Source organism: Methylobrevis albus, from assembly GCF_015904235.1.
GTDB lineage: Bacteria > Pseudomonadota > Alphaproteobacteria > Rhizobiales > Pleomorphomonadaceae > Methylobrevis_A > Methylobrevis_A albus.
In genome coordinates, this window is the sequence record NZ_JADZLT010000040.1 from 1 (window position 1) to 114723 (window position 114723).

The 114723-nt window shown below is 70.1% G+C and carries 90 protein-coding genes, 2 rRNA genes, 1 other RNA gene and 1 pseudogene; 53 read left to right on the forward strand and 41 right to left on the reverse strand.

All coding sequences use genetic code 11. From position 1 onward, the window contains the following. The first annotated feature begins 21 nt into the window (after positions 1–21). The 3 genes from I5731_RS02165 (at position 22) to I5731_RS02175 (ending at position 4895) form a co-directional block, all read left to right on the forward strand. Positions 22–2834: ribosomal RNA gene (locus tag I5731_RS02165) — 23S ribosomal RNA — on the forward strand. Positions 2835–3113: 279 nt separating this feature from the next. Further along, a 5S ribosomal RNA gene (gene rrf, locus I5731_RS02170) occupies positions 3114–3228 on the forward strand. Between the two features lie 605 nt (positions 3229–3833). After that, on the forward strand, positions 3834–4895 hold the full coding sequence (locus I5731_RS02175; protein ID WP_197309722.1) for an NAD(P)-dependent alcohol dehydrogenase: 1062 nt from the start codon (positions 3834–3836) through the stop codon (positions 4893–4895). A 138-nt stretch (positions 4896–5033) separates the two neighbouring features. Here the strand turns inward: I5731_RS02175 and I5731_RS02180 are convergent, their stop codons facing one another. The 9 genes from I5731_RS02180 to I5731_RS02220 form a co-directional block, all read right to left on the reverse strand. Beyond that, positions 5034–6257: an amidohydrolase family protein gene (locus I5731_RS02180; RefSeq protein ID WP_328837970.1), complete on the reverse strand. Its 1224-nt coding sequence runs from the start codon at positions 6255–6257 to the stop codon at positions 5034–5036. Positions 6258–6462: 205 nt separating this feature from the next. Next, complete coding sequence (locus I5731_RS02185) at positions 6463–7569, reverse strand: BMP family ABC transporter substrate-binding protein (protein WP_197309724.1); 1107 nt, start codon at positions 7567–7569, stop codon at positions 6463–6465. A gap of 95 nt (positions 7570–7664) precedes the next feature. Beyond that, positions 7665–8585, reverse strand: a complete 921-nt coding sequence (locus tag I5731_RS02190) for an ABC transporter permease (protein WP_197309725.1) — start codon at positions 8583–8585, stop codon at positions 7665–7667. Further along, positions 8582–9697: an ABC transporter permease gene (locus tag I5731_RS02195; protein ID WP_197309726.1), complete on the reverse strand. Its 1116-nt coding sequence runs from the start codon at positions 9695–9697 to the stop codon at positions 8582–8584. Before I5731_RS02195 ends, I5731_RS02190 begins: the two co-directional genes overlap by 4 nt. Next, on the reverse strand, positions 9681–11294 hold the full coding sequence (locus I5731_RS02200; RefSeq protein ID WP_197309727.1) for an ABC transporter ATP-binding protein: 1614 nt from the start codon (positions 11292–11294) through the stop codon (positions 9681–9683). The genes I5731_RS02195 and I5731_RS02200 overlap by 17 nt, the downstream gene beginning before the upstream one ends. A 652-nt stretch (positions 11295–11946) precedes the next feature. Then, positions 11947–12744, reverse strand: a complete 798-nt coding sequence (gene iolB, locus I5731_RS02205) for a 5-deoxy-glucuronate isomerase (RefSeq protein ID WP_197310143.1) — start codon at positions 12742–12744, stop codon at positions 11947–11949. A 184-nt stretch (positions 12745–12928) separates the two neighbouring features. Continuing rightward, the gene (gene iolE, locus I5731_RS02210; protein ID WP_197309728.1) at positions 12929–13819 is read right to left on the reverse strand and encodes a myo-inosose-2 dehydratase; all 891 of its coding nucleotides are present in this window, start codon (positions 13817–13819) and stop codon (positions 12929–12931) included. 211 nt (positions 13820–14030) lie between these two features. After that, positions 14031–15881 (reverse strand): 3D-(3,5/4)-trihydroxycyclohexane-1,2-dione acylhydrolase (decyclizing), encoded by a 1851-nt coding sequence (gene iolD / locus I5731_RS02215; protein ID WP_197309729.1) that lies wholly within the window; start codon positions 15879–15881, stop codon positions 14031–14033. A gap of 50 nt (positions 15882–15931) precedes the next feature. Further along, complete coding sequence (locus I5731_RS02220) at positions 15932–17860, reverse strand: bifunctional 5-dehydro-2-deoxygluconokinase/5-dehydro-2-deoxyphosphogluconate aldolase (RefSeq protein ID WP_197309730.1); 1929 nt, start codon at positions 17858–17860, stop codon at positions 15932–15934. Positions 17861–18411: 551 nt separating this feature from the next. Here I5731_RS02220 and iolG point away from each other — a divergent pair. Next, entirely contained in the window at positions 18412–19425 is a 1014-nt protein-coding gene (gene iolG, locus I5731_RS02225; RefSeq protein ID WP_197309731.1) for an inositol 2-dehydrogenase, read from the forward strand. Between the two features lie 220 nt (positions 19426–19645). On the opposite strand, the gene I5731_RS02230 is transcribed toward iolG, so the two are convergent. Beyond that, positions 19646–21145, reverse strand: coding sequence for a CoA-acylating methylmalonate-semialdehyde dehydrogenase (locus I5731_RS02230; RefSeq protein WP_197309732.1), 1500 nt, complete (start codon positions 21143–21145; stop codon positions 19646–19648). 134 nt (positions 21146–21279) lie between these two features. On the opposite strand from I5731_RS02230, the gene I5731_RS02235 reads away from it, so the two are divergent. Both I5731_RS02235 and I5731_RS02240 read left to right on the forward strand, forming a co-directional pair. Further along, entirely contained in the window at positions 21280–22167 is an 888-nt protein-coding gene (locus I5731_RS02235) for a LysR family transcriptional regulator (RefSeq protein ID WP_197309733.1), read from the forward strand. Positions 22168–22524: 357 nt separating this feature from the next. Beyond that, complete coding sequence (locus I5731_RS02240; RefSeq protein WP_197309734.1) at positions 22525–23028, forward strand: TIGR00645 family protein; 504 nt, start codon at positions 22525–22527, stop codon at positions 23026–23028. 406 nt (positions 23029–23434) lie between these two features. Here the strand turns inward: I5731_RS02240 and glgX are convergent, their stop codons facing one another. The 8 genes from glgX to pyrF all read right to left on the reverse strand — a co-directional run bounded on the left by glgX (position 23435) and on the right by pyrF (position 35612). Then, positions 23435–25528 carry a glycogen debranching protein GlgX gene (gene glgX, locus I5731_RS02245; protein ID WP_197309735.1) on the reverse strand — a complete coding sequence of 698 codons (2094 nt, stop codon included), beginning with the start codon at positions 25526–25528 and terminating at the stop codon, positions 23435–23437. 104 nt (positions 25529–25632) lie between these two features. After that, the gene (locus tag I5731_RS02250) at positions 25633–26862 is read right to left on the reverse strand and encodes an MFS transporter (protein ID WP_197309736.1); all 1230 of its coding nucleotides are present in this window, start codon (positions 26860–26862) and stop codon (positions 25633–25635) included. 46 nt (positions 26863–26908) lie between these two features. Next, entirely contained in the window at positions 26909–27868 is a 960-nt protein-coding gene (locus I5731_RS02255) for a putative bifunctional lysylphosphatidylglycerol flippase/synthetase (RefSeq protein WP_197309737.1), read from the reverse strand. Between the two features lie 273 nt (positions 27869–28141). Further along, complete coding sequence (locus I5731_RS02260; RefSeq protein ID WP_197309738.1) at positions 28142–30625, reverse strand: mechanosensitive ion channel domain-containing protein; 2484 nt, start codon at positions 30623–30625, stop codon at positions 28142–28144. A gap of 102 nt (positions 30626–30727) precedes the next feature. Further along, positions 30728–31312 (reverse strand): dioxygenase family protein, encoded by a 585-nt coding sequence (locus I5731_RS02265; protein ID WP_197309739.1) that lies wholly within the window; start codon positions 31310–31312, stop codon positions 30728–30730. Between the two features lie 107 nt (positions 31313–31419). Further along, positions 31420–32712 carry a methyl-accepting chemotaxis protein gene (locus I5731_RS02270; protein ID WP_197309740.1) on the reverse strand — a complete coding sequence of 431 codons (1293 nt, stop codon included), beginning with the start codon at positions 32710–32712 and terminating at the stop codon, positions 31420–31422. A gap of 183 nt (positions 32713–32895) precedes the next feature. Further along, a complete protein-coding gene (locus I5731_RS02275; RefSeq protein WP_197309741.1) occupies positions 32896–34707 on the reverse strand; it encodes an ABC-F family ATP-binding cassette domain-containing protein in 1812 nt (603 codons plus the stop codon). 65 nt (positions 34708–34772) lie between these two features. Further along, complete coding sequence (pyrF, locus tag I5731_RS02280; protein WP_197309742.1) at positions 34773–35612, reverse strand: orotidine-5'-phosphate decarboxylase; 840 nt, start codon at positions 35610–35612, stop codon at positions 34773–34775. Between the two features lie 164 nt (positions 35613–35776). Between pyrF and I5731_RS02285 the strand changes: the two genes are divergently transcribed. Then, complete coding sequence (locus tag I5731_RS02285; protein WP_197309743.1) at positions 35777–37234, forward strand: cobyric acid synthase; 1458 nt, start codon at positions 35777–35779, stop codon at positions 37232–37234. A gap of 208 nt (positions 37235–37442) precedes the next feature. Here the strand turns inward: I5731_RS02285 and I5731_RS02290 are convergent, their stop codons facing one another. The 6 genes from I5731_RS02290 to I5731_RS02315 form a co-directional block, all read right to left on the reverse strand. Then, on the reverse strand, positions 37443–38600 hold the full coding sequence (locus I5731_RS02290; protein ID WP_197309744.1) for an iron-containing alcohol dehydrogenase: 1158 nt from the start codon (positions 38598–38600) through the stop codon (positions 37443–37445). Between the two features lie 232 nt (positions 38601–38832). Next, positions 38833–40233, reverse strand: coding sequence for an aldehyde dehydrogenase family protein (locus I5731_RS02295; protein WP_197309745.1), 1401 nt, complete (start codon positions 40231–40233; stop codon positions 38833–38835). Positions 40234–40296: 63 nt separating this feature from the next. Continuing rightward, positions 40297–40722, reverse strand: coding sequence for a hypothetical protein (locus I5731_RS02300; protein ID WP_197309746.1), 426 nt, complete (start codon positions 40720–40722; stop codon positions 40297–40299). 62 nt (positions 40723–40784) lie between these two features. Then, complete coding sequence (locus tag I5731_RS02305; RefSeq protein ID WP_197309747.1) at positions 40785–42149, reverse strand: glutamine synthetase family protein; 1365 nt, start codon at positions 42147–42149, stop codon at positions 40785–40787. Positions 42150–42270: 121 nt separating this feature from the next. Further along, the gene (locus tag I5731_RS02310; RefSeq protein ID WP_197309748.1) at positions 42271–43782 is read right to left on the reverse strand and encodes an amino acid permease; all 1512 of its coding nucleotides are present in this window, start codon (positions 43780–43782) and stop codon (positions 42271–42273) included. A 110-nt stretch (positions 43783–43892) separates the two neighbouring features. Further along, the gene (locus I5731_RS02315; RefSeq protein WP_197309749.1) at positions 43893–44642 is read right to left on the reverse strand and encodes an N-formylglutamate amidohydrolase; all 750 of its coding nucleotides are present in this window, start codon (positions 44640–44642) and stop codon (positions 43893–43895) included. Between the two features lie 580 nt (positions 44643–45222). On the opposite strand from I5731_RS02315, the gene I5731_RS02320 reads away from it, so the two are divergent. From I5731_RS02320 to I5731_RS02350, 7 genes are all read left to right on the forward strand, one after another. Next, positions 45223–46077 (forward strand): MurR/RpiR family transcriptional regulator, encoded by an 855-nt coding sequence (locus tag I5731_RS02320; protein ID WP_197309750.1) that lies wholly within the window; start codon positions 45223–45225, stop codon positions 46075–46077. Between the two features lie 114 nt (positions 46078–46191). Continuing rightward, positions 46192–47829: a sensor histidine kinase gene (locus I5731_RS02325; protein WP_197309751.1), complete on the forward strand. Its 1638-nt coding sequence runs from the start codon at positions 46192–46194 to the stop codon at positions 47827–47829. Positions 47830–47900: 71 nt separating this feature from the next. Further along, a complete protein-coding gene (locus I5731_RS02330) occupies positions 47901–48161 on the forward strand; it encodes a hypothetical protein (RefSeq protein WP_197309752.1) in 261 nt (86 codons plus the stop codon). Between the two features lie 52 nt (positions 48162–48213). After that, positions 48214–48738, forward strand: a complete 525-nt coding sequence (gene cobU, locus I5731_RS02335) for a bifunctional adenosylcobinamide kinase/adenosylcobinamide-phosphate guanylyltransferase (RefSeq protein WP_197309753.1) — start codon at positions 48214–48216, stop codon at positions 48736–48738. Positions 48739–48961: 223 nt separating this feature from the next. Next, positions 48962–49738: an SDR family NAD(P)-dependent oxidoreductase gene (locus tag I5731_RS02340; protein WP_197309754.1), complete on the forward strand. Its 777-nt coding sequence runs from the start codon at positions 48962–48964 to the stop codon at positions 49736–49738. Between the two features lie 62 nt (positions 49739–49800). Further along, on the forward strand, positions 49801–50814 hold the full coding sequence (locus I5731_RS02345) for a Gfo/Idh/MocA family protein (protein WP_197309755.1): 1014 nt from the start codon (positions 49801–49803) through the stop codon (positions 50812–50814). Positions 50815–50977: 163 nt separating this feature from the next. Then, complete coding sequence (locus I5731_RS02350; protein WP_197309756.1) at positions 50978–51562, forward strand: hypothetical protein; 585 nt, start codon at positions 50978–50980, stop codon at positions 51560–51562. A gap of 302 nt (positions 51563–51864) precedes the next feature. On the opposite strand, the gene I5731_RS02355 is transcribed toward I5731_RS02350, so the two are convergent. Continuing rightward, positions 51865–52809, reverse strand: a complete 945-nt coding sequence (locus tag I5731_RS02355; protein WP_197309757.1) for a metallophosphoesterase family protein — start codon at positions 52807–52809, stop codon at positions 51865–51867. 529 nt (positions 52810–53338) lie between these two features. On the opposite strand from I5731_RS02355, the gene I5731_RS02360 reads away from it, so the two are divergent. Continuing rightward, a complete protein-coding gene (locus I5731_RS02360; protein ID WP_197309758.1) occupies positions 53339–53827 on the forward strand; it encodes an NUDIX domain-containing protein in 489 nt (162 codons plus the stop codon). Positions 53828–53856: 29 nt separating this feature from the next. Here I5731_RS02360 and I5731_RS02365 read toward each other — a convergent pair whose 3' ends face one another. After that, positions 53857–54837 (reverse strand): glutathione S-transferase family protein, encoded by a 981-nt coding sequence (locus tag I5731_RS02365; RefSeq protein WP_197309759.1) that lies wholly within the window; start codon positions 54835–54837, stop codon positions 53857–53859. 378 nt (positions 54838–55215) lie between these two features. Between I5731_RS02365 and I5731_RS02370 the strand changes: the two genes are divergently transcribed. Beyond that, on the forward strand, positions 55216–55800 hold the full coding sequence (locus tag I5731_RS02370; protein WP_407941813.1) for a GNAT family N-acetyltransferase: 585 nt from the start codon (positions 55216–55218) through the stop codon (positions 55798–55800). 40 nt (positions 55801–55840) lie between these two features. On the opposite strand, the gene I5731_RS02375 is transcribed toward I5731_RS02370, so the two are convergent. The 4 genes from I5731_RS02375 to I5731_RS02390 all read right to left on the reverse strand — a co-directional run bounded on the left by I5731_RS02375 (position 55841) and on the right by I5731_RS02390 (position 62799). Further along, complete coding sequence (locus I5731_RS02375) at positions 55841–57910, reverse strand: hypothetical protein (protein WP_197309760.1); 2070 nt, start codon at positions 57908–57910, stop codon at positions 55841–55843. Positions 57911–58019: 109 nt separating this feature from the next. Next, positions 58020–60854, reverse strand: a complete 2835-nt coding sequence (locus I5731_RS02380) for a DUF4159 domain-containing protein (RefSeq protein WP_197309761.1) — start codon at positions 60852–60854, stop codon at positions 58020–58022. Continuing rightward, positions 60851–61786 (reverse strand): DUF58 domain-containing protein, encoded by a 936-nt coding sequence (locus I5731_RS02385; protein ID WP_197309762.1) that lies wholly within the window; start codon positions 61784–61786, stop codon positions 60851–60853. Before I5731_RS02385 ends, I5731_RS02380 begins: the two co-directional genes overlap by 4 nt. 5 nt (positions 61787–61791) lie before the next feature. Continuing rightward, on the reverse strand, positions 61792–62799 hold the full coding sequence (locus tag I5731_RS02390) for an AAA family ATPase (protein ID WP_197309763.1): 1008 nt from the start codon (positions 62797–62799) through the stop codon (positions 61792–61794). 659 nt (positions 62800–63458) lie between these two features. Between I5731_RS02390 and I5731_RS02395 the strand changes: the two genes are divergently transcribed. The 4 genes from I5731_RS02395 to I5731_RS02410 all read left to right on the forward strand — a co-directional run bounded on the left by I5731_RS02395 (position 63459) and on the right by I5731_RS02410 (position 66653). Then, positions 63459–64064: a DUF1285 domain-containing protein gene (locus I5731_RS02395; RefSeq protein ID WP_197309764.1), complete on the forward strand. Its 606-nt coding sequence runs from the start codon at positions 63459–63461 to the stop codon at positions 64062–64064. Beyond that, the gene (locus tag I5731_RS02400) at positions 64061–64723 is read left to right on the forward strand and encodes a CoA pyrophosphatase (RefSeq protein WP_197309765.1); all 663 of its coding nucleotides are present in this window, start codon (positions 64061–64063) and stop codon (positions 64721–64723) included. Before I5731_RS02395 ends, I5731_RS02400 begins: the two co-directional genes overlap by 4 nt. Further along, the gene (locus I5731_RS02405) at positions 64720–65952 is read left to right on the forward strand and encodes a CCA tRNA nucleotidyltransferase (protein ID WP_197309766.1); all 1233 of its coding nucleotides are present in this window, start codon (positions 64720–64722) and stop codon (positions 65950–65952) included. The genes I5731_RS02400 and I5731_RS02405 overlap by 4 nt, the downstream gene beginning before the upstream one ends. 206 nt (positions 65953–66158) lie before the next feature. Then, positions 66159–66653, forward strand: coding sequence for an I78 family peptidase inhibitor (locus tag I5731_RS02410; protein ID WP_197309767.1), 495 nt, complete (start codon positions 66159–66161; stop codon positions 66651–66653). A gap of 49 nt (positions 66654–66702) precedes the next feature. Here the strand turns inward: I5731_RS02410 and hemF are convergent, their stop codons facing one another. Next, a complete protein-coding gene (gene hemF, locus I5731_RS02415; protein ID WP_407941814.1) occupies positions 66703–67587 on the reverse strand; it encodes an oxygen-dependent coproporphyrinogen oxidase in 885 nt (294 codons plus the stop codon). Positions 67588–67703: 116 nt separating this feature from the next. Then, entirely contained in the window at positions 67704–68174 is a 471-nt protein-coding gene (gene soxR, locus I5731_RS02420; protein WP_197309769.1) for a redox-sensitive transcriptional activator SoxR, read from the reverse strand. A 145-nt stretch (positions 68175–68319) separates the two neighbouring features. Here soxR and I5731_RS02425 point away from each other — a divergent pair, with 145 nt between their 5' ends. After that, complete coding sequence (locus I5731_RS02425; protein WP_197309770.1) at positions 68320–68715, forward strand: antibiotic biosynthesis monooxygenase; 396 nt, start codon at positions 68320–68322, stop codon at positions 68713–68715. 17 nt (positions 68716–68732) lie between these two features. On the opposite strand, the gene I5731_RS02430 is transcribed toward I5731_RS02425, so the two are convergent. Next, positions 68733–69197, reverse strand: coding sequence for a tRNA (cytidine(34)-2'-O)-methyltransferase (locus tag I5731_RS02430; protein ID WP_197309771.1), 465 nt, complete (start codon positions 69195–69197; stop codon positions 68733–68735). A 236-nt stretch (positions 69198–69433) separates the two neighbouring features. Here I5731_RS02430 and I5731_RS02435 point away from each other — a divergent pair, with 236 nt between their 5' ends. The 8 genes from I5731_RS02435 (at position 69434) to I5731_RS02470 (ending at position 78502) form a co-directional block, all read left to right on the forward strand. Continuing rightward, positions 69434–70321 (forward strand): I78 family peptidase inhibitor, encoded by an 888-nt coding sequence (locus I5731_RS02435; protein WP_197309772.1) that lies wholly within the window; start codon positions 69434–69436, stop codon positions 70319–70321. Positions 70322–70599: 278 nt separating this feature from the next. Continuing rightward, positions 70600–72453, forward strand: coding sequence for an ABC transporter ATP-binding protein (locus I5731_RS02440; RefSeq protein ID WP_197309773.1), 1854 nt, complete (start codon positions 70600–70602; stop codon positions 72451–72453). Between the two features lie 302 nt (positions 72454–72755). After that, positions 72756–73319, forward strand: coding sequence for a ubiquinol-cytochrome c reductase iron-sulfur subunit (petA, locus tag I5731_RS02445; protein ID WP_197309774.1), 564 nt, complete (start codon positions 72756–72758; stop codon positions 73317–73319). A 27-nt stretch (positions 73320–73346) separates the two neighbouring features. Further along, positions 73347–74621 carry a cytochrome b gene (locus I5731_RS02450; RefSeq protein ID WP_197309775.1) on the forward strand — a complete coding sequence of 425 codons (1275 nt, stop codon included), beginning with the start codon at positions 73347–73349 and terminating at the stop codon, positions 74619–74621. A 25-nt stretch (positions 74622–74646) separates the two neighbouring features. Beyond that, on the forward strand, positions 74647–75516 hold the full coding sequence (locus I5731_RS02455; protein WP_407941809.1) for a cytochrome c1: 870 nt from the start codon (positions 74647–74649) through the stop codon (positions 75514–75516). A 149-nt stretch (positions 75517–75665) separates the two neighbouring features. Further along, complete coding sequence (locus tag I5731_RS02460; protein WP_197309776.1) at positions 75666–76541, forward strand: S-methyl-5'-thioadenosine phosphorylase; 876 nt, start codon at positions 75666–75668, stop codon at positions 76539–76541. Between the two features lie 31 nt (positions 76542–76572). Continuing rightward, on the forward strand, positions 76573–77100 hold the full coding sequence (locus I5731_RS02465) for an adenine phosphoribosyltransferase (protein WP_197309777.1): 528 nt from the start codon (positions 76573–76575) through the stop codon (positions 77098–77100). Positions 77101–77284: 184 nt separating this feature from the next. After that, positions 77285–78502 (forward strand): lytic murein transglycosylase, encoded by a 1218-nt coding sequence (locus I5731_RS02470; protein ID WP_197309778.1) that lies wholly within the window; start codon positions 77285–77287, stop codon positions 78500–78502. Between the two features lie 249 nt (positions 78503–78751). Here I5731_RS02470 and I5731_RS02475 read toward each other — a convergent pair whose 3' ends face one another. After that, on the reverse strand, positions 78752–79057 hold the full coding sequence (locus I5731_RS02475) for a SelT/SelW/SelH family protein (protein WP_197309779.1): 306 nt from the start codon (positions 79055–79057) through the stop codon (positions 78752–78754). 63 nt (positions 79058–79120) lie between these two features. Continuing rightward, positions 79121–80170, reverse strand: a complete 1050-nt coding sequence (epmA, locus tag I5731_RS02480) for an EF-P lysine aminoacylase EpmA (protein WP_197309780.1) — start codon at positions 80168–80170, stop codon at positions 79121–79123. 125 nt (positions 80171–80295) lie between these two features. On the opposite strand from epmA, the gene efp reads away from it, so the two are divergent. Further along, positions 80296–80865 carry an elongation factor P gene (gene efp, locus I5731_RS02485; protein ID WP_197309781.1) on the forward strand — a complete coding sequence of 190 codons (570 nt, stop codon included), beginning with the start codon at positions 80296–80298 and terminating at the stop codon, positions 80863–80865. 226 nt (positions 80866–81091) lie between these two features. Here the strand turns inward: efp and I5731_RS02490 are convergent, their stop codons facing one another. Together I5731_RS02490 and I5731_RS02495 are read right to left on the reverse strand one after the other, a co-directional pair. Beyond that, a complete protein-coding gene (locus tag I5731_RS02490; protein WP_197309782.1) occupies positions 81092–81532 on the reverse strand; it encodes a MaoC family dehydratase in 441 nt (146 codons plus the stop codon). 4 nt (positions 81533–81536) lie between these two features. Next, on the reverse strand, positions 81537–81983 hold the full coding sequence (locus I5731_RS02495) for a MaoC family dehydratase (protein ID WP_197309783.1): 447 nt from the start codon (positions 81981–81983) through the stop codon (positions 81537–81539). Positions 81984–82745: 762 nt separating this feature from the next. Between I5731_RS02495 and I5731_RS02500 the strand changes: the two genes are divergently transcribed. The 16 genes and pseudogenes from I5731_RS02500 (at position 82746) to ftsZ (ending at position 101971) form a co-directional block, all read left to right on the forward strand. Further along, positions 82746–83219 (forward strand): division/cell wall cluster transcriptional repressor MraZ, encoded by a 474-nt coding sequence (locus I5731_RS02500; RefSeq protein WP_197309784.1) that lies wholly within the window; start codon positions 82746–82748, stop codon positions 83217–83219. Next, entirely contained in the window at positions 83216–84241 is a 1026-nt protein-coding gene (gene rsmH / locus I5731_RS02505) for a 16S rRNA (cytosine(1402)-N(4))-methyltransferase RsmH (protein ID WP_197309785.1), read from the forward strand. The genes I5731_RS02500 and rsmH overlap by 4 nt, the downstream gene beginning before the upstream one ends. 7 nt (positions 84242–84248) lie before the next feature. Beyond that, the gene (ftsL, locus tag I5731_RS02510; RefSeq protein WP_197309786.1) at positions 84249–84602 is read left to right on the forward strand and encodes a cell division protein FtsL; all 354 of its coding nucleotides are present in this window, start codon (positions 84249–84251) and stop codon (positions 84600–84602) included. A gap of 5 nt (positions 84603–84607) precedes the next feature. After that, the gene (locus I5731_RS02515; protein ID WP_197309787.1) at positions 84608–86335 is read left to right on the forward strand and encodes a peptidoglycan D,D-transpeptidase FtsI family protein; all 1728 of its coding nucleotides are present in this window, start codon (positions 84608–84610) and stop codon (positions 86333–86335) included. A 103-nt stretch (positions 86336–86438) separates the two neighbouring features. Next, positions 86439–87896: pseudogene (locus I5731_RS19655) on the forward strand (UDP-N-acetylmuramoyl-L-alanyl-D-glutamate--2,6-diaminopimelate ligase); the annotation flags it as partial. Next, positions 87888–89312: a UDP-N-acetylmuramoylalanyl-D-glutamyl-2,6-diaminopimelate--D-alanyl-D-alanine ligase gene (locus tag I5731_RS19660; protein WP_407941815.1), complete on the forward strand. Its 1425-nt coding sequence runs from the start codon at positions 87888–87890 to the stop codon at positions 89310–89312. The pseudogene I5731_RS19655 and the gene I5731_RS19660, both read left to right, overlap by 9 nt. Before the next feature lie 164 nt (positions 89313–89476). Beyond that, the gene (gene mraY / locus I5731_RS02525; RefSeq protein ID WP_197309789.1) at positions 89477–90592 is read left to right on the forward strand and encodes a phospho-N-acetylmuramoyl-pentapeptide-transferase; all 1116 of its coding nucleotides are present in this window, start codon (positions 89477–89479) and stop codon (positions 90590–90592) included. A 7-nt stretch (positions 90593–90599) separates the two neighbouring features. Then, complete coding sequence (gene murD, locus I5731_RS02530) at positions 90600–92000, forward strand: UDP-N-acetylmuramoyl-L-alanine--D-glutamate ligase (protein WP_197309790.1); 1401 nt, start codon at positions 90600–90602, stop codon at positions 91998–92000. Further along, positions 92000–93166: an FtsW/RodA/SpoVE family cell cycle protein gene (locus tag I5731_RS02535; RefSeq protein ID WP_197309791.1), complete on the forward strand. Its 1167-nt coding sequence runs from the start codon at positions 92000–92002 to the stop codon at positions 93164–93166. Before murD ends, I5731_RS02535 begins: the two co-directional genes overlap by 1 nt. A 10-nt stretch (positions 93167–93176) precedes the next feature. Continuing rightward, on the forward strand, positions 93177–94298 hold the full coding sequence (gene murG / locus I5731_RS02540; protein ID WP_197309792.1) for an undecaprenyldiphospho-muramoylpentapeptide beta-N-acetylglucosaminyltransferase: 1122 nt from the start codon (positions 93177–93179) through the stop codon (positions 94296–94298). After that, complete coding sequence (murC, locus tag I5731_RS02545) at positions 94295–95701, forward strand: UDP-N-acetylmuramate--L-alanine ligase (RefSeq protein ID WP_197309793.1); 1407 nt, start codon at positions 94295–94297, stop codon at positions 95699–95701. Before murG ends, murC begins: the two co-directional genes overlap by 4 nt. A gap of 181 nt (positions 95702–95882) precedes the next feature. Then, positions 95883–96821 carry a UDP-N-acetylmuramate dehydrogenase gene (murB, locus tag I5731_RS02550; RefSeq protein ID WP_197309794.1) on the forward strand — a complete coding sequence of 313 codons (939 nt, stop codon included), beginning with the start codon at positions 95883–95885 and terminating at the stop codon, positions 96819–96821. A 45-nt stretch (positions 96822–96866) separates the two neighbouring features. Next, positions 96867–97793, forward strand: a complete 927-nt coding sequence (locus I5731_RS02555) for a D-alanine--D-alanine ligase (protein WP_197309795.1) — start codon at positions 96867–96869, stop codon at positions 97791–97793. After that, on the forward strand, positions 97793–98689 hold the full coding sequence (locus I5731_RS02560; RefSeq protein ID WP_197309796.1) for a cell division protein FtsQ/DivIB: 897 nt from the start codon (positions 97793–97795) through the stop codon (positions 98687–98689). The genes I5731_RS02555 and I5731_RS02560 overlap by 1 nt, the downstream gene beginning before the upstream one ends. Continuing rightward, positions 98686–99996, forward strand: coding sequence for a cell division protein FtsA (gene ftsA / locus I5731_RS02565; RefSeq protein ID WP_197309797.1), 1311 nt, complete (start codon positions 98686–98688; stop codon positions 99994–99996). Before I5731_RS02560 ends, ftsA begins: the two co-directional genes overlap by 4 nt. Positions 99997–100183: 187 nt before the next feature. After that, complete coding sequence (gene ftsZ, locus I5731_RS02570) at positions 100184–101971, forward strand: cell division protein FtsZ (RefSeq protein WP_197309798.1); 1788 nt, start codon at positions 100184–100186, stop codon at positions 101969–101971. Between the two features lie 289 nt (positions 101972–102260). On the opposite strand, the gene ligA is transcribed toward ftsZ, so the two are convergent. From ligA to lpxC, 4 genes are all read right to left on the reverse strand, one after another. Further along, the gene (gene ligA / locus I5731_RS02575; RefSeq protein WP_197309799.1) at positions 102261–104522 is read right to left on the reverse strand and encodes an NAD-dependent DNA ligase LigA; all 2262 of its coding nucleotides are present in this window, start codon (positions 104520–104522) and stop codon (positions 102261–102263) included. A 538-nt stretch (positions 104523–105060) separates the two neighbouring features. Beyond that, positions 105061–106731 carry a DNA repair protein RecN gene (gene recN / locus I5731_RS02580; protein ID WP_197309800.1) on the reverse strand — a complete coding sequence of 557 codons (1671 nt, stop codon included), beginning with the start codon at positions 106729–106731 and terminating at the stop codon, positions 105061–105063. 25 nt (positions 106732–106756) lie between these two features. Then, entirely contained in the window at positions 106757–107620 is an 864-nt protein-coding gene (locus I5731_RS02585) for an outer membrane protein assembly factor BamD (protein ID WP_197309801.1), read from the reverse strand. A gap of 224 nt (positions 107621–107844) precedes the next feature. Beyond that, positions 107845–108768, reverse strand: coding sequence for a UDP-3-O-acyl-N-acetylglucosamine deacetylase (lpxC, locus tag I5731_RS02590; RefSeq protein WP_197309802.1), 924 nt, complete (start codon positions 108766–108768; stop codon positions 107845–107847). 311 nt (positions 108769–109079) lie between these two features. Here lpxC and I5731_RS02595 point away from each other — a divergent pair, with 311 nt between their 5' ends. From I5731_RS02595 to ssrA, 7 genes are all read left to right on the forward strand, one after another. Then, positions 109080–109994 carry a 50S ribosomal protein L11 methyltransferase gene (locus I5731_RS02595; RefSeq protein WP_197309803.1) on the forward strand — a complete coding sequence of 305 codons (915 nt, stop codon included), beginning with the start codon at positions 109080–109082 and terminating at the stop codon, positions 109992–109994. A 62-nt stretch (positions 109995–110056) separates the two neighbouring features. After that, a complete protein-coding gene (locus I5731_RS02600; RefSeq protein WP_197309804.1) occupies positions 110057–111880 on the forward strand; it encodes an aminopeptidase P family protein in 1824 nt (607 codons plus the stop codon). A gap of 220 nt (positions 111881–112100) precedes the next feature. After that, positions 112101–112706 (forward strand): PRC-barrel domain-containing protein, encoded by a 606-nt coding sequence (locus tag I5731_RS02605; protein WP_197309805.1) that lies wholly within the window; start codon positions 112101–112103, stop codon positions 112704–112706. 290 nt (positions 112707–112996) lie between these two features. Then, positions 112997–113536, forward strand: a complete 540-nt coding sequence (locus tag I5731_RS02610; RefSeq protein WP_197309806.1) for an SspB family protein — start codon at positions 112997–112999, stop codon at positions 113534–113536. Positions 113537–113566: 30 nt separating this feature from the next. Further along, positions 113567–113749, forward strand: a complete 183-nt coding sequence (locus I5731_RS02615; protein ID WP_197309807.1) for a DUF4169 family protein — start codon at positions 113567–113569, stop codon at positions 113747–113749. A 187-nt stretch (positions 113750–113936) separates the two neighbouring features. Beyond that, positions 113937–114185 carry a ribbon-helix-helix domain-containing protein gene (locus I5731_RS02620; RefSeq protein WP_197309808.1) on the forward strand — a complete coding sequence of 83 codons (249 nt, stop codon included), beginning with the start codon at positions 113937–113939 and terminating at the stop codon, positions 114183–114185. 50 nt (positions 114186–114235) lie between these two features. Further along, positions 114236–114614: a transfer-messenger RNA gene (ssrA, locus tag I5731_RS02625) on the forward strand. Positions 114615–114723 lie beyond the last annotated feature (109 nt).

A 114723-nucleotide genomic window follows, 5' to 3' on the forward strand; every position in this document is an offset into this window, starting at 1 on the left:
ATGGACGTCGATAATGAGAGCGATCAAGTGAAAGAAGGGCATCTGGTGGATGCCTAGGCGCTGAGAGGCGATGAAGGACGTGGTACGCTGCGATAAGCGTCGGGGAGCTGCGAACAAGCTTTGATCCGACGATCTCCGAATGGGGAAACCCACCTTCGACGGCTGAAGTTGCAAGTCCGGGAGCGATCCCGGTCTTGGATCTTCAGTTGTCACATGAAGGTATCTGCCCCTGAATAAAATAGGGGGTTAGAGGCGAACCCGGGGAACTGAAACATCTAAGTACCCGGAGGAAAGGACATCAACCGAGACTCCGCTAGTAGTGGCGAGCGAACGCGGACCAGGCCAGTGCCTCACAGTTTTTAACCGGAACCGTCTGGAAAGGCGGGCATCAATGGGTGATAGCCCCGTACGGGTAATGGAACTGCGAGGACTTGAGTAGGGCGGGACACGTGAAATCCTGTCTGAACATGGGGGGCCCACCCTCCAAGCCTAAGTACTCCTCAGCGACCGATAGTGAACCAGTACCGTGAGGGAAAGGTGAAAAGCACCCCGACGAGGGGAGTGAAACAGTTCCTGAAACCGGATGCCTACAAACAGTAGGAGCCCAAGGTTCGTCCTGGGTGACTGCGTACCTTTTGTATAATGGGTCAGCGACTTAGTTTAACGAGCAAGCTTAAGCCGGTAGGTGTAGGCGTAGCGAAAGCGAGTCTGAATAGGGCGTCAAGTTCGTTGAATTAGACCCGAAACGAGGTGATCTAGCCATGACCAGGCTGAAGGTGCGGTAACACGCACTGAAGGGCCGAACCCACGTCTGTTGAAAAAGCCGGGGATGAGTTGTGGCTAGGGGTGAAAGGCCAATCAAACCTCGAAATAGCTGGTTCTCCGCGAAATCTATTTAGGTAGAGCGTCGAACGAATACCCCTGGGGGTAGAGCACTGGATGGGCAAGGGGGACCTACAGTCTTACCGATCCCAACCAAACTCCGAATACCAGGGAGTACTATTCGGCAGTCACACGGCGGGTGCTAACGTCCGTCGTGAAGAGGGAAACAACCCTGACCGCCAGCTAAGGTCCCCAAGTGACGGCTAAGTGTGAAACGATGTGAGAATCCCAAAACAACCAGGATGTTGGCTTAGAAGCAGCCATCATTTAAAGAAAGCGTAACAGCTCACTGGTCTAAACAAGGGTTCTTGCGCGGACAATGTAACGGGGCTCAAGCCGTCCACCGAAGCTGCGGGTGTGATCCTTACGGATCACGCGGTAGCGGAGCGTTCCGTAGGCCTGTGAAGCGGTAGCCGTGAGGCGCCGTGGAGGTATCGGAAGTGAGAATGCTGACATGAGTAACGAGAAAGGGTGTGAGAGACACCCTCGCCGAAAGTCCAAGGGTTCCTGCGTAAAGCTAATCTGCGCAGGGTTAGTCGACCCCTAAGGCGAGGCCGAAAGGCGTAGTCGATGGGAATCAGGTGAATATTCCTGAACCAGTGGGTGGTGACGGATGGCTTGTGTTGTAGGTCCTTACTGGATTGGACCTGCTTCGACGCTGTTCCAGGAAATAGCCCCCACATCAGATCGTACCCGAAACCGACACAGGTGGACTGGTAGAGTATACCAAGGCGTTTGAGCGAACTGTGCTGAAGGAACTCGGCAAATTGCCTCCGTAACTTCGGGAGAAGGAGGCCTTCATATCGGGCAACCGGTATGGAGGGGCACAGACCAGGGGGTGGCGACTGTTTAGCAAAAACACAGGGCTCTGCGAAGCCGTAAGGCGACGTATAGGGTCTGACGCCTGCCCGGTGCCGGAAGGTTAAAAGGAGGGGTGCAAGCTCCGAATTGAAGCCCCGGTAAACGGCGGCCGTAACTATAACGGTCCTAAGGTAGCGAAATTCCTTGTCGGGTAAGTTCCGACCTGCACGAATGGCGTAACGACTTCCCCGCTGTCTCCAGCACAGGCTCAGTGAAATTGAATTCCCCGTGAAGATGCGGGGTTCCTGCGGTCAGACGGAAAGACCCCGTGCACCTTTACTATAGCTTCACACTGGCATTCGTGTCGGCATGTGTAGGATAGGTGGTAGGCTTTGAAGCGCAGGCGTCAGCTTGCGTGGAGCCATCCTTGAAATACCACCCTTATCGTCATGACTGTCTAACCGCGGCCCTTGTAGCAGGGTCCGGGACAGTGTGTGGTGGGTAGTTTGACTGGGGCGGTCGCCTCCCAAAGAGTAACGGAGGCGCGCGAAGGTAGGCTCAGAACGGTCGGAAATCGTTCGGCGAGTGCAATGGCATAAGCCTGCCTGACTGCGAGACTGACACGTCGAGCAGAGACGAAAGTCGGCCATAGTGATCCGGTGGTCCCTCGTGGAAGGGCCATCGCTCAACGGATAAAAGGTACGCCGGGGATAACAGGCTGATGATGCCCAAGAGTCCATATCGACGGCATCGTTTGGCACCTCGATGTCGACTCATCACATCCTGGGGCTGGAGAAGGTCCCAAGGGTTCGGCTGTTCGCCGATTAAAGTGGTACGTGAGTTGGGTTCAGAACGTCGTGAGACAGTTCGGTCCCTATCTGCCGTGGGTGTAGGAGTATTGAGAGGATCTGTCCCTAGTACGAGAGGACCGGGATGGACGCACCTCTGGTGGACCTGTTGTGGCGCCAGCCGCATTGCAGGGTAGCTAAGTGCGGACTAGATAACCGCTGAAGGCATCTAAGCGGGAAACTAACCTCAAAACGAGTCCTCCCTATCAGAGCCGTGGTAGACCACCACGTCGATAGGCCGGGTGTGGAAGCATGGCAACATGTGAAGCTTACCGGTACTAATAGCTCGACCGGCTTCATCGCTCTCATTATCAACGTCCATTGTTGGTTGTCCTGATCCTCGATCAGGACGAAACGCCGCTAGCGGCGCCTCGCTCTTCGCTCGGGTTCGACCAAAAGGTCGAACTTGTTTGTCGAGAAGGCACGCCGCTTGCGCGGCGCCTCGCTCTTCGCTCGGGTTCGACCTCGTCGGTCGAACGGGAGTGCCATGCGAGCTCTGAATTACCGATACGATCTGCCCCAGAGGGCACAACACAGGCCGCATCAATCGATGCCGCCCGACCAGCCTCTGATCTTCGCCGGCCTGGTGGCCATAGCGGGGACCCTGCACCCGATCCCATCCCGAACTCGGCCGTGAAATGCCCCAGCGCCAATGGTACTTCGTCTCAAGACGCGGGAGAGTAGGTCACCGCCAGGCCTGCAAAGATCAGAGGAACACGAAAATCTCACGAGACGGACATGACCCCATAAAGGGAACGTCCGGCTTCTCAATACACACAAACCACGATCTCCACACAGCCCAAACCGACCAACACCCCGAATGGCCAAAAGCCACGCGGGGTGAAACTGCGTTCGAATAGGCGACGACGTGCGGGAACAAAGAGGGTACATGGCAGAGCAGGCCCGCCGCCGGAGGGGATGCCTCTGGAGAAGGCCGCCGCAGGGAAAGTGGGTGCAAGATCGAGAGAAGGAGGGGGTACAGGTCTCCTGCTTCAAGCTGCGGGTCACCCCTCGTCCATGGGCCCAGCCCACCGCCGCAGCCGAAGCCGCCGGGCTAAACCACGATGGTTGCCCCACGCCCGCGCCGGAGGCCGGATCGGCAGCCTCGTTCCTCACCTGCAGGGGCAGGGCGCGCAGGGCGAGGCCCGGCCTGCCGAGCTGATCCCGCCGATCACTTCACCGTCACTTCCGCGTTAAACCTTGGACCACCCGCCGATCGCGGCGTATCGGTTGCACCTAGCGCCAGCCGGACTCCGGTCCGGGCTGTCTTCCCCCAATTCATTCCAGCGCGAAGGAACTCCCATGTTCGTCTGCCAAGGCTTTGCCACGTCAAATGCCGACCAGCCGCTCGGCCCCTTCAGCTTCGAGCGCCGCGATCCGGGCCCGCGCGACGTCGCCATCGACATCCACTACTGCGGCGTCTGCCATTCGGACCTGCACACCGCCCGCAACGAATGGGGCAACACGATCTATCCCTGCCTGCCCGGTCACGAGATCGTCGGCAAGGTATCGGCGGTTGGCTCCGAGGTGACCAGGTTCAAGGTCGGCGATCTCGCCGGCGTCGGCTGCCTGGTCGGGTCGTGCCAGGATTGCCCGAGCTGCGCCGAGGGTCTCGAGCAGTATTGCGAGAAGGGTTTCATCGGCACCTATAACGGCATCGAGAAGGAGACCGGCAAGGTCACCTTCGGCGGCTATTCGCAGGCGATCGTCGTCGACGAGGGCTTCGTGCTGCGGATCCCCGAGGGGGTCGACCTCGCCGCGGTGGCACCGCTGCTCTGCGCCGGCATCACCACCTATTCGCCGCTGAAGCACTGGAAGGTCGGTCCCGGCCAGAAGGTCGGCATCGTTGGCCTCGGCGGGCTCGGCCACATGGGGCTCAAGATCGCCAAGGCGCTCGGCGCGCATGTCGTGCTCTTCACCACCTCGCCCGGCAAGGTCGAGGACGCCAAGCGGCTCGGGGCGGACGAGGTGATCATCTCGAAGAACGATGACGAGATGGCCGCGCATGCGAACAGCTTCGACTTCATCCTCGACTGCGTCGCGGCCGACCACGACGTGAACGCCTACCTCGGCCTCCTGAAGCGCGACGGCACGATGACCCAGGTCGGGGCGCCGGAAAAGCCGCTCTCGGTCGCCGCTTTCAGCCTGATCTTCAAGCGTCGCAACTTCGCGGGCTCGCTGATCGGCGGCATCGCCGAGACGCAGGAGATGCTCGACTTCTGCGCCGAGCACGGCATCGTCTCCGATATCGAGCTGATCCAGATTCAGGATATCGAGGCGGCCTACGCGCGCATGCTGAAGAGCGACGTCAAGTACCGCTTCGTCATCGATATGGCCTCGCTCGGGCAGGCCGCGGCGGCCTGAGCAGGAACGCCCGGCTGCGCCAGACGTGAAAAAGCGGCGGCAGAGTTTTCTGCCGCCGCTTTTTTGTGAGGAGCGCTCGCCGGCTCGGGCGAGGCGCCTCGCGCTCGACGCGGACGCTGCGGAAGATCCTCGCCGGTTTCAGGCGACCAGCTTGCCGCCTTCCGCCACCAGCTTGCCCCGCCGGTAGACCTTGCGCTCGCGCGGCAGGGCGGCGACGGCTTCCGGGACGTGGGCGGCGGGGATGACGACGAAGTCTGCGGAGGCGCCGGGGACGAGGCCGTAGTCGCCGAGGCGCAGCGCCGTGGCGCCGGCGGTGGTGACGACGTCGAAGACGCTTTCCAGCTCCGCGTCAGTGTAGAAGCCGGAGCGGTAGCCGATGATGTTGGCGCGGCTCAGCATGTCGCCGTCGCCATAGGGCCACCAGCTGTCGCGGATGTTGTCGCTGCCGGAGAACACGGTGACGCCGGCGGCGCGGAGCAGGGTGACGGGCGGGAAGCCGTGCGCGCCGGGGGCGTTGGTCATGATGGCGACGCCGGCCTTGGCGATTATGTCGGCGGTGCGCTTCGCCTGGTCGGTGGAGACCTCGCCGAGGGCATAGGCGTGGCTGACGGCGACGTGGCCCTGCATGCCGAGCGCCGCGGTGCGGGCGGCGATCTGCTCGATCTCGAACACGCCCAGCATGTGCGCGTCATGCAGATGGATGTCGACGCCGACGCCGCGCTTCTCGGCGATGCCGAAGACGACGTCGAGGTGTTTTTCGATGTCGCGGTCGACGATCGCCGGGTCGAGGCCGCCGACGAGGTCGCAGCCGGCGGCGATCGCTTCGTCCATCACCTCGGCCGTGCCGGGGCAGGTGAGGATGCCGCTCTGCGGGAAGGCGACGAGCTGGATGTCGATCAGGTCGCGCGCGGCCTCGCGCACTTCGAGGACCGGTTCGAGATGCTTCAGGCCGACCGAGCCGTCGATCATGACGTGGCTGCGCATGCGCAGGGTGCCGTTGGCGACGCAGAGCTCGAGCTGCGCCCGGGCGCGGTGCGCCATCGGCGCGGCGGTGCTGAGCAGGTCCATCTGGAAGGCGACGCGTTCGCGCACGTCGAAGCCGTTGGTGCAGGGGCGGTGCGGCTTCCAGACGTCGCCGATGAAGCTGGTGTCGAGGTGGATGTGGCCCTCGACGAAACTCGGCGAGACCAGCGCGCCGCCGAGGTCGGTGACCGGCACGCCGGCGTCCGTCGCGGGCGTCTCGCCGAAGGAGACGAAGCGGCCGCCGCCGACGGCGATCGCGACCAGGCGGCCGTCCGGCAGCCGGGCGTTGGTGAAGAGCGCGTCGATGGCGGACGACGGGGCGGGGGCTGAAAGGGTCACGGGCTTCCTCGATTCGGGCGAACGCCGGTCTGGACGATAGCGCCGCCGCGCGTACTTGTCCGCGCGGCGGGGAGTGGAGGTCGGGGGTGCCGCGGGCGCAGGCGCCGGGCGGGGCCGCCCTCGTCCTTCGAGACAGCCCGTTCGGGCTTCGTCAGGATGAGGGCGGCCGCGCATCGCGGTGCCTTTGGCAGGCTAGGCCGGAGCGTCAGCCGGCGCTGGGCAGGGTGCCCTGGACGCCTTCGACCAGCCAGTTCATGCCCTTCAGCTCGTCGTCGCCCGGGGTGGCGCCGGCGGCAAAGCGCACGGTGCCAGACTGATCCTTCACCGGGCCGGCAAAGGGGTGCAGCGTGCCGGCGATGATCGCGGCCTCGGCAGCCGCCATCTCGGCGGCGACGGATTCGGGCAGCTCGGGGCTGGCGGTGGTCATCTTGACGAAGCCGCCGGGTCCGAGGCCGCGCCAGCGGCTCGTCGGCGCCCAGGTGCCGTTGATCACGCCTTCGGCCGCCTCGATGTGCGCCGCGCTCCAGTCGAGCTCGAAGGAGCAGAGCTGCGCCTTCTTGACGTAGGCGGAGAAGTCGCCGGTGCTGCCGATCGACCAGACGCCCTTTTCCTCGGCGGCGAGGCCCTGCACGGGGGTGTTCGGGCTGCCGGAGATCACGTCGGCGCCCTGTGCGACGAGGGCGGCGACGGCGTCCTTCTCCTTGCCGGGGTCGACCCAGGCGTTGGCCCACACCACCTTCAGCGTCGCCTCGGGGTTGACGCTGCGCGCGCCGAGCAGGAAGGCGTTCAGCGAGTAGACCACCTGCGGCACCGGGAAGGCGCCGACCCAGCCGAGCACGTTCGACTTCGTCATGCGGCCGGCGGCGATGCCGGTGAGGTAGGTCCCCTCGAAGTGCTTGGCTTCGAACACGCCGAGGTTCGGGCCGGCCTCGATGCCGGCGCAGCACTCGAAGTGCGCCTTGCCGAGCGACGGCGCCAGCTTCTTCAGCGAGGCGTACTGCGAGAAGGTGGTGCCGAAGATCAGCTTGTGGCCGGTGGTGGCGAGCTGGCGGAACAGGCGCTCGCAATCCTGAATCTGGGCGATGTTCTCGAGCACGGTGACCTCGACCTTGTCACCATAGTTCGCCTTCAGCTTGCGCCAGGCTTCGGCCTGGAAGTATTCCCAGCCGGTGTCGGAAATGGCGCCCATGTGGATGACGCCGACCTTCAGCACCTCGTCCTGTGCGAAGGCGGGGCGGAAGCCGGTGGCGGCGGCGAGCGAGCCGGCGGCGGCGGTGCCGAGGAAGCGGCGGCGGGTGAACGTGGACTGCATGGGTCTGGTCCCTCTGGTTCGGTTGCGGATGCGGGGCGTCTGTTGTTGCTCTTGGGGCGACGGCCGGATGCCGGCCGCGCCCGGAAAACGGGTGCTCAGCCTTCGGCGTCGAACGGTTTGCCGAGCGAGGCGGGCAGGTTGAGGCGGATCAGCGTCTCGTCGCGGGAGATGAGGACGAGGACGAGGACGGTGGCGAGATAGGGCAGCGCCGACATCAGCTCCGACGGCACGGCGACGCCGGCGCCCTGCGCGAACAGCTGCGCCGTGGTGACGCCGCCGAAGAGGTAGGCGCCGAGGATGCAGCGCTCCGGCCGCCAGGTGGCGAAGACGACGAGGGCGACGGCGATCCAGCCGCGCCCCGCGACGAGGCCCTCGGTCCAGAGCGCGGTGTAGATCACCGAGACATAGGCGCCGGCGATGCCGGCCATCGCGCCGCCGAACGCCGTCGCCGCATAGCGGATGCGGATCACCGGATAGCCGATGGCATGCGCGGCCGAGGGGGATTCGCCGACGGCGCGCAAGACGAGGCCGGCGCGGCTGCGGTAGAGGAACCAGGCGATGGCGGCGAACACCAGCCACGACAGCCAGACGAGCGGATGCAGCGGACCGAGCAGGGCGCCGAGCACCGGGATGTCGGCAGCCGCCGCGGAGAGCTGCGACTGCGGGATCACCAGCGCCATGCCGACATAGGACTTGCCGAGATAGGAGCTGAGGCCCCCGCCGAAGATCGCCAGGGCGAGGCCCGCGGCGACCTGGTTCGCCTTGAAGCTGATCGCGAGCAGGCCGAACAGCAGCGCCATGCCTATGCCGGCTGCGGCGCCGGCGAGCACCGCGAGCGGCACGCTGCCGGTGTGGTAGGCGACGGCGAAGGCGGCGATGGCGCCGACCAGCATCATGCCCTCGACGCCGAGGTTGAGCACGCCGGAGCGTTCGGTGACGAGTTCGCCGAGCGCCGCGTAGACCAGCGGCGTGCCGGCGACGAGCGTCGCGATCAGGATGGGAAGGAGGCCGTTCATGGGGCTGCCTCCGCGATAGTGGCAGAAGCAACGGGGGCTGCTGCGGGAGCGGCGGCCGGGCGGCGGCGGATGCGGTAGAAGATCAGCACGTCGGCGGCGAGCAGGAAGAACAGCATCATGCCCTGGAACAGGCCGGTGATGGACGAGGGCAGGCCGAGCGACATCTGCGCGGTGTCGCCGGAGAGGTAGAGCAGCGACAGCAGCAGGCCGGAGAAGACGATGCCGATCGGGTGCAGCCGGCCGAGGAAGGCGACGATGATCGCGGCGTAGCCGTAGCCGGGCGAGGCGGTCGGGAAGATCTGGCCGAGCGGGCCGGCAATCTCGCCGACGCCGGCGATACCGGCCGTCAGTCCGCCCGCCAGCATGCCGAGCCAGACGGCGCGGCGGGTGGAGAAGCCGGCATAGCGGGCGGCGGCGTCGGAAAGGCCGGTGACTTTCAGCTGGAAGCCGATGTAGCTGCGCGACAGCAGCACCCAGCCGGCGAGCACGGCGGCGAGCGCGATCCAGAGGCCGATGTTGAGGCGGGTATCCTCGAGGATGATCGGATAGAGCGCGGCGGGGGCAAGCGGCTCGGACTGCGGAAAATTGAAGCCCGCTGGGTCGCGCCACATGCCGAACACCAGCCAGCTCAGCCAGAGCTGGGCGACATAGTTGAACATCAGGCTGACGAGGATCTCGTTGGCGTTGAAGCGCGTGCGCAGCAGCGCCGGGATCGCCGCCCAGGCGGCACCGGCGAGCCCGCCGGCGACGATCATGGCCGGCAGCAAGAGTGGGCTGCCGCCGGGGCCGAATTTCAGCGCCAGCCAGCCGGAGGCGATGACGCCGAGGATGAGCTGGCCCTCGGCGCCGACGTTCCACACCCCGGCGCGGAAACCGACGGTGAGGCCGACCGCGATCAGGATCAGCGGCGTCGCCTTCAGCAGCCACTCGCCGACGCCGTAGCGGTCCTGCACCGGGCCGGTGACGAACATGACGAGGGCGTCGAGCGGCGCGTGGCCGGCGGCGGCGAAGATCACCAGTGCGACGATCACGGTGGCGCCGACGGCGATCAGCGGCGCGGCATAGACCATCGCCGTCGAGGGCTGCGGGCGTCGTTCAAGGCGCAGCGGCATGGGCGGCCTCCGGCGTCGGGGGATGCGGAACCGGCGCGGCGTCGCCCGGAACCGGCGGGAAGGTGCCGGTCATGGCGAGGCCGATCGCGTCGCGGTCGACGAGGCGGGCGGGATAGGCCGGCGACAGGCGGCCGCCGGCGATGACGGCGATGCGGTCGGCGATCTCGAACAGCTCGTCGAGCTCCTCGGAGACGACCAGCACGGCGGCGCCGGCCGCGGCGCGGTCGATCAGCGCCTGGCGGATGGCGACGGCGGCGCCGACGTCGACGCCCCAGGTCGGCTGGGCGACGACCAGCACGCCGGGTTCCTGCAGCACCTCGCGGCCGACGATGAATTTCTGCAGATTGCCGCCCGACAGGCTGCCGGCGGCGGCGTCCGGCCCGCCGCAGCGGACGTCGAAGCTCGAAATGCAGCGTTCGGCATAGGCGCGCAGCTTGCCGAACTGCACCAGCCCGTGCCGGGTGAGGCCCTGCCGGGCGGCAGTGAGCAGAGCGTTTTCGCTGAGGGTGAGCACCGGGATCGCGCCCTGGCCCTGCCGGTCCTCGGGCACATAGGCAAGACCCAGGCGGCGGCGCGCGGCGGGGGCGAGGTGGCCGGCGGGCGCACCGTCGATCGCCACCGTGGTGGCATCCGCGCTGCGCGCCTCGCCGGAAAGCGCCGCGAGCAGCTCCTTCTGGCCGTTGCCGGAGACGCCGGCGATGCCGAGGATCTCGCCGGCGCGGACGCCGAGCGAGATGCCGCCCAAGGCCGTGCCGAACGGGCCGTCGGCGGGCTTCGAGAGGTTGGTGACGGTGAGTCGCATCGCACCGGGGGAGCGGGCGGCGGCGTCGCGGAAGCCGGGCAGCTCGGCGCCGATCATCGCGCGGGCGAGCGAGGCGGGGGTCTCGGCGCGCGGATCGCAGATGCCGACCACCTTGCCGCCGCGCAGGATCGTCGCCCGCTCGCAGAGCTCGCGGATCTCGTCCAGCTTGTGGCTGATGTAGAGGATGCTGCAGCCTTCAGCCGCGAGCTGGCGCAGCGTCTCGAACAGCCGGCGCACCGCCTGCGGCGTGAGCACCGAGGTCGGCTCGTCCATGATCAGCAGGCGCGGCGACTGCAGCAGGGCCCGGATGATCTCGACGCGCTGACGCTCGCCGACCGACATCGAGTGCACCCGGCGCATCGGGTCGACGGGCAGGCCGTAGCGGGTGGCAAGCTCAGCGATGCGCGGCGCAAGGTCGGCGATCGCCGGGCGGCCGGGGGTGGCGAGCGCGATGTTCTCGGCGACGGTGAGCGTTTCGAACAGCGCGAAATGCTGGAACACCATGCCGATGCCGAGCCGCTGCGCGTCGACCGGCGAGCGCACCTCGGCCTCGCGGCCCTCCCACAGCATCTCGCCGGCGTCGGGCCGGACCATGCCGTAGATGATCTTCATCAGCGTCGACTTGCCGGCGCCGTTTTCGCCGACGACGGCATGGATCTCGCCCGGCGCGACGGCGAGATCGACGCCGTCGTTGGCGACGACCGCCGGATAGGCCTTGCGGATGCCGCGCAGCTCCAGCCGCAGCGGCCGCCGGGCGGGCTGGTCGTCAAGGGACTGGTCGGGCGTCGGCGTCATGCGCGGGTCCGTCATTTCGCGGCCGCGCCATCGCCGGAGACCGGATCAGGGGGCGGCCTGATGCGATCTGGTATGCAGGCGGTGTGCCATTCTGTATCCCCTGCGCGAGTTTGGCACCATTGGGACCCCGCACCCGGCGGCGAAACGCCGGGTTCAACTGGCCGCGTGATGCGCGAAGCTCCTTGATTTCTGGAGACTATCCGGAACAATCGCTTTTTGGACCCTGCTCAGGGGTGGTCCAAAATCGGGCCCTGAGCGACGATCTGGTGCGCCATCAGTCGCAAGTTTGGTATACAGAAAATCACATTCCCGTATGGAGAATGCCTGCAATCGAGGCGACAAATGGTGAAAATCTGGGCTTTCGGGTTGGCCGGCGTGGCTGGACCCTGATTGGCTAGCAATTGCGATCGCCGACAGGTTTGGCGACAGAATACGCGAGCCGGTGCGCCCGGCCTCGTCCTTCGAGACAGGCGCTACGCGCCTTCCTCAGGATGAGGCCTTCGAGATTTTCTCTTTTTATTGCAGATGCTTGCCCTTTCTCCTCATCCTGGGAAAGCCGCGCAGCGGCTGTCTCGAAGGACGAGGGGAAAGCCCGGGCCTGGCCGGTCGGACGGGCCGGGGCTCGCGATCAGCGGCCTACCGCTTCAGCGGCTCACCCCTTCAGGAGCCACGCGTGCTCGGGGGCGTTGTAGAACTTCCAGGTCCGCTTCGGACCGGCCATCACGTTGAGATAATAGAGGTCGTAGCCGTGGATCGCGGCGCAGGGGTGGTAGCCGCGCGGCACCAGCGTCACGTCGCCGTCCTCGACCGCCATCGTCTCGTCGAGGCTGCGGTCGTCGGTGTAGACGCGCTGGAAGGCGAAGCCCTGCGGCGGGTTCAGGCGGTGGTAGTAGGTCTCCTCGAGCAGCGATTCCGCCGGCAGGTCGTCGCGGTCGTGCTTGTGCGGCGGGTAGCTCGAGGTGTGGCCGCCCGGAGTGATCACCTCGACGACGAGCAGCCCGTCCGCCGGCTCCCATTCGGGCAGGATGTTGGTGACGTGGCGGACGTTGGTGCCCTTGCCGCGGGTTTCCTGATGCAGCGTGTCGGGGTGGATCAGCCGCGGCGGCCGGGCGCCGGCGACGCCGGGCGCCGAGCAGACGGCGAGCACGAGGTCGCTCGCCGCCGTCGCACTCCACCGGCTGCCGGCCGGCACGTAGACCGAGAACGGCTTGCCCTCGAACGGCGAGGTGCGGCCGCCGATCACGCCGGTGGCGAGGTCCCCCGCCGTGATGCTGGCCGTGCCGGAGACGATGACGAGGCAGACCTCGCGGTCGCCGGTGTCCGCCCCCGCCGTTTCGCCGGGCGCCAGCTTCAGCACCTCGAAGCCGACATAGGTCCAGCCGGCGCTCTCCGGCGTGACGCGGACCAGGCTGCCGTGGTCGGCGGATGGCTTGACGAGGAGGTTGGGCATCGGGTCGGCCTCGAACTGGTTGGTGGTGTGCATGGCGACGTTCCGGGGGAGGATGCCGCGCCGTCGTGCCGGGATTCCCGCCTGCGCGGGAATGACGGTGATCAGGGCCGAGCCACCCCGCCATCGTCATTCCCGCGCAGGCGGGAATCCGGGCACGACGGCACGGCAAGCCACAAACCGCCCCTCACGCCGCCCGCTTGAGCCCGGCCTCGTCGAGAAACCGCACCAGATTGTCGTAGCCCATCTTCACATAGGTCTTTGGGTGCGCCTTGTCCGGGTCCTGCTCGGCTTCGATGATCACCCAGCCGGCATAGTCCGGCAGTTCGCGGAACACGGCGACATAGTCGACCGTGCCGTCGCCCGGCACCGTGTAGACGCCTTCGAGCACCGAATCGAGGAACGACCAGCCGCCGGCCTCGGAGCGGGCGCGGACGTCCTGGCGGACGTCCTTGGTGTGGATGTGGCCGATCCGGTCACGGTAGAGCCGGGCGAGGCGGACCGGGTCGGCGCCGCCCCAGGTGGCGTGGCCGGTGTCGAGCAGCAGCTTCACCGCCGCGCCGGTGCCGGCCATGAAGCGGTCGATCTCGGCCTCGGTCTGCACCACCGTGCCCATGTGGTGGTGGTAGACGAGGGTGAGGCCGGCGCCCGCGACGAGTTCGGCAAAGCGCGTCATCCGCGGCAGGAACACCGCCCACTCGGCGTCGGTCAGCACCGGCCGCGCCGACAGCGGCGCCGACTTCACGCCGTGCACGGTGCGGGTGCACTCGCAGACGATCAGCACCTCGGCGCCCGCGCCCTTGCGCAGCGCGATCGCCTCGGCCGCCGCCGCGAACTCCGCGTCGGCGTCGCGCTCCAGCAGGAAGGTCGAATACCAGCCGGAGACGAAGACGAGGCCGAACTCGGCGAGCTTGGCTTTCAGCGCCGGGGCGGTCTTGGGAAACTTGTTGCCGAGTTCCATGCCCTCGATGCCGATCTCGGCGGCTTCGGCGAGGCACTGCTCCAGCGGGATGTCGCCGCCGATCTCGATCATGTCGTCGTTGGACCAGCAGATCGGGTTGGCACCGATGCGGATCATCGCGGGTCTTGCTCCTGATGGTGGGCCATATGGTTGTTCCCGACGGCGCCGCTTGCTCCATCCCTCCCCCTTGTGGGGAGGGTGGCCCGGCCGCAAGGCCGGGTCGGGAGGGGTCAACGGCGGCGCCTAATTTTGCGGAGGGGCCGCACCCCTCCCGGCGCCTTTGGCGCCACCCTCCCCACAAGGGGGAGGGATGGAGCAAGCGGCGCCGTCACCCGACCGACCGCTGCATTCCCAGCGCCGCCTCGTAGCCCGCGCGGGCCTTTTCGACCGCCGGCCGCGGGCTCACCTCGGGCACCGCGACGTCCCACCAGTGGCCGCCGGCCTCGGTGGTGATCAGCGGGTCGGTGTCGACGACGAGGACGGTGGTGCGATCGTTCGACTTCGCCGCCGTCAGGCCGGCCTCGAGTTCGGCGATGGAGCCGACCTTCGCGGCGATAGCGCCGAGGCTGGCGGCGTGGGCGGCGAAGTCGATCGGGGGCAGGGCGACATGGCGGGTGTCGGCGAGGAGATTGTTGAAGTTGGCGCCGCCGGTCGCCATCTGCAGCCGGTTGATGCAGCCGTAGCCGCGGTTGTCGAGCACGACGATGGTGAGCTTCAGCCCCAGCATCACCGAGGTCGCGATTTCCGAATTCATCATCAGGTAGCTGCCGTCGCCGACCATGACGACGACGTCGGCCTCGGGCTTCGCCATCTTCACGCCAAGCCCGCCAGCGATCTCGTAGCCCATGCAGCTGAAGCCGTAGTCGAGGTGATAGCTGCCCGGCGCGCCCGCCTGCCAGAGCTTGTGCAGTTCGCCCGGCAGCCCGCCCGAGGCGCAGACCAGCGTCGCGGCGCTGCCCGAGATGCGCTGGATCGCGCCGATCACCTCGGCGTCGGACGGCAGCCCGTCGTTGCGCGGGGCGGTGGCGGCGTCCGCCAGCGGTTGCCAGTCGCGCCGCGCCGCCGCCGCGCGGTCGGTCCAGGCGGCGGGGCTGCGCCAGCCGGCGAGATCGGCGGAGAGTTCGGCGAGGCCCGCGCGCGCATCGGAAACCAGCGGCTGCGCGCGGTGCTTGCCGGCGTCGAAGGCCTGGCTGTTGAGCCCGATCAGCTTGACCCCGGCGTGCTTGAACAGCGCCCAGGAGCCGGTGGTGAAATCCTGCAGCCGGGTGCCGACGGCGAGCACCACGTCGGCGTCTTCGGCGAGCGCATTGGCGGCGCTGGTGCCGGTGACGCCGATCGCGCCGAGGTTCAGCGCGTGGTCGTGCGGCAGCGACGACTTGCCGGCCTGGGTCTCGGTGACGGGAATGCCGTGGGTTTCGGCGAACGCCGCCATCGCCTTCGAGGCCTGCGAATAGAGCACGCCGCCACCGGCGACGATCAGCGGCTGTTTTGCCTCGCGCAGCAGGCGCACCGCCGCGGAAAGTTCGTCCTCGGACGGGCGCACCCGGCGCGGCGTCCAGATCCGCGGCTCGAAGAAGGCTTCGGGATAGTCGTAGGCTTCGGCCTGCACGTCCTGGCACAGCGCCAGCGTCACCGGCCCGCACTCGGCCGGGTCGGTCAGCACCTGCATCGCGCGGCCCAGCGCCGGGATGATCTGCTCGGGCCGGGTGATGCGGTCGAAATAGCGCGACACCGGCCGGAACACGTCGTTGACCGTGACGGTGCCGTCGCCGAAATCCTCCGCCTGCTGCAGCACCGGGTCCGGCCGGCGGTTGGCGAACACGTCGCCGGGCAAGAGCAGCACCGGCAGGCGGTTGACGTGGGCGAGCGCCGCGGCGGTGACGAGGTTGGTGGCGCCGGGGCCGATCGAGGTGGTGACGGCCATCATGCGGCGGCGGAAGTTCGCCTTGGCATAGGCGATGGCGGCATGGGCCATGCCCTGCTCGTTGTGGGCGCGGAAGGTCGGCAGCGCGTCGCGGTGCGGGTAGAGCGCCTCGCCGAGGCCGGCGACGTTGCCGTGGCCGAAGATCGCCCAGACGCCACCGAACAGCGGCAGCGTCTCGCCGTCGATCTCGGTCTGCTGGCGGGCGAGGAAGCGCGCCAGCGCCTGGGCCATGGTCAAGCGGATCGTGCTGCTCATGTTTCCATCCCCGAAATCAGTGTCCTGCCGCCGGTTGCCCCGGCGGTCCGTCAAGCGGCGCGGCTCTGCGCCGCCTGCTGCCAGGCGCCGACCAGCGCGCCGAAGCGGCGGGCCATGTCGGCGATCGCCGCCGCGTCGTCGATCTCGCCGGCGAACCATTTTGCCGCCGCGTCGGCGAAGATGGTGCGGCCGACCGCAAAGCCCTTGACCAGCGGGCTGGTCGCCGCGGCGGCGAAGGCCGCGACGAGTTCGTCCTCCGGCGCCTCCAGCCCCAGCAACACGATACCGCGGCAGTAGGGGTCGTTGCGACGGATCACCGCCTCGATGTTGGCCCAGGCGAGGCCGTCGGCCTGCGGTTCGAGCTTCCACCAGTCCGGCTTGATGCCGAGGTCGTAGAGCCGCTGCACGATGCCCGCGACGCTGCCTGCATCGAGCGCCCCGTGCTTGCCGGCGATGATCTCGACGAGGAGTTCGCGGCCGACCGTGCGGGCGGCGTCGGCGAGGCGCAGCAGTTCGCGTTCCTGCCGGGCCTTCAGCTCGTTGCTGTCGTCCGGATGGTAGAAGCAGAGGCACTTCACGGTGTGGCCGATCGGCCATTCGGTGAGGTGGCTGCCGAGGTCGGGCAGCTGGTCGAAGTCGAGCGGGCGCGAGCCCGGCTTCTCGACCGGCCGGCCGATCCAGAAATCGTGCTTGGCGGCCGCGAACAGCGCCTTCTGGCCGTGGGTGGAATCGAGCAGCATGCCGAAGCCGCGGCGCCCGGCGGCGACGCGGGCGGCGGCCTCGACGGCGAGCACCTTGAAATCGGCGATCCGGGCGCGGTCGACACCGAGGCGGTCGGTGACCTCCTCGAGCTGGATCCGGTGGTCGATCGCCAGCGCCATCAGCTGATCGGGCTGGTCGCGGCGGGTGGTCGCCCAGTGAATGTGATTGAGGTCCGGATCCTTGCGCAGGGCGCGGAAGCGGCTGCCGTTCGCGAGGAAGTGGCTGAGCTCGTCCCAGGTCGGGTATTCGGGCGCGCAGAGCAGGCGCGACACCGCGAAGGCGCCGCAGGCGTTCGCCCAGGTGGCGGAGGTCGCGTGCGGCTCGCCCTTCAGCCAGCCGCGCAGGAAGCCGGACATGAAGGCGTCGCCGGCGCCGAGCACGTTGTAGACCTCGATCGGAAAGCCGTCGCCGACGATGCCGGCCTCGAGGTCGTCGCTGATCGGGCCGTCGTAGACGATGCAGCCCTTCGAGCCGCGCTTCAGCACCACGGTTGCGGCGGTCAGCGCCCGGATCGCCTTCAGGGCGCCGAGCACGTCGCTCTCGCCCGAGGCGATCATGGTCTCTTCCTCGGTGCCGACGACGAGGTCGCAGTCGGCGAGGACGCTGCGCAGCTGGCCGGAGACGCGGTCGGACTTCACGTAGCGGGCAAAGCCGGCGTCGTGGCCGGCAAGGCCCCAGAGGTTCGGCCGGTAGTCGATGTCGAACACCACCTTGCCGCCGCTGGCCTTGGCGATGCGGATCGCCTTGCGCTGGGCGGCGTCGCTGGCCGGCCGCGAGAAATGCGTGCCGGTGACGACGATCGCGGCGCTGGAGGCGATCAGCGCCTCGTCGATGTCGCTCTCGTCGAGCGCCATGTCGGCGCAGTCGCTGCGGTAGAAGATCATCGGCGAGACGCCCTCGTCCTCGACGGCGAGAATGACGAGGGCGGTGAGCCGATCCGGATCGACCGCCACGCCGGAGACGTCGACGCCCTCGCGGACGAGCTGCTCGCGGATGAAGCCGCCCATCTGCTCGGCGCCGACGCGGGTGACGAGGGCCGATTTCAGGCCGAGCCGGGCGGTGCCGACGGCGATGTTCGCCGGGCAGCCGCCGACGGATTTCGCGAACGAGGTGATGTCCTCGAGGCGGGAGCCGATCTGCTGGCCGTAGAGATCCACCGACGAACGGCCGATGGTGACCACGTCGAGCGTCGTCGCGCGGGTCGGGGCCATCGGCATGGGTCGGTTCTCCTGTCGGCGATCTATCGGCTGGCACCAGCGCGGGCTGGCCGCCCGGACGGGCCGGCATGGGCGCGGCGTCGTGTCCGGTCCGGCCGTCATCGGGCCGGCCGGCGCGTGCTCGAGAATGAAGCATGTGTTTCCCGGGACGTCAATATGGAATGTTTGTTCTAAATTGGCGGACGGGTTTTGATCCCGGTGGGGAGGGGCCCGGCCGTGTCGGGGGAGGGCGACCGGAGCCGGTTGGTGTAATCGCATCCTGGTCGAGGACCGGCACTCCATGCGTTCGGCGGTGCAAACATTTTGCTCGCGGTGCGGCATTTCCGGGGCTGATTCGGAAGCAAGCGCTGCGGGAGAGGCGGCCGGGATTTTCGGGATGATGGCAATCTTCGCAGCTGTACCCGGCCCGCCTTCGCGGCCCTCCATGTCGCCGGAACGTCACTTGACAGTCTGCGCGTCCGCGAAATAAATATTCCATATCATCACGAGATGCGCCCGACGCTGCGAACGCGGTGTCGGCACGCGCGGACAACAGGCAAGGCGAGGACGGGATGAGCGCTGGTTCAGGAGTGCGGTCGGGATTGCGGCTCGGGCTGCTCGGCGCGGGGCGCATCGGCAAGGTGCACGCGGGCGCCATCGCCGCGACGCCGGGGGCGATCCTCGTCGCCGTCGCCGACGCGGTGCCCGCCGCCGCCGAGGCGCTCGCCACGGCAGCCGGCGCCGAAGTGCGCGATGTCGACGCGATCATGGCTGCCACCGACATCGACGCCGTGCTGATCACCACGCCGACCGACATGCACGCGACGATGATCGAGCAGGCGGCGCGGGCCGGCAAGGCGATCTTCTGCGAGAAGCCGGTCGACCTCAGCGTCACCCGCGTGCGCGAATGCCTCGCCGTCGTCGCCGAGACCGGGGCGAAGCTGATGGTCGGCTTCAACCGCCGCTTCGACCCGAACTTCATCGAGGTCCGCCGCCGCATCGAGGCGGGCGCGATCGGCGATGTCGAGATGGTGTCGATCACCTCGCGCGATCCCGCCCCGCCGCCCGTCGCCTACATCGGCCGCTCCGGCGGCCTGTTCCGCGACATGACAATCCACGATTTCGACATGGCGCGCTGGCTGCTCGGCGAGGAGCCGGTGTCGGTGTTCGCCGCGGCCTCCAACCTCGTCGATCCCGAGATCGGCGCCGCCGGCGACTTCGACAGCGCCTCGATCATCCTGACGACGACGTCCGGCAAGATCGCCCAGATCTCCAACTCGCGCCGCGCCACCTACGGCTACGACCAGCGCATCGAGGTGCTGGGCTCGAAGGGCATGGTCTCGGCGGAGAACCTGCGCGCGACGACGGTCGAGATCGCCACCGCCGACGGCTATCGCCGCGAACCGCTGCTCGACTTCTTCATGACCCGCTACACGCAGGCCTATGCCAACGAGATCGCGGCCTTTCTGGCCGGCGTCGCGGCGGGCACGCCGCTCGATCCCTCCGGCGAGGACGGGCTGAAGGCACTGCTGATCGCCGACGCGGCGATGCGGTCGGTGGCGGAGGGGCGGGCGGTTTCGATTTGAGTTTTGGTGGGGGCCGTGCCGTGGGGCCTCCCCCCTCCCTGTCCCTCCCCCGCTTTGCAGGAGAGGGGACGCAGGAGGTTAGGGCGCCTATATCAACAGCGCTTCGGTTCGGCGAAACCTCAGTTTGACGAAAGATCTATCCCCCATCGTCCCCTCTCCTGCGAAGCGGGGGAGGGACAGGGAGGGGGGAAGGCCGCACGGCACGATCCCCCCCACCCCCTCACTTCATCGTCGGCATCGCAAAGTCCGCGCCGGCGCGAATGCCGGTCGGCCAGCGCGTCGTGATGGTCTTGAGGCGCGTGTAGAAGCGCACGCCCTCCGGCCCGTGCATGTGGTGGTCGCCGAACAGCGAGGCCTTCCAGCCGCCGAACGAGTGGAACGCCATCGGCACCGGGATCGGCACGTTGATGCCGACCATGCCGACCTGGATGTCGTGCGCGAATTCGCGCGCGGCGTCGCCGTCGCGGGTGAAGATCGCGGTGCCGTTGCCGAACTCGTGCTCGTTGATCCAGCGCGCGGCGGTGGCGTAGTCGGGGGCGCGGGCGACGGCGAGCACCGGGCCGAAGATCTCTTCCTTGTAGATCGTCATGTCGGTGGTGACGTTGTCGAACAGCGTGCCGCCGATGAAATAGCCGTCCTCGTAGCCCTGCAGCTTGAGGCCGCGGCCGTCGACGACGAGCGTCGCGCCCTCGGCGACGCCCTTGTCGACGTAGCCCGACACCTTGTCGCGGTGCTGGCGGGTGACGAGCGGGCCCATCTCGGCCTCCGGATCGGTGCCGGGGCCCACTTTCAGGGCGCGGATCTTCGGCTCGAGCTTGGCGATCAGCGCGTCGGCGGTCCTGTCGCCGACCGGGACGGCGACGGAGATCGCCATGCAGCGCTCGCCGGCCGAGCCGTAGGCGGCGCCCATCAGCGCGTCGACGGCCTGGTCGAGGTCGGCGTCGGGCATCACGATCATGTGGTTCTTGGCGCCGCCGAGCGCCTGGCAGCGCTTTCCGTTGCTGGTGGCGGTCGAATAGATGTAGCGGGCGATCGGGGTGGAGCCGACGAAGCTGATCGCGGCGATGTCCGGATCGTGCAGCAGCGCGTCGACCGCCTCCTTGTCGCCGTGCACGACGTTGAACACGCCGTCCGGCAGGCCGGCTTCCTGCAGCCAGGCGGCGATCAGCAGCGAGGCGGAGGGATCGCGCTCGGACGGCTTCAGGATGAAGCAGTTGCCGCAGGCGAGCGCCACCGGGAACATCCACATCGGCACCATGGCCGGGAAGTTGAACGGGGTGATGCCGGCGACGATGCCGAGCGGCTGGCGCATCGAGTGGCTGTCGACGCGGGTGCCGACGTTCTCGGTGATTTCGCCCTTCAGCAGCTGCGGCGCGGCGGTGGCGAACTCGACCACCTCCATGCCGCGCTGCACTTCGCCCTTGGCATCCGAGAGCACCTTGCCGTGCTCGGCGGTGATCGCCGCGGCGAGCTCCTCGGTGCGCTCTTCGAGGATGTGAAGGAACTTGTTGAGGATGCGGGCGCGGCGCAGCGGCGTCGTCTGCGCCCAGCCGGGGGCGGCGGCCTTCGCCGCGGCGACGGCGGTGCGCACGTCGTCGCCGGAGGCGAGCACCACGGTGCCGCTCTGCTCGCCGGTCGCGGGATTGAACACCGGGGCGCTGCGGCTGCTGCTGCCCGCCACCAGCTTGCCGCCGATGAAGTGGTGGATGTCCTTCGCCATGATGCGTCCTCCCGGATGCGCGATTGCCGCGCCGTCATTGCATGGGGCTTTATCACCCTCGACAACGCGCACAGCAACGGGCACCCTCGCGGCACCGTTGTGCGGGAATTGAAGCCGCCGCATGGATTGGCCGCATGGACTGGGATGACGCCCGCATCTTTCTTGCCGTCGCCCGCACCGGGCAGATCCTCGGCGCCGCGCGGCGGCTGGGGCTCAACCACGCCACCGTCGCCCGCCGGCTCGACCGGCTCGAAGAGGCGATGAAGGCGAAGCTCGTCGAGCGCCACACCACCGGCTGCACGCTGACGCCGGCCGGCGAGACGCTGCTCACGGCGGCCGAACGGGCGGAATCGGAGTTCCTGAAGGCGGGCGCAGCCCTCGCCGGCACCACGGCGGGCATCGACGGCACCGTGCGCATCGGCGCGCCGGACGGCCTCGGCAACTATTTCCTCGCCGCCGAACTCGGCAAGCTGGCGGCGCGGCATCCGGACCTCCTGGTGCAACTGGTGCCGCTGCCGCGCACCTTTTCTCTCTCCCGGCGCGAGGCCGATGTGGTGATCACCCTCGACCGGCCGACCAGCGGGCGTCTGATGGTGAAGAAGCTCACCGACTACAGCCTCAGCGTCTACGCCTCGGCCGACTATCTTGCCGCAACGCCGCCGATCCGCGGCGAGGCGGATCTCGCCGGCCGGCTGTTCGTGACGCAAGTCGAGGATCTCGTCTACAGCCGCGCCCTCGACTATGCCGCGGCGCTCGGCCGGCTCACCGGCCGCCGCTTCGAATGCGGCAGCGTGGTCGGGCAGGTCGAGGCAGTGCGGGCCGGGGTCGGCATCGGCATCCTGCACGACTACGCCGCCGCCCGGCATCCCGAACTCGTCCGCCTCGTCCCCGAGATCCGCTTCCGCCGCAGCTACTGGCTGATCTCGCACCCCGACACGCGGGAAACCCGGCGCGTCGCGGCGGTGATCGAGCACGTCAGCGAGCGGGTGCGGGCAGAGCGGGAGGCGTTCCTGGTGGGGTGAGCGTGGCGGGGAATTATCCCTCCCCATTGTGGGGCTGCGGAGCAGGCGAGGAGACCCGTGGCTCCGAAGCAGGGGTGGCCCGGCGAAGCCGGGTCGGGAGGGGTAACGGCCCCTCCGCAAATGAAAGCGCCGGCGCTGCATTCGCGGCACCGCCGCTACCCCTCCCGACCCCGCTGCGCGGGGCCACCCCTGCTTCGGAGCCACGGGTCTCCTCGCCTGCTTCGCAGCCCCACAAGGGGGAGGGATGTGTTGACGCGCCGCCGAGCTCCCCATCCCCCATCCCCGCGTCACCGCGCCCGTCGACATTCTGTCATCGTCGCGGCATAGGAGTGCGGTGCAGCAACTGGAGACGTCGGCATGAAGCCGCTGGAACTCGTCATCGAACGGATCATCCTCGGCAGCCGCTGGCTGCTGGTCGCGTTCTATCTCGGCCTCGCGATCTCGCTCGCGATCTACGCCGTCGCTTTCATGGCCAAGCTGTTCAAGGTCGGCGCGAACATCTTCGCCTACAGCGAGGGCGAGATGATTCTCGCCATGCTCGGCCTGATCGACGCCGCTCTGGTGGCGAGCCTCGTCGTGATGGTGATGATCGCCGGCTACGAGAACTTCGTCAGCCGCTTCGACGTCAACGACGGCGAACTCGCCTGGCTCGGCAAGCTCGACGCCGGCAGCCTGAAGATCAAGGTCGCCTCGTCGATCGTCGCGATCTCGTCGATCCACTTGCTGCAGGTGTTCCTGAATGCCCAGCAATACGACAACTGGAAGATCGCGGTGCTCACCGGCATCCATCTCTCCTTCGTCGTCTCCGCGCTGCTGCTCGGCTTCCTCGACAACATGATGGGCGGCAAGAACAAGACGTGAGGCGGGGCGGCAAGGGGGCTGTTGACGCTGGATTGGTGCAGGTCGAACCACGCTGGTGCGATTTGCGCGGCGTTGGCAAAGGGCAGACGCGGAAGGCGTCATGGCGTCGAGGCGCTTCTTCGGCAGCTCGTTGCGGGGTCTCCAACCTCTCCTTTCGTCATCGCCGGGCTTGACCCGGCGACCCAATAGCCTCGCGGTCAATCGGGAAGAATGCAGGTGGATCAACCACCTGTGTCGCCGATCTGCGAGGCGAGTAGGTTGCCGGGTGAAGCCCGGCAATGACGACCGAGGGGCTTTTAGGTGGGGCGCCGGCCGTGCGCGCACTGGTCGCCGGCCGCGCGCGCGCTGGTCGCCGGCCACGCGCGCTGGCCGCCGCCCCGCCCAAGATACCTCGGCCGCTATTTCCTCACACGAACAGCACCAGCGACCGGGCCGCGAGCTCCACCGGCTCCTCGCCGCCGGCGCACTCCAGCGCGGGGCCGTCCGGGGTGTCGGTGTCGATCACCGCGGTCCAGCTGCGGCCCTCGCGCTCGGGCAACACGAAGGACACCGGGCCGTCGTGGGCGTTGAAGGCGATGATGACGTCGTCCCATTCGCCGTCCGCGCCGCCGTCCGCGCCGCCGTCCGGGCGCACGAGGCGGAGCGCGATCGAGTTGGCGCCGGCGTCGGCCCATTGCTCGGGCGTCTGCTCGCCGCCGCCGGGGTTGAGCCAGGTGACGATCAGGCCGTCGCGGAAATTCTCGCGGCGCAGGATCGGCTGGTCACGACGGAGTTCGAGCAGGCGGCGGGTGAACGCGGTGAGCGCGTGGCCCTCCTCGGTGATCCCCTCCCAGTCGAACCAGGTGATCTCGTTGTCCTGGCAGTAGCCGTTGTTGTTGCCGCCCTGGCTGTTGCCGAACTCGTCGCCGGCGAGGATCATCGGCGTGCCGTGCGACAGCAGCAGGGTCGCGAGCAGGTTGCGCTGCTGGCGCGCGCGCACCGCCTTGATGCCCTCGTCGTCGGTCGGGCCCTCGACGCCGTAGTTGCAGCTGCGGTTGTGGTCGTGGCCGTCGTTGTTGTCCTCGCCGTTCGCCTCGTTGTGCTTCTCGTTGTAGGAGACGACGTCGGCGAGGGTGAAGCCGTCGTGGGCGGTGATGAAGTTGACGCCGGCCCAAGGGCGGCGCGAGCGGAAGTCGTAGACGTCGCCGGAGCCGGTCACCCGGGCCGCGAAGTCGCCCATAATGCCTTCCTCGCCGCGCCAGTAGTCGCGCACGGTGTCGCGGTACTTGTCGTTCCATTCCGCCCAGCCGGGCGGGAAACCGCCGACCTGGTAGCCGCCGGGGCCGATGTCCCACGGCTCGCCGATCAGCTTGATCTTCGCCAGCGTCGGATCCTGGCCCATGGCGTCGAAATAGCCGCCGCGCTGGTCGAAGCCGTGCGGCTCGCGGCCGAGGATGGTGCCGAGGTCGAAGCGGAAGCCGTCGACGTGCATGTCGGTCACCCAGTAGCGCAGGCTGTCCATGACGAGCTGCAGCACGCGCGGGTGCGAGGTGTTGACCGTGTTGCCGGTGCCGGTGTCGTTGATGTAGTAGCGCGGCTCGTCCGGCATCGTGCGGTAGTAGCTGAAGTTGTCGATGCCCTTGAACGACAGGGTCGGGCCAAGCTCGTTGCCTTCGGCGGTGTGGTTGTAGACCACGTCGAGGATCACCTCGATGCCGGCGTCGTGGAAGGCGCGCACCATGTCGCGGAAGCCGTCGGTGCCGCGCGGGCCGAAATAGCGCTGGGCGAGCGAGAAGAAGCCGAGGGTATTATAGCCCCAGTAGTTGCGCAGGCCGCGGTCGAGCAGCAGCGAATCGTCCGGGAAGGCGTGCACGGGGAGCAGCTCGACCGAGGTGATGCCGAGGCTCTTGATGTAATCGACGATCGGCTTCGAGCCCATGCCCTCGAAGGTGCCGCGCAGGTGCTCCGGGATCGCCGGGTGCAGCTTGGTCATGCCCGCGACGTGGGTCTCGTAGAAGACCGTGCGGCCCCAGGGGATGCGCGGCGCCTCGACGCCCGACCAGTCGTAGCCGGCGTCGTCGATGACGACGCCCTTCGGCATCACCGCGGCGCTGTCGAGGGTCGAGAAGGAGAGGTCCTTCTCCTCCGCGTCCATGTCGTAGCCGAAGACGGCGGGCGACCATTTGACGTCGCCGTCGATCGCCTTCGCGTAGGGGTCGAGCAGCAGCTTGTTGGGATTGAAGCGGTGGCCGCGCTCGGGGTCGTAGGGGCCGTGCACGCGGTAGCCGTAGCGGGTGCCGGGCGCGACGCCGGGCATGAAGCCGTGCCAGATCTCGTCGGTCACCTCCGGCAGGTCGACCCGGGCGGTCTCGTTGCCGGCCTTGTCGAAGAGGCAGAGTTCGACGCGTTCGGCGTGGGCCGAGAACAGTGCGAAATTGGTGCCTTCACCGGTCCAGTTGGCACCGAGAACCGCCGAGTCGCCGGCGACGATTTCCCCGGTCATGGTCGTCCTGTCGAGCATCGCATAACACCCCGCCTCCGCCGGACGCCTGCCGCGTCCACGCTCACAACGGCGATGGCTGCGCTTTTGTTGCAGCGCGGCGACGGGAAAATCGCTGCGCCGGCTCAGCGCCCGTCGAGGCGCTCGGCGCGGCGCAGTTCCGGGAACCATTTCGCCCACAGGCCGGCGACGAGCAGGGTGCCGACGCCGCCGATCACGACGGCCGGCACGGTGCCCATGAACGCCGCCGACAGTCCGGCGCGGAATTCGCCGAGCTCGTTGGACGCGCCGACGAACACCATGTTGACCGCGTTGACCCGGCCGCGCACCTCGTCGGGGGTGGCGAGCTGGATCAGCGTTTCGCGGACATAGACGCTGATCATGTCGGCGGCGCCCATCAGCACCAGCATGGCGATCGAGAACCACGGCGTCACCGAGATGCCGAAGGCGATGGTGGCCGCGCCGAACACCGCGACGCCGAGGAACATCCAGATGCCGGCCGCCGACTGGATCGGCCGCCAGGCGAGGTAGAGCGCGACGGCGATGGCGCCGATGCCGGGGCCGGCGCGCAGCAGGCCGAGGCCGAGCGGCCCGACGTCGAGGATGTCGCGCGCGAAGATCGGCATCAGCGCGGTGGCGCCGCCGAGCAGCACGGCGAAGAGATCGAGCGAGATGGCGCCGAGCACGATGCGGGTGTTGCGGACGTATTTGAAGCCGGCGACGACGGTCTCCCAGCTCGCCGGCTCCTGGCCGGTGCGGCGCGGCTGGCGCGGGATCATCAGCACGCAGCCGATGGCGGCGGTGAACATGAAGAAGGCGGTGCCGAAGGCGACCTCGGCGTGAATGCCGTAGAGCAGGCCGCCCATGACCGGGCCGATGATGGTGGCGAGCTGCCAGGACGAGGTGTTGAGCGCGATGGCGCTCGGCAGCGCCACCGTCGGCACAAGATTGGGCACCAACGCCTGCATCGCCGGCCCGAAGAAGGCGCGGCCGATGCCGATGACGAGCAGCGCGGCGTAGATCGGCCAGACCGCGTCGACGTGGCTCCAGGACAGCAGCAGCAGGGCCACGGTCGCCGCGGCTTCGACGGCGAGGCAGATCATCATGATCTTGCGCCGGCTGTAGCGGTCGGCGACCGAGCCGGTGACGAGGACGAGGACGAGCGCCGGCACGAACTGCACCAGGCCGACGAGGCCGAGCGACAGCGGGTCGCGGGTGATGTCGTAGACCATCCAGCCGATCGAGACCGAGATCACCTGGACGGCGAAGGTCGCGAGCACGCGCGAGTACCAGTAGTAGCGGTAGGCGCTGTAGGTAAAGGCGCGGGCAGAGGGATCGGCGGGCGAGGGGATCATTGCAGGGTGTCCGGCAGGCGGCGGGCGGCGTTGGTCAGGCGGAAGGTCATGCGTCTGTCTTCCCATCGGTCCCGGCGAGCCCGGCGCGGCGGAGCCCCCGGCGGTGCCGCCATTCGACCACCGCCATCGCCGCGAGGGCGAAGGCGAGCGGTACCACGAAGTAGATCAGCCGGAACAGGATCAGCGCCGCGGCGACGTCCGGGCGCTCGTCGATGCCGAGGCCGGTCACCAGCGTCGCCTCGAACACGCCGAGGCCACCCGGCGTGCTCGCGGCGTTGCCGAACAGCACCGCGGCGATGAAGGTGAGGACGTAGATCGCGAGACTCGGCGTGACATCTGGCGGCAGCAGCACGTAGAGCGTCGCGGCGGAGGCGAAGAGGTCGATGCCGCCGGCGGCGACCATGCCGAACAGCACCGGCGTCGAGGGCAGCCGCACGGTCCAGCCGCCGAGCCGGACGGCGCGGCGCTTGCGGCCGACCCAGAGGATCGTGGTGAACAGCAGCACGACGAGGGTGACGCCGGCGACGCGGTCGGCGGTCTGGCTGAAGAAGACCGCCGGCTCGCCGACCGGCTGGAAGGCGAGCGCGACGCCGAGCAGGAACACGAGGCCCGACCACATCGTCACCCAGGTCAGCACGAAGATGCGGCCGACGACGGAAAAGTCGTGCCCCTGCATCGAATAGAGCCGGTAGCGCGCGGCGCCGCCGGTGACGAGCGGGAAGCCAAGGCCGTTGGCAAAGACGTTGGAAATGCCGCCGACCAGCGCCGCATAGCGCAGGTCGATCGGCTTGCGGGTGCGGATCGTCAGGACGGCGCAGACGTCATAGGCGGCGAGCGCGGTGACGCTGACCGCCGTCAGGGCGAAGGCGAGGGCGACGCGCCACATCGGCACCGCCTCGATCGCGTTCGCGACCGCGCCCGGGCTGACCTTCTGCGCCATGTTCCACAGCACGATCGCCGCGTAGGTGATCAGCACCGCGGCGAAGGCCGGACCGAGATATCCCATCCAGGCGCGCCGACGCGGCCCGGGAGGTCGAAGCGTGCCCTGCGCGCCCTGCTCGCCGCCGCTCTTCTCGTCGAATGGCTGCAGCAATCCCGGGCCTTCCTGTTGCTGTTCTCGTTCGCCGATCTTACGGGCCGCTTTGCGGTCCGGACGTCGGCGGGCTGGCGCGCCCTGCTTCAACCGCCTTCGGCCCGCGCCGTCAAGCCCGCCGCCGGTGGTGGACACCGCCATCGTGTCACGCCGCTGCCGTTTCGCGCGCCCGCGCGGGGATTTGTCCTAGCGGTTCGGACCCTCGTCGCTGTCGGGCACATCGAGGGTTTCCGACGGCGGGCGGCGGTCGGCCGGCTCCGGATCGGCCTGGGCCCGGGCGGCTTCGCGCCGTGCGCGTTCGCTCGCGGGCGCCGGCGGTCGTTGGCCGGGCGGCAAGCCGGGCTGGTCGGGGGTGGCGCCGTCCTGCGGGTTGGCGAACCAGAGCGTGCGCTGCGGGAACGGCATCTCGATGTGGTTCTCGTCGAACACCGCCTTCAGGAGCTCGCTATAGGCCCGCCCGACCGCCCATTGCTGGCCGGCGGTGGTCTTGATGCGGGCGCGCACCGTGACGCCCGACTCGGCGAACATGGTGACGCCCTGGGTCTCGAGCGGCTCGAGGATGCTGGCGGCGTGATCGGTCTCCATCAGGCGGTCGAAGGCGATCTGCATCGCGCGCTTCACCTCGCCGATGTTCTCCTTGTAGGCGACCGAGATGTCGGCGACGTGGAAGGCGAAGCCGCGGGTCGAGTTGGAGACGGAATCGACCGAGGAGAACGGCACCACGTGGTAGATGCCGTTGACGTCGCGCAGGCCGACCGAGCGGATGGTGAGATGCTCGACGACGCCGGAGATGCCGGCGACCTCGACGACGTCGCCCTCGTTCATCGCGTTTTCGAACTGGATGAACGCCCCGGTGATGATGTCCTGCACCAGCTTCTGCGAGCCGAAACCGACGGCGAGGCCGACGACACCGGCACCGGCGATCAGCGGGGCGATGTCGACGCCGAGTTCCGACAGCGTCAGCATCAGCGCGATCACCGAGAGCAGGATGGTGAAGGCGTTGCGGAACAGCGACAGCAGCGTGCGCACGCGCGGCGTCGGCACCTTGCGGCCGTTCGGATTGAGCCGGTACTCGATCCACGACATGGCGGCGAGCCAGATCGCGATCATCACCAGCACGATGATGCCGGCCGAGATCAGCCGTTGCAGGAAGGTGACGCCGGACTCGCTGCCGAGCCAGCCGGCGACGTCGACCAGCGACCACGCCTGCAGCACCACCGCCATGACGCAGAGGGCGACGATCAGCCGGACGATCTGCAGGAAGGTCGGCACGAACAGGTTGAGCCGCTTCTCGAACAGCGGCAGCGCGGTGCGCAGTTCCAGCGGCACGGGCACGCCGTTGGCGATGCCGCGGGTGAGGAGCCGCGAGACGAGGCCGCCGACGGCGATCGCGCCGAGGGTCCAGAGCGTCGCCCGCATCATGAACTCGAGCGCGTCGGCGGGGCGCGCGACCCAGACGACGAAAGCGGTGACGAGATATCCGATCGCCAGCACGTGCCAGATGCCCGAGAGCGCCGCGAGCAGCGTGGCGATCATCCGGCCCTGCAGCCGACCGGCGGCCCGCACCAGCCCGCCGCGCACCCGGACCCGGTTGCGCCAGATCAGCGTCACCGCCCAGATCAGCGAGATCACCACCACCGCGACGCGCAGGCCGATGCTGACACTGTAGGCGACGTTGTAGTTGAACACCGGCACCAGGAAGAACACGCCGTAGCCGAAGAAGCTCACCAGCAGGCCGATGTGGAAGGCCCAGAACGCCGCCGTGCTGGAGGCCATCGGCAGGAAACGCAGCGCGGCGTGCTTCGGCCGCAGCACGCCGCGGACGAGCAGGCGTACCAGCTGGACCAGCCCGAAGGTGTTGAGAAACAGGCTCGCGGCGATGTCCATCCGGCCGGTGTCGGACAGCGAGACGGCGACGGCGTTGCCGGCGGTCCAGGCAAGCAGCACCGGCAGCCAGTCGGCGAAGACCGCGATCACCGCGAGGATCGCGCGCCCGACGATGCCGCGGCGCGCGGCGCGGCGGTCGAGCATGCCGATCAGGGCGCCGGAGCCGAGCCGGCCGATGACGAAGACGGCGACGACCACGGCCGCGACGCTCGCCAGCACCTGCGCCACGGCGCCGATGCGCTGCCAGTCGAGTTGCAGCGAGCCGTCGACCAGGCGGCCGAGATTGCCGAGGGCGCGCATGGTGCGCCCGCCGATGCCGGCGATCTCGGCGGCGGTCTCGCGCGTGTACTCGCCGAGCTCGACGGCGAGGGTCGATTCCAGCAGCGGCGGAATGGCGGTCGGCGCGGCGGGCGTCGCCGGTGCGGTCTCGGTGCCGGGGGCGCCGGGCGCGGGCGACGGGGTGGTCGACGTCGCCGCCGGCGCCGTGCCGGATGTCGTCGCGGCGGGTTCGGCCGGGGTGGCGGCGAGCCGGCGCAGTTCCTCGATCAGCGCCGCCCGGGCGCGGTCGTCGCCGAGGACCTCGATCAGCGCCGCCGCGGCCTCGCGGCCGCCGAGCGGATCGGCGGTGGTCGTCGCCGCCGGCGGGACCTCGGCGGTCTGGGCGGCGGCGGGGGCGAGCAGCGGGACGACCAGCAGCATCAGCACCGCCAGCGCGCCGGCGAGCCGGTGGGCGGGCACGACCCGGCCGAGGCCGGCGAGGAAAGAGGAGGCGCTCGGGAGCAAGGCGGACAATCCTTAACGGCGCAGCCGGACGGGCCTCAACGGCGGAGCCGGACAGGGCGTGACCCGGGGAACGTCGTCCGGGGGCGATTCGGCTGACGGGCGTCAGCCCAGCACGAAATCATAGCGTCCGAAACGCCCGTCGGGCGAACTGTCGACCTGCATCAGCAACGCGGCGTCGTAGATGCCGTCGGCGGCGTTGTCCGGCTCGCCCGGAAAATACAGCTGGGTGGTGAGCACCCGCCCGCCGCGGCGCTGCACCTTGACGTGGAAGTGGCGGGTGCGGCCGGGGTAGAGGCCGGGCACCACGGTGTCGAACCACCAGCGGCCCTCGGCGTCGCTGAACTGGTGGCCGCGCAGGCGATAGCCGGTGTTGTCGTATTCTCCGGCCGGGTCGGCGTGCCAGAGTTCGATCAGCGCTTCGGCAACGGGACGGCAGTCGCGGTCGAGCACGAAGCCGGCGATGGTCATGCGCTCGCCGCCGGGGGCGTCGGCGGCGAAATCTCGCTTCGGCGGGCTGTCCGGCGTGAAGTAGGGACCCTCGGTCTGCGCCGGGGTCGGATCGTCGTCGTCGGCACAGGCGGGGGTTGCCGCGAGCAACGGCGGCGGCGCCGCGAGCGCCCGCCCGGCGAAGGGCAGGCCTGGGGCGGCGAGGAAGGCGGCGAGGACGCGGCGTCGGCTCGGGGTCATGCTGGCTCCTTCGCGGTCGCGCCTTGCGAAGGCACGACCGATGCGGGTCGCCGTCCCTAGCGCCGGATTGGGGCAGAAACGGGAAAGGCCGCCGTCCGGCCTTTCCGTCAGTTCGCGCGTTCGAGGTCCGCGAGGGCGGCCATGATCTCGCCCGAGGCGCCGTCCATCGCCATGTAGGCTTCGATGGCGACGTTCATCCGGCCGGCGGCGACCTCCTTCACCATGCGCAGGGCTTCGGCGGCGGCCTTGTCGGCCTTGACCGAGAGGCGGCGGACGGCCGGATCGGTGATGGTCGCGAAGTGCGGGCCGAGCGGCTCGACGCGCGCCGAGAACGCGGTCAGCTCGATCGGCTTCAGCCCGACAAGGCATTCGGCGAGGCGGCGCTTCCAGGCCATGTGGTCGGCGCGCAGGCGGCGCTCGGCATAGCGGGCGACCCCTGCCTCGCCGGCGGCATCGATCAGCTTGCCGGTGATGGCGTCGGTCTTGATGATCAGCTCGGAGGAAGCCTTGACGTCGGTCTCGTTCTGGCCGGCGAGCCGGGCGATTTCCGACATGCTCTTCGCCATCGCCTCGGTCGCCGACTGCTGGTCGCCGAGCATGCCCGCGATGGCGCCGATCGAGGCGTTCACGTCGCTGACGCAGTCGCGGATGCTGGCCATGTCGGTGGCGACGACGTCGAAGGTCTCGCGGCCGTCGCGCACCTTGGTGCCGCCGATCGACATCGCGTGCAGCATGCCCTGCATGACGTCGGCAAGGCCGGTGAGCTGGCCGCGGATCAATTCGGTCGTGCGCGAGGTTTCTTCAGAAAGTGCCTTCACTTCGGCGGCGACCACGGCAAAGCCGCGGCCGGCTTCGCCGGCGCGGGCCGCTTCGATCGTGGCGTTGAGGGCGAGCAGCTTGGTCTGGCTCGAGATGCTCTCGATCTGCTTGGCAAAGCCGCCGATGCTCTCGATCGCGCCGCCGAGCTGGTGCATCTGGCGGTCGAGCCCGGTGAAGGCCTCGGCGATGTCCTGCATCGCCCGGCCGGCCGACATGGCGCGCGCCGCGCCCGCTTCGACGATGGCGTGCGCCTCCGCCGACTGGCCCTGCGCCCGGCCCGAAAGGTCGGCGATGTTCTCGATCGACTTCGCGACTTCCTCGATCGCGGCGGACACCGCGACGGTTTCACCGCTGAGGTTGTGCACGTTGCCGCTCGACCATGCCATCAGGCACAGCAATTCGGAGATGTTGACCGAGGTATCGACCGCGTGCTTCAGGCTCGCCTGCGATCCCGACGTGAGCGTTTCGACCTGGCGTTGCAATGCCTCGGTGGCCGTCTTGTGCGCTGCGGCGATCTCGGCGAAGCGTTCGGCATCGGGCTTCTCAATGACTTTCGCCTCGGCATTGTTACTGCGGAACATCGAAAGCATCCGGGCGTTTCCTATTGTTGCCTTGCGGTCTTGCCCAGACCATGAGCCGTTCCCATTAATTTTCGGTTGAGGGTGATATTCCCACTCCTCTGCTTGGCAATGCCTGTCGGGTGATCGCAAGTCAGCAAGAATACTATAGGTGGCGCCTATGAGTGTCCGGGTGCAACTCCGTCGTCAGCCGCCGAGTTCTTCCCGCAGCATCTCCAGCCGCAGCCATTCCTCCTCGGCCGCCGCGAGGTCCTCGGCGAGCTTGCCGAGCGCGGCGACCGCCTTCTCGAAGGCGGCGGGATCGCGGCCGTAGAGGCCCGGATCGTCGAGCCGCTTGCGCTCGGCGGCGATCTTCGCCTCCAGCGCGGCGATGGTCTTCGGCAGGGTTTCGAGGGCGTGCTTGTCCTTGAAGGTGAGTTTTGCGCGCGTTTCGGCGCGCTCGGCGGGCCTTGACGTCGCCGGTGCCGGCTTCGCCTCGGCCGCCGCCAGGGCCCGGGCCGCGACGCCGGCGCCGCGCTGGGCGACCATGTCGGAATAGCCGCCGGCGTATTCGGTCCAGTGCCCGTCACCCTCGCTCATGATCACCGAGGTCGCGACGCGGTCGAGGAAGTCGCGGTCGTGGCTGACCAGCAGCACGGTGCCGGTGTAGTCGGAGAGCAGTTCTTCGAGCAGGTCGAGCGTCTCGAGGTCGAGGTCGTTGGTCGGTTCGTCGAGCACGAGCAGATTGGAGGGCTTCGCCAGCGCCCGCGCCAGCATCACCCGGCCGCGCTCGCCGCCGGACAATGCGCCGATCGGGGTGCGCGCCTGCTCGGGTGAAAACAGGAAGTCCTTCATGTAGCCGATGACGTGCTTCGACTGCCCGTTGATGACGACGCTGTCGCCCTTGCCGTCGGTCAGCGCCTCGGACAGCGTCCACGCCGGATCGAGGCTGGCGCGGCGCTGGTCGAGCACCTGCATGTCCAGCGTCTCGCCGCGGCGGATGGTGCCCGCGTCGGGCTCGAGTTCGCCGGTGAGCAGCTTCAAGAGCGTCGTCTTGCCGGCGCCGTTCGGGCCGACGATGCCGACGCGGTCGCCGCGGCCGATGCGGATCGAGAAATCCTCGACGATGCTGCGGTCGCCGAAGCGCTTGGAGACGCGTTTTGCCTCCGCGACCAGCTTCGACGAGGTGTCGGCCTCGCTGGCGGCGAGCTTCACGGCGCCGGTCGGCCCCCGGTGCTCGCGCTTGGCGCGGCGCAGGTCGGCGAGCAGGTCGACGCGGCGGACGTTGCGCTTGCGCCGGGCGGTGACGCCGTAGCGCATCCAGTGCTCTTCCGCCTGGATCTTCTTGTCGAGCTTCTGCTGGTCGCGCTCCTCCTCCTCGAACACCTGGTCGCGCCAGGCCTCGAAATGCAAGAAGCCGCGGCCGAGGGTGCGGGTGATGCCGCGGTCGAGCCAGACGGTGGTGCGCGAGAGGTTCTGCAGGAAGCGCCGGTCGTGCGAGATCAGCACCAGCGCCGACCGCAGTGACTTGAGCTCACCTTCCAGCCATTCGATCGCCGGCAGGTCGAGGTGGTTGGTCGGCTCGTCAAGCAGCAGGATGTCGGGCTCGGGGGCGAGCACCCGGGCGAGTGCCGCGCGCCGCGCCTCGCCGCCCGACAGGCTCGCCGGCGTCTCGGTGCCGGTGAGGCCGAGGCATTCGAGCAGGTAGGTGGCGCGGTAGGGGTCGTCGCCGGGTCCGAGGCCGGCCTCGACATAGGCGAGCGTCGAGGCATAGGCGGAGAGGTCCGGCTCCTGCGGCAGGTAGCGCACGGTGGCGCCCGGCTGCACGAAGATCTCGCCGCCGTCGGCCTCGATCTCGCCGCCGGCGATCTTCAGCAGCGTCGACTTGCCCGAGCCGTTGCGGCCGACCAGCGTGATGCGGTCGCCGAAGCCGACGCTGAGCGACGCCGCGGTGAGCAGCGGCGTCGCGCCGAAGGTGAGCTTCACGTCGCGCAGGAACAGGAGAGGAGGAGCGGCCATCGGAAATTCGGTCTTCGTGCACGGGCCGGCGCCTCCGGGACGGGGGCGCGGTCGGCCTCGGGGGATCAGTCGAGAAGCCGCGCGGCTTCGTCGGAGAGCTTCAGCACCGCTTCGACCAGCGCCGCGGCGTTGGGGCCGGCGCCGTGTACACCGCGCGAGACGGCGGGGAGGGTCCGGCGGGCGTGCGGGCCGAAGCGGCGGGCGATGTCGGCGATGGTGGCGCCCTGGGCGCCGACGCCGGGCGCGAGGATCAGGCTCTGCGGCAGGCGATCGAGGATCGACAGCACGTCGTCCGCCGTCGCGCCGACCACGGCGCCGATCGGGCCCGTCGCCTCGCCGGAGATCTCGCGGTTGAACGCGGTGATCTCGTCGGCGAGTTCCTCGGCGACGGTGCGGCCGTCGGCGTGGCGCGCGGTCTGCAGGCCGGTGCCGTGCGGGTTCGACGAGCGCACCAGCACGAAGAGGCCCGCCTCGTGCTCGGCGGCGCGGGTGACGACCGGGCGCAGCGCCCCGGCGCCGGTATAGGCGCCTACCGTGATCGCGTCGCTCGGGAAGCCCGCCTCCTCGCCGAGCCAGGCGTCGGCGTAGGCGACCAGCGTGTGGTCGATGTCGAGGCGCTTGCAGTCCGACAGGCAGAGGGCGCCGGCGGCCTGGATCGCCGCCATCACGTCGGCGAGGGCCACGAAGCCCTTCGGACCGAAGCGCTCGAAGAAGGCGACCTGCGGCTTGAAGACGCCGACGTGGTCGCCGGTCGCCTCGACGAGGCGCAAGCCGAACTCTCGCGCGCCTTCGGCGGAGACGGGCAGGTTCCAGCGCTCCAGCGCCTCCGCCCCCGGGTCGATCCCGACACAGAGCGGCGAACGGCGGGCGGCGATCTCGAAATAGCGCACGGCGAAGGAGGGCATCGGCGGCTCCGGGTTTCGGCTGCGCCGTTCCTATCGCCTGAGGGCGGCGGCGTCCATGTTGGAGTGCGGCGTCTGCCGCACTGCACCCCCGCGGCGACGGTGCCCCGTGCGCTGCGGCGCTGAATGTCCTATTCCTCGCCCGACCAACCAGCCCCGGAGACCGCATGCCCGCCCGCGCCGTGATGATCCAGGGAACCGGTTCCGACGTCGGCAAGTCGCTGATCGTGGCGGGGCTCTGCCGGGCGGCGGTGCGGCGGGGCCTGAGGGTCGCCCCGTTCAAGGCGCAGAACATGTCGAACAACGCCGCCGTCACCGACGACGGCGGCGAGATCGGCCGGGCGCAGGCGCTGCAGGCGCGCGCCGCCGGCCTGCCGCTGTCGGTGCACATGAACCCGGTGCTGCTGAAGCCGCAGAGCGAGGTTGGCGCGCAGGTGATCGTGCAGGGCCGGCGCATCGGCAACAGCGGCGCCCGCGCCTATCAGGACTTCAAGGCGAGCCTGCTGCCGGCGGTGCTGGAGAGCTTCGGCATTCTGAAGGCAGACACCGACCTCGTCATCGTCGAGGGGGCGGGCAGCGCCTCGGAGGTCAACCTCCGCCGCAACGACATCGCCAACATGGGCTTTGCCCGCGCCGCCGACGTGCCGGTGGTGCTGCTCGGCGACATCGACCGCGGCGGCGTCATCGCCAGCCTCGTCGGCACCCAGGCGGTGCTCGACCCGGCCGACGCCGCGATGATCGAGGGGTTCATCGTCAACCGCTTCCGCGGCGACCCCAGCCTCTTCGACGACGGCATGCGCATCGTCGCCGGGCGCACCGGCTGGCGCGCGCTCGGCCTCGTGCCGCATTTCGCCGGGGCGGTGCGGCTGCCGGCGGAAGACGCGATGGCGCTGGAGCGGCCGGCCGGCCGCGCCGGGGCAGGGCGGCTCCTCGTCGCGGTGCCGCAGTTTGCGCGGATCGCCAATTTCGACGACTTCGACGCCCTCGCCATGGAGCCGGCGGTGGACCTCGTGTTCGTCCGCCGCGGCCAGCCGATCCCCCCCGCCGACCTCGTCATCCTGCCGGGCTCGAAGGCCACCATCGCCGACCTCGCCGATGTCCGCCGCGAGGGCTGGGACATCGACCTTGCCGCGCACATCCGCCGCGGCGGCCGGGTGCTCGGCGTCTGCGGCGGCTTCCAGATGCTCGGCTGCCGCATTGCCGACCCGGACGGCATCGAGGGACCGCCCTCAATGGTCGCGGGGCTGGGCCTGCTCGACGTCGAGACGGTGATGACGGGGGAGAAGACGCTGACGAAGGTGACCGGGCGCAGCCTTGCCGACGACGCGCCGCTGTCCGGCTACGAGATGCACGTCGGCCGGACGACGGGGCCGGATGCGGCGCGGCCGTTCGCGGTGATCGACGGGGGCGGGCCGGACGGGGCGGTGTCGACGGACGGGCGCATCGTTGGCACCTACCTGCACGGCCTGTTCACCGACGACGTCCAGCGCGGCGCCTGGCTGGCGCGGCTCGGCGGGCGGGCGGAGGTGGGCTACGGCGCGGCGGTGGAGACAGCGCTCGACGAGCTCGCGGCGCATCTCGAGGCGCACATGGATGTGGCGGGGGTGTTCGGGCTGGCGCGGTGAGGGGGGTGCCGTGTTGCCTCCCCCCTCCCTGTCCCTCCCCCGCTTCGCAGGAGAGGGGACGCAGGAGGAAAGAGCGTTCACCTCATCAGCGCTTCGGTCCGGCGTGACCGTCGTTTTGCGAAAGCCCTATCGCCCATCGTCCCCTCTCCTGCGAAGCGGGGGAGGGACAGGGAGGGGGCTTCCCACGGCAAGACCCCTCTCGCAGCCCTCAGACTTGCCCCGCCAGCGCCGCCCGGAAGATCGTCTTCACCCCGTCTTCCGTCAGCGGCACCGGATTGCCGCCCGCGGTCGGGTCGACCACTGCCATCGCCGCGATCTCGTCGAGGCGCGCGTCGTCCACCTTCAGCCCCGCCAGCGTCTCGGGAATCCCGATGTCGGCCCGGAGCGCGAGGATCCACGCGAGGAAGGCGTCGAAGCTCGGCTCGAGGCCGAGGTAGCCGGCGAGGCGGGCGACCTTCGCCTCGATCGCCGGGCGGTTGAAGACGAGGACGTAGGGCATGAACACGGCGTTGGTCAGGCCGTGGTGGGTGTCGTACAGCGCGCCGACCGGGTGCGACAGCGCGTGGATGCCGCCGAGGCCCTTCTGAAAGGCGGTGGCGCCGGCGGATGCCGCCACCAGCATGGCGCCGCGCGCCTCGAGATCGCCGCCGGTCTTCACCGCCGTCGGCAGGAATTCCTTCACGAGCCGCACGCCCTCGACGGCGACGCCTTCGGCCATCGGGTGGAAGCCGGGGGCGCAGTAGGCCTCGATGCAGTGGGCGAGGGCGTCCATGCCGGTCCAGGCGGTGAGGCTCGCCGGCAGGCCGGTGCTGAGCTCGGGATCCTCGATCACCACCTTCGGCATCATCAGCGGGTGGAAGATCACCTTCTTGGTATGGCTCGCCTCGTTGGTGATGACGCTCGCGCGGCCCACCTCGGATCCGGTGCCGGCGGTGGTCGGCACGGCGACGATCGGGGCGATGCCGGTCGGGTCGGCGCGGGTCCACCAGTCGCCGACGTCCTCGAAGTCCCACATCGGCCGGGTCTGGCCGGCCATGAAGGCGATGGTCTTGCCGACGTCGAGCGCCGAGCCGCCGCCGAAGGCGACGACGCCGTCGTGGTCGCCGAGCTTCAGCACCTCGATGCCGGCGTAGACGTTGCTCTCGACCGGGTTGCCCTTCACCTCGGCGAAGACCTCGGTCTTGAGCCCGGCCTCCTTCAGGCTCTCGACCGCCGCCAGCGTCATCGGCAGGCCGGCGAGGCCGGGATCGGTGACGAACAGCGGCCGCTTGATGCCGGCGGCGTTGCAGGCATCGGCGAGCTCGGCGATGCGGCCGGCGCCAAAGCGGATGGCGGTGGGGTAGTTCCAGTTGGCACGGGTGGTCATGGGGACCTCGTCGGATGGAGGATGGGATTGTGCCGCGGGGCCTCCCCCCTCCCTGTCCCTCCCCCGCTTCGCAGGAGAGGGGACGCTGGGCGAGGGGGCTTTCACAAAACGAAAGCTGCGCCGGACCGAGGCGAACTTGAGAACGGCGCCCTATCCTCCTGCGTCCCCTCTCCTGCGAAGCGGGGGAGGGACAGGGAGGGGGCCGCGGCGGTGCGGGTCTAGCTGGAGCCCCTCACACCGGCGCCTTGCGCATGTACCAGCTCTTTGGCCGGGTCAGCGCGTGGAAGCCGAGGGGGGAGAGGGAGGCGCCGCGGCCGGTGTCCTTGACGCCGGTCCAGGTGAGGGCCGGGTCGAGGTAGTCGCAGCGGTTGGTGAAGACGGTGCCGGTCTCGATCCGCGCGCCAATCGCGGTCGCGGCGTCGAGGTCCTCGGTCCAGAGCGAGGCGGTGAGGCCGTAGCGGCTGTCGTTCATCAGCTGCAGCGCCTCCTCGTCGTCGCGCACCTTCATGATGCCGACGACCGGGCCGAAGCTCTCCTCGGTCATGATCGACATCTGGTGGTTGACGCCGGTCAGCACCTGCGGCGCGAGATAGGGCGTGCCGGGCTTGTCGGCGGCGAAGGACTTCGGGTCGAGGTGCGCGGTCGCGCCGGCGCGGAGCGCCGCGTCGATCTGCTCGCGCACGAAGGCGGCCTGGCGGGCGCGGGCGAGCGGGCCCAGCGTCGTCGCCTGGTCGGTCGGGTCGCCGAGCACGTAGGACTTGGTGAACTCGGTGAAGCCGCCGACGAAGTCGTCGTAGACCGCCTCGTGCACGTAGAGCCGCTCGATGCCGCAGCAGCACTGGCCGGAGTTGAAGAAGGCGCCGTCGGCGATGTTCTCGATCGCGAACTGCAGCTTGGCGTCGGGACGGACGTAGGCCGGGTCCTTGCCGCCGAGCTCGAGGTTGATGGGGAGGAATTTCCCCACCGCGGCGCGCTCCATCGCCTCGCCGCCGGCGACCGAGCCGGTGAAGGCGACGAGATCGACGAGGCGGCTGGAAATCACCTCGGCGGTCTGGTCGTGCGTCATGACGATGTGCTGGAACACGCCGGCCGGCAGGCCGGCCGCGTCGAAGGCCTGCTGGAAGCGCTCGGCGACCAGCAGCGTCTGGTCGGACTGCTTCAGCACGACGACGTTGCCCGCCATCAGCGCCGGCATCACCGAGTTGACCGTGGTGAGGTAGGGATAGTTCCACGGCGCGACGACGAAGACGGTGCCGACCGGCTCGAAGCTGATCCAGCGGTGCGCGCCGCTGTCGCCGTTCTCGAGGCCGCTGTCGAGCGGGGCGAGGCTCGCCGCGGCGATCTTCGCCATGTGCTTGGTGCGCACCTCGACGCCGTTGAGCTCGAACGGCGTGTAGCGGATCGGCCGGCCCATCTGCCAGGTCAGTTCCGTCGCGATCTCGGCGCGCATGGCGAGCAGCGCGTCGAGCGCCTTCAGGCAATAGGCGATGCGCACGTCGAGCGGCGTCGCCGCCCACGCCTTCTGCGCATCGCGCGCGGCGGCGAAGGTCGCCGACACTTCACGCGGGGTGGCGACGGGGCGCTCGGCGTAGACCGAGCCGTCGACGGGGGAAATGATCTTCTGCACGGTCATGTCTTTGATCTCTGACTGGAACTGCCGGCCATCATTGATGGCTGCGGGCGAAATTGCAGGCGTCTAGGGCAGGCTTCCGCTCCAAAGACAGCGGAGGATGTAGTCGCGGTCCGCCCTCGAAACCTCGGAGCCGGCGAGGAGCGCCTTGCCCTGGTCGGTGAGGCGGAGAATTGTCTGGTACTGGAAGAACCACCCGCTCGGCAGCTGAAGCCCGCGCTTCAGTTCGATGTCGCCGCGCCGGATCAGGTCCTTCATCGTCGGTGTCACCGGCGGTTGCTTCTTGTAGCCGACCCGCATGACGCCGCCCTCTTCCTTCGCGATCAGCCACAGGAGGGCGATCCGCCGCCGGGAGGCGGGCAGCAGGTGGGCCGGGGCGGTATAGAACCACGCCAGCCGGTCGCGCCGCGCCTTCAACCTGGAGGCTTCCTTCCAGGCCTTGGTGCGGGCGATGGCGCTCGAGAGCGCACTCTGGCCTGCGAGACGTCCCATTGGACTTGGCTCCATCGGTCGGCGCGCCGCAGACCGCTGCGGCGCGCCGGGATTCATGTCTTTCAGTACCGCTCGAACCCGCGCTTCAGCTCCCAGTCCGTCACCCGGCGGTCGTACTCGAGCTGCTCCCATTCGGCGGCGTGGATGTAGTGCTCCACCACCTCGGGGCCGAAGGCGTCGGCGAGCATTTCGGAGGTGCGGGCGGTCTCGATCGCCTCGCGCAGGGTCTTCGGGATCTCGCGGATGCCGGTCTTGCCGTAGGCGTCGCCGGTGAAGGCGTCCTCGAGGTCGAGGCCCTGCTCGATGCCGGAGAGGCCGGCGGCGAGCATCGCGGCGAAGGCGAGGTAGGGATTGAGGTCGGCGCCGCCGATGCGGCACTCGACGCGGATCGCCTTCGAGCCCTCGCCGACGAGGCGGAAGCCGGCCGTGCGGTTGTCGTGGCTCCACACCGCCTTGGTGGGGGCGAAGGTGCCGGCCTGGAAGCGCTTGTAGGAGTTGATGTAGGGCGCGAGGAACAGGGTGATCTCGCGGGCGTGGGTCAGCAGCCCGGCCATGTACTGCCGCATCAGCTTCGACATGCCGTGCGGCGCGTCCTTGTCGAGGAACAGCGGCTTGCCTTTCGGCGACCACAGGCTCTGGTGCACGTGGCTCGAGTTGCCGGCCTGTTCATAGGCGTACTTCGCCATGAAGGTGATGGCCTTGCCCTGGCCCATCGCGATTTCCTTCATCGCGGTCTTCATGACGGCGTGGTCGTCGGCCATGGTCAGCGCGTCGGCGTATTTGACGTTGAGTTCCTCCTGGCCGAGGCCCCATTCGCCCTTGGAATTCTCCACCGTGATGCCGGCGCCGTGCAGGCCGTTGCGCATCGCGCGCAGCACGCCCTCGACCTTGGTGGTCGGCAGCACGCCGTAGTCCTCGATGTAGCCGTTGGCGGTGGCGAGGCCGCGCCAGCCCTTGGCGGCGGCGGAGCCGTAGGTCTCCTCGAAGAGATAGAACTCCAGCTCCGAGGCCATGAACGGCATCATTTCCTTGGCCGCCAGCCGGTCGATCTGGCGCTTCAGGATCTGCCGCGGGCTGTGCGGCATCGGATGGCGGTGATGGTCGGTGACGTCGCAGAGCACGAGCGCGGTGCCGGGCAGCCAGGGCGTCTTGCGGAGCGTTGCCATGTCGGGAACGATGGTGAAGTCGCCGTAGCCCTTCTCCCAGCTCGCCGCCTTGTAGCCGGGCACCGGCTCCATATCGATGTCGACGGTGAGCAGGTAGTTGCAGCAGTGCGTCTCTTCGATCGCCGAGGCGAGGAAGTGCTCGGCGTGGAAGCGCTTGCCGGCGAGGCGGCCCTGCATGTCGGTCATCGCGACCACGACCGTGTCGATCGATCCGTCGGCGACCAGCTTCTTCAGTTCGGCAAGGCTCAGGTTTCCGGGCATGATGTCCTTCTTCGTCGTTCGGCGGTTCCCCGCGTGCGTCCTGCGGCCGCTTCTTCCGGCTGCCGTCACGCAACGTGACGCCGGGACCTCGATCGGCCCCGGCGCCGGTGCATTCTAGGCGTTACTTCGCGACGACGCGATGGGGTGCGCCGCCGGCGTGCTCGATCGCGAACTCTTCTTCGGGCGACAGGATCAGCTTGTGGCGGCCGATGAGGGCGAAGTAGACGATCGCCACCCCGAACCACACGGCGACCCAGAGCACGCCCTTGGTGAAGTTCGGGTCCTGCACCTGGTAGAACAGCGTCACCAGCGCGATCAGGATGGTGAGCACGGCGCCGGGGATGCCGAGCGGCGAGCGATAGGGCCGCTCCATGTGCGGCTGGTTCACCCGCAGCAGGATGAACGAGACCGCCTGCAGGATGTAGGAGAACATCGCCCCGAACACGGCCATGTTGAGCAGCACGCTGCCGATGGTCGCGCCGCCCTGCTCGGCGCCGAGCGCGAACCAGATCGCCAGCATGACGCCGAGGCCCACGATGGCGCCGGTGACCATCGCCCGCGCCGGGGTGCGGTGGGTCGGGTGGGTCTTCGAGAGGGCGGTCGGGAAGTAGCCCGCGCGCGACAGCGAGTAGATCTGGCGCCCTTGCGCGAACAGGATGGTGTGGAAGCTCGCGATCAGGCCGGTGAGGGCGACGATGCCGAGCAGCACGACGCCGCCGTCGCCGTAGACGGCGCGGAAGCCGTCGAGGAGCGGTTCCAGCGACGACGACAGGTGGAACGAGCCGACGCCGGGCACCGACGGGTTGAGCAGCACGATCATGAAGGCCGAGACGATCAGCGTCACCATGCCGAGCATGATGCCCTTCGGCATGTCGCGCTTCGGGTCGACCGATTCTTCCGCCGCCAGCGGCAGCTGCTCGATGGCGAGGAACAGCCAGACGGCGAAGGGCAGGGTGGCGAGCACGCCGGAGATGCCGAAGGGGAAGAAGTCGCCGCCGCCCTCGGGAAGTTCGACCGCCGCGCCGTCCGGGCCGACGCCGATGTTGAGCGCCCAGCGGCTGAAGTCCATCGCCGGGATCGCGCTCACCCAGAAGAAGATCAGCACGGCGAGCGAGATCAGCGTCACCACCAGCGTCACCTTGAACGAGAGTTCGAGGCCGAAGACGTTGAGGGCGAGGAAGATCGCGTAGAACACGATCCAGACCAGCGGCGACCAGGCGGCGTCGAGGCCGAGGATCACGTTGACGTAGGCGGTGATGAAGGTGACGACCACCGCCGGCGTAATGACGTATTCGACATTTTCGCAGAGGCCGGTGATGAAACCGCCCCAGGGACCCATCGCGGTGCGGGCGAATGAATAGGCGGCGCCGGTGTGCGGCAGCGCCGGGCTCATCTCGGCGATCGAGAAGGTGAGGCCGAGATACATCACGGCGATGATCGCGGCGGCGACCAGCATGCCGCCCCAGCCGCCGGTGGCGAAGCCGAAGTTCCAGCCCGAGAAGTGGCCGGAGATGACCGCGCCGACGCCGAGCGCCCAGAGCGACCAGATGCCGGCGTACCGGCTGAGACCGCGCTGGGCGAAGTAGTCGGCTTCGGCGCGCTTGTAGGTAACGCTTCCCTCGTTCTTGGCCATTGTCGTTTCCTCCGGAGGCGACGCCTCCCATCCCAGCCGTCCCGGCTGCGGCCGCTTCTTGCGAGCGGATTTCGTCGGGCGGAGCGATCCACCCTGCCTTCGTGCGACCGTCAGCCGGCGCCTGAGAGCGCCCGCGCCAGCCGCCCGGCCCAGGCGTCGGCCTCGGCGGGGCCGGCGATCAGGTCGTTGCGGATCTCGATCATCACCGTCTCCAGCCCGCGCGCGGTGCCGTGGCGGTCGAGGGTGTAGTAGACGCCGTCGGCCGGGCTGTAGGGCTCGTTGGCGCGCACGTCGATGCGGATGTCGCCGGCGAGCGCCGTGAGCATCGGCGCGGCCAGCCGGTCGTCGGCGCCGAACAGGATGCCGATGTCGAAGTCGCGGCGGGTGCCCTTGAACACCGGCGTGAAGCTGTGCACGGCGATCAGCGCCGGCGGGGCGTCCGGCGCGGCCGCGGCGACACGGCGGTCGAGCAGGGCGGCGAGCGCCGCGTGATAGGGTGCGTGCACGTTGGCGATGCGCCGGGCGCGCTCGTCCGCCGAGAGGGCACGGTTGCCGGGGATCGCGGTGCTGTCGCTGGTTTCGGGGATCAGGGTCGGCGACTCTTCCGGCCGGTTCACGTCGAGCACGAGGCGCGAGATCGTGCCGCGGAACACCGGCGCGCCGAGCCGTGCCGCGAGCGACCGGCTCACCGGCAGCGCGCCGGGATCCCAGGCGATGTGGTCGCGCCGCTCCGCCTCGCCGAGCCCCAGTTCGCCCCAGGGCGCGGGAAACCGGTTCGAGGCGTGGTCGCAGACGATGACGAAGCGGCTCGGTGCGTCGCTGCCTTCGATGGCGTAAGGCGGATCCGACGCTGCGGTCATGCCGACGATCTCCCCCCGGAGCGATGGCGAACGGCGCGTCGCGCCCTGTCGTGTATCAGGATTGCCAATCGGCCGGTTTTTGTCAAATTGTGTAATTCACGTTACATCGCCGTGATGGTGTGGCGTCGGCGGCTAGGCACGGCTGCCGGTTCTGCGAGTTCCGGCGGACGTCGGGCTTCTCAGCCTCGCTTCCGTCATCACCGGCCTTGAGCCGGTGACCCACTCGCCATCCGGAACGGGTTGGCGTTCGCGATGAAATTACGTCTACAGATCAATTGCTTGTTTTAAACGATGCCGCACCGCCATTGGGTCGCCGGGTCGAGCCCGGCGATGACGACCGAGAGGGCTTCATCGGGGCCGAAGGTGGAGGGTCGAGATTCCGCACCGTGTTCGGCGAGGGCAACACGGGGAAACACGCCATCCCGTCAACGTGTCGATAGGCCGACGCCGGCACGAGCGGAAGAGCAGTGGCCGCTACCGGCGAGGCGGCTTTGCCTTCGGCGGGAATCCCGTCAGACTGCCGCCGAAGGCACGGGGGTGCCGCCGCGGCGCCGTCGCGGTCGCGAGCGACGGGGCAGCGATGACGGACGACCTCACCATCGCCGAACGCATCCGCACCGAACTCGATCGCTTCACGCCGACCGAGCGCAAGGCGGCGCACATGCTGCTCGCCAACTACCCCGTCGCGGGGCTGGAGACGGTGGCCGAGCTCGCGCGGCGGGCCAACGTCAGCGCCCCCACGGTGCTGCGCTTCGTCGCCCGGCTCGGCTTCTCCGGCTATCCGGACTTCCAGCGGTCGCTGCGCGAGGAGCTCGACAAGCAGGGCCAGTCGCCGCTCGCCAAGGCGCGGTTCGAGGCGGCCGGCCCGGCGGCCTCGGCGCCGCTCGACCGGTTTCGCGCGGCCCTTGTCGAGAACATCAACGAGACGTTCCGCCATGTGCCGGCGGCCGAGTTCGACGCCGTGGTCGGCGCGCTGACCGACATACGCCGGCCGCTGCACTGCCTCGGCGGGCGCTTCTCGGACGCGATGGCGCGATATATGGCGGTGCATCTCAAGGTGGTGCGGCCCGGCGTCAGCCACATCGGCGGCCAGGCCGCGAACTGGCGCGACCAGCTGCTCGACATGGGCACGCGCGACGTGCTCGTCGTCTTCGACATCCGCCGCTACCAGGACGATCTCGCGAGCTTTGCGGCGCAGGCGGCCGAGCGCGGCGTGACGATCGTGCTGTTCACCGACCAGTGGCTGTCGCCGATCGCCCGGCACGCCCGCCATCTCGTCGCGACCCGGGTGCTGGTGCCGTCGCGCTGGGATTCGATGGCGGCGATGATGGGGCTCGCCGAGGCGGTGATCGCCGCGGCGACCGAGCGGCTCTGGGACGGCGCCAGCCGGCGCATCTCGCTCAGCGACGCGATGCGCCATCCGCACGTGCCGTAGGCCCGGCTTCGCGCGTCGGCTGCACCGTGTCGCCGCGACCCACAACGCTCTATATGATTGATTCACCATGACGCGCGTCGGGGCGACGCGGGTCGGGCGGCGGGGGAGGCCACGGTGACATCGATCTCTGAATGGCTATTCGGCTCGGTGGCGTTCGCGCCGCACGGCTACTGCCTGCTGTGGGAACCCAACCTCATCGCGATGCACGCCGTGTCGGATCTGGTGATCGCGCTGGCCTACTTCACGATTCCCATCGGCATCATCTACTTCCTGCGCGCCAAGCAGAAGCTCGAATACGGCTGGGTGTTCGGGCTGTTCGCCCTGTTCATCGTGTTCTGCGGCCTCACCCATATCGTCGGCATGGTGACGCTGTGGTATCCGGCCTACGGTATCCAGGGGGTGGTGAAGGTCACCACCGCCATCGTCTCGGCGGCGACCGCCTATGCGATCTGGCCGATCATGCCCCAGGCGATCGCGCTGCCGACGCCGGCGCAGCTGCGCCGGGTCAACGACGAACTCGAACACCGCATTCGCGACAACACCCGCATCAACGCCGAACTCGCCGCCGCCCGGGATGAGCTCGAGGCGCGGGTCCGGGCGCGGACGGCCGACCTCGTCCGCGCCAATGCCCTGATTGCCGACCGCGAGGCGCGGATCGCCGAGACCTATCGCCGGACGCCGGTGATGATGGCCTCCACCGACGTCAACGGCGTTCTGCTCGACGTCAACGACGCCTGGGTCGACAGCATGGGGCATGCGCGCGAGGAGGTGCTCGGCCGCTCGATCTACACGCATCTGTCCACCGAATCGAAGCAGTTCGCCCGTCGCCGCGACTGGTCCGGCTTCATGGCGTCCGGCGCGCTGGAGCGGTTGCCGGTGAGCTTCGTGCGGCGTGACGGCTCGACCTTCGAATGCGAGGTCTCGGCGGTGCTGCTCGACGACGGCGCCGCCGGCGAGCGGCGCGTCCTCGTGGTCGCCGTCGACATGACCGAGCGCAACCGCGCCCTGCGCGAGCTCGAGACCCGGGCGCGCGACATGATGCGCGCCAACGAATCGCTCGAGCAATTCGCCTACATCGCCTCGCACGACCTGCAGGAGCCGCTGCGCAAGATCGTGCTCTATTCCGACATGATGCTGGAAGGGCTGCAGAACGGCCGCGAGGACGACGTCCGCTACGCCTCCGCCGTGATCCGCGACGGCGCCGTGCGGGCGCGGGCGCTGGTGTCCGATCTGCTCGCCTACTCGCGCGCCGCCAACAAGGCGATCGTGCCGGCCGAAATTCCGTTCGACCAGGCGCTGGCCGACGCGCGGCAGGTGCTTTCCACCCGCATCGAGGAGAGCGGCGCCACGCTGCTCGTCGAGGGACCGGCCGTCGTGCTGCGCGGCGACCGGCTGCAGTTCGGCCAGCTGCTTCAGAACCTGCTCTCCAATGCGCTCAAATACGCTGCGCCCGGCCGGCTGCCGGTGATCACGATCCGTACGACGATCGACCCGCGCCGGAAGCTGACGATCTCGATCGAGGACAACGGCATCGGCTTCAAGAACGAGCACGCGCAAAAGATCTTCGAGCCCTTCACCCGACTGCACACCCGCAGCCAGTATCCCGGCACCGGCATCGGCCTTGCGATCTGCCGCGCGGTCTGCGAGCGCCACGGCTGGCGCATCGCCGCCACCGGCCGCCCCGACGAGGGCGCGACGATCACGGTGACGATCGCCCGCGACGGCTATACGCTCAGCCCGAAGGCGGGGTGAGGTGGGGATATCAGGCTCGTCAAAGCGCCCTTTCTCAACCTGAACCCAAGCCCTGCAAAGCGAGGCAGTCGATGAGCCCTGACGATGTGATGAGAAAATACGCCGAAGAAAAAAGAGTTCGCCTCACGGTCAAGCTGATCGAAGGCGATGACGGCGACAAGTTTGTCGTCTTTCAGGGGAGCGCCAGGGCCATGAAGATGATGTCTGAAATATTCCTGGCGATGTCGTTGGTGGAGCCGCCGTACGATTTCTCGATGAACCCCAGGGGTGCTGGCCGTTTTCATTTCGACAGGAAGAATTCCGACATCGGATTTTATATCGATCGACCCTGAACACGATTGGTCGGCGCCGCCCCCGACCGGTTCCATTGAAAAAAGGCTCTCGATGCCCGCCCGCCTGACCCTCGTTCTCGGTGGTGCCCGCTCGGGCAAGTCGGCGCATGCCGAGGCTTTGGCGCGCGGTGCTGCCGTGGCGGGGGTGCTGCCGGCTTATGTCGCGACCGCCGAGGCGCTCGATGCCGAGATGGCGGAGCGGATCGCGCGGCACCGGGCGGACCGGGACGGCCAGTTCGAGACCTTCGAGACGACGCTCGACCTCGGCGAGACGCTGCGGCGCGCGGCGGCGCGCGGGGCGCCGGTGCTGGTCGACTGCCTCACCCTCTGGATCACCAACCTGATGGTGCACGAGCGCGACATCGCCGCCGCCGTCGCGGACTTCGGCGACGCTCTCGATGCGGTGGAGGTGCCGGTGGTGCTGGTCGCCAACGAGGTCGGCCTCGGCATCGTGCCCGACAACGCCATGGCGCGGCGGTTTCGCGACGAGGCCGGGCGGCTCAACCAGCGCCTCGCGGCGCGGGCCGAGACGGTGCTGTTCATCGCCGCCGGCCTGCCGCTGCGCCTCAAGGGCTGAGCCCCGAGGCGCGTCTCGCGCGGCGCACGGCGTTGCGGCGGGCGGGATTTTCGGCCATGACTCGGAGCCCCGCGGCGTCCCGCCGCACCACCCTTTGCGCCCGGCATCAGGGCGCCCGGCATCAGGGACTGGAACGTTCAGAGCGCCCGCCGGTTGGCCGAGAGCCCCGGCGTGGCCGGCTCCGGGCGCCGCCGCTCGATCACCGGCCCCACGAGGATCCATCATGGCCGAATCGCCGCCCGACGACGTCGTCTATCGCTGCCTCGAGGGGCGCACCGTGCTCGTCAGCGGCGGCGGGTCGGGGATCGGCGAAGCGGTCGTGCGGCGCTTCGCCGGGCAGGGCGCGCGGGTCGCCTTCCTCGACATCGCCGACGAACCGGCGGTGAAGCTCGCCGGCGAACTCGCCGAGACCGGGGCCGAGGTGCGTTACTTTCACTGCGACCTCACCGACATAGAGGCCCTTCGCACCGCGGTCGACGACGCCGCGCGAGCGCTCGGGCCGATCACCGTGCTCGTCAACAACGCGGCCAACGACGACCGCCATGCGCTGGCCGAGGTGACGCCGGAGCGTTTCGACGCCGGCATCGCGGTGAACCTCAAACACCAGTTCTTCGCCGCCCAGGCCGTGGCGCCGATGATGGCGGCGGCGGGGGGCGGGGCGATCGTCAACCTCGGCTCGATCGCCTGGCGCCTCGGCCTCGTCGATCTCGCGATCTACACCACCTGCAAGGCGGCGGTGGAGGGCATGACCAAGTCGCTGGCGCGCGAGTTCGGCCCGAGCAACATCCGCGTCAACGCGGTGGCGCCTGGCGGCATCGCCACCGAGCGCCAGCTGCGGCTCTGGACCGATCCCGAAGGCGAGCGCGAGATGATCGAGCAGCAGGCGCTGAAGCGCCGCCTCGTGCCCGATGACGTGGCGCGCATGGTGCTGTTCCTCGCCTCGGCGCAGGCGTCCGCCTGCACCGCGCAGACTTTCATTGTCGACGGCGGCTGGGTCTGAGCCTCGGCATCACGCAAACGACCCCGCGGCGCGGGGCGACAAGACGACAAGGGGGAAACACCATGGCCGAGACCGTCTCCGATCCCGTGCGCTTCGGCGTGATCAGCACCGCGAAGATCGGCCGGGAGAAGGTGATCCCCGGATTCCGCACCACGCCCTGGGTGTCGGTGCACGGCATCTCGTCGCGCGACGCGGCACTGGCGCGCAGCGTCGCGGACGAACTCGGCATCCCGAACGCTTATGGCTCGACGGAAGCGCTGCTCGCCGACCCGGCGATCGAGGCCGTCTACATCCCGGTGCCCAACGACGCCCACGTCGACGTCGCGCTCGCGGCGGCCGCCGCCGGCAAGCACGTGCTGCTCGAAAAGCCCGCCGGCCTGACGGCGGCCGACGCCCGGCGCCTCGAGGCGATCCCCGAGGGCATCCTGTTCATGGAGGGCTACATGGTGCGCCAGCACCCGCAGTGGGCGCTGGTGCGCGACTGGGTGCAGGGCGGGCGGCTCGGGCGGCCAATCGGCTACCAGTCGTGGTTCTCCTACATGAACACCGACCCCGCCAACATCCGCAACCGGCTGGAAACCGGCGGCGGCGCCGCGCTCGACATCGGCGTCTATCCGCTCGTCACCAGCCGCTTCGTGCTGGGGCGCGACCCGCGCCGCCTGGTCGCCGTCATTGACCGCGATCCCGCCTTCGGCACCGACCGCACCAGCAGCGTGCTGGTCGACTACGGCGACGGCATCCACGCGACCTTCACGGTCTCGACCCAGTGCGTGGTGCACCAGCGCGCCACCATCTGCGGCACCGAGGGACGGGCCGAGGTGGTGATCCCGTTCAACGCACCGCTCGGCGGCGAGACCCTGGTGCGCTTCGATGCCGGCGCCGCGCTCGGCGACGCCTCGGCCGAGACGACGGTGGTGCCGGCCTGCGACATGTACGGGTTGGAGGGCGAACTCTTCGCCAAGGCGGTGCGCGGCGTGGCGCCGCTGCCCTACGGCGTCGCCGACGCCGTGCTGCAGATGCGCCTGCTCGACGCGATCTTCCGCTCGGCCGAAACCGGCGCCTGGGTGGAAATCTGACGCCGTCGCGATTTCCACGGGTTTCGACGCGCCGAATGGCTTGGCCCTTCTTTTTCCGGGCCGTCACGGTTAACATTCCGTGAAACCGTTCCGTCACGAGCAGCCGTCTCGGACCCGCGGGCGCAATCGTCTTGCGTCCGCCGCGGTGAACCGGAGTCCGCGGATGAGCGACCGTTTGAAAGAGACCGAGGCCGACCTGCCCAAGGTGCGCCGCCTGTCGGACGCCGTGCGCAAGGTCCGGATCGCCGAGGCCGAGCGCGTCGACGCCTTTTCCGACCTCTACGAGTCGGAGAAGGCCCGGCTCGGTCTGCTCGCCGAGGAACTCGACGGCGTGTTCGCCGAACTGCCCGCCGAGGACGGCTACTTCCTGTTCCAGGTGCTGCCCGGCATGCCGCCGCGCTTCTGGGTCGACGCGACCTCGCACGTCGTCATCGCCCGTGACCGCCGCACCTACCGCTTCCTGAAGGACACCCGGCTCGGCCGCACGGTGATTCGCGAATCGACCGACGTCGGCGAGATCGCCGACGCGGTGACCGACTACGTCGCCGAGCGTGTGGTGGAGCGCGAGCGGGCGCTCGAGAACGACTGGATGCAGGAGCGCATGCGCCAGGCGGCGCAGCCCGCCGCCGCGCCGGCCCCCGCCCCGCGCCGCAACTGGGGCGCAATCGCCGCCGCCTTCCTCTTCGGCATCGCCGCCGGCGTCGGCGGGCTGGTGGCCTATGCGTGGTTCAGGCTGCCGGGGGTCTGACGCGAGGTCCCGCTCGAGTCGGGTGGGCTAACTGACTTGCAGGCCTGCCGCGGTACCAGATTGCCTGGTGTTCCGCACCTAAGAGCGTCTGTCCGCCTCATCCTGAGGAGCATCGCGCAGCGATGCGTCTCGAAGGGCGAGGCGGCCCCGGCGGTGCGATCTGCCGGCCGGGCGTCCGATGGAACAGAGGGGCCGGCCTCGTCCTTCGAGACGGCCCTGCGGGCCTCCTCAGGATGAGGGCGGGGACGGGTTTGCTTGGCGGCGTTGGACCGCTAAACCCGCACCAGCTATAGACTTTTCCCCTACTCGACCCGCGCGACCGCCGCGCCACCCACATGCCTTGTCGGGGCGTGGCCGACGGTGAGTTCGCGGCGCTCGTATTCGACGAAGCCGGTGCCGTCGGGGGTCAGGCGGTGCTCGGTGTGGGTGATGTGCCAGACGCCGTCGACCGGGCTGCCGATGTCGAAGATGTTGTAGCCGGCCGGGGGCTTGCGGCCGCCCGGGCGCTGGCTCGCGGCCGAGACGCCGATCACCGGGATCGGGCCGTCGCGGCCGGGCAGGGTGGTGCGGGTGGCGAGGTGGGTGTGGCCGTGCAGCACCAGCTCGGCGCCGGCGTTGCGCAGGGCGCGGCGCACGCGCGAGGCGCCGACGAGGCGCTTCGCCCAGCCGGTCGCGTCCGGAAACGGCGGGTGGTGGATCATCACGACGCGGAACAGGCCCTCGTGGCCGAGCGCGATCAGCCGGTCGGTGAGCAGGCGCTCCTGCTGCGCCGAGACGTAGCCGGTGGCGAGGAACGGCGCGCTGGCGCGGGCGCTCGACATGCCGACGAGGGCGATGCCGCCGCGGCGGCGGATGTAGGGCCAGGCGACCTCGTGGTGGCCGTCGCCGAGCATGAACGGCTTCCAGGCGTCGTTGGCGCGGGCGAGCGCGCCGGGGACGTAGGCGTCATGATTGCCGGGCACGACCGAGACGTATTCGCCGTCGCCGATGGTGTCGAGGAACGCGCGGGCCGGGATCAGTTCGGCTTTCAGGGCGATGTTGACGAGGTCGCCGGTGACGGCGACGTGGTCGGGCTCCGCCGCCAGCACGTCGGCGACGAGGCCGGCGAGAAGATCGCCGCGCATCAGCTTGCCGCGGCCGCGGCGCCAGTTGATGTAGCCCACCACCCGCTTCGACGCGAGTTCGCGCCAGGTGGGGGAGGGCAGCGGCCCGATGTGCGGGTCTGAGAGATGCGCGAGGCGGAACATAAGCCGCCATAGCCCAGCCCGGCGCGGGGGTAAAGCCGCAATGGCGTGAGGACCGCCGGTCGCCGTGCGCCGAGGTCGGGGACGGCGCCGGAAATCCGGCCCGAAATGCGGAGAACCCGGGCCGGCTGCGCCGACCCGGGTTCATCCGGCAAGTGACTTGCGATGGGGAAGCCGGGCGGCACCGAAGCGGTGCGCGGCGCGGCGGCCCCGCGCGGCTCAGCGGTTGTACATCGACAACAGCGAGGCGATGACGCGCGGGTTGGTCATGTCGACGGCCGGCTTCCAGTAGTACCGCTCGGCGCGGGCGATGGAGAGGCGGCGAAACAGGGAGAGCATGATGATCACGAATGGTTGGTGGTGGGATGCCGACAGCGCGTCGTGTCCGTCTAGGCCTCGCTTATATAGCGATTGCACAGTTTCTATGCCATCTGCGCCCAACATGGGCAGCCATGCAGGCGTCGCATGGCATTCTTCACGAATCCTTCGCAATCACCGGTGAGTCTGCTGCAATGATGGGCAATTCTTGAGCATGTCCGAATCCGGGCGCCTGCGGGCGCTGATTTTCTCGGCCCGGTCTGCCGTGGTCCGGCTCTGGCGGGGCACCACACTCGGCGTCCGCGGCATCGTCGTCGGGGACGATGGCGGTGCGGCGACGGTGCTGCTCGTGCGCCACTCCTACCTCACCGGCTGGTACCTGCCCGGCGGCGGCGTTGACCCCGGCGAGACGGCGGCGGCGGCGCTGGCGCGCGAGGTATTGGAAGAGACCGGCGTGGCGCTGACGGCGACGCCGCGCTTCCTCGGCCTCTTCTTCAATCCGCGCATGGCCGGGCGCGATCACGTTGCGTTGTTCGAGGTCGCGGCCGGCGGCTGGCGGCGGGCCGTGCCGTTCCGCCCCGGCGCGGAAATCCGCGATGCCCGCTTCTTTCCGCTCGCCGCGCTGCCGGACGACCTCAGCGATGCGACCCGCCGCCGGCTGGACGCCTGGGCGGCCGGCGCGCCGCCGGACGAGGTCTGGTAGCGGCGGCCGGTGCTGCACGACGCCCGTGATCAGGCGCCGAGGTGCTCGCGGCCGTGCGGGGCGTCGAGGTCGAGCAGCGGGCCCTTCGGGATGATCCGGGTCGGGTTGATGGTGGTGTGGCTCCAGTAGTAGTGCGTTTTGATGTGGCCGAGGTCGACCGTGCCGGCGACGCCGGGGGTCTGGTAGAGCTCGCGCAGGTAGCCCGACAGCGCCGGATAGTCGGCGATGCGGCGGAGGTTGCACTTGAAGTGCCCGACGTAGACCGGGTCGAAGCGCACCAGCGTCGTGAACAGGCGCCAGTCGGCCTCGGTCGGCTGGTCGCCGACCAGCCAGCGCCGGCGGCTCAGCCGCTCCTCCAGCCAGTCGAGGCTTTCGAACAGCGCCGTCACCGCCTCCTCGTAGGCGGCCTGCTTGGTCGCGAAGCCGGCCTTGTAGACGCCGTTGTTGACGGTGTCGTAGACGCGGGCGTTGACGGCGTCGATCTCGGCGCGCAGCGGCTCGGGGTAGAACTCCGGCGCCCGGCCGGTGAGGCCGGCGAACGCGGTGTCGAACATGCGGATGATCTCGGAGGATTCGTTCGAGACGATGGTCTTCGTCTGCTTGTCCCAGAGCACCGGCACGGTGACGCGGCTGGAGACGTCCGGGTTGGCGCGGACGTAGACCTCATAGAGCCGGGTGAGATCGGCGTTGGGATCGCCGCTACGGTCGGCGTCGCCGAACACCCAGCCCTCGGCGCCCATCTTCGGGTCGACGACGGTGACGCCGATCAGATCCTCGAGGCCCTTCAGGGTGCGGAAGATCAGCGTCCGGTGCGCCCAGGGGCAGGCGAGCGAGACGTAAAGGTGATAGCGGCCGGCTTCGGCGGCAAAGCCGCCGGTGCCGGTCGGGCCGGGCGCGCCGTCGGCGGTGACGAAGTTGCGGAACTGCGACGCCTGCCGCTCGAACTTTCCACCGCTCTTGTCGGTGTCGTACCAGACGTCGTGCCAGACGCCGTCAACCAGAAGACCCATGATGCGCGCTCCAATCCGTTGCTGACCCGACATATAGGACGTGCCGGCCGGATTGGCCGAGCGGTTGACGGTCTGTTCGCGCGAAGCGCCTTCACCGGGCGCCGCGGGGCCGCCATCCGGCATGCCGAAACTGTGTGCTTGCCCGCTCTTCCCGCTTCGTGATAGGGCCTGTTCGCCGGAAAACGATCCGGCTGCGGAGATCGGCCGTGACGGCACGGGTCAGCCACGAACAGCGACGACGACGCGGGATGCGCGCCATCCGCCCGCGCGCGCCCGTGTGCCCGACCGATCGCCGCCTTCCCAGCGTCCATCCGCGCTGACCGCGGCGCACCGGCCGGGCAGGCCGTCCTGCCCCGAATTCCGGTATCCGCCGCCATGATGAAATCTTCCGACCTGCCGATCGAAACCACCGGCGCCGCGAGCCTCGCCATGCTCGCCGCCGTCCCGTCTGCCGTCTCCGCCTGCGTGTTCCGGCGCGAGGCGCCCGCGGACGCCGCCGCCATCGAGGCGATCCACGAGGCGACCTTCGGCCCCGGCCGCTTCGCGCGCACGGCGTTCCGGCTGCGGGAGGGCGTCGCCTCCGTCGCCGCCCTCAGCCTCGTCGCCGAGCGGCAGGGGCAGGTGGTCGGCTCGGTGCGGTTGACGCCGATCCTGATCGGGGAGACCGCGCCGGCGCTGCTGCTCGGCCCGCTCGCGGTGCTGCCGGAGTTGAAGAGCCAGGGCATCGGCAAGGCGCTGATGCGGCGCTCGATCGATCTCGCGCGGCAGGACGGCCACCGGCTGATCGTGCTGGTCGGCGACCTGCCGTACTACTGGCCGTTCGGCTTCCGCACCGTGCCGCCGGGCAAGCTCGGCTTCCCCGGCCCGGTCGATCCCGCCCGGCTGCTCGCGGCCGAACTCGTCCCCGGCACCCTCGCCAGCGTCGGCGGCATGGTGCGCGCCGACCGCACGCCGGCGGCCTGACCGCTCCGATCCTTGTGATTTCCGCCGTGGGCGAGGGGCGTCAGCGCCCCTCGCGGTACCACATGCTGCCGAGGACGCCGAGCAGCAGGGCGAGGCCGACGAAGCCCGAGAACAGGCGGATGCGGGAGATGCCCGTCACCTCGTAGGCTTCGCTCATGTCGAGCCCGAGCCAGCCGTCGCCGCCGAAGCGGGTCGAGCCGGTCTGCGGCACGATGCGCGGGATCTCCGGCGCGGCGTCGGCGGCGTCCTTCAGGCGCTGCACGGTGCCGCCGGTGCCGGCGGCGATCGCGGCCAGCGGCTCGGTGGTCGAGCGCAGCAGGCGGAACTCGCGCGGATCGGTCGGGCCGACGTGGGTGAGCGCCTTCAGCGTGCCGTCGTTCGCCTCGTAGAGGCCGAGCTCGGGCGCCGGCATCTCGGCGCGGAACAGGCCGGGGCCGGCATCGCGCAGCTCCAGTGTGCGGCTTTCGCCGGTCGGCATCGTCACCGTGACCGGCTCGACCGCTTCGCCCAGCGTCTGCCGCTCGACGACGAGGTCGGAGCCGCGGGTGGTGAGGCGCAGCACTTCTTCCTCGAGATCGGGCTCCTTCATCAGCCAGTGCGCGAGACGGCGCAGCAGCTGCGTGTGCGGGCCGCCGCCCTCGAAGCCGCGCGCCCACAGCCAGACGTGGTCGGAAAGCAGCGTCGCGACGCGGCCCTCGCCCTCGCGGGCGAGCAGCAGCAGCGGCCGGTCGCCGGGGCCGGACATCACGGCCTCGCCGCGCTCGGCGTCGGCCTCGACGATGCGGAACCAGCGCGACCAGGCGGGGGGCGTCTGTTCCGAGCCCGGCAACTCGCGCGTCACCGGATGGCGGGCGCCGATGTCGGTGATCGCGGCGCGGAACGGTTCCTCGACCACGGTGCCGGTCGGCCGCGCGGGCAGCACGGCGGAGAGCGGGGTATCGTAGAGGCTGTCGTTGCCGGAATAGTCCGGGCCGGCGGCGATCAGCACCGCGCCGCCCTTCGCGACATACTGGGCGATGTTGTCGAAATAGATCAGCGGCAGCACGCCGCGGCTCTGGTAGCGGTCGAAGATGATGAGGTCGAACTCGTCGATCTTGGTCGCGAACAGTTCGCGGGTCGGGAAGGCGATCAGCGACAGCTCGTTGATCGGCGTGCCGTCCTGCTTTTCGGGCGGGCGCAGGATGGTGAAGTGGACGAGGTCGACGGAGGCGTCGGACTTCAACAGGTTGCGCCAGGTGCGCTCGCCGGCGTGGGGTTCGCCGGAGACCAGCAGCACGCGCAGGTTTTCGCGGATGCCCTCGATCACCGAGACGGCGCGGTTGTTGACCGGGCTGAGTTCGCCGTCGAGCGGCTCGGTCTCGAGCTCGTAGATGTTGCGGCCGCCGTGGTCGATGGTGACGGCGACCGAGACCTCGGTGCCCGGCACGACGCGCATCGCGGCGATTTCCTCGCCGTCGCGGCGCACGACGACGCCGGTCGGCTGGCGGCTGGCGACGCCGTCCTCGTCGACGCGGAAGCGGATCACCTGCTCGGAGGCGACGAGGCCGAACTTCGGCGCGGACAGGATCGAGATGCGCCGGTCGATCTCGCCCTCGTGGCCGGTGATCAGGGCGTGGAACGGCGCGGAGAAGGGCAGGCGGCTCGCCTGTTCGGGGATATCGTGCACCTCGCCGTCGGTGACGGCGATCACGGCGGCGATGCGGTCGTGCGGCACGTCGGAGAGGCCGCGGCCGATGTCGGCGAACAGCTGGGTGCCGTCGGTGCCGGCGGTGCTGGTGTCGATGCGGCGCACTTCGACGCCGCGCAGGCCCGAGAGCCGGTCGGTGAGCTCGGCGACGGCCGCCTCGGTGTCGGCGCCGCGTGTCTCCACGGTCTGCGAGGCGCTGCGGTCGGCGACGACGGCAACGACGCTGGTCAGCGGCCGGCGTTCCTCCTGCACCAGCGACGGATTCGCGAGGGCGGCGGCGAGCGCGAGGAAGGCGAGGCCGCGGATCAGCGTGCCGCGCACCCGCCGCATGAAGGAGAGGCCGAGCACCGCCGCGGCGAGCACGAGGCCGAGCGCGAGCAGCCACCAGGGCAGGTAGGGGTCGAACACCACGTTCCAGCTCATCGGCAGCGATCCTCTTCGGGCGACGTCCGCCCGTCTTGTCCTGTCTCAGGCGCGGCGATGGCCGCGAGGCCACCGTGCCGCGGCGTGCCCGGCCCGGGCACCGCGGCCGTCACTGGCCGAGGCGTTCGAGCAGGGCCGGGATGTGGACCTGGTCGGCCTTGTAGTTCCCCGTCAGGGCGTACATCACGATGTTGACGCCGGCGCGGAAGGCGAACTCGCGCTGGCGCGGATCGCCCGGCACCACCGGGTAGAGAAAGCCACCGTTGTCGTCGGCGGCCCAGGCACCGGCGAGGTCGTTGCCGATGATCAGGATCGGCGAGACGCCGTCGCCGCCGCGCACCGGCCGCTCCTCCCCGGTCTCGGCCTCGTCCTCGGGCACGCCGGCTTCGACCCACAGCGGGCTGCCGATGTAGCGGCCCGGGAAGTCGGCGAGCAGGTAGAACGACTTGGTGAGGACGTGATCCTCTGGCACCGGCTCCAGCGGCGGAATGTCGAGGCCGGCGAGCATGTCGCGCAGCCGCGCCGTCGCCGGGGACCCCGCGGCGCCGTTGCGGCCGGGTAGCACGGAGAGCTGGTCGCGCGTGTCGAACAGCACCGTGCCGCCGGAGCGCATGAAGCCGTCGATCCGGGTCATCACGGCGCCGGAGGGCACCGTGCCGGAGGCGTCGACCGGCCAGTAGATCAGCGGGAAGGTGGCGAGTTCGTCGCGCGCGGGGTCGAGGCCGACCGGCTCGCCGGGTTCGAGCGCGGTGCGGCTCGCGAGGAACTTCGACAGCGTCGAGAGCCCGGCCCGGCTCGCCTCGTCGATCTCGGCATTGCCGGTGACGATGTAGGCGAGGCGGGTCTGGCTGACGGCGTCGAGCAGCGCCTGGTCTTCGGCGCTGATGCCCTGCGCGCGCGCCTCGCCCGACACCGCCGCCGCGAAGGCGACGGTCGCCGCCACCAGCAGCGCCGCGGTGGTGCCGCGGCCGGCGAGTCGGCCGGGCAAGGTCATGCCGCCGAGCAGCACCAGCACGGCGATGGCGTCGGCGAAGAGCGCGAGCAGCGCGAGGCCGAACAGCCAGGGCGCGAGGTCGATGCCGGTGTTGCCGGCGAGCGCCACGCGGTTGGCACCCGAAAGGCCGCTGGCGTCGAGGGCGACCGGACGGTCGTCGGCGGTCAAGAGGTTGATGGCGCGGAAGGCGTCGTCGGCACCATAAAGGCCGGGCGGGGTGGCGGCGGACGGGGTGGCCGCGGCGACGCCGGCGAGCGGGATGCCGCGCACGTCGGCGCCGGGCGTCGTCATGCGGCCGAAGCCGTCGAGCACCGAGAGCGGCGGCAGCAGGGCACCGCCGGTCGCCACCGCATCGGTGCGCACGCCGGACGCATTGCCGAGCGCCACCGTGCGGCGGAGCATTTCGACGAAGGCGCCGGAGATCGGCAGGTTGGACCAGCTGGTGTCGGCGGTGACGTGGAACAGCACCAGCCAGCCTTCGCCGTGGCGGGCGCCGGTGACGAGCGGCGTGCCGTCGGCGAGCGTCGCCCATGTGCGCTGGTCGAGGTCGGCGCTCGGCTCGGCGAGCACCTGGCGCTCGACGACGACGTCGTCCGGCACGGCGATGTCGGCGAACGGCCCGTCGGGCGAGAAGGCGGCGAGCGGCTGCGGCTCGCCCCACGACAGCGCGCCGCCGAGGGTGCGGCCGCCGCGGCGCAGCGTCACCGGCACGAGCGGATCCTCGCCGGCGGCAAGGCGCGGGCCGGCGAAGCGGATCAGCACGCCGCCGCCGGTGACGAAGCGGTCGACCGCGGCCGCGGTGTCGCCGGCGAAGGTGCCGACGTCGGCCATGACGATCGCCGACAGGCCGTCTTCGACGAAAGCATCGACGGCGGAGCCGAGCACGCTGCCGCGCGGCTGGCGCACGTCGGCGAAGGGGCCGAGGGCGCGGGAGAGGAAATAGTTCGGCGACAGCAGCGGCTGCACCCGGTCGCCGGGCACCGACGAGATCAGCCCGACGGTGCGACGGCGCCAGCGGTCGTCGAGCAATTGCACGGCGCCGGCGGTATCGGCGCCGGCGATCTCGAGGCGGGCGATCTCGTTGCGCAGTTCCAGCGGCAGGTCGATCGGGACCGACAGTTCGGTGTCGCTGCCGGTGATCTCGAACGGGCGTTCGTCGAGGATCGCGCCGCGGCGGTCGAGCGCGACGATCTCGCCGACGCCGGGGGTGCGGACGTCGAGGCGGCGCAGGGTCGCGGCCAGCGTCTCGCCGTCATGCGCGACGCCGGCGAGCATGGTCGGGCCGGGCACGTCGTTGCCGGCGAGCGTCACGGTCGCCTGCGGCGCGATATCGGCGAGCGCTGTGGCGAAGGCGGCGCCCGAGCCGTCGTCGAGCGGTTCGGCGATCCAGAACACGTCGCCGGGGGCGGCGGTATCGGCGGCGGTGCGCAGCGGCTCGAGCAGCGCGGCATGGTCGGGTGACCAGGCCCGGGGGCCGAGCGCGCCGAGGCGGGTCTGCGCCGTGGCCGAGGTGGTGGCGGCGAGATCCTGCGCCGGGCCTTCGGCGGTGGCGACGATGACGACGGGGCGGCCGTCGGCCGCGGCGTCGTCGAGGGCGGCGCGGGCGGTGTCGACGCGGTTCTGCCAGTCGGGCGCCGCCGACCAGCCGTTGTCGACGACGAGCCAGACCGGGCCGCTGCCGGCGAGCGCCCCGGCGTCGGGGCGCAGGCTCGGGCCGGAGAGCGCGAAGATCAGGAAGGCGACAAGGGCGAGGCGCAGCGCTGTCAGCCACCACGGCGTACGCGCCGGGGTTTCTTCCGCGACGGTGAGGCCGAGCAGCAGGCGAAGCGGCGGGAAAGTCACGGATTTCGGGCGCGGCGGCGTCACGCGCAGCAGCCACCACAGTGCCGGCAGCGCGACGAGGCCGACCAGCACCCAGGGGGCGGCGAAGGCGAGCGGGAAACCCATCATGACTCGCCTCCCGCGACGCCGGCGTGCGGTGCCATCTCGGCGAGGCGGGCGTGCAGGGCGAGCAGCACCTCGTTCGGGCTGCGGTCGGTGTGGTGCACGGCGAAGCTCCATCCGGGGCGGCCGGCCTCCTGGCGGAGGCGGTCGCGGTGGGCCGCGAGAACGTCGAGATAGGCGGCGCGCCAGGATTCCGCCCGGCCGGCGGTGATCCGCCCGCCGGTCTCGGGATCGACGAATTCGGTGCGGCCGTCGAAGGGGAAGGTCTCCTCGACCGGGTCGAACACCTGCACGAGATGCACCCGCGCGCCGGCGCCGGCGAGGCGGGCGAGGTCGGCGTGCAGCGCGTCGGGGTCGTCGAGGAAGTCGGCGAACATCACCACCTCGTGGAAGCGGCGCACACCGGCGATCTCGGGCCGGGTCGTTTCCTCGTCGAGGTGGGAGAGCGTCATCGCGAGGCGCTCGGCGGCGGTGCGGCTCGCCGTCGGGCGGCCGTGGCCGAGCAGGCCGATACGCTCGCCGGAGCGGGCGAGCAGTTCGGCCATGGCGACGAGCAGCACCACGGCGCGGTCGCGCTTCATCGGGCCGCCACGCGCCGAGCGGAAGCGCATCGAGCGGGAGAGGTCGGCCCAGAGCCAGACGGTGTGGGCGGTCTCGAGCTCGCGCTCGCGGACGTAGAGGTGTTCGTCGCGGGCCGAGCGGCGCCAATCGATGCGGCGCGCCGGCTCGCCGAAGTTGAACGGCCGGAACTGCCAGAAATCCTCGCCGAAACCGGCGCGGCGGCGGCCGTGCCAGCCCGACGAGACGGTGTTGGCGACCTGGCGCGCCTCGACGAGCAGTTCGGGCAGCGCCGCGGCGAGGCTGCGCGCCTCGGCCGTCATCGCGGTATCGAGCAGCGGCGGCTCGCGGACGGCGGAGGAGGGCGCGCGCTCGGCCATCCGCGTCAACCGATCCCGTCCGTGAGATCCCGGATCACGTCGCGGATGGTGACGCCGTCGGCGCGGGCGGCGAAGGTCAGCGCCATGCGGTGCTGCAGCACCGGCTCGGCGAGCGCCTTGACGTCGTCGATCGAGGGGGCGAGCCGGCCCTGGGCCAGCGCCCGGGCGCGGACCGTGAGCATCAGGGCCTGGCTGGCGCGCGGGCCGGGGCCCCAGGCGATCGATTTGGCGTGCTTGCCGGTGGCCGAGCCGGGGCGAGCGGCACGGACGAGGTCGAGGATCGCCTCGACCACCGAGCCGCCGACCGGCACGCGGCGGACGAGCTGCTGCAACTCGAGCAGTTCGGCGGCGTCGAACACCTTGCGCGGCGTCGCCTCGGTGACGCCGGTGGTTGCGAGGAGGATGCGGCGCTCGGCCTCGCGGTCGGGGTAATGCACGTCGATCTGCAGCAGGAAGCGGTCGAGCTGGGCTTCGGGCAGCGGATAGGTGCCTTCCTGCTCGAGCGGGTTCTGCGTCGCGAGCACATGGAACGGCGCGGGCAGGTCGTAGCGCTGGCCGGCGACGGTGACGTGGCGCTCCTGCATCGCCTGCAGCAGGGCGGACTGGGTGCGCGGGCTGGCGCGGTTGATTTCGTCAGCCATCAGCAGCTGCGCGAAGATCGGGCCGCGGATGAAGCGGAAGGCGCGGCTGCCGTCGGGGGCCTGCTCCAGCACTTCCGAGCCGAGGATGTCGGAGGGCATCAGGTCGGGCGTGAACTGGATGCGTCGCTCGGAGAGGCCGAGCACGGTGCCGAGCGCCTCGACCAGCTTGGTCTTCGCAAGGCCCGGCACGCCGACCAGCAGGCCATGGCCGCCGGCGAGCACGGTGACGAGCGAGCGTTCGACGACCTGCTCCTGGCCGTAGATGATCTCGGCGACCGCTTCACGCGCCGCGACGATGCGGCCGATGGCGGATTCGGCCTGGGCGAGGATCTTGTCGGTGTCCGGCGCGATGCCCGAGCGGGGTGCACTCATCTTGGGTCGTGGCTCCTCTTCGTCGTGCCGGATGCGGCAGGGTTCGGCCGATCCGTTGCGTCGCCCGCGGGTCCGGCCGGCGGCGGCAGTTCATCCGGCCGGTGCCGGCCTCGAAGTCCGGTCGCCCGACCGGCCGGCCCGCCCGTCCGGGGCAGGGCCGCAAGAATGTCTTCCACACACACCTCGTGCGGCGATGGAGCCGGGCGGGTGCCCGCGGCCTCCATATGGGGCGCTCCGCCGAGCTGTCGCGGGGGCAACCGGCTGCTTGCACCTCGCCGGGCCTGCCTGCCCGGTCGCCTTGCAAGAGGCGGACCTTTCGCCCTCTTGCTGCAGCGACCTTCGCGCGACGCTGCCATGCAGCAGGATCGGACCGCCACCTGCGGAGTTTGACACCAACCTTGCCCGGGCGCACCCGGTGCAAATCGGCGGGGCGGCATGGTCCCCGGTTTCTTTCATTGCATCGGAAGGGCGGTTTTTGGCGACTTTGAGACCGACCCTCGGATAATCTACGGCGGGCCAAGCGTTTTGGCCCGCCGGCAACACGGTGAAGTGATCGCGCTGCAGCGAGAGACCGAGGCGTTTCGCCGCGTCGGCGCGGTGCGGGGTGCGACGATATCGCTGCTGTCAAGCGGGGCCGGGGGGCCGGAATGCGAGCGGATATGAGTACCGAGGATCGAGACAATCTCCCGGATGACGCCGCCACGGCGCTCGCCGCGCTGCTGTCGCGGGCGGCCGACGGACACGGCAAGCTGCCGCCGGTCGAGCGCTGGGATCCCGCGAATTGCGGCGCGATCGACATCCGCATCGACCGCGACGGCGGCTGGCACTATCTCGGCACGCCGATCCACCGCGCGCCGCTGGTCAGGCTGTTCTCAACCGTGCTGCGGCGCGAGCCGGACGGCAGCTACGTGCTGGTGACACCGGCCGAGAAACTCACCATCCGGGTCGACGACGTGCCGTTCCTCGCCGTCGAGATGATCGCCGAAGACGAGGGGCCGGCGCGCCGGCTGACCTTCCGCACCAACCTCGGTGACATCGCGGTGGCGGATGCGGATCGCCCGCTGCGGTTTCCGGAAGAGCCCGGCGGCGGCTTCGTGCCTTATCTCACGGTGCGCGGCGGGCTGGAGGCGCGGCTGACCCGGGCACTCGCCGTCGATCTCGCCGGCCTCGTCGAGGTGGACGCGTCGGGCCGGGCCGGGGTCTGGTCGGGCGGCGTGTTCCATGCCCTGCCGAGCGGCGCCGGCGCGGCGCTCGGCAAGGCATGAGCCACTCGCAACCCGCCGGCCTGCCGGCCGTTGATTTTTCCGCGGATGCCCTGCGCCGGCGCGCGGCGCGGATGCATCCGCTCTCCGGGGGCACTATTCCGCAGCGCCTGCACGGCGACCACGTCACCGAGCCGTCGCTGGCGCCGCTCGTCGAGGGGCGCGTGCTGCGGCCGGCGGCGGTGCTGATCGCGCTGGTGCTCGATCCGGCCGGCACCTCGGTGCTGCTGACCCGGCGTACCGATCACCTGCGCAGCCACGCCGGCCAGATCGCCTTTCCCGGCGGCAAGATCGATCCGGAGGACGACGGGCCGCTCGACGCGGCGCTGCGCGAGGCGGAGGAGGAAATCGGCCTCGATCGCCGGCTGGTGGAACCGCTCGGGCGTCTCGACTCTTATGTGTCCAACACCGGCTTCGAGATCGTTCCGGTGGTCGGCCTCGTCGAGGCCGCGCCGCCGCTGACCCCGAATCCGGACGAAGTCGCCGACGTCTTCGCGGTGCCGCTCGGCTTCCTGATGGCGCCGGAAAATCATCTGCTGGAATCACGTGAGTTTCGCGGCGCGATGCGTCGCTATTATGCCATGCCTTATGAACAGCGGCGGATCTGGGGGGTGACCGCCGGCATCCTCCGCCTCCTCTATGAACAGGTGTTCGCGGAATGAGCGAGACCATACGCTCTTCGATCGCGGGGGCCGAATTCCTGGCCTGGCCGGGGCTGATGGCGCTCGCCAACACGGTCGCCGTCGGCGGCGACGGCATTCGGGTCGTCGGCGGCGCGGTGCGCTCCACCATCGTCGGCCGGCCGGTCTCTGATGTCGACCTCGCGACGACGGCATTGCCCGAGACCGTCACCCGCCGCGCCCGCGACGCGGGGTTCGCGGTCCACCCGACCGGCATGGAGCACGGCACCGTCACGGTGGTCGCGGAGGGCCGCGCCTTCGAGGTGACGACGCTGCGCGCCGACGTCTCCACCGACGGCCGCCGCGCCACCGTCGCCTTCACCCGCGACTGGGCCGCCGATGCGATGCGGCGCGATTTCACCGTCAACGCGATCTACGCCGATCTCGACGGCGACCTCTACGATCCGGTCGGCGGCATTCCCGACGCGCTGGCGCGGCAGGTGCGCTTCATCGGCGATCCTGCCGCCCGCCTCGCCGAGGATTACCTGCGCATCCTGCGCTTCTTCCGCTTCCACGCCGTGTTCGGCGCCCTGCACATCAATGAAGCCGGCCTTGCCGCCTGCATCGCGGCGCGCCATGGGCTCGATCAGTTGTCGCGCGAGCGGATCGGGCAGGAGATGCGCAAGCTGGTGCTCGGCTTTCGCGGCGGCGAGACGCTGGAGATCATGCAGGAGAGCGGCATCGCCGGCCGCGTGCTCGCCGGCGTCGCGCGCCCGGCGACGCTGGCGGCGCTCGGCCGGATCACCCGCCGGCTGGAGACGGAGCTCACGCTGCCGCTCGCCCTCGCCGGCGGCTGTGCCTTCACCGAGGACGACGCCGACCGGCTGCGCGATCGGCTGCGGCTGCCCGGGCGCGAGGCGGAGGAGGCGGCCGCGATCCTCGCCGCGTCCCGGCGGCTCGGGCCGGAGCCCACGGCCCGCATGATCCGCGCCGAGGTCTATCGCCACGGCAATGCGGTGACCTTCGCCGGCCTGCTGCTCGCCGCGGCCGTCGCCGGTGCCGATCCCGACCTGGCCGCCGTCGCCGAGGCCCGCGATTTCGAGGCGCCGACATTCCCGCTCGGCGGCCGCGACCTGATCGCCGCCGGGATGGCACCGGGGCCGGAGCTCGGCGCCCGGCTCGCGGCGCTGGAGGCCGACTGGGTTGCGTCCGATTTCACGGAGGTGCCGACGTCGAGACGTGCGGCGGCCATGGACGATCTCGGCGAGTGACCGCCCGACCGGGACCCCCACGGTCGCGGCAACGCGGCGCGGTCACGAATCCGGCGCGCCGTGCCGGAACAAAATCTCATCCGACGACATTCAGCTTCGGTTCAGTTGGCGTGCGCACACTCGCCGACACCGGCCGCGCCGCCGCGGCGGGAACCCTCGGCGGGACTGCCAAACCCGGCCGGGGAGCACGGGGAGAAAAACCAGACATGTCGCCGTTGAAGTTCCTTGCTGCCGTCGGCGTCGCCGCCTTCGTGGCCGGCTGCCAGACCGGGGGCTATCCGCCGCCCGGCTACGGTGGCCCGCCGCCCGAGTACGGGCGCCCGCCGCCGCCCGAGTACGGCCGTCCGCCGCCCCCCGAGTATGGCCGCCCGCCCCCTCCGGGCTATGGTCGCCCGCCGCCTCCCGAATTCGGTCGTCCGCCTCCGCCCGAGTATGGGCGTCCGCCGGGCGGTCGCCCGCCGGGCTACGGCCGTCCGCCGGGTCAGGGTCCGGGCGGCGGTCGCTGTGACGCCGGCGCCGCGCGCTTCGCCATCGGTGAGCGCAGCTCGAACCGGATCATTGCCGCAGCGCAGGATCGCGCGCGGGCGAGGTCGGTCCGGGTGATCGAGCCGGGGATGGGCGTCACGCAGGACTTCCGCGACGACCGGCTCAACATCGAGCTCGACCGCCGCGGGCGCATCGTAAACGTGCGCTGCGGCTGAACCCCTCAACGATGAGGCCCTGACGCGCGAGGCGCATGCGCCTCGAGCGTCAGGGCCACTTCGCCAGCGGCGGCATCGAGGAGAGAATCGATTCGATGTTGCCGCCGGTGCGCAGGCCGAAGATCGTGCCGCGATCGTAGAGCAGGTTGAACTCGACGTAGCGGCCGCGGCGCACCAGCTGCTCCTCGCGGTCGGCCTCGCTCGAGGCGGTCGCCATGTTGGCGGCGACGATCCGCGGGTAGACGTCGAGGAAGGCGCGGCCGACGTCCTGCGTGAACGCGAAGTCGGCGTCCCAGTCTCCCGAATTCAGATAGTCGTAGAAGATGCCGCCGACGCCGCGCATCTCGCCGCGGTGCTTGAGGAAGAAGTACTCCTCGCACCACGCCTTGTAGCGCGGGTAGTCGGCCACGCCGTGCGCCGTGCAGGCGCGTTCCATCGCGGCGTGGAAGGCGATGGTGTCGGGGTCGTCCTGGGTGCGGCGCCGGTCGAGCACCGGGGTGAGGTCCGCGCCGCCGCCGAACCACTGCCGCGTCGTCACCACCATGCGCGTGTTCATGTGCACGGTCGGCACGTTCGGGTTCCACGGGTGGGCGATCAGCGAGATGCCGCTGGCCCAGAAGCGCGGATCCTCCGCCGCGCCGGGGATCTGGCCACGGAACTCGGGCGCGAACTCGCCGAACACGGTCGAGACGTGCACGCCGACCTTTTCGAACACCCGCCCCTTCATCATCGACATCACGCCGCCGCCACCGGGGGTGCCGTCGTGGCCGGTCCGCGTCCAGGGCTTGCGCTGGAAGCGGCCGGCCGGGAGACCCGCCTGCGGGCCGGTGGCGAGCGCGTCCTCGAGATCCTCGAACGATTTGCAGATGCTGTCGCGCAATTCGGCGAACCAGGCCGGCGCCACCGCCTGCTTCGCCGCGAGGTCGGCAGGCAGCGGGCGCGGCGCGCCGGCGCGGTCGTGGGGGTCGGACAAGGGCGTGCTCCACTGCCGTTTTCAGGTTGCGGCGGTCATAGCGCGTCGGCGGCGGCTTGTCGAAGCGCGGCGGCGCGTCAGGCCGGGTCGGCCGGCTCGGCGAGGATCAGTCGCGGCCCGCTGCCGCCCGCCTGCAGCCGGTCGCCGGGGTTGCGCAGCGGGCAGTCGGCGAGCGACAGGCAGCCGCAGCCGATGCAGCCGTCGAGCTGGTCGCGCAGGCGGGTGAGCTCCAGGATCCTTGCGTCGAGGTCGGCGCGCCAGGCGGTCGACATCCGCCGCCAGTCGTCGGCCGTCGGCGCACGGTCGCCGGGGAGTTCGGCGAGCGCCGCCCGGATGCGGCGGATCGGCAGGCCGGCGCGCTGGGCGACCTTGATCACCGCGATGCGCCGCAGAACGCCGCGCGGAAAACGGCGCTGGTTGCCGGCGCTGCGCAGGCTCGAGATCAGCCCCTCGGCCTCATAGAAATGCAGCGCCGAGACCGCGACACCGCTGCGGCGGGCGACCTCGCCGACGGAGAGGAAACGGGCGGGCGGCGATGGGTCGGGCATGCGCAGAGGCTCCGGTGCGGCGGCTGCGATCACCGATCCAGGCAACGGCAAGTCGCCGTGAAACACCGCTTGACCTCAACCTTGCTCGAGGTTTTATCAATCGAAGCCTCTCCCGTGCAACGGGCCTTTCGAGGAGGCTTCTTCCATGTCGCTCGCCGCTCTCATCGCCGCCGCCGGCCCCGCCGAGGCCAATCCCGCCGACCGGTCGGGCGCCATCTTCCGCGTCGATCGCTTCTCGGGGCCCGCGGCGGCGCGGGCGGAGCTGCTCAGCGTGGTGCAGCGGACGCACCGGCTGCTCGGCGGCCTCGACGGCTGCCTCGTCAACCTGGTGCTGGAGCGCGAGGCGCCGGACGGCGGCTTTGTGCTGGAGACGATCGCCGGATGGCGCGACGGGGCGGCGCTCGCCGGCGCGCGGGTCGCGGTCGCAACCTTGCACCGCGCCGCCGGGATCGATCCGCCGGCCCTGATCCGGCGTCTCGGCGTGGTCGCCGACTTCGGCCTCTGGCGTGCCCTCGACGAGGGTGAGGGGATGGTGGAATGACCGCGGCGGCGCACGGCCTACGCCGCCGGGAAGCCGCCGGTCTGGCGCAGCGCCTCGCCGAGGATCATCGCCCCGGCGACCGCGACGTTGAGCGAGCGCATCCCCGGCCGCATCGGAATGGTGACGGCGAGCGCCGCCGCCGCGTGGACCGCGTCCGGCACGCCGGCGCTTTCCCGGCCGAGCAGCAGCACGTCGCCCGGCGCAAAGCGCGCCTCGACGTGGGCGAGTCCCGCCCGCGTCGTCGCCAGCACCAGGCGGCGGCCGTCCGCCGCGATCCAGCTCGTGAAGGTGGCCCAGTCGAGATGGCGGACGAGATCGGCGTGGGTGAGGTAGTCGAGGCCGGAGCGGCGCAGCGCCCGGTCGGAGAGATCGAAGCCGGCCGGCTCGATCACGTGCACCGGCACGCCGAGGCAGGCGCCGAGGCGCAGCAGCGTGCCGGCGTTCTGGGGAATGTCGGGCTGGTAGAGGGCGAGGGCGATCATCGCCCGCGTTCTCGCGCGGCGCGCGGCCGGCGTAAAGGGCGAACGCGGCGGCAAGCCGCCCTGCCGGCGCCGACCGGCCATCTTCGCCGCGCCACATTGTTCGATCATCGAGAAGTTCTGGACAACGACAGGGCCGACCGGCACGTTCCGTGGAACAGCGCAGGCGGCCCGCCGTTGCAGAGCGGAGCGTGCGATGGCTGTGTGCCATGCCGCGTCCGCGTCCCGGAGGTCCATCGATGGTTTCGCAGACTGGCCCGCATGCGTATCCGCGGTCCGCACCCTTCCGGCGACCGGTCGTCTTCTCGCTGCTCGCCGTCCTGCTCGCCGGCTGTGTCAGCGCGCCGAGCGGCTATCCCGGCGACGGCCCCTATCCCTATCCGCCGCCGCAGCCGGTGCCCGAAGCGCCCGTCTACGGCGGTCCGTCCGCTCCGCGCTATCCGCCGCCGGTTTATCAGCCCCCCGTCTACGCGCCGCCCGGCGGCGGACCCGGCTATGGCCAGGGCGCCCCGATCTACCAGCGCCCCGGCTATCCGCCGGTCTATGCGCCCGGCACCTATCCGCCCGTCTACGACCGCCGCGAGGATTACCGCGGCCGGCCGCCGGCGCCGGGCGACTACCGCGCGCAGCCGCCGGCCGCGGGCTACCCGCGCGGTGGCGCCTATCCGCCGCCGGCTTCAGGCTATCCGGGCGGCGGGGCGTATCCGCCGGCGACGCGTCTGCCGCAGGATGCCTATCCGCCGGCCGGCGGGCCGAGTGATCCGAACCGCCGCGACGACCGGCAGCGGCCGGGCGCGGGCAGCCCGCCGCCGGGCCAGCAGTCTCCCGTCCAGCCGCTGCCCGGTCGCGACGCGCCGGGTGCCGGGGCCGGAAGCGGGGCCGGAACCGGGGCGGGTGCGCCACCTGCCGCCGCCCGGCCGTCCGGCCGGTGCAGCGCCGGTCCGGCGAGTTCCGTGGTCGGCAAGCGCACCTCGCAGAGCACCGTGCTGGAAGCGCAGCAGAAATCCGGCGCGAATGCCGTGCGCGTGGTCAAGCCGAACGAGATCAAGCCGGAGGATTACAACGGCGATCGCCTCAATCTCGTCACCGGCGAGGGGCAGACCATCGTTCGCGTCGAGTGCGGCTGACCGCCCGCGCCGCCGCGCGATGATTCGACAAGGCACCCGGCCGACAACGAGGTGCCGCGACGACCGCCCGCTTCGGCCGGGCGGTGGACCGTTGCCTTCCGCGCGCTACCTCAGCCGTCGTGGCCGGTCCGGCAGGGGAGGGAGCCACGCCCGTGGCTCTCGCGGACAAGATGCGCCGCCGCCGATCCGCTCGGCCGGTGCCATCGCCGCGCTGTGTCCAGTCCCTCCGGTCGTCGCCGCCCGCGGCCGACCCGCGCCAACGGAGCCGTGAGGCCACGATGTTTGCCTTCTTCGAAAAGATCATCGACCCGTTCAAGCCCTATGAGGCAAGGAAGCCGCCGTCCGGCGTGCTGGCGTTCTACTGGTCGTTCCTGCGCCAGGTCTGGCCGATCTATCTCGTGCTGATGGCGAGCGGCCTCGCCGTGGCGCTGATCGAGGTGACGCTGTTCCGCTACGTCGGCGAGATCGTCGATCTCCTGCGCGATACCTCGCCCGAAACGCTCTGGACCGATCACGGCCGCGACTTCCTGTGGATGGCGGCGGTGGTCGTCGTCGCGCGCCCGCTCGCCTCGATACTGCACGACCTCATCCGCCACCAGGCGATCGCGCCGGGCTTCACCAACCTCGTGCGCTGGCAGAACCATCGCTGGGTGCTGCGCCAGTCGATCGGCTTCTTCGCCAACGACTTCGCCGGCCGGGTCGCCAGCCGCGTCGTGCAGACCGGGCCGGCGCTGCGCGGTTCGCTCACCGAGGCGGCCGACGCGGTCTGGTTCGTGATGGTCTACACGATCAGCGCGATGTTCCTGTTCTTCGAGGCCGACATCCGCCTCGCGCTGCCGCTGCTCGTCTGGGTCGCGCTCTACATCGTGGCGCTGACCTACTTCGTGCCGCGGGTCGCCCGGAAGTCGGCAGAGATGTCGGAGGCGCGCTCGCTGCTCTCGGGGCGCATCGTCGACAGCTACACCAACATGCAGACGGTGAAGCTGTTCGCCCACACCGACCGCGAGGACCGCTACGCCCGCGACGCGCTCGCCGAGCATACCGCCGTCTATCACGGCCAGATGCGGGCGATCTCGACGATGACGATCACCGTCGGCATCCTCAACAGCCTGCTGCTGTTCGCGATCGGGGCGACGGCCGTGTCGCTCTGGAGCGTCGGGGCGATCAGCGTCGGCGCCATCGCGCTGGTCGCCGGCCTCGTCATCCGCGTCGTCAACATGTCCGGCTGGATCATGTGGGAGATCACCGGCATCTTCGAGAACGTCGGCACGGTGCAGGACGGCGTGCAGACGATCGCGGCGGGGCACGAGGTGGTCGACGTGCCGGACGCCGCGCCGCTGCAGCCGGGGCCGCGCGAGATCCGCTTCGAGAACGTCCGCTTCCACTACGGGCGCGAGAAGGGCGCGGTCGAGGACGTCTCGCTCGTCGTGAAGCCGGGCGAGAAGATCGGCCTCGTCGGCCCGTCGGGCGCCGGCAAGTCGACCCTCGTCAGCCTGCTGCTGCGCTTCTACGACCTCGAGGGCGGCCGCATCCTGATCGACGGCCAGGACATCTCGAAGGTCGAGCAGGAGAGCCTGCGCGCGGCGATCGCCGTCGTCACCCAGGATACCTCGCTGCTGCACCGGTCGATCCGCGCCAACATCAAGTACGGCCGGCCCGAGGCGACCGACGAGGAGATGGTCGCGGCCGCCGAACTGGCGCAGGCGGGCGCGTTCATCCCCGACCTCGCCGATTCGCGCGGCCGGCGCGGCTACGACGCCTATACCGGCGAGCGCGGCGTGAAGCTGTCGGGCGGCCAGCGCCAGCGCGTCGCGATCGCGCGCGTCCTCCTGAAGAACGCGCCGATCCTCGTGCTCGACGAGGCGACCTCGGCGCTCGATTCGGAGGCCGAGGCGGCGATCCAGGAGCAGCTCGCCAACCTGATGGCCGGCAAGACCGTGATCGCGATCGCGCATCGGCTGTCGACGATCGCGCAGATGGACCGGCTGGTGATCATGGATGCCGGCCGCATCGTCGAGACCGGCACCCATGCCGAGCTCGTGGCGGCGGGCGGGCTCTATGCCCGGCTCTGGAAGCGGCAGACCGGCGGTTTCGTCACGGAACCGGCCGAGGAGGCCGAAGCGGCCGAGTGAACCGCGGGCGTGCGGCACGGGTTTCGTTTCGTGCCGCCGTTGCCGCAATGCAGCATGTTCGCCTAATGTGCATGCGCATCGTTCCCGACGGAGCGCCTAGCTCTCTGGACAAGCTCTAAAAACGGTGCAAATAAACGCTGTCCCGCCGAGGGGCCGCTCGTCGCGGCCCGCTCGCGCGCGGCGTGCTGCACAGCCGTTCCCGGCTTCTCGCGGCCCCGCCGGACGACGGCACGGGACGGTCCGTCGCGCTTCCCGCGAAGCGCGGCCGCGGACGCGAAGAGAAGTTTCGAAAGGAGCCAAAATTGGCTGCGTCACCCGATACGGTTGAACCCACCCGCCGCGACATCCTGGTGCTCGCGACCGGCGCGCTCGGGGCCGTCGGCGCCGCAGGCGTCATCTGGCCGTTCATCAACCAGATGAACCCCGATGCGTCCACGCTCGCGCTGGCCTCGATCGAGGTCGATATCTCGGCGATCGCCGAGGGCCAGTCGATCACCGCGAAATGGCGCGGCAAACCGGTGTTCATCCGCAACCGGACGGCCGCCGAGATCGAGGCCGCCAAGAGCGTGCCGCTCGGCGATCTCAAGGATCCGCTGGCGCGCAACGCCAACCTCGCGGACGGCGCCGATGCCTCGGACCTCAACCGCTCCGCCCCGGACAAGGAGAACTTCCTCGTCATGGTCGGCGTCTGCACCCACCTCGGCTGCATCCCGCTCGGCCAGCAGGGCGACTTCGGCGGCTGGTTCTGCCCCTGCCATGGTTCGCACTACGACACCGCCGGCCGCATCCGCATCGGGCCGGCCCCTGAGAATCTTCACATCCCGACCTTCTCCTTCGTGTCCGACACGAAGCTGAAGATCGGTTGACCGGGGCAGGCGAGGAGAATCATCGACATGTCCGGGCATTCGACCTACGAACCCAAGACGGGCGCCGAAAAGTGGCTGGAGCGGCGCCTGCCGATCGTCCGGCTGCTGCACGACACCGCCGTTTCCTACCCGACGCCGCGTAACCTCAACTATCTGTGGACCTTCGGCGGCATCCTGACCTTCATGCTGGTGGTCCAGATCGTCACCGGCGTCGTGCTGGCGATGCACTACACGCCGAACACGGCGCTCGCCTTCTCGTCCGTCGAGCACATCATGCGCGACGTGAACTACGGCTGGCTGATCCGCTACATGCACGCCAACGGCGCGTCGATGTTCTTCATCGCCGTCTACATCCACATCTTCCGCGGTCTCTACTACGGGTCCTACAAGGAACCCCGCGAAGTGCTCTGGATCCTCGGCGTGATCATCTTCCTCTTGATGATGGCGACCGCCTTCATGGGCTACGTGCTGCCGTGGGGCCAGATGAGCTTCTGGGGCGCCACCGTGATCACGAACCTCTTCTCGGCGCTGCCCTACGTCGGCGAGCCGATCGTGACCTGGCTCTGGGGCGGCTTCGCGGTCGACAATCCGACGCTCAACCGCTTCTTCTCGCTGCACTACCTGCTGCCGTTCATGATCGCGGGCGTCGTCGTCCTGCACATCTGGGCGCTGCACGTCGTCGGCCAGAACAATCCGACCGGCATCGACGTCAAGTCCGAGAAGGACACGGTGCCGTTCACGCCCTACGCGACGGTGAAGGACTCCTTCGCCATCGTGGTCTTCCTGCTGTTCTTCTCGTGGTTCCTGTTCTACCAGCCGAACTTCCTCGGGCACGCAGACAACTACATTCCGGCCAACCCGCTGGTGACGCCGGCGCACATCGTGCCGGAGTGGTACTTCCTGCCGTTCTACGCGATCCTGCGCGCCGTGCCGGACAAGCTCGGCGGCGTCATCGCCATGTTCTCGGCGATCGCGGTGCTGGTGTTCCTGCCCTGGCTCGACACGTCGAAGGTTCGCTCGGCGACCTACCGTCCGCTCTACAAGATCTTCTTCTGGATCTTCGCGGCGGTCGCGGTCACGCTCGGCTGGCTCGGCTCGCGCCCGGCGGAAGGCGGCTACGTCATCGCCTCGCAGCTGCTGACGATCTACTACTTTGTCCACTTCCTCGTCATCCTGCCGCTGCTCGGCTTCATCGAGACGCCGAAGCCGCTGCCGACGTCCATCGCCGACTCCGTGCTGAAGAAGCACGGTGGCGCCGGACACCCGGCAGGGGCCGCCGCCGCGCCCGAAACGCGCGGTTGACATGAGACGGATGACGAAAGGCACCATGATGAAGAGCACGATCGCCCGCGTCGCCGTCGCCGCCGTGATCGGTTTCGGCCTTGCCGCCGGAGCCGCCCACGCCGCCGAGGAAGGCGAGCACGCCACGCCGCACTATCCGCTCATCAAGCCCGAGCGGATGACCTGGAGCTTCGCGGGGCCGTTCGGGACCTATGATCCCGGCCAGCTGCAGCGCGGCCTCAAGGTCTACCGCGAGGTCTGTTCGGCCTGCCACGGCCTGACCCGCGTCGCCTTCCGCACGCTGGGGCAGGAAAGCGGCCCGCGCTTCGAAGAGGGCCAGGTCCGCACCATCGCCGCCGAATACCAGGTGATGAACGCCGATCCCGACGAGAACGGCGACATGTTCGAGCGGGCCGGCGAGCCGAAGGACCACTTCCCGTCGCCCTACGCCAACGAGGTCGCCGCGGCGGCATCGAACGGCGGCGCGGCGCCGCCGGACCTGTCGCTGATCGCCAAGGCCCGCGCCGTCGAGCGCGGCCTGCCGTGGTTCATCTTCGACATGTTCCTGCCCTATCAGGAGCAGGGTGCCGACTACCTTCACGCGCTGCTGACCGGCTACCAGGAGCCGCCGGAAGGCGTCGAGGTCGCCGAGGGCACCTACTACAATCCGTACTTCATCGCCGGTCAGTCGCTGAAGATGCCGCCGCCGATGTCCGACGACCAGGTCGAGTATACCGACGGCTCGCCGCAGACGGTCGAGCAGTATTCGCGCGACGTGTCGGCGTTCCTGATGTGGGCGGCCGAGCCGCACCTCGTCGAGCGCAAGCAGATGGGCTTCCGGGTCATCATCTTCCTGATCGTGTTCGCGGGCCTGCTCTACGCGACCAAGAAGAAGATCTGGTCCAAGGCGCACTGATCGCGCCTCGCCCGGTTCGACGACGAACAGGCCCCGCCGCGCCAGCGCCGGGGCCTTTTCTTTTGCCGCAGTGCCGAAGAGCGCGCTTTCCGCGCTCCGCGAGCTGTGCTTGACTGCCGGCCGTGAGCTGGGTGGGGGCGAGGGCGGGCATGACCGAGACGGTGCTGGGTGTGATCGGCGGGTCGGGGATCTACGACCTGCCGGGTCTCGAGGATGCGGCCTGGACGGCGGTGGCAAGCCCGTGGGGCACGCCGTCGGACGAGGTCCGGGTCGGCCGGCTCGACGGGCTCAAGATCTGCTTCCTGCCGCGGCACGGCCGCGGCCACCGCATCGCCCCGTCCGATATCGATTTCCGCGCCAACATCGACGCGATGAAGCGGCTCGGCGTTACCGATCTCGTCTCGGTGTCGGCGGTCGGCTCGCTGAAGGAGGAGCTGTCGCCGGGCACCTTCGTGCTGGTCGACCAGTTCATCGACCGCACCTTTGCCCGCGAAAAGAGCTTCTTCGGCACCGGCTGCGTCGCGCATGTCTCGCTGGCCGATCCGGTCAGCCCGCTGCTGGTCGACGCGGTCGAGGCCGCGGCGAAGGCGGAAGGCATCCGCCACCACCGCGGCGGCACCTATCTCGCGATGGAGGGGCCGCAGTTCTCGATGCTGGCCGAGAGCCGGCTCTACCGCAGCTGGGGCTGCGACGTGATCGGCATGACCAACATGCCGGAGGCCAAGCTCGCCCGCGAGGCGGAGATCTGCTACGCCAGCGTCGCCATGGTCACCGACTACGACAGCTGGCACCCCGACCACGGCGCCGTCGACATCACCGCCATCCTGCGCGTCCTCGGCGAGAACCGCGACAACGCCCAGCGGCTCGTCGCGGCGCTCGCCCGGACCATTCCGCGCGAGCATCCGCGCTGCCCGATCGGCTCCGACACGGCGCTCGAATACGCCATCATCACGGCGCCGGACGCGCGCGACCCGGCGCTGCTCGCCAAGCTCGACGCCGTCGCCGGCCGCGTGCTCAAGCGCTGAACCTTTCCCGAGATCCGGATTTCCAGACCCCATGAACCTCGTCGATTCGATCCGCACGATCCCCGACTACCCGAAGCCCGGCATCCTGTTTCGTGACATCACCACCCTGCTTGGCGCGCCGCGCGCGTTTCGCCGCGCGGTGGACGAGCTGGTGCAGCCGTGGGCCGGCTCGAAGATCGACAAGGTGGCGGGGATCGAGGCGCGCGGCTTCATCGTCGGCGGCGCGGTGGCGCACCAGCTTTCGGCCGGCTTCGTGCCGATCCGCAAGACCGGCAAGCTGCCGCACGAGACGATCAGCGTCACCTACGCGCTCGAATACGGCACCGACGCGATCGAGGTGCACCGCGATGCGATCGCCCCCGGCGAGCAGGTGATCCTCGTCGACGACCTCGTCGCGACGGGCGGCACCGCGGCCGCGGCGGTGGAACTGATCCGCAGTCTCGGCGGCACGGTGGTCGCCGCCTGCTTCATCATCGACCTGCCGGACCTCGGCGGGGCGGACAAGCTGCGCGCCCTCGACGTGCCGGTGCGGACCCTCGTCTCGTTCGAAGGGCACTGAAGCGGAAGCGGCAGGCGGGGCGCGCCACCGTTCGCCGGGGGCGTTGCCGGAATGCCACGGACGGCCGCAATCTCGGGTTTTCGCCCTCTTGCAGCCATGTTCGGCCGGGAAACCGGAGGGGACAGCCGTTTTGCCGCAGCGCACATAGCGCGGGCCGCTCCCCCTCCAGCCTTCGAGGCCGCCGATGACCGAGACCCTCACCGCATGCCGCCCCGGAAAGCTCGTCCGTAGCCTCGCCCTCGGGCTGCTCGCCGCCGTCGCCGTGCCGCAGGCGGCGTTCGCCACGTGTGGCAAGGCCGAGACGTTCACCGACTTCCTGATGGAGTTCCGCGGCGAGGCGCTCGCCGCCGGCGTGCCGATGGATACGGTCGACCGTTCGCTCTCGACGGTCCGCTTCGACCCCGGCGTCGTCAAGCGCGACCGCGGCCAGGGCGTGTTCGCGCAGAGCTTCCTCGAATTCTCCGACCGCATGGTCAACAAGAACCGCCTCAGCGTCGGCGCCAGCCAGTTGCAGAAGCACCGGGCGATGTTCACCGAGATCGAGCAGCGCTTCGGCGTGCCCGGGCCGGTGCTGGTCGCCTTCTGGGGTCTCGAGACCGACTTCGGCGGCAATCTCGGCGACCTGCCGACGCTGACCTCGCTCGCGACGCTGGCGCACGACTGTCGCCGTCCGGAGATGTTCCGCGGCGAGTTGCTCGCCGCGCTGAAGCTGCTCGGCCGCGGCGACCTGCGCCTCGACGAGATGCGCGGCCCCTGGGCCGGCGAGCTCGGCCAGACCCAGTTCCTCGCCTCGAAATACATCGAATACGGCGTCGATTTCGACGGCGACGGCCGCGTCGACATGATCGAGAGCAGCGCCGACGCGCTCGCCTCGTCGGCGAACTACATCGCGCACCTCGGCTGGCAGCGCGGTCAGCCGTGGCTCGAAGAGGTCAGCGTGCCGGCGTCCTTCCCCTGGGAGGAAGCCGACGTGACGCTGAAGCGGCCGCGCTCGCTGTTCGCCGCCGCCGGCGTTGCCAACGCCGCCGGCCCGCTGCCGGCCGACGAGACGCCGGTGTCGCTGATCCTGCCGATGGGCCGCAGCGGCCCGGCCTTCCTCGCCTATCCGAATTTCGACGTCTATCTCGAGTGGAACAAGTCGCTGGTCTATTCGACCACCGCCGCCTACTACGCGACCCGCCTCGCTGGCGCGCCGCCGGTGCGGCGCGGGTCGGCGACGGGGCTCGCCGCCGCCGACGTCAAGGCATTGCAGACCAAGCTCGCGGCGATGGGCTACGACGTCGGCAAGCCCGACGGCGTGATCGGCGCCCAGACCCGCGCCGCCGTCCGCGCCGTGCAGCAGCAGGTCGGCCTGCCGGCCGACGGCTGGCCGACGGCGGAACTGATCGCGGCGGTGCGGTGAGGACGGCCGTCCTGCTGCCTTGCTTCGCCGCGGCCGTGCCGTAGCGCTTCCCCCCTCCCGTGCTTCGCACCTCCCCCGCTTCGCAGGAGAGGGGACGATGGGCGAGAGGACTTTCGCCTAATGAAGGTTGCGCCGAACCGCGGCGAACATGGGGACGGCGCGCCATCCTCTTGCGTCCCCTCTCCTGCGAAGCGGGGGAGGTGCGAAGCACGGGAGGGGGGAGGCCACACGACGGCCCGCGGCAAAATCCTACCCCTTCGCCGCCCGCCCTTCCTTGTGGTCGACGTGGCCGAGGTCGCGGTCGGGGTCGATCTTGTCCCTCACCCGGCGCTTGAGGGCGGCGGCGTCGGGGAAGCCGCCGTCGCGCTTGCGTTCCCAGATTTCCTCGCCACCGAGCGTGATGGCGAAGTTGCCGCCGGTGCCGGGGACCAGCGTCACGCTGCCGAGTTCCTCGGAAAAGGTCGAGAGCAGTTCCTGCGCCAGCCAGGCCGAGCGCAGCAGCCAGTTGCACTGGCGGCAGTAGGTGATCACGACGGCGGGCTTGTCGGCATCCATCGCAAGGGCTCCCGAATCGGCGCCGCGCACCACCACCGGCCGCGGCGAAAGTCCGATTTCACGTCATCCGGCGACCGGCGTCCAGACGACCTGGTCGATCCGCGCCGCGCCCGTCGCCAGCATCACCAGCCGGTCGAAGCCGAGCGCGATGCCCGAGGCCGCCGGCATCGCGCCGAGGGCGGCGAGGAACTCCTCGTCGAGCGGATAGCGCTCGCCGTAGACGCGGGCCTTCTCGTCCATCTCGATCTCGAAGCGGCGGCGCTGCTCGGCCGGGTCGGTGAGCTCGCCGAAGGCGTTGGCGAGCTCGACGCCGCAGGCATAGAGCTCGAAGCGCTCGGCGACGCGGGGGTCGTGCGCGGTGGGACGCGACAGCGCCGCCTCGCAGACCGGATACTCGTAGAGCAGCGTCGCGCGGTCGTGGCCGAGGTTGGGCTCGATGCTCTCGACGAGGATGCGGCTGTAGATGTCGGTCCAGCTGTCGTCGCCCGCGACGCGGTAGCCGGAGGCGGCGGCGAGGCGGGCGAGGTGGTCGCGGTCGGGGTCCGCGCGCGGGTCCGGGGCGAGGGTCGCGAGCAGGTCGATGCCGGCGAAACGGGTGAAGGCGTCCGCGACCGTCAGCCGTTCCGGCACCGCGAACGGATCGGCGCTGCGGCGGCGGTGGAGGAGGATGGTGGTGCCGGCGGCATGGGCGGCGACGGCGAGCAACGCCGCGCAGTCATCCATCAGCACTTCATAGGGCTCATCGGCGCGGTACCATTCGAGCAGCGTGAATTCGGGGTGGTGCAGCGGGCCGCACTCGCGGTTGCGGAACACGCGGGCGAAATCGAAGATGCGGCGCTCGCCGGCGGCGAGCAGCTTCTTCATCGCGAACTCCGGCGAGGTGTGGAGGTGCATCGGCACCACCGTGGCATCCGGCCCGGTGAGGTTCGTCGCAAAGCCGTGCAGGTGCGCCTCGTTGCCGGGCGAGACCTGCAGCGCAGCGCATTCGGTCTCGGTGAAGCCGCGCGCCTCGAACCAGTCGCGCACCGCGCGGCGGATCCGGCCGCGCGCCTCGAGGAACGGACGGCGGTCGGCGTGGACGTGTTTCGACCACCAGGGCGAGGCATCGATCATGAAAAGTCTTCCCTTGCGGCGGCGAAAGTGTCAGGAGATGGCGCGAAACCGGCCCCGCGACGGGCCGGGGCCAGGCCGTTCGGGCGGCCCCATCGCATAGGTTCCGAGAGAAACGAAGGCAAGACATGGTCAAGGTCATCGCCAGCCAGGTCCGCAAGGGCAACGTCCTCGAGCTGGACAACCAGCTCTACGTGGTGCTCACCGCGGAAAACTTTCACCCCGGCAAGGGCACGCCGACGACCCAGATCGACATGCGCCGGATCTCCGACGGGGTGAAGACGACGCAGCGCTACAAGACCACCGAGCAGGTCGAGCGCGCCTTCATCGAGGACCAGGACTTCAACTACCTCTACCAGGACGCCGACGGCTACCATTTCATGAACATGGAAAGCTACGAGCAGATCCAGGTGCCCGAGGACGTGATCGGCGACCAGAAGGTCTGGCTGCAGGAAGGCGTCTCCTGCCGTATCGCCCGCTACAACGAGCTGCCGATCTCGGTCGAGCTGCCGGCGCGCATGGTGTTCGAGGTCGTCGAGACCGAGCCGGCGATGAAGGGCCAGACCGCGACGTCGTCCTACAAGCCCGCCATTCTCAACAACGGCGCCCGCTCCATGGTCCCGCCGCACATCCAGACCGGCACCCGCATCGTCATCCAGACGGAAGACGGGTCGTATGTGGAACGTGCCAAGGACTGAGGCTGGACCCGCCCTGTCTTGTCATGGTCCGCGCAGGCGGACCATCCACGACGGGGCGGTTCAGGGCACACCTTGGTCTGTAGTCGATCCAGGGTGTTCCGCGACTGCGAGGCAGTATCTCGAGGCTCGCGTGGATGGTCCGCCTGCGCGGACCATGACCAGATTCGGTCAACAGGATTTGGGGTCAGTCAGGCGCCTTTGACCTGGCACTCCGAACAACCCCCCTTCAGCCCCCCGCCGGCACCATCACCGCGCCTTCCATCTCGAACACCAGCTCGCCGTGCTGGTTGGTGGCCGTGCTGCGGGTTTCGATGATGCCCCAGCCGGGGCGGCTGCGCAGGATGCGCTTGGCGCTGACCTCGTTGAAATAGGCGAGGGTGTCGCCGGCGTAGACCGGCTTCAGCCAGCGGATGGCGCGCAGGCCCGGCGAGATGCCGGCGAGGGTGTCGCGGGCGCGGGAATAGTCGACCGTCAGCCGCATCCAGATACAGCAGGTGTGCCAGCCCGACGCGCAGAGCGCGCCGAAGTGGCTCTGCACCGCGGCGTGTGGATCGGTGTGGAAAAGCTGTGGATCGAACGCCGTCGCGAAGCGGATGATCTCCGCTTCCGTGAAGGTGTGGGTGCCGAGCACGGCGACGTCGCCGATCTCGATGTCCTCGAGGCGCATCGCGTCAGCCCCTCCCGACGATGATGGTGGCGGTGAAGGCGCAGACGCGCTCGCCGCGCTGGTTGACCATCTCGAACGCCGCGTCGACATAGCCGCGGTCGCTGCGGCGGCCGGAGGGGCGCACCGCCGTCACCTCGTAGCGGCCGGTGAGCCGGTCGCCGACGAGCACCGGGCGCGGCCATTTCAGGTCGCGCACGCCGGGCGAGCCCATCGAGCGGGTGGCGCCGAGCAGGCCGTCGACCATCAGCCGCATCATCAATGCCGTGGTGTGCCAGCCGCTCGCCGCATGGCCGCCGAGCGGGGAGGCGCGGCCGGCCTCCGGGTCGAGGTGGAACGGCTGCGGGTCGAACTCCTCGGCAAAGGCGATCACCGCGTCGGCCGTGATCTCGACGCTGCCGAGCACGCCCGCCTCGCCGGCGGCAAAATCGTCGAAGCCTCTCGGTCCTTGCATAGCTCGTCCCTTCGTCACCCCGTCGGCGCCATACTGCCGCGCCGAACGGGGCGCTGCCAAGGCGGACGCCGACCCGCGGCATGCGACCATTGTTCATCGGTCCGCGACCCCAGCCGGTCGGCCCTGCACACCGGCCAATGCCTTGGGCGCGTCTCCCCGCCGCCTTCCGTTGCCCTCGGAGGGGCCTCGAAGCGTCGCTTTTTTGCAACGCAGCGTGAGCCAAAGCCGCCCTGTCCACAGGCTGCGTCAGCGTCCCTTGGGAAAACATGGGAACAGTCCTGTCCCGCCGCCACCAAGGCCGCGCGCGGCCAGGCGACGATGGCTGCGTCGCGTTTTGCAAGTCGCTGATTTCGCGGGATTTCGGCGTTTTCGGGCGTCGCCAAGGAATTGTTAATCTTAACAGTGCTTCAATGTCGGAACGCCGTGGAAAAGCAATGAGGCTCCCGACCGGTTCCGTTGACGCCCATGTATACCCATGTTATCCCAAATCATCCCGCCCAGAACAGGGTCTCGTCCGGCCAAGGCGGCCGGCGCCGCGCGACGATGCTTCGTCGGCGTCGGGCGGGTGTTGGCGTTTCGATCCGCATCGAGGCGGCCGGGACGACGGGGCGGGGTGGCGCGGGCGGCCAGGGTTCGGCGGCGCGCGCATCGGGGTCTTTCAGTTGCGTCATCCGGCCGGTCGTTCCGGCCGATCGCCGGGCCGGACACAGCGTCCGCCGCGGTGGCTCTGTCCGCCATCCGGCGGGCTCGAAGCGGGGGAAAATGAGCGGCTTCGTTTCGCACTGCACCAAGAAGATCGACAAGAAGGGGCGGGTCTCCGTTCCGGCGTCGTTCCGTCAGGTGCTGACGCGCGACGGCTTCGAGGGCGTGCACTGCTACCCGTCGCTCGACATGGCCGCGATCGACTGCGGCGGCAACGCGCTGCTCGGCGAGATCGAGAAGCAACTCGGCCGTTTCGTGCCCTTCAGCGAGGACCACGACTTTCTCGCCTCGGCCTTCTACGGCAGCTCGGAGCATCTCGGCTTCGACCCGGAGGGCCGCATCAGCCTCACCGAATCGCTGCTCTCCGCCGCCGGCATCGCCGACGAAGTGACCTTCGTCGGCCTCGGCTACAAGTTCCAGATCTGGGAGCCGCAGCGCTGGCTCGCCCACCGCGAGGAGGCGACGCGCCGCCTCGCCGCGCTGCGCCGCTCGCTCGGCAGCCGCACCGAGCCGCCGAAAGGGGAGGGCGCATGACCGCCGCCCCGGCTGCCCCCGATCCCCACGACATGCCGCACATCCCGGTCCTGCTCGACGAAGTGCTCGCCGCGCTGGCACCGATCGCGGGCGGTGTCTTCGTCGACGGCACCTTCGGCGCCGGCGGCTATACCTCGGCGGTCCTCGGCCAGGGCGCCGCCACCGTGATCGCGATCGACCGCGACCCGACGGCGATCGAGGCCGGCCAGGACCTCGTCCGCCGCGCCGCGGGACGGTTGAAGCTGGTGCACGGCACATTCGGCGCCCTCGACGAGCACGCCCGCGGGGCGGGCCACGATGCGGTGGACGGCGTCGTGCTCGACATCGGCGTTTCGTCGATGCAGCTCGACCAGGCCGAGCGCGGCTTCTCGTTCCGCTTCGACGGGCCGCTCGACATGCGGATGAGCCGCACCGGGCCGAGCGCCGCCGACGTGGTCAACGGCCTCGACGGCCGCGACCTCACCCGGGTGATTGGCCTCTTCGGCGAGGAGCGCCGCGCCGGCCAGATCTCGCGGGCGATCGTCCGGCGCCGCGAGCAGGCGCCGCTCGCCACGACGCGCGATCTCGTCGCGGTGATCGAAAGCGTGCTCGGTCCGAAGCGCGGCCCGGAGGCGCATCCGGCGACCCGCACCTTCCAGGCGATCCGCATCTTCGTGAACCGCGAGCTCGAGGAACTCGGCCTCGCGCTCGCGGCGGCGGAGCGGCTGGTGTCCACCGGCGGCCGGCTGGCCGTTGTCGCCTTCCATTCGCTCGAAGACCGCATCGTCAAGCGCTTCCTCGCCGAACGCAGCCGGACCAGCGCGCAGGGCTCGCGCCACATGGCCGATGTCGCGGTGCCGCCGCCGACCTTCCGGCTCGACCGCCGCAACGGCGTCGAGGCGTCCGACGCCGAGACCGCCCGCAACCCGCGGTCGCGCTCGGCCCGACTGCGATTCGGCGTGCGCACGGATGCGCCCGCCCGCCCGCTCGCCCTTGCCGATCTCGGCATACCCGACCTCGCCGGCATGCGTTTCTCAGGATGAGTCCGTCATGAACAGGTTCGTCAACGTGCTGCTCGTCTTCCTGATGGCGCTGGGTGCAGCCGCCGTCTACGACATGAAGTACGAGGCGGAAGCCGCGGCCGAGCGCGTTGCCGCGCTCGAGCGCAAGGTGGTCGCCGAGCAGGAACGCATCAGCATGCTGAAGGCGAGCTGGAGCGTGCTCACCCAGCCCGGCCGCCTGCAGGAACTGACCGATCGCCACGGGCCCGAACTCGGGCTCGCCGCGATGGACGTCAACCAGATCGCCGACCTCACCGAAATTCCAGAGAAGCCGATCGTCATGGGGCCGCCGGCCCCCGACGACGCGATCGTCACCAGTTCCGTCAAGAAGCGGAAGGAGTAACGACGATGCGCCTCCTGCCCGCCTTCCTGTCGAAGACCCCGCGGACCGCCAAGACCGCTGGTGCCGCCGCGCCGGCGCGCAAGGCCCGCGTGCGCAGCCCCGGCGACGTCACCAGCGGCCGGGTCGTGCTGGCGATGCTGGCGTTCGGTCTCGTCTACGGCGCGATCATCACCCGTCTCGTGCTGCTCGGCGTTGCCGACGAGGCGACCGGCGGGCTCGGCTCGCGCGGTATGACGGCCTCCTCGCGCCCCGACATCCTCGACCGCAACGGCGAGGTGCTGGCGACCGACATCAAGACCGCCTCGCTCTATGCCGAGCCGCGCCGCGTCGTCGATCCGGACGAGGCGACGGAAATGCTCGCCTCCGTGCTGCCGGAACTCGGCAACGACAAGGTGCGCACCGCGCTGTCGTCGCAGGCCGGCTTCCTGTGGCTGAAGCGCGAAGTGACGCCCGAGCAGCAGGAGCAGATCTTCAACCTCGGCATCCCGGGCATCAAGTTCGAGAGCGAGAGCCGCCGCTTCTATCCGGGCGGCCGCACGGTCGGTTACGTCACCGGCCACGTCAACATCGACAACAAGGGCATCGCCGGCATCGAGAAGTACGTCGACGACCAGTGGCTCGGCGACCTGCACGCGCTCGGCTTTGCCTCGACGCCGAACCTCGAGCCGATCCGCCTCGCGATGGACCTGCGCGTCCAGCACGTCGTGCACCACGAGATCGCCACCGGCATGCAGCGCTACCACGCGATCGCCGCGGCGGGCATCGTGCTCAACGCCAAGACCGGCGAGGTCGTCGCGATGACCTCGGTGCCGGACTACGACCCCAACAACCCGGCCGAGGCGCTCGACCCGAACCGGCTCAACCGCGCCTCGGCCGGCGTCTTCGAGATGGGCTCGACGTTCAAGCTGTTCACCACGGCGATGGCGCTCGATTCCGGGCTGGTGCGGCTCAACGACAGCTTCGACGCCCGCTCGGCGCTGCGCGTCGGCGGCTTCACGATCAACGACTTCCACGGCAAGCACCGGGTGCTGACCGTGCCGGAGATCTTCATCTACTCGTCGAACATCGGCACGGCGCGCCAGGCGCTGAAGGTCGGCCTCAAGGGCCAGCAGGAGTTCCTGAAGCGCATCGGCCTGATGGACAAGGTCCCGACCGAACTGCCGGAGGTGGCGCTGCCGATCCTGCCGCGGCGCTGGTCCGATCTCGTCGGCATCACCGTGTCGTTCGGCCACGGTATCTCGGTGACGCCGCTCGCGACCGCGGTCGCCGCCGCGGCGATCATGAACGGCGGCTACCTGCTGCCGCCGACCTTCTTCCCGCGCAGCGAGGCGGAGGCGCAGTCGATCGGCAAGCGGGTGCTCTCCGAGCAGACCTCGAAGGAAATGCGCTACCTGATGCGGCTCAACGTGACGAAGGGGTCCGGCAAGCGCGCCGACGTGCCCGGCTACCGGGTCGGCGGCAAGACCGGCACCGCCGAGAAGGTCGTCAACGGCCGCTATTCATCGAACAAGCGCCGCAACGCGTTCATCGCCGCTTTCCCGATCGAGGATCCCGAGTACCTCGTCCTCGTGGTGCTCGACGAGCCGGAGCCGGAGAAGCCGGGGATGGGGGCGACCGCCGGCGTCAACACCGCCCAGATGGCGGGCGCCATCATCAGCCGCGTCGCTCCGATGCTCGGCGTCACGCCGCGCTTCGACAACGACGGGGAGCAGCCGATCGCCGTCAACTACTGACGGTGATCGGGACCGAACGAGGGAGAGCCGGGGGGCACTCCCGAATTCGGACAGAAATCGAGAGCAGTTTCGCCGCGTCCGTCCCGGATTCGCAGGATTACCGATGAATCTCACCGAACTTGCCCCCGATATCCTGACACTCGACCCGCGCGTGCGCCGCCTCGCGATCAGCGGTGTGACCTCCGACAGCCGGCAGGTCAGGCCAGGCACGCTGTTCGCGGCACTGCCGGGCAGCAAGGTGCAGGGCGCGAGCTTCATTCCGGATGCCGTGAAGGCCGGTGCGGCGGCGATCCTCGTCGACGAGACCGAGGTGCTCCCGGCCGACGTCGCGGTGCCGGTGCTGCGCGACGCCGACCCGCAGCGCCGTTTCGCCCGCCTCGTCGCCCGCTTCTACGGCCCGCAGCCCGAAACCGTGGTGGCGGTCACCGGCACCAACGGCAAGACCTCGGTCGCCTCGTTCGTCCGCCAGATCTGGCAGGTGCTGGGCAAGGATGCGGCGAGCGTCGGCACCGTCGGCGTGGTGGCGCGGGGCATCGAGCGCTACGGCAACCTGACGACGCCCGATCCGGTGACGCTGCACAAGACGCTGGGCGAGCTCAACCGTGACGGCATCGACCACGTCGCACTGGAGGCCTCGTCGCACGGCCTCGTGCAGCGGCGGCTCGACGGGCTGCGGCTGGCGGCGGGCGCCTTCACCAACATCACCCGCGACCATCTCGACTATCACGGCACCTTCGAGGCCTATCTCGCGGCGAAGATGCGCCTGTTCGACACGGTGCTGGAGCCGGGCGCCGGCGCGGTGATCAACCTCGACGACCGCTACGGCGAGAGCTTCGCCGCCGCCGCCCGCATCAACGGGCTCGAACTCGCCACCATCGGCCGCGCCGGCAAGGCGCTGAAGGTGCTCGAGATCGAGCGCGACGGCCTCGCGCAGATCGTCACCGTCGACTTCGGCAAGGGCGCGGTGCGCGCCAGGGTGCCGCTGGTCGGTGCCTTCCAGGTTTCGAACGCGCTGGTCGCGGCGGGGCTGGCGGTGGCGACGGGGGCGAACTGGGACGATGCGCTGGAAGCGATGGCGGGCCTCAAGGGCGCGTCCGGGCGGCTGGAACTCGTCGCGAAGTCGCCGGCCGGGGCGCCGATCTTCGTCGACTACGCCCATACGCCGGATGCGCTGGAGACCGCGCTCTCCACGCTGCGGCCCTACGTCAAGGGCCGCCTCATGGTGGTGTTCGGCGCCGGCGGCGACCGTGACAAGGGCAAGCGGCCGCTGATGGGCGACGCCGCGCGCCGGCTCGCCGACGTCGCCATCGTCACCGACGACAACCCGCGCTCGGAGGACCCCTCGGTGATCCGCAGCGAGATCCTCGTCGCGGTGCCGGGTGCGCGCGAGATCGCCGACCGCGGCGCCGCGATCCGCACCGCCGTCGACGAACTGAAGCCCGGCGACGTGCTGCTCGTCGCCGGCAAGGGCCACGAGACCGGCCAGATCGTCGGCGACAAGGTGCTGCCGTTCTCCGACCACGACACCGTGCGCGCGGCGCTGCCGGACGCGGTGACCGAATCCGCCGCGCTGTGGAGCCGCAAGGCGTTTCTCGAAGCGCTCGGCGGCCGCGCCGAGGGCGACGTGCCGGCCGGCATCGACGGCATCACCATCGACAGCCGCACTGCGGCGCCGGGCGAAGCCTTCTTCGCCATCAAGGGCGACCGCTTCGACGGCCACGACTTCGTCACCGACGCACTGCTGAACGGCGCCGCCGTGGCGGTGGTCAGCCGCGAACGGCGGGCCGGCCTGCCGAAGGACGTCGGGCCGCTCGTCGTCGTCGACGACGTGCTGGCCGGGCTCGAGCGCCTCGCGGTGGCGGCCCGCGCCCGCTCGAAGGCGAAGATCATCGCGGTCACGGGAAGCGTCGGCAAGACGTCGACCAAGGAGGCGCTGCGGCGGACGCTCGGTGAGAGCGGCACGGTGCATGCCTCCGTCGCCTCGTTCAACAATCACTGGGGCGTGCCGTTGACGCTCGCCCGCCTGCCAGCCGACGCCGAGTTTGGCGTGTTCGAGATCGGCATGAACCACGCCGGCGAGATCACGCCGCTGACGAAGCTGGTGCGGCCGCACATCGCGATCGTCACCACGGTGGCGCCGGTGCATCTCGAGCACTTCGCCAACGTCGAGGCGATCGCCGACGCCAAGGCGGAAATCTTCGCCGGGCTGGAGCCGGGCGGCATCGCGATCCTCAACGCCGGCAACAACCAGTTCGAGCGGCTCGCCGCCGCGGCGCAGGCCGCGGGCGCCACCGTCGTCGACTTCGGTGGCCGGGAGAGCGCGGCTCGGATCGTCAAGTGCGCGCTGAACGAGACCTGTTCGGCGGTGAACGCCGAGATCCTCGGCGAGCCGATGGCCTACAAGATCGGCGCGCCGGGCCGGCACCTCGCGGAGAACAGCCTCGCGGTGCTCGCCGCGGTGAAGCTCGCCGGCGCCGACATCGGCCGCGCCTGCCTCGCCTTCCAGGACCTCGAGCAGCCGAAGGGTCGCGGCCGCCGGCACCGGCTCGATGTGAAGGGCGGTACGGCGACGCTGATCGACGAGAGCTACAACGCCAACCCCGCGTCGATGCGCGCGGCGCTGCGCATCCTCGGGCTGGCGCAGCCGGGGGCGGGCGGTCGGCGGGTCGCGGTGCTCGGCGACATGCTGGAACTCGGGCCCCGCGGCGCCGACCTGCACGCAGCCCTCGCCCGCGTCATCGCCAAGAACGACATCCAGCGCGTGCACTGCGCCGGACCGCAGATGAAGTCGCTGTGGGACGCCTTGCCCGAAGCGCAGCGCGGCGCGTATGCGGTCGCGGCGGCGAAGCTCGAATCGGTGCTGAAGGCGGAGCTCTCTCCCGGCGACGTGATCATGATCAAGGGTTCCCTCGGGAGCCGCATGGGTCCGCTGGTAGAGGCGTTGCTCGACGCCTTCGGCGAGCACCCGGACGCCTGACCTCGATCCGGCGGCCGCAACCGGCCGCCGCCAACCATCCGAGCCGGCCGCCCAGGGCGCCGGCGATCTGAAACAAGGGCCGGCGCAAGGCCCATCGGCCGGCGGGATTCCCCGCACGGGCCGCGCGCCGGCAGACCGCCACACCTCCCGAGGGCACCGCCTCCATGCTCGTCTTCCTGGCCGAACTCGCCGGACAACTCTCCGCCCTCAACGTGTTCCGGTACATCACCTTCCGGACGGGAGCCGCGATGATGACCGCGCTGCTCTTCGTCTTCCTGCTCGGTCCGTCGATCATCGCCTCGCTGCGCCTGCGCCAGGGCAAGGGGCAGCCGATCCGCGCCGACGGCCCGCAGACGCACCTGATGAAGCAGGGCACGCCGACGATGGGCGGACTGATGATCCTGTCCGGCCTCGTCATCTCGACGCTGCTCTGGGCGGACCTGCGCAGCGGCCTCGTCTGGGCGGTGCTGCTCGTGACGCTCGCCTTCGGCGCGATCGGCTTCTACGACGACTACCTCAAGGTGACGAAGCAGTCGCACAAGGGCTTCTCGGGCCGCGCGCGGCTCGGCATCGAGTTCCTCGTCGCCGGCATCGCCTGCTTTGCCATCGTCTGGATCGGCGAGCAGGCGGCGGTGTCGCCGAATGTCTCCGTCGAGCCCGGGCTGCCGTCGTCGCTGGCGCTGCCGTTCCTGAAGGACGTGCTGATCAACCTCGGCTGGTTCTTCATCCCGTTCGGCGCATTCGTGATCGTCGCGGCCGGCAACGCGGTGAACCTCACCGACGGGCTCGACGGCCTCGCCATCGTGCCGATGATGATCGCCGCCGCGAGCTTCGGCCTGATCGCCTACCTCTCCGGCAACAAGGTGTTCGCCGACTACCTGCAGATCCACTATGTCGTCGGCACCGGCGAGCTCGCGGTGATCTGCGGCGCGATGCTCGGCGCCGGGCTCGGCTTCCTCTGGTTCAACGCGCCGCCGGCGGCGATCTTCATGGGCGATACCGGCTCGCTGGCGCTTGGCGGCATGCTCGGCACCATTGCCGTCGCCACTAAGCACGAGATCGTGCTGGCCATCATCGGCGGCCTGTTCGTGCTCGAGGCGATCTCGGTGATCATCCAGGTCGTCTCGTTCAAGACCACCGGCAAGCGCGTCTTCCGGATGGCCCCGATCCATCATCACTTCGAGCATATGGGCTGGACGGAGGCCCAGGTCGTGATCCGTTTCTGGATCATCGCCGTCGTCCTCGCCCTGCTCGGCCTCGCAACCCTGAAGCTGAGATGAATTCGGTATGATTCCAGTCACCAGCCTCGCCGACCAGCGCGTCGCCCTGTTCGGTCTCGGAGGATCCGGTCTCGCCACCGCCCGCGCGCTCGTCGCGGGCGGCGCGGTCGTGACCGCCTTCGACGACGATCCGGAGAAGGTCGAGGCGGCCGAGCGGCAGGGCGTCCCGACCGGCGATCTCACCACCGCCGATTTCGCGCCGTTCGCCTGCCTGGTCCTCGCGCCCGGCGTGCCGCTGACGCATCCCGCGCCGCACTGGAGCGTGGAGAAGGCGCGGGCGGCCGGCATCGAGGTGATCGGCGATATCGAGCTGTTCGCCCGCGAGCGGCGCAAGGTGGCGCCCGCAGCGCCGTTCATCGCCATCACCGGCACCAACGGCAAGTCGACCACGACGGCGCTGATCGCGCACATGCTGCGCCAGGCCGGCCGCGACGTGCAGCTCGGCGGCAACATCGGCACGGCGATCCTGTCGCTCGACCCGATCACCGCCGACCGCACCTATGTCGTCGAGTGCTCGTCGTACCAGATCGACCTCGCCCCGACGATCGACCCCTCGGTGGCGGTGCTGCTCAACCTCTCGCCCGACCATCTCGACCGGCACGGCGACATGGACGGCTATGCCGCGGTCAAGGAACGGCTGATCGCCGGGGCGGAGCTCGCCGTGATCGGCGTCGACGATGCCTGGTCGAGCGCGATCGCCGACCGGCGCGCGGCCGCCGGCCTGCCGCTGAAGCGGATCTCGACCCACGGCTCGGTGAAGGACGGCATCTGGGCGATCGGCCAGCGCGTCGTCGAGCCGATCGGCCTCGCCCAGACGGTAATCATCGACCTCTCCAGCCACGCGGTGCTGCGCGGCGTGCACAATGCCCAGAACGTCGCGGCGGCGGTGGCGGCGACGCGCGGCGTCAGCCTCGGCCTCGACGAGGTGCGCGCCGGCATCATGTCGTTCCCGGGCCTTGCCCACCGCATGGAGCCGGTCGGCCGCATCGGCAAGGTGACGATCGTCAACGATTCCAAGGCGACCAACGCGGACGCCGCCGCCAAGGCGCTGGCGAGCTATCCCGGCAATATCTTCTGGATCCTCGGCGGCAAGCCGAAGGCCGGGGGCATCGAGCCGCTCGCCGGCTTCTTCCCGCGCATCGCCAAGGCCTACCTGATCGGCGAGGCCGCCGAGGCCTTCGCCGCGACGCTCGGCAGCGTCGTGCCGTTCGAGACCTGCGGCACGCTCGAGGCCGCGGTGCCGGCGGCGATCGCCGACGCGGTGGCGCAGGGGCGTGACGCGACCGTGCTGCTCTCGCCGGCCTGCGCCAGCTTCGACCAGTTCCGCAACTTCGAGATCCGCGGCGACGCCTTCCGCGATCTCGCCCTCGCCGTCGAAGGGGTCGTGCCCTTCAAGGAGAACAGCTGATGGTCTCGCGCGCCGAACGGGGCATCCTCGCCGACTGGTGGTTCACCGTCGACAAGCTGCTGCTGATCGCCTTCCTCGCCCTGATCTTCAGCGGCATAGTGCTGTCGCTGGCGGCCAGCCCGGCCGTCGCCGAGCGCATCGGCATCGCCGACACCTATTACTTCGTGAAGCGGCACGCGGTGTTCTGCGTGCCGGCCATCGTGCTGTTGATCGGCGTCTCGTTCATGGACCCGCGCACCGTCAGGCGCTTCGCGCTGGCGCTGTTCGTGATCGGCATCGTGCTGCTGATCGCGACGCTGTTCATCGGCCCGGAGGTCAAGGGCTCGCGGCGCTGGCTCAACATCGCCGGCATCTCGGTGCAGCCGTCGGAGTTCGTGAAACCAGCGTTCACGGTGCTCTGCGCCTTCCTCTTTGCTGAAAACCTGCGCCGGCCGGAGGTGCCCGGGCGGCTGCTGTCGTTCATGCTGCTCGGCATGGTCGTGGCGCTGCTCGTCGCCCAGCCCGACTTCGGCCAGACCGTGCTGGTCAGCACCGTCTGGGGCGGGCTGCTGTTCATGGCCGGCATGAGCTGGGTGCTGATCGCCAGCGTCGGCATTGCCGGCGTCGTCGGCATCGTCGGCGCCTACTTCAGCATCGACCACGTGCGCTCGCGCATCGATCGCTTCCTCGACCCCGAATCCGGCGACACCTTCCAGGTCGACGCGGCGATCGACAGCGTGATCCGCGGCGGCTGGCTCGGGCGCGGGCCGGGCGAGGGCACCGTGAAGCGCATCCTGCCCGACAGCCACACCGACTTCGTGTTCGCGGTGGCGGCGGAAGAGTTCGGCATCGTGCTCTGCCTCGGCCTCGTGGCGCTGTTCGCCTTCATCGTGCTGCGTGGCCTCGCCCATGCGGCGCGCGAGAGCGACGGCTACGTCCGGCTCGCCACCTCCGGCCTCGTCATGCTGTTCGGGCTGCAGTCCTGCATCAACATGGCGGTGAGCCTGCACCTGATGCCGTCGAAGGGCATGACGCTGCCGTTCATCTCCTATGGCGGTTCGTCGCTGATGGCCGCCGCGCTCTCGATGGGCATGGTGCTGGCGCTGACGCGCCGCCGCGCCAACCAGACCCGCTACGTCGCGCCGCTCGGCTTCGAGCCGGTGATGGCCGCGCGCGGCGCGGCCTGAGGGGGAGGGCATGGGGGCGACCTTCCTTCTTGCCGCCGGCGGGACCGGCGGCCACCTGTTTCCGGCCGAGGCGCTGGCGGGCGAACTCAGCCGCCGCGGCCACGTCGTGGAGCTTGCGACCGACCACCGCGTCGCCGACTACGGCGGCGACTTTCCCGCGCGCGCCGTGCACATCGTGCCGTCGGCGACCTTCGGCGACCGCTCGCCGCTCGGCATGCTGAAATCCGCGGTGAAGCTCACGCGCGGCTATTTCGCGGCGCGGGCGCTGGTGAAGCGGCTGAAGCCGAACGCGGTGATCGGCTTCGGCGGCTATCCGACCGTGCCGCCGCTCTCCGCCGCCCTGTCGCTGCGGGTGCCGACGATGGTGCACGAGGCGAATGCGGTGATGGGCCGTGCCAACCGCTTCCTCGCGGGCAAGGTCACTGCGGTCGCCACCGGCTTCTCCGAGACCGGGTTGATGGGGACGGCCGGGCCGAAGGCGGTGCATACCGGCAATCCGGTGCGCCAGCGGGTGCTCGACGCGCGCACGCCCTACCAGGCGCCGGTGCCGGGCGGCGTGTTCCGCCTCGTCGTGTTCGGCGGCAGCCAGGGCGCGCGGGTGTTCTCCGACCTCGTGCCCCCCGCCGTGGCGCTGATGGCGCCGGACCTCCGCCGCCGGCTCGAAGTCGTGCAGCAGGCGCGGCCGGAGGATGCGGAGCGCGTCGCCGCCGCCTATGCCGCGCTCGGCGTCACCCCGTCGATCGCCGCCTTCTTCGGCGACCTGCCGGCGCGGCTCGCGGCGGCGCATCTCGTCGTCTGCCGCTCGGGCGCCTCGACGGTGGCCGAACTCGGCGTGCTCGGCCGGCCGTCGATCCTGGTGCCGCTGCCGCATGCGCTCGACAACGACCAGAAGACCAACGGCCAGCGGCTCGAGGCCGCCGGCGGCGCTCTTCTCGCCGAGCAGGCCGGCCTGACGCCGGAGCGGCTCGCCGCCCTGCTCACCGACCTGATGCAGGCACCAGACCGCCTCGCCCTGATGGCGGATGCGGCGGCGGCGACCGGGCGCGCCGATGCCGTCACCCGCCTTGCCAACCTCGCCGAGCGCGTCGCCGCCGGCAGCCATTCCGTGATTTCGAGGACCACCACCCCATGAAGATGCCCCGCGACATCGGCCCCGTGCATTTCGTCGGCATCGGCGGGATCGGCATGAGCGGCATCGCCGAGGTGCTGCTCAGCCTCGGCTACCGGGTGCAGGGATCCGACGTCGCCGAGGGCGCCAACGTCGAGCGCCTGCGCGCCAAGGGCATCCCCGTCGCCGTCGGCCATGCCGCCGAGAACCTCGGCCTCGCCGCCGTCGTCGTCGTCTCCTCGGCGATCAAGCGCGACAACCCGGAACTCGTCGCCGCGCGGGAAAAATTCCTGCCGATCGTGCGCCGGGCCGAGATGCTCGCCGAGCTGATGCGCTTCAAGCAGGCGATCGCCATCGGCGGCACGCACGGCAAGACCACCACCACCTCGCTGGTCGCCGCGCTGCTCGACGCCGGCGGGCTCGATCCGACCGTCATCAACGGCGGCATCATCAACGCCTACGGCACCAACGCCCGCATGGGTGGCGGCGACTGGATGGTGGTCGAGGCGGACGAGAGCGACGGCACCTTCGTCAAGCTGCCCGCCGACATCGCCGTCGTCACCAACATCGACCCCGAGCACCTCGACCACTACGGCACCTTCGACAAGGTGCAGGCGGCGTTCCGTAACTTCGTCGAGAACGTGCCGTTCTACGGCTTCGCGGTGATGTGCCTCGACCATCCGGAGGTGCAGTCGCTGGTGAGCCGCATCGAGGACCGCCGCATCATCACCTACGGCGCCAACCCGCAGGCCGACGTGCGCTTCACGGACCTGCGCACCGAGGCGGGCGCCTCGCAGTTCGCCGTCGAGGTGCGCGACCGCGTCACCGGCACGATGCGGTCGATCCCGGCGCTCACCCTGCCGATGCCGGGGCGACACAACGTCTCGAACGCCACTGCGGCGATCGCCGTCGCCGACCAGCTCGGCATTCCCGACGAGGCGATCCGGCGCGGCCTCGCCGGCTTCTCGGGCGTCAAGCGTCGCTTCACCCGCACGGGGAGCTGGAACGGCGTCGCGATCTTCGACGACTACGGCCACCACCCGGTGGAAATCCGCGCCGTGCTGCGCGCCGCGCGCGACGGCGCCGGCGGCGGCAAGGTGATCGCCATCGTGCAGCCGCACCGCTATTCGCGCCTCGCGAGCCTGTTCGGCGAGTTCTCGGCCTGCTTCAACGACGCCGACACGGTGATCATCGCCGACGTCTACGCCGCCGGCGAGGCGCCGCTCGACGGCGCCAGCCGCGACGCCCTCGTCGCAGGCGCCCGCGCCGCCGGCCACCGCAGCGCCCTGCCGCTCGCCTCCCCCGCCGACCTGCCGGCGATGATCGCCGCGATGGCAAAGCCCGGCGACTTCGTCGTGTTCCTCGGGGCGGGCAACATCACCCAGTGGGCCTATGCGCTGCCGCAGCAGCTGGCGGAGATCGGGTGATGGGGGTGTCGGTGTTCCCTCGCGACCTCCCCCCCTCCCTGTCCCTCCCCCTCGAGGGGGGAGGGGACCATTTCGGCACGGCTTCGGCGATGATCGTCCCCTCCCCCCTCGAGGGGGAGGGACAGGGAGGGGGGGAGCCGGCCGTCGTCGGCAGCCTCTCCGCGACCCCGGCCCCCCGCTCATGACCAATCTCCTCTCCCGCCTCCCCACCGTCCGCGGCTCGCTCGAACCCGAGCGCAGCCTCGCCGATCTCACCTGGTTCCGTGCCGGGGGACCGGCCGAGGTGCTGTTCCAGCCGGCGGACGAGGCGGATCTCGCGGCGTTCATGACGGGCCTGCCGGCCGACGTGCCGGTGACGCTGGTCGGGCTCGGCTCGAACCTCCTCGTGCGCGACGGCGGCATTCGCGGCGTCACGATCCGGCTGTCGCAGCGCGGCTTCGGCCAGGTGACGCCGGTCGGCAGCAACCGGCTCGAGGTCGGGGCAGCGGTGCCGGACAAGAAGCTCGCGGCGGCGGCGCTCGCCGAGGGGTTGTCGGGGTTCGCCTTCTACCACGGCATTCCCGGCGGCATCGGCGGGGCGCTGCGGATGAACGCCGGGGCGCACGGCGTGGAGACGCGCCAGCGCGTCGTCGAAGTGCGCGGCGTCACCCGGCAGGGCGCGCGCGTGACCTTCTCCAACGCCGAGATGGGCTACGCCTACCGCCATTCGGGCGCGCCGACGGACGTCGTGTTCACGTCCTGCGTTCTGGAAGGCATCCCCGAGGACCGCGACGCGATCCGCCGCGACATGGACGCCGTCGCCGCCCACCGCGAAGCCTCGCAGCCGGTGCGCTCGCGCACGGGCGGCTCGACCTTCAAGAACCCGGACGGGCATTCCGCCTGGAAGCTCGTCGACGCGGCCGGCTGCCGCGGCCTGCGCATCGGCGGGGCGGAGGTCTCGGAGATGCACTGCAACTTCCTGATCAACGTCGACGGCGCCACCGGCCACGACCTCGAACTGCTCGGCGAGACGGTGCGGGCGCGGGTGCTGCAGACGAGCGGCATCCGCCTCGAGTGGGAGATCAAGCGCTTCGGCGATTTCCTGCCCGGCGCCGCGATCGAGCCGTTTCTCGGCGCCTGAACCTCTGGCCGCTGCGGCGGCGACGACACGGAAAGAACGAACGAGATGGCAAAACACGTCGCGGTGCTGATGGGGGGATGGTCGTCGGAACGGCCGGTGAGCCTTGCGTCCGGGACCGCCTGCGCCGAGGCGCTGGAAGGCGCCGGCTACAAGGTGACGCGGATCGACGTCGACCGGACGATCCCGGCGGTGCTCGAAGACCTGCGCCCCGACGTCGCCTTCAACGCGCTGCACGGGCCTTTCGGCGAGGACGGCACCATCCAGGGCGTGCTCGAGGCACTGGAGATTCCCTACACCCACTCCGGCGTGCTCGCCTCGGCGCTCGCCATGGACAAGCCGCGCGCCAAGGCGGTGATGGCGGCGGCCGGCGTGCCCTTGTCGAATCACGTGCTGATCAGCCGCTTCGAGGCGGCGAAGGCGCACGTCATGCCGCCGCCCTATGTGATCAAGCCGCCGCGCGAGGGGTCGAGCTTCGGCGTGCTGATCGTGCGCGAGGGCGCGGCCCATCCGCCGCAGGAACTCACCCGCTCCGACTGGCCGTTCGGCGACGAGGTGATGGTGGAGCGCTACGTTGCGGGCCGCGAACTCACCTGCGGCGTCACCGCCGAGGGCGCGTTCGGGGTGATCGAGATCGTGACGGCGGCAGCCGGCGGCTTCTACGACTACGACGCGAAATACGCGCCGGGCGGCTCGAAGCACCTGCTTCCTGCTCCGCTTTCACCACTTGTTTACCAAAATGTACAAATGCTGTCGGTGAAGGCGCATCACGCGCTGGGCTGCCGCGGCGTCAGCCGAGCGGACTTCAGGTTCAACGACCAGGGCGACGGCACTGGTGAACTCGTCTGTCTCGAGGTGAACACGCAACCGGGCATGACGGCGACGTCGCTGGTGCCCGAGATGGCAGCTCACGCCGGCCGGTCCTTTGGTGAACTCGTCAGCTGGATGGTGGAGGACGCGAGTTGCAAGCGTTAGTGCGGCGTGGATTCGGGACCGAGCGGACCGGCGGCCTTTTTGGCCGGGGCGGCGTCTCGCGTCTGAAACGCACGACGACCTGGCGCCAGGCCGGCTTTCTCGCCGACCTGCCGCGCGGCAGCGGTGTGGCCGCCTCGGTGCTCTGGCTCGCCGCCTGCGCCGGCTACGGCATCGCGCTGTCTGGCACCTCGGCCGAAGTGTTCAACGACGCCACCGCCAAGCTCGGCTTCGGCATCCAGGCCGTGCAGATCTCCGGCCAGCGCGAGACGGACGAGCAGGAAGTGCTCGACCTGATGGGCGTGTCGCCGCACAAGTCGCTGTTCCTCTACGACGTCGACACCGCGCGCGAGCGGCTCCGGGCGATCCCCTGGATCGCCGACGTCTCGGTGATGAAACTCTTCCCCGACAAGCTGACCGTGACGCTGGTCGAGCGCGTGCCCTATGCGATCTGGCAGCCGTCGGCCGCCGTCGCCCCGGCGCTGATCGACGAGACCGGTGACATCGTCGCGGGCGCCGTCGATGCCCGCTTCGCGCAGTTGCCGCGCGTCGTCGGCGCCGGCGCCGAGCGCCGCGTCGCCGAGGCGATGGGCATTCTCGAGCAGGCTCCCGCCCTGAAGGACCGCGTCCGCGCCTCGGTGCTGATCTCCGGCCGGCGTTGGGACGTGGTGCTCGACAACGACGTTCGCCTGATGCTGCCCGAGGTGGAGCCCGGCCGCGCGCTGGCCGAGATCGCAAGGCTGCAGCGCGAGAGCAAGCTCGTCGACCGCGACATCACCCTCGTCGACATGCGCCTCGCCGACCGCATGGTCGTTCGGCTCAGCGAAGAGGCGAAAGAAGCGCGCGACAAGTTGATCGCCGAGCGCATCAAGGCCCGCAAGAAGGGGACCTCGGCATGAGCGACGGCCGGATCCACGGCATGCGGCCGCTGCCGACCAAGCGGCCGACCATCGTCTCGGTGCTCGACGTCGGCACCTCGAAGATCTGCTGCATCATCGCGCGCCTGTCGCCGCGCTCGGTCGGCGACGTGCTGCCCGGCCGCACCCACCACGTCGAGGTGCTCGGCTTCGGCTACCAGCGCTCGCGCGGCATCAAGGCCGGCCAGGTCGTCGACCTCGTGCAGGCCGAGAAGGCCGTGCGCCTCGCCGTCGACGCCGCCGAGCGCATGGCCGGGCTGACGGTCGAATCCCTCATCCTGTCGCTGTCGTGCGGCCGTCTCGGCAGCGAAACCTTCAGCGCCGGGTTTGATCTCTCGGGCCGCGAGGTCGGCGAGGCCGATATCCAGCGGGTGCTGCAGGCAGCCGGCGAGCATTGCGTCAAGGACGACGGCCGCGTCGTCGTGCACGCGCTCCCCATCGGCTATTCGCTCGACGGCAACCGCGGCATCAGCGATCCGCGCGGCATGCTCGGCCGGCGGCTCGCCGTCGACACGCACATCGTGTCGGCCGATCCCGCGCCGGTGCGCAACCTTGAGATCTGCGTCAACCGCGCCCACCTCGAAGTCGAGACCATGGTCTCGACGCCCTATGCCAGCGGCCTCGCCACCCTCGTCGACGACGAGGCGCAGCTCGGCGTCGCCTGCGTCGACATGGGCGGCGGCACCACCACGGTGTCGGTGTTCGCCGACGGCCGCTTCGTGCACGTCGACGGCTTCGCGCTCGGCGGCCATCACGTGACGATGGATCTCGCCCGCGGCCTCGTCACCCGGCTCGCCGACGCCGAGCGGATCAAGGCCCTGCACGGCAGCGTCATCACCACCGATTCCGACGACCGCGACATGATCAGCGTGCCGCCCGTCGGCGACGACGACGTCGCGATCCACGTGCCGCGCTCGCAGGTCGTGCAGATCATCCGGCCGCGGGTCGAGGAGATCCTCGAACTGGTGCGCGACCGGCTGCACGCGAGCGGCTTCGCCGCCCGGGTCGGCCGGCGGATCGTGCTCACCGGCGGCGCGAGCCAGCTCACCGGCCTCGGCGAACTCGCCCGGCGCATCCTCGGCCGCAACGTGCGGCTCGGGCGGCCGCTCGGCATCGCCGGACTGCCCGAGGCGGCGCGCGGCGCGGCGTTCGCCACCGGCGTCGGCCTGCTGATCTATCCGCAGGTCGCCCAGAGCGAGCTGTTCCACACCCGCCGGCGCGGCGTTCCGATCGCCGGCGACAGCGGCTACCTGTCCCGCATGGGACAGTGGATCCGCGAGAGTTTCTGACCGCCTCCGGCGGGCGCCACAGCGGCGCTGCCGGGGAGGGCAGGGAGACGACAGTGTATCGAGGTGCCGCAGGCGAGATCCGCCGGCGGCACCGGAGTAAACGAACGGTGGCCAGAAGGCTGCCTGGAGAATTCTAAAGAAGGCTGCGGTCCGGCTCTCAGATCCGGCCGAGGATGACGAGGGTGCCATGACCATCAACCTGAAGATTCCCGACCTTACGGAACTGAAGCCGCGCATCACCGTCTTCGGTGTGGGCGGCGCCGGCGGCAACGCCGTCAACAACATGATCAACGCCGGTCTTCAGGGCGTCGAGTTCGTGGTCGCCAACACGGACGCCCAGGCGCTGACCATGTCGCGCGCCGACCGCATCATCCAGATGGGTGTCGCGGTCACCGAGGGCCTCGGCGCCGGCTCGCAGCCGGAAGTCGGCCGCGCCGCCGCCGAAGAGGTGATCGACGAGATCAACGACCACCTCGCCGGCAGCCACATGGTGTTCATCACGGCCGGCATGGGCGGCGGCACCGGCACGGGTGCAGCCCCCGTGATCGCCCGCGCCGCGCGCGAGCACGGCATCCTGACCGTCGGCGTCGTCACCAAGCCGTTCCAGTTCGAAGGCGCGCGCCGCATGCGGATCGCCGATTCGGGCATCCAGGAGCTGCAGGCCGCGGTCGACACGCTGATCTGCATCCCGAACCAGAACCTGTTCCGGATCGCCAACGAGCGCACCACCTTCGCCGACGCCTTCGCGATGGCCGACCAGGTGCTCTACTCGGGCGTTGCGTGCATCACCGACCTGATGGTGAAGGAAGGTCTCATCAACCTCGACTTCGCCGACGTCCGTTCCGTCATGCGCGGCATGGGCAAGGCGATGATGGGCACCGGCGAAGCCTCCGGCGACCGCCGCGCGATCCAGGCCGCCGAGGCCGCGATCGCCAACCCGCTGCTCGACGAGACCTCGATGAAGGGCTCGAAGGGCCTGCTGATCTCGATCACCGGCGGCAAGGACCTCACTCTGTTCGAGGTCGACGAAGCCGCGACCCGCATCCGCGAGGAAGTCGACCAGGATGCCAACATCATCCTCGGCGCCACCTTCGACGACGAGCTCGAGGGCGTGATCCGGGTGTCGGTGGTTGCGACCGGCATCGACCAGGAAGCGAGCCAGATCACCCGCAACGCCGAGGCCCGCATGGCCGACGTGCACAGCCGGCTGACCCAGCTCCGTGGCGGGGCCGCCTCGCCGGCCGCCGCCGCCGTGGCCGACATCCGCCCTAGCCAGCCGGCGCCGCGCCCCGTGGTGCAGCCGGCGCCGGTCCGCTACGAGGCTCCGGCCCCGCAGCCTGCGCCTGCCCCGGTTGCCGAGGCGATGTACGCCGAGCCGCAGCCGGCGCCCCGCGCCGTTCCGGTCGCCCAGGACCCGCGCGTCACGATCGAGCCCTATCAGCAGCCGGCCCCGGCGATGATGGAGCAGGGACATCACGACCTCGAGCACGACGCCGCGCCGACCATGGCCGACGCCGAGCCCGGCCCGCAGCCGTACATTCCGCCGACGGCGGAACGTCCGCAGCAGCGCCTGCAGCCGCGCATGCCGCAGCTGCAGGACTTCCCGCCGATCGTCCAGCGCGAGGTTCGCGCCGACGGTGACGACGGGGAGGAGGAGCGCCGTCCGATGGGTCTCCTGCGCCGGATCGCAGTAGGTCTTGGCAGGCATCACGAGACCGAGCACGCGCCGGAAGCCGTAAAGCCGCAGCAGCCGGTCGGCCGCGCCGCCGCCCCGGCGCCGCAGCGCGCCCCGGCCGCCGACTACGCCAAGCCGGCCGCCCGCCCGGCGCAGCCCCGCATGCCGCTCGACGGCAGCCAGGGCCGCGTCGCCAGCGGCCAGCTCGACGCCCAGGGCCGCCCGTCGATGCAGCCGACCCGGCTCTCCGACGACGACCAGCTGGAAATCCCCGCCTTCCTGCGCCGCCAGAACAACTGACGGGTCAGGGACTGACATGAGAAAGCCCGCCGCGGGAGACCGTGGCGGGCTTTTTCGTTTGGGGGATGGTTGGTGGCCTCAGCAGTAGGTCGTCATTCCCGCGAAAGCGGGAATCCAACTCTCCGCAAGGGCGGAGCCTGAAACAGGGGGGCGGCGACCGCAACGATCACCGGCAGGCGGCACTCCCGGGGAGGGTTGGATTCCCGCTTTCGCGGGAATGACGGCCTGGGAGAGCATCGAGAAAACTTGAACGACCGAAAGGAAAAGGTCGCACGGCAATCATCCCCCCTCAAAGCCCCCTGATCCGCTCCAGCCACGCATCCTCGTCGATCACCTCGACCCCGAACTCCGTCGCCTTGGCGAGCTTGGAGCCGGCGCCGGGGCCGGCGACGACGAGGTCGGTCTTCTTCGAGACCGAGCCGGAGACCTTGGCGCCGAGCCGCTCGGCGGTGGCCTTCGCCTCGTCGCGGGTCATCTTTTCGAGGCTGCCGGTGAAGACCACGGTCTTGCCGGCGACGGGGGAGGCGGTGACGACGGGGGCCTCGGCGTCGGCCGGGGCGACGCCGGCTTCGAGCAGCGCGGCGACGGCGTCGCGGTTGTGCGGCTCGGCGAAGAAATCGACCACCGCCTCGGCGACGACTTCGCCGATGCCCTCGATGCCGACGAGGTCCTGCCAGGCCTCGTTGCCCTTGTCGCGCTCCCGGCGCTTCGGCGCCGCGGTGGCCTCGTTGCCCTCGGCGGCGGCGTCGTTGGCCGCCTCGGCCGGCTCTTCGCCTTCGGCCGCGGATGCGACCCTGCGCTGCGGCGGGACGGCGGCCTCGGCGCCGGCCTGCAGGGCCGCGAAGCTGCCGTAGTGGCGGGCGAGGCGTTTCGCATTGGTCTCGCCGACGTGGCGGATGCCGAGGCCGAAGACGAAGCGGGCGAGCGGCGGGGCGCGGCGGTCGTTGATCGCGGCATAGAGCTTGGCGACCGAGGTCTTGCCGAAGCCGTCGACGTTCTCGAGCCGTGCCAGCGGCGAGGCCTTCTGGCGCTCCTCCAGCGTGAAGATGTCGGCGGGCGAGCGGATCGCGAAGGCGGGATCCGGATGCTCGAAGAAGAAGGCGATCTGCTTCTCGCCCAGCCCCTCGATGTCGAGCGCACCGCGCGACACGAAATGGCGCAGCCGCTCCACCGCCTGCGCCGGGCAGATCAGGCCGCCGGTGCAGCGGCGCACCACCTCGCCGTCTTCGCGCACCGCGTGGCTGCCGCAGGCGGGGCAGGTGGTCGGGAAGACGTAGGCCTCGCTGCCCTCGGGGCGCTTTTCCGGCACGATGTCGACGATCTGCGGGATGACGTCGCCGGCGCGCTGCACGATCACCGTGTCGCCGATGCGGATGTCGCGGCCGTCGCGGATCGGCTGGCCGTTCTGGCCGCGGCCGGCGATGTAGTCCTCGTTGTGCAGCGTCGCATTGGTGACGACGACGCCGCCGACCGTGACGGGCTCCAATCTGGCGACCGGGGTAAGCGAGCCGGTGCGGCCGACCTGGATCTCGATGTCGTTGAGGATCGTCGTCGCGCGCTCGGCGGGGAACTTGTGCGCCGTTGCCCAGCGCGGGCTGCGCGAGCGGAAGCCGAGGCGGGCCTGCAGGTCGAGCCGGTCGACCTTGTAGACGACGCCGTCGATGTCGTAGTCGAGGCGCGCCCGGTCGGCCTCGATGGCGCGGTAGGCGGCGAGCAGCTCCTCCACCGAGGCGCAGCGCGTCATTCGGTCGTTGACCTTGAAGCCCCACGCCGCGAACTGCTGCACCACGTCGAACTGCGTCGCCGCCGGCACCTCGCTCGCTTCGCCCCAGGCATAGGCAAAGAAGCGCAGCGGGCGCGACGCGGTGATCTTCGGGTCGATCTGGCGCAGCGAGCCCGCGGCGGCGTTGCGCGGGTTGGCGAACAGCTTGCCGCCGCTTTCCGCCATGCGGGCGTTGAGGGCGAGGAAGTCGGCGCGGGCCATGTAGACCTCGCCGCGGATCTCGATGCGCGCCGGTGCGCCTTCGGGAAGCCGGTCGGGGATCTCGGCAATCGTGCGGATGTTGGCGGTGACGTTCTCGCCGGTGCTGCCGTCGCCGCGGGTCGCCGCCGTCACCAACTTGCCGTCCTCGTAGAGCAGCGACATCGACAGGCCGTCGATTTTCGGCTCGGCGGTGAAGACGAGCGGGTCGTCGACGCCGAGGCCGAGGAAGCGGCGGATGCTGGTCACGAAGTCGCCGACGTCGGGATCGGCGAAGAGATTGTCGAGCGACAGCATCGGCTTCTTGTGCGTCACCGCCGAGAAGGCCGCCGAGGGCGCGGCGCCGACCTTGCCGGAGGGCGAATCGCCGCGGATCAATTCGGGGAAGCGCACCTCGATCGCCGCGTTGCGCGCTTTCAGCGCGTCGTAGTCGGCGTCGGTGATCTCCGGCGCGTCCTCGCCGTGGTAGCGGGCGTCGTGATAGGCGAGCTCGCGCGCCAGCCGCGCCAGCTCCTCGGCCGCCTCTTCGGCGGTGAGATCGTCGACGGGGCGGAGGGCGAGGTCGGTCATGGCGGCTACTCGAACGCGGGATCGGGATGTGCGCGGACTATAGCGGATGGGGGAGAGGGCGACAGGGGAGGGGCTGTGCCAAATTCCCTTCTCCCCTTGTGGGAGAAGGTGCCCGAAGGGCGGATGAGGGGTGCAGCCTGTCTTCGGGCTCGGCGTTGGCGGTGAGGCCGTGACCCCTCATCCGGCCTTCGGCCACCTTCTCCCGCAAGGGGAGAAGGGGACGGCGGTGAGGTTCCTCAAGGGGAGAAGGGGGAATGGGCCGTGCCCCTCACCCCGCCCCAGCGATCAGCCATCGGCTGAGGGCCTCATCGGTAATCACCATGAGGGCCTCGCCAATTCCCTTCTCCCCTTGTGGGAGAAGGTGCCCGAAGGGATGATGAGGGGGCAGCGCTTCGTCGGGCGCAGCGTTGGCGGTGAGGTCGTGACCCCTCATCCGGCCTTCGGCCACCTTCTCCCACAAGGGGAAAAGGGTAATGCGGTGAGGTTCCCCAAGGGGAGAAGGCGAATGCGGAGGGGCCTCGGCTGTTGCCGGCGCCCCTTACCCCGCCCCGGCGATCAGCCGGTCGGCGGCGGCTCTTGCCTCGTCGGTGATCACGGAGCCGGCCAGCATGCGGGCGATTTCCTCGCGGCGGTTACCGGCGTCGATCGGGGTGACGCGGGTGGCGACGCGCTTGCCGTCGTCGACGGCGGCCTTGGCGATCAGCAGGTGGCGGTCGGCCTTGGCGGCGACCTGAGGCGCATGGGTGACCGAGAGCACCTGGACCGTGCGGCCGAGACGGCCGAGGCGGGTGCCGATCGCTTCCGCGACGGCGCCGCCGACGCCGGTGTCGATCTCGTCGAAGACGAGGGTCGGCGCCGAGCCGCGGTCGGCGAGCGAGACTTTCAGGGCGAGCAGGAAGCGCGACAGCTCGCCGCCGGAGGCGACCTTCATCATCGGGCCGGGGCGGGTGCCGGGGTTGGTCTCGACCCAGAACTCGGCCTGGTCGATGCCCTCGGCGCCGCGGTTCGCCGCGTCGGCGGCGAGGGTGACGAGGAAGCGGGCGCGCTCCAGCTTCAGCGCCGGCAGCTCGGCGGCAACCGCCGCCTCCAGCGCCCGCGCCGTCTCGGCGCGCCGGGCGGACAGCACCGCGGCGGCGGCGTCGTAGCGGTCGCGCGCCTCGCGGGCGGCGCGGGCGAGCGCTCCGAGGCGTTCCTCGCCGGCGTCGATCTCGGCAAGGTCCGCGGCCATGCGCTCGGTCAGCGCCTGCAGGGCGTCGGCTTCCACGGCGTATTTGCGGGCGGCGGCGCGCAGCTTGAACAGCCGTTCCTCGGTCGCCTCCAGCACGGACGGGTCGAACTCGGTGGCGCGCAGCGCCCGCTCGAAGCCGGCGCGGGCGTCCTCCAAAAGGTCGAGCGCGGCGGAGAGCGATTCGAGCGGCCCGGTGACGAGCTCGGAAATCTCCGGCCCCTTGCGCTCCAGCCGCCGCATCAGCGAGGCGAGGCCCGGGATCGGCGAGCCGCCGCCGGTGAGATGGTCGACCGCCTCGTTGAGGTCGGCGGCGGCCTTCTCGCCGCGCATCATCAGCGCACGCTTCTCGGCGAGTTCGGCCTCCTCGCCGGCGACCGGGGCGAGCGCCTGCAATTCCTCGACGGAGGCGCGCAGATAGTCGGCCTCGCGCCGCGCCGCCTCGATGCGGGCGACGAGTTCGGCCTCGGCGCGCTCGGCGGTGCGCCAGTCGCGAAAGGCGCCGCCGACGCGAGCGACGTCGGCCTCGAGCCCGCCGAAGGCGTCGAGCAGGGCACGGTGCTGCACCGGGTCGATCAGGGCGCGGTCGTCGTGCTGGCCGTGGATCTCGACGAGGCGGCCGCCGATCTCGCGCACGAGGCCGGCCGAGACCGCCTGGTCGTTGATGAAGGCACGGGTGCGCCCGTCGGCCGACTGCACGCGGCGCAGGATCAGGTCGCCGTCGTCGGCGATGCCGTTGTCGGCGAGGATGGTGCGGACGGGATGGTCGGCGCCGAGGTCGAAGACGGCGGTGACCTGGCCCTGGGCGGCGCCATGGCGCACGAGGCCGGCGTCACCGCGCCCGCCGAGGGCGAGCGATAACGCATCGAGCAGGATCGACTTGCCCGCGCCGGTCTCGCCGGTCAGCACCGTGAGGCCGCGCGCGAACTCGATGTCGAGCCGCTCGATCAGAACGATATCCCGGATCGCCAGCGACTGCAGCATCGGGGGAGGACCTGCCGTTCTCCGCTCAGCCCAGAACCGACTTGAACGCCTGCGAGATCCAGGACTGGCCATCCTCGCGCGGTTCCAGACCGTTGGTCTGCAGCAGCGTGTAGGCGTCCTTGTACCAGCGGCTTTCGGGGAAGTTGTGGCCGAGCACGGCCGCCGCGGTCTGCGCCTCGTTGACGACGCCCATGGCGAAATAGGCCTCGGTCAGGCGCATCAGCGATTCCTCGACGTGACGCGTGGTCTGGTAGTCGGTGACGACGACGCGGAAACGGTTGATGGCGGCGACGTAGTTGAGGCGGTTCAGGTAGTAGCGCCCGGTCTCCATCTCCTTGCCGGCGAGCTGGTCGCGGGCGACGTCGATGCGCTGCTGCGCCGGCGCCGCATAGGGCGAATCCGGGTAGCGCTGCACGAGTTCGGTCAGCGCCTGCATCGCCTTGCCGGTGATCTCCTGGTCACGGTGGATGTCCGGGATCTGGTTGAAGTAGGACATGCCGATCATGAACTGGGCGTAGGCCGCGTCCTCGGAGCCCGGATAGAGCGTCACGAAGCGGCGGCCGGAGGTGATGGCCTCGTCCCAGTTGCCGCGCGAGTAGTTGGTGTAGGTCGTCATGATCAGCGACTTGCGCGCCCAGGCCGAGTAGGGGTGCGCGCGATCGACTTCCTCGAACTTCTTCGTCGCTTCGCTGAGGTTGCCGGCGCGGACGTAGGCGATGCCCTCGTTGTAGCTCTTCTCGGCCGGCACGTCCTCGAAGGCGAGGTCGTCGACATCGCCGGACGCACAGGACGCGAGCACGACCGCCGCGACGAGCAGGACACCCGACCGCAGCCCGCGCACGCGACCGGCACGTGACGGCGAAGAGGACGAAACGACGGACTGGTTCATGCTGACCCCGGACTTGTTCAGGGCGGCTGACAGCGGAGCGGCGCAACGGGCCCCGCCGCACGGCCGCGGCAAGCGGTTTTTAACGCAAAGTTTCCGCATGCGCCACGGCCCCCGAGGGTCGCGGACGGAACGGGGGTGTGATTCCACCCGGCGACGGCGATTTGCAACGCGGAATACGGCGGCGCGAAGGCGGCGGCACGGGTCTCACCCGCGCCGCCGCCCCGTCAGATCGCCGCAGCGCCGGCGGCGATCGTCTCCCCGGCGCGGATCGGGGCGAGGGGGACGATCTCGTAGGCGGTCGGATCGGCGAACAGCGCCTTCAGCACCGCGACATTCATCCGGTGGCCGCCCTTGAACGAGCGGTAGCAGCCGATGAAGGGCAGGCCGGCGAGCGCGAGGTCGCCGACGGCGTCGAGCGTCTTGTGGCGCACGAACTCGTCGGCCCAGCGCAGGCCCTCGGGGTTGAGAATGCGGCCGTCGCCGAGGGCGACAGAATTCTCGAGCGAGGAGCCGAGCGCGAAGCCCATCTTCCACAGCTTCTCGACGTCGCGCATGAAGCCGAACGTGCGGGCGCGCGCGATCTCGGCGCGGAAGCTCGCGGCGTCGAGGTCGAGCACGTAGGACTGGCGGCCGATCAGCGCGTCGGCAAAATCGATGGTCACGTCGTAGCGGGCGCCCTCGAAGGGGCTGAGCTCGGCGACGGCGTCGCCCTGCTCGACCCGCACGGTCTTCAGGATGCGCACGGCGCGGCGCGGCGCGGCGAGCACGGTGAGGCCGGCCTCGGTGATCGCGTCGACGAAGCTCGCCGAGCAGCCGTCGAGAATCGGCGTCTCCGGTCCATCGACCTCGATCAGCACGTTGTCGACGTCGAGGGCGCGCAGCGCGGCCATCAGATGCTCGACGGTGGCCACCGAAACGCCGTCCTTGCCGAGCACGGTGCAGAGGTCGGTGGCGACGACCATGTCGTAGCGGGCGGCGATCTCGACCTCGCGGCCGCCGTCGTCCTGGCGGACGAAGACGATGCCGCGGTCGGCGTCGGCGGGGCTCAGCACGAGGCGCGCGGGCTTGCCCGCATGGACGCCGACGCCGTCGAAGACGATCGGGCGGGCCAGCGTGGTCTGGAAGCCTTTGAACTTGCGCGCGCGCATTCGGCCTTGTCCTTCGCTACGTCGCCGCCGATCGGATCGACCCGGCGGTTCGGTGTGTCTGTTGAATGACCGCGACGCGGCGAGCGGCGGTCGAGCCGGGCCGGAGGCGCGCGGCATCAGGAGAGTAGTTGACTGCAAACTAGTAGCGGGACCGTCACCACCAAAATCACTCTTTCTTACTCATTGTTACCCCTGTTGCGGCCCGCCGCCGGCCGGGCCGCGGAGTTCGCGCTTTACCGCGAAAGCGGCGCGCCCTATGACGCGGCACGCACCCGATCGTTCCCCTTTTCCGCCGCCCGCCGGAGCCCGCCATGCCGCAGATCCACGCCCGCATCCTCGCCGGCCAGATGGAGGCGGAGCGAATCGCCCGCCTGCTCGAAGAGGCCCTCGGCGAGGACGTGCCGGTCGCCTGGTCGGAGCAGGGCGAGCCGGCCGAGATCGGCGCCACCGACGACGCGCCGTGGGCGGTCGACGCCTATTTCGACGACGGCGACCCGGACGAGATCGCGGCGCGGCTGCGCGACATCCTCGGCGCCGACGGCTTCGCCGCGCCGATGGAGGTGGTGGCGCTGCCGGACGTCGACTGGGTCAAGCTCAGCCTCGACGGGCTCGCCCCGGTCGTCGCCGGCCGCTTCGTGGTGCACGGCGCGCACGACCGGGGCCGGCTGCCGGCCGGCGCGATCGGCCTCGAGATCGAGGCGAACCAGGCTTTCGGCACCGGCCACCACCCGACCACCTGGGGCTGCCTCGTCGCGCTGTCGCAGGCGCTGCGCCGGCGTCGCTTCGCCTCGGTGCTCGACCTCGGCACCGGTTCGGGCGTGCTGGCGATCGGCTATGCGAAGCTGACGCGGCAGCCGGCGCTGGCGAGCGACATCGACCCGGTTTCGGTGCGGATCGCCGCCGAGAATGCCGCGCTCAACGGCGTCGGCCGGCTGGTCGCGGCGGTGACGGCGGAGGGCTTTGCCCATCCGCGCCTCGCCACCGGCCGCTTCGACCTCGTGCTCGCCAATATCCTCGCCAGCCCGCTGAAGACGCTGGCTCCATCGGTCGCCCGGCGCACGACCCCCGGCGCGGTCGTGATCCTCTCCGGCCTGCTCGCCGCGCAGGCCCCGGCGGTGGACGCCGCCTACCGGGCGAGCGGCTTTCGCCGCCGCGCCGCCTTCGTGCGCGACGGCTGGGCGACACTGGTGCTGGAGAAGCCGGGCCGGCCGCGCCGCGACGCTTGACCGGCGCCCGCCCGCCGGTCCTACTGGCCGCCTTTCCTCCTCATCCCAGCGAGCGTCAGTCCATGTTCCAGAGCTTCGAGCAGTCCGCCGATCCGAGCCGTGGTCCGGAGCGGGTGGGGTTGCTCAGAAGGGAACTCGCCCGGCGTGGCCTCGACGGCTTCCTGGTGCCGCTCGCCGACGAGCACCAGGGCGAGTACATCCCGCCCTCCGCGCAGCGGCTCGCCTGGCTGACGGGCTTTGCCGGCTCGGCCGGGCTCGCCATCGTGCTCGCCGACCAGGCGGCGATCTTCGTCGACGGCCGCTATACGCTGCAGGTGCGCGAGCAGGTCGACACGGCGGTGTTCGAGCCGAAGCACCTCGTCGACGACCCGCCCGCGAAGTGGCTCGCCGGGGTGGTGCAGGCGGGCGCGCGCATCGGGCTCGATCCGTGGCTGCATACGGTATCGGAGGTGCGCCGGCTCAAGGCGGCGCTCGCCGAGGCCGGCGCCGAGGTCGTCGCGGTGGCGGACAACCCGCTCGACGCGGTGTGGGCCGACCGGCCGGCGCCGCCGCTCGGCGCGGTCTCGCTCTATAACGAGTCGCTCGCCGGCGAGGGCCGCGCCGACAAGCTCGCGCGGATTGGCGAACGCGTCGCCGCGGCGAAGGCCGAGGCCGTGGTGCTGACGCAGCCCGATTCGATCGCCTGGGTGCTGAACATCCGCGGCACCGACGTGACCCACAACCCGGTCCCGCTCAGCTTCGCGATCCTGAAGGCCGAGGGCCGGCCGCAGTTCTTCGTCGACGGGCGCAAGCTGTCGAACGCGGTGCGGTCCGAACTCGAAGCCTCGGTCGACGTCGGCGAGCCGGCGGGCTTCCCGGCGGCGCTCGCGGCGCTGGCCGAAGGGGGGACGCGGGTGCTGCTCGACCCGAAGCTCGCCGCCGACCGCATCGCCACCGTGCTCACCGAAGCCGGGGCGACGCTGGTCGAGGGCGACGATCCGGTGGTGCTGCCCAAGGCGCAGAAGAACGCCGCGGAACTCGCCGGCGCCCGCGCCGCGCACCGGCGCGACGGCGCGGCGATGGTGCGCTTCCTCGCCTGGCTCGACGCCGAGGCGCCGCGCGGCGGGCTCGACGAGGTGGCGGTGGCCAAGGCGCTGGAGGCGTTCCGCGCCGAGGGCGGCGGGCTCAAGGAGATTTCCTTCGACACGATCTCGGGCGCCGGTCCGCACGCCGCGATCCCGCACTACCGCGTCTCCACCGCCTCCAGCCTGCCGCTGCAGCCGGGCGAGATCTTCCTGATCGATTCCGGCGGCCAGTATCTTGACGGCACCACCGACGTCACCCGCACGGTGATCGTCGGCGTGCCGACGGCGGAGATGCGCGACCGCAACACGCGGGTGCTGAAGGGCATGATCGCGATCTCGCGGGCACGCTTTCCGAAGGGCACCACCGGCGCGCATCTCGACATCCTGGCGCGGCAGGCGCTGTGGAGCGCCGGGCTCGACTTCGACCACGGCACCGGGCACGGCGTCGGCGCTTATCTCTCGGTGCACGAGGGACCGCAGCGCATCTCGAAGACCGGGCATGTCGAGTTGCTGCCCGGCATGATCCTCTCCAACGAGCCCGGCTACTACAAGGCGGGCGCGTATGGCATCCGGATCGAGAACCTGCTCGCCGTGACGCCGGCCCAGGCGATCGAGGGCGGCGAACGGCCGATGCTCGGCTTCGAGACGCTGACGCTGGTGCCGATCGACCGCCGGCTGATCGAGCCGGCACTGCTCGCCCCTGACGAGATCGCCTGGCTCGACGCCTACCACGCCCGGGTGAAGGCCGTGATCGGCCCCGCGATCCGCGATCCCGAGACGCTGGCCTGGCTCGACCTCGCGACGGCGCCGCTCGCCCGGTGAACGGAGGCGCTGCCGGGCCGCGCCCCAGCGCGCCGGCCCGGCAGGCGACTGATCATATCAGTCGCAATGTCGTATTCAAAGTCGATCGATCGTATCTCCAGGCGTCGCCGAAATGGCGCGCGGATTCGTTTTTTTTGGAACCAGACGACGGAAGGGACGTTCTTCACACATGCAATCGGCTTGCTCAAGACGATTGAATGAAACAACGAGGAGAACTTCCATGAAGACGCTCATGTCCGCCACCGCCATCGCCGCTCTGCTTGCCGTGACCCCGGTCATGGCCCAGGAAACCACCCCGGCTCCGACCGCGCCGGCCGAGCAGCAGCTGAACCCGCCGCTGCAGCAGGCTCCGTCCGACCCGGCCGTGACGCCCGCGCCGTCCGACACCATGACGCCCGACCCGGCGATGCCGGCCGACAGCGCCGCGACGACGACCACCCCTTCTGATGGCCCGATGTTCATCGAGCGCCAGGAAGCCGGCGAGGTTCTCGTGTCGGATCTGGTGGGTGAGACCATCTACAACAGCCAGGAAGAGAACATCGGCACCGTCAGCGACGTGATCACGACCGAGAACGGTCAGATCCGCGCGCTCGTCGTCGAGGTCGGCGGCTTCCTCGGCATCGGCGCCAAGGACGTTGCGGTGAACTACGACCGCTTCATGGTCGTCACCAGCGCCGAGAGCGAGAACCGCGTCGTGCTCGACACCCCGCGCGAATCGCTGGAATCGGCTCCGGACTTCATGACGCTGGCGGAAATCGCCGCGCAGCAGCCGGCCCAGCCGAGCACCGGCACCGACACCATGACGGCGCCGTCGGCGACCCAGTAATCCGCGTCGCCGTCAGCTGTCCGCAAGGACATCTGGCGCCTCGCGATCGAGAAGCGGCCGCCCCCCGAGGGGCGGCCGTTTTTCGTCGAGGCCGCCGTCGGGGCGCGGACCGAGCAGGCCTCGCCGCCCGCCGGTCCGCGGCAACGTGGCGGGCATGCGCAAATGCTGTTTCGCAGGCGGCTTGCGTCGACTAGAATTTCCCTATGTTTCGCCATGTCGGCACGGTGTGTCGGCGAGAGGCGTCGACGGGTGCACTGCCGGTTTGTGCGCCGGGAATTTGGGACCGAACGATGGCCGAGGATCTGATCCGTTACGACGTGCTGACGCAGGACGCCCTGCGCGGGGTCGTCAAGAAGGTGCTGAGCGAGGCGGCGCGCGCGGGTTTGCCCGGCGAGCATCATTTCTACATCGCCTTCGACACGCGGGCGCCCGGCGTGCGCATCTCGTCGCGGCTGCGCGAACGCTACCCGGAAGAAATGACGGTCGTCATCCAGCACCAGTACTGGGACCTTGCCGCGACCGACCATGCCTTCGAGGTCGGCCTGTCGTTCGGGGGCGTGCCGGAGAAGTTGCACGTGCCGTTCTCGGCGCTGAAGGGCTTCTTCGACCCCTCGGTCGAATTCGGCATGCAGTTCGAAGTGATCCAGGACGACGAGGCCGCCGCGGCGGCCGAGCCGCCGGTTCCCGTGCCGGCGAAGCCCGCGACGCCGCTGCCGCTCGCGGCGGCGACCAAGGGCGACGCGGTGCCGGACGGCGACGACGGCAAGACCGACGAGGCCGCGAAATCCGCCGCCGTGGTGTCGCTGGATGCGTTCCGCAAGAAGACCTGAAATGCGGGCGGCGGAGGCGGGGAGGGACGCGTGGGCGACGTCGTGAACCTTCGGATGGCGCGCAAGCAGAAGCAGCGGGCGGCAAAGGAAGCCACCGCCGCCGAGAACCGCGTGCGCTTCGGCCGCACCAAGGCCGAGCGTGAGCGCGAAACGGCGCTCGCCGAACTCGAGGCCGTCCGGCTCGAGGGCCACCGCCGGCCGGACGAGCCCTGACGGGCGTTCCGGCCCCGCGCGGCCCGGTCACGGGGCTTCGGACCTGCCCGATTGAACCCGCTCGCGCCCGCATCCCGTCTTCGAACCTGCATCAGGGCGACATCTTCCGGCGAGGCCCCTTCGTCGCCTTGTTTCCCGCCGCCGCGCCGTCCCGCCTTTCCCTCCCAGCCCTCGACGGACCCTCGCCATGGAAAAGCGCTCGCTGTCGCTCGCCGGCCACCGCACCAGCGTCGCGCTGGAGCGCGAGTTCTGGGACGCCGTGGCCGCCGCCGCGGCGGAGGAGGGGGTGAGCCTGCCGGCCTTCATCACCGAGATCGACCGCCGCCGCGGCGCCCGCAACCTCGCCTCGGCGCTGCGCGTCACCGTGCTGGCGCGGCTGCAGGCCCGGAACCGCACGGCGGCGGAGGCTGACGCGGTCGCCGAGAGCGGTGGCTGAACCGAGCTCCATCCCAACGGCCGAGCCGGGCGATCATTCAGCCCCCGATCCCCTTTGCATTGCCGCCCGCGCCCCCCTATATTCCCGGTGCCGGCGCAAGCCGGCTATGGCGATAAATGGGCGACGCAATAAACCTTTCGGACCCGGGGGCGGTACCCGGCGCCTCCACCCGAGCCCGCGGCCTGATCGACATGATCAGACATTCGGCCGCGGGCTCCGGCGGGGGCGAAATAGCTTCGACGAGGGCGTAAAGGTCTTTCTTTCGCTCGGCATGGTTCCGCCGTTATCGGGCCGAAACTATAGTTGCCAATGACAACTATGCTCCGGTTGCTGTCGCCGCGTAATGCGGTGCTGGTAATCGAAATCAAGTCCTGAGGGGTAGCACTTTCAGGCGGGGTTCGGAGGTACCTGGCAACAGAAACCTCCACTTCTCCTGAAATCCCGTCGGTGGTTATTTTTGCGTTGGCTGTGGCAGCTGGGCTAGCTCATCGCTGAGCAGCCCAGCAGTCTATTTCTGGATTTACAAACCCGTGATTTG

What these genes read in the sequence shown, in the direction of transcription:
- I5731_RS02175 (WP_197309722.1), top strand. Translation starts at nt 3,834, where the DNA reads ATGTTCGTCTGCCAAGGCTTTGCCACGTCAAATGCCGACCAGCCGCTC.
- I5731_RS02185 (WP_197309724.1), bottom strand. Translation starts at nt 7,569, where the DNA reads ATGCAGTCCACGTTCACCCGCCGCCGCTTCCTCGGCACCGCCGCCGCC.
- I5731_RS02190 (WP_197309725.1), bottom strand. Translation starts at nt 8,585, where the DNA reads ATGAACGGCCTCCTTCCCATCCTGATCGCGACGCTCGTCGCCGGCACG.
- I5731_RS02195 (WP_197309726.1), bottom strand. Translation starts at nt 9,697, where the DNA reads ATGCCGCTGCGCCTTGAACGACGCCCGCAGCCCTCGACGGCGATGGTC.
- I5731_RS02200 (WP_197309727.1), bottom strand. Translation starts at nt 11,294, where the DNA reads ATGACGCCGACGCCCGACCAGTCCCTTGACGACCAGCCCGCCCGGCGG.
- iolB (WP_197310143.1), bottom strand. Translation starts at nt 12,744, where the DNA reads ATGCCCAACCTCCTCGTCAAGCCATCCGCCGACCACGGCAGCCTGGTC.
- iolE (WP_197309728.1), bottom strand. Translation starts at nt 13,819, where the DNA reads ATGATCCGCATCGGTGCCAACCCGATCTGCTGGTCCAACGACGACATG.
- iolD (WP_197309729.1), bottom strand. Translation starts at nt 15,881, where the DNA reads ATGAGCAGCACGATCCGCTTGACCATGGCCCAGGCGCTGGCGCGCTTC.
- I5731_RS02220 (WP_197309730.1), bottom strand. Translation starts at nt 17,860, where the DNA reads ATGCCGATGGCCCCGACCCGCGCGACGACGCTCGACGTGGTCACCATC.
- iolG (WP_197309731.1), top strand. Translation starts at nt 18,412, where the DNA reads ATGAGCGCTGGTTCAGGAGTGCGGTCGGGATTGCGGCTCGGGCTGCTC.
- I5731_RS02230 (WP_197309732.1), bottom strand. Translation starts at nt 21,145, where the DNA reads ATGGCGAAGGACATCCACCACTTCATCGGCGGCAAGCTGGTGGCGGGC.
- I5731_RS02235 (WP_197309733.1), top strand. Translation starts at nt 21,280, where the DNA reads ATGGACTGGGATGACGCCCGCATCTTTCTTGCCGTCGCCCGCACCGGG.
- I5731_RS02240 (WP_197309734.1), top strand. Translation starts at nt 22,525, where the DNA reads ATGAAGCCGCTGGAACTCGTCATCGAACGGATCATCCTCGGCAGCCGC.
- glgX (WP_197309735.1), bottom strand. Translation starts at nt 25,528, where the DNA reads ATGCTCGACAGGACGACCATGACCGGGGAAATCGTCGCCGGCGACTCG.
- I5731_RS02250 (WP_197309736.1), bottom strand. Translation starts at nt 26,862, where the DNA reads ATGATCCCCTCGCCCGCCGATCCCTCTGCCCGCGCCTTTACCTACAGC.
- I5731_RS02255 (WP_197309737.1), bottom strand. Translation starts at nt 27,868, where the DNA reads ATGGGATATCTCGGTCCGGCCTTCGCCGCGGTGCTGATCACCTACGCG.
- I5731_RS02265 (WP_197309739.1), bottom strand. Translation starts at nt 31,312, where the DNA reads ATGACCCCGAGCCGACGCCGCGTCCTCGCCGCCTTCCTCGCCGCCCCA.
- I5731_RS02270 (WP_197309740.1), bottom strand. Translation starts at nt 32,712, where the DNA reads ATGTTCCGCAGTAACAATGCCGAGGCGAAAGTCATTGAGAAGCCCGAT.
- I5731_RS02275 (WP_197309741.1), bottom strand. Translation starts at nt 34,707, where the DNA reads ATGGCCGCTCCTCCTCTCCTGTTCCTGCGCGACGTGAAGCTCACCTTC.
- pyrF (WP_197309742.1), bottom strand. Translation starts at nt 35,612, where the DNA reads ATGCCCTCCTTCGCCGTGCGCTATTTCGAGATCGCCGCCCGCCGTTCG.
- I5731_RS02285 (WP_197309743.1), top strand. Translation starts at nt 35,777, where the DNA reads ATGCCCGCCCGCGCCGTGATGATCCAGGGAACCGGTTCCGACGTCGGC.
- I5731_RS02290 (WP_197309744.1), bottom strand. Translation starts at nt 38,600, where the DNA reads ATGACCACCCGTGCCAACTGGAACTACCCCACCGCCATCCGCTTTGGC.
- I5731_RS02295 (WP_197309745.1), bottom strand. Translation starts at nt 40,233, where the DNA reads ATGACCGTGCAGAAGATCATTTCCCCCGTCGACGGCTCGGTCTACGCC.
- I5731_RS02300 (WP_197309746.1), bottom strand. Translation starts at nt 40,722, where the DNA reads ATGGGACGTCTCGCAGGCCAGAGTGCGCTCTCGAGCGCCATCGCCCGC.
- I5731_RS02305 (WP_197309747.1), bottom strand. Translation starts at nt 42,149, where the DNA reads ATGCCCGGAAACCTGAGCCTTGCCGAACTGAAGAAGCTGGTCGCCGAC.
- I5731_RS02310 (WP_197309748.1), bottom strand. Translation starts at nt 43,782, where the DNA reads ATGGCCAAGAACGAGGGAAGCGTTACCTACAAGCGCGCCGAAGCCGAC.
- I5731_RS02315 (WP_197309749.1), bottom strand. Translation starts at nt 44,642, where the DNA reads ATGACCGCAGCGTCGGATCCGCCTTACGCCATCGAAGGCAGCGACGCA.
- I5731_RS02320 (WP_197309750.1), top strand. Translation starts at nt 45,223, where the DNA reads ATGACGGACGACCTCACCATCGCCGAACGCATCCGCACCGAACTCGAT.
- I5731_RS02330 (WP_197309752.1), top strand. Translation starts at nt 47,901, where the DNA reads ATGAGCCCTGACGATGTGATGAGAAAATACGCCGAAGAAAAAAGAGTT.
- cobU (WP_197309753.1), top strand. Translation starts at nt 48,214, where the DNA reads ATGCCCGCCCGCCTGACCCTCGTTCTCGGTGGTGCCCGCTCGGGCAAG.
- I5731_RS02340 (WP_197309754.1), top strand. Translation starts at nt 48,962, where the DNA reads ATGGCCGAATCGCCGCCCGACGACGTCGTCTATCGCTGCCTCGAGGGG.
- I5731_RS02345 (WP_197309755.1), top strand. Translation starts at nt 49,801, where the DNA reads ATGGCCGAGACCGTCTCCGATCCCGTGCGCTTCGGCGTGATCAGCACC.
- I5731_RS02350 (WP_197309756.1), top strand. Translation starts at nt 50,978, where the DNA reads ATGAGCGACCGTTTGAAAGAGACCGAGGCCGACCTGCCCAAGGTGCGC.
- I5731_RS02355 (WP_197309757.1), bottom strand. Translation starts at nt 52,809, where the DNA reads ATGTTCCGCCTCGCGCATCTCTCAGACCCGCACATCGGGCCGCTGCCC.
- I5731_RS02360 (WP_197309758.1), top strand. Translation starts at nt 53,339, where the DNA reads ATGTCCGAATCCGGGCGCCTGCGGGCGCTGATTTTCTCGGCCCGGTCT.
- I5731_RS02365 (WP_197309759.1), bottom strand. Translation starts at nt 54,837, where the DNA reads ATGGGTCTTCTGGTTGACGGCGTCTGGCACGACGTCTGGTACGACACC.
- I5731_RS02370 (WP_407941813.1), top strand. Translation starts at nt 55,216, where the DNA reads ATGAAATCTTCCGACCTGCCGATCGAAACCACCGGCGCCGCGAGCCTC.
- I5731_RS02375 (WP_197309760.1), bottom strand. Translation starts at nt 57,910, where the DNA reads ATGAGCTGGAACGTGGTGTTCGACCCCTACCTGCCCTGGTGGCTGCTC.
- I5731_RS02380 (WP_197309761.1), bottom strand. Translation starts at nt 60,854, where the DNA reads ATGATGGGTTTCCCGCTCGCCTTCGCCGCCCCCTGGGTGCTGGTCGGC.
- I5731_RS02385 (WP_197309762.1), bottom strand. Translation starts at nt 61,786, where the DNA reads ATGGCCGAGCGCGCGCCCTCCTCCGCCGTCCGCGAGCCGCCGCTGCTC.
- I5731_RS02390 (WP_197309763.1), bottom strand. Translation starts at nt 62,799, where the DNA reads ATGAGTGCACCCCGCTCGGGCATCGCGCCGGACACCGACAAGATCCTC.
- I5731_RS02395 (WP_197309764.1), top strand. Translation starts at nt 63,459, where the DNA reads ATGAGTACCGAGGATCGAGACAATCTCCCGGATGACGCCGCCACGGCG.
- I5731_RS02400 (WP_197309765.1), top strand. Translation starts at nt 64,061, where the DNA reads ATGAGCCACTCGCAACCCGCCGGCCTGCCGGCCGTTGATTTTTCCGCG.
- I5731_RS02405 (WP_197309766.1), top strand. Translation starts at nt 64,720, where the DNA reads ATGAGCGAGACCATACGCTCTTCGATCGCGGGGGCCGAATTCCTGGCC.
- I5731_RS02410 (WP_197309767.1), top strand. Translation starts at nt 66,159, where the DNA reads ATGTCGCCGTTGAAGTTCCTTGCTGCCGTCGGCGTCGCCGCCTTCGTG.
- soxR (WP_197309769.1), bottom strand. Translation starts at nt 68,174, where the DNA reads ATGCCCGACCCATCGCCGCCCGCCCGTTTCCTCTCCGTCGGCGAGGTC.
- I5731_RS02425 (WP_197309770.1), top strand. Translation starts at nt 68,320, where the DNA reads ATGTCGCTCGCCGCTCTCATCGCCGCCGCCGGCCCCGCCGAGGCCAAT.
- I5731_RS02430 (WP_197309771.1), bottom strand. Translation starts at nt 69,197, where the DNA reads ATGATCGCCCTCGCCCTCTACCAGCCCGACATTCCCCAGAACGCCGGC.
- I5731_RS02435 (WP_197309772.1), top strand. Translation starts at nt 69,434, where the DNA reads ATGGTTTCGCAGACTGGCCCGCATGCGTATCCGCGGTCCGCACCCTTC.
- I5731_RS02440 (WP_197309773.1), top strand. Translation starts at nt 70,600, where the DNA reads ATGTTTGCCTTCTTCGAAAAGATCATCGACCCGTTCAAGCCCTATGAG.
- I5731_RS02450 (WP_197309775.1), top strand. Translation starts at nt 73,347, where the DNA reads ATGTCCGGGCATTCGACCTACGAACCCAAGACGGGCGCCGAAAAGTGG.
- I5731_RS02455 (WP_407941809.1), top strand. Translation starts at nt 74,647, where the DNA reads ATGATGAAGAGCACGATCGCCCGCGTCGCCGTCGCCGCCGTGATCGGT.
- I5731_RS02460 (WP_197309776.1), top strand. Translation starts at nt 75,666, where the DNA reads ATGACCGAGACGGTGCTGGGTGTGATCGGCGGGTCGGGGATCTACGAC.
- I5731_RS02465 (WP_197309777.1), top strand. Translation starts at nt 76,573, where the DNA reads ATGAACCTCGTCGATTCGATCCGCACGATCCCCGACTACCCGAAGCCC.
- I5731_RS02470 (WP_197309778.1), top strand. Translation starts at nt 77,285, where the DNA reads ATGACCGAGACCCTCACCGCATGCCGCCCCGGAAAGCTCGTCCGTAGC.
- I5731_RS02475 (WP_197309779.1), bottom strand. Translation starts at nt 79,057, where the DNA reads ATGGATGCCGACAAGCCCGCCGTCGTGATCACCTACTGCCGCCAGTGC.
- epmA (WP_197309780.1), bottom strand. Translation starts at nt 80,170, where the DNA reads ATGATCGATGCCTCGCCCTGGTGGTCGAAACACGTCCACGCCGACCGC.
- efp (WP_197309781.1), top strand. Translation starts at nt 80,296, where the DNA reads ATGGTCAAGGTCATCGCCAGCCAGGTCCGCAAGGGCAACGTCCTCGAG.
- I5731_RS02490 (WP_197309782.1), bottom strand. Translation starts at nt 81,532, where the DNA reads ATGCGCCTCGAGGACATCGAGATCGGCGACGTCGCCGTGCTCGGCACC.
- I5731_RS02495 (WP_197309783.1), bottom strand. Translation starts at nt 81,983, where the DNA reads ATGCAAGGACCGAGAGGCTTCGACGATTTTGCCGCCGGCGAGGCGGGC.
- I5731_RS02500 (WP_197309784.1), top strand. Translation starts at nt 82,746, where the DNA reads ATGAGCGGCTTCGTTTCGCACTGCACCAAGAAGATCGACAAGAAGGGG.
- rsmH (WP_197309785.1), top strand. Translation starts at nt 83,216, where the DNA reads ATGACCGCCGCCCCGGCTGCCCCCGATCCCCACGACATGCCGCACATC.
- ftsL (WP_197309786.1), top strand. Translation starts at nt 84,249, where the DNA reads ATGAACAGGTTCGTCAACGTGCTGCTCGTCTTCCTGATGGCGCTGGGT.
- I5731_RS02515 (WP_197309787.1), top strand. Translation starts at nt 84,608, where the DNA reads ATGCGCCTCCTGCCCGCCTTCCTGTCGAAGACCCCGCGGACCGCCAAG.
- mraY (WP_197309789.1), top strand. Translation starts at nt 89,477, where the DNA reads ATGCTCGTCTTCCTGGCCGAACTCGCCGGACAACTCTCCGCCCTCAAC.
- murD (WP_197309790.1), top strand. Translation starts at nt 90,600, where the DNA reads ATGATTCCAGTCACCAGCCTCGCCGACCAGCGCGTCGCCCTGTTCGGT.
- I5731_RS02535 (WP_197309791.1), top strand. Translation starts at nt 92,000, where the DNA reads ATGGTCTCGCGCGCCGAACGGGGCATCCTCGCCGACTGGTGGTTCACC.
- murG (WP_197309792.1), top strand. Translation starts at nt 93,177, where the DNA reads ATGGGGGCGACCTTCCTTCTTGCCGCCGGCGGGACCGGCGGCCACCTG.
- murC (WP_197309793.1), top strand. Translation starts at nt 94,295, where the DNA reads ATGAAGATGCCCCGCGACATCGGCCCCGTGCATTTCGTCGGCATCGGC.
- murB (WP_197309794.1), top strand. Translation starts at nt 95,883, where the DNA reads ATGACCAATCTCCTCTCCCGCCTCCCCACCGTCCGCGGCTCGCTCGAA.
- I5731_RS02555 (WP_197309795.1), top strand. Translation starts at nt 96,867, where the DNA reads ATGGCAAAACACGTCGCGGTGCTGATGGGGGGATGGTCGTCGGAACGG.
- ftsA (WP_197309797.1), top strand. Translation starts at nt 98,686, where the DNA reads ATGAGCGACGGCCGGATCCACGGCATGCGGCCGCTGCCGACCAAGCGG.
- ftsZ (WP_197309798.1), top strand. Translation starts at nt 100,184, where the DNA reads ATGACCATCAACCTGAAGATTCCCGACCTTACGGAACTGAAGCCGCGC.
- ligA (WP_197309799.1), bottom strand. Translation starts at nt 104,522, where the DNA reads ATGACCGACCTCGCCCTCCGCCCCGTCGACGATCTCACCGCCGAAGAG.
- recN (WP_197309800.1), bottom strand. Translation starts at nt 106,731, where the DNA reads ATGCTGCAGTCGCTGGCGATCCGGGATATCGTTCTGATCGAGCGGCTC.
- I5731_RS02585 (WP_197309801.1), bottom strand. Translation starts at nt 107,620, where the DNA reads ATGAACCAGTCCGTCGTTTCGTCCTCTTCGCCGTCACGTGCCGGTCGC.
- lpxC (WP_197309802.1), bottom strand. Translation starts at nt 108,768, where the DNA reads ATGCGCGCGCGCAAGTTCAAAGGCTTCCAGACCACGCTGGCCCGCCCG.
- I5731_RS02595 (WP_197309803.1), top strand. Translation starts at nt 109,080, where the DNA reads ATGCCGCAGATCCACGCCCGCATCCTCGCCGGCCAGATGGAGGCGGAG.
- I5731_RS02600 (WP_197309804.1), top strand. Translation starts at nt 110,057, where the DNA reads ATGTTCCAGAGCTTCGAGCAGTCCGCCGATCCGAGCCGTGGTCCGGAG.
- I5731_RS02605 (WP_197309805.1), top strand. Translation starts at nt 112,101, where the DNA reads ATGAAGACGCTCATGTCCGCCACCGCCATCGCCGCTCTGCTTGCCGTG.
- I5731_RS02610 (WP_197309806.1), top strand. Translation starts at nt 112,997, where the DNA reads ATGGCCGAGGATCTGATCCGTTACGACGTGCTGACGCAGGACGCCCTG.
- I5731_RS02620 (WP_197309808.1), top strand. Translation starts at nt 113,937, where the DNA reads ATGGAAAAGCGCTCGCTGTCGCTCGCCGGCCACCGCACCAGCGTCGCG.